Source organism: Pseudogemmobacter sp. TB195 (genome assembly GCF_058313095.1).
The window spans coordinates 168,276-283,618 of sequence record NZ_JBZEGG010000001.1; the positions used below are offsets into that span (position 1 = coordinate 168,276).

104 protein-coding genes and 1 other RNA gene (1 of these 105 only partly in view) are annotated in these 115,343 nt (G+C 63.8%); 50 read left to right on the plus strand and 55 right to left on the minus strand.

Annotated elements, in window-relative coordinates; all coding sequences use genetic code 11:
* The first annotated feature begins 53 nt into the window (after positions 1-53).
* From AC4FS3_RS00850 to AC4FS3_RS00875, 6 genes are all read left to right on the plus strand, one after another.
* Positions 54-584: a c-type cytochrome gene (locus AC4FS3_RS00850; protein ID WP_092900705.1), complete on the plus strand. Its 531-nt coding sequence runs from the start codon at positions 54-56 to the stop codon at positions 582-584.
* Between the two features lie 167 nt (positions 585-751).
* Positions 752-2,800, plus strand: a complete 2,049-nt coding sequence (locus tag AC4FS3_RS00855) for an extracellular solute-binding protein (protein WP_491018946.1) — start codon at positions 752-754, stop codon at positions 2,798-2,800.
* 57 nt (positions 2,801-2,857) lie between these two features.
* A complete protein-coding gene (locus tag AC4FS3_RS00860) occupies positions 2,858-4,009 on the plus strand; it encodes a microcin C ABC transporter permease YejB (protein ID WP_198835733.1) in 1,152 nt (383 codons plus the stop codon).
* On the plus strand, positions 4,009-5,118 hold the full coding sequence (locus AC4FS3_RS00865) for an ABC transporter permease (RefSeq protein WP_491018947.1): 1,110 nt from the start codon (positions 4,009-4,011) through the stop codon (positions 5,116-5,118). Before AC4FS3_RS00860 ends, AC4FS3_RS00865 begins: the two co-directional genes overlap by 1 nt.
* Positions 5,115-6,764, plus strand: a complete 1,650-nt coding sequence (locus tag AC4FS3_RS00870; protein WP_491018948.1) for an ABC transporter ATP-binding protein — start codon at positions 5,115-5,117, stop codon at positions 6,762-6,764. The genes AC4FS3_RS00865 and AC4FS3_RS00870 overlap by 4 nt, the downstream gene beginning before the upstream one ends.
* Positions 6,761-7,990, plus strand: coding sequence for a glycosyltransferase (locus tag AC4FS3_RS00875; protein WP_491018949.1), 1,230 nt, complete (start codon positions 6,761-6,763; stop codon positions 7,988-7,990). Before AC4FS3_RS00870 ends, AC4FS3_RS00875 begins: the two co-directional genes overlap by 4 nt.
* Positions 7,991-7,993: 3 nt before the next feature.
* Here AC4FS3_RS00875 and hemN read toward each other — a convergent pair whose 3' ends face one another.
* Complete coding sequence (hemN, locus tag AC4FS3_RS00880) at positions 7,994-9,349, minus strand: oxygen-independent coproporphyrinogen III oxidase (protein ID WP_491018950.1); 1,356 nt, start codon at positions 9,347-9,349, stop codon at positions 7,994-7,996.
* Between the two features lie 77 nt (positions 9,350-9,426).
* Between hemN and fnrL the strand changes: the two genes are divergently transcribed.
* Positions 9,427-10,173: a transcriptional regulator FnrL gene (gene fnrL, locus AC4FS3_RS00885; protein WP_198835785.1), complete on the plus strand. Its 747-nt coding sequence runs from the start codon at positions 9,427-9,429 to the stop codon at positions 10,171-10,173.
* 60 nt (positions 10,174-10,233) lie between these two features.
* Here fnrL and AC4FS3_RS00890 read toward each other — a convergent pair whose 3' ends face one another.
* Positions 10,234-10,704, minus strand: a complete 471-nt coding sequence (locus AC4FS3_RS00890) for an SRPBCC family protein (RefSeq protein ID WP_491018951.1) — start codon at positions 10,702-10,704, stop codon at positions 10,234-10,236.
* A gap of 218 nt (positions 10,705-10,922) precedes the next feature.
* Positions 10,923-11,867, minus strand: a complete 945-nt coding sequence (gene nudC, locus AC4FS3_RS00895) for an NAD(+) diphosphatase (protein WP_491018952.1) — start codon at positions 11,865-11,867, stop codon at positions 10,923-10,925.
* Between the two features lie 224 nt (positions 11,868-12,091).
* On the opposite strand from nudC, the gene AC4FS3_RS00900 reads away from it, so the two are divergent.
* From AC4FS3_RS00900 to ffs, 3 genes are all read left to right on the plus strand, one after another.
* Positions 12,092-14,014 carry a metallophosphoesterase gene (locus tag AC4FS3_RS00900; RefSeq protein ID WP_491018953.1) on the plus strand — a complete coding sequence of 641 codons (1,923 nt, stop codon included), beginning with the start codon at positions 12,092-12,094 and terminating at the stop codon, positions 14,012-14,014.
* Between the two features lie 43 nt (positions 14,015-14,057).
* A complete protein-coding gene (locus tag AC4FS3_RS00905; RefSeq protein WP_491018954.1) occupies positions 14,058-14,687 on the plus strand; it encodes an HAD family hydrolase in 630 nt (209 codons plus the stop codon).
* A gap of 41 nt (positions 14,688-14,728) precedes the next feature.
* Positions 14,729-14,827: signal recognition particle sRNA small type (gene ffs / locus AC4FS3_RS00910), an RNA gene on the plus strand.
* A 287-nt stretch (positions 14,828-15,114) separates the two neighbouring features.
* Here ffs and AC4FS3_RS00915 read toward each other — a convergent pair.
* Positions 15,115-16,134, minus strand: a complete 1,020-nt coding sequence (locus tag AC4FS3_RS00915; protein WP_491018955.1) for an NAD-dependent epimerase/dehydratase family protein — start codon at positions 16,132-16,134, stop codon at positions 15,115-15,117.
* 9 nt (positions 16,135-16,143) lie between these two features.
* Positions 16,144-17,535 (minus strand): phosphomannomutase, encoded by a 1,392-nt coding sequence (locus AC4FS3_RS00920; RefSeq protein WP_491018956.1) that lies wholly within the window; start codon positions 17,533-17,535, stop codon positions 16,144-16,146.
* A 398-nt stretch (positions 17,536-17,933) separates the two neighbouring features.
* Here AC4FS3_RS00920 and AC4FS3_RS00925 point away from each other — a divergent pair, with 398 nt between their 5' ends.
* The 6 genes from AC4FS3_RS00925 (at position 17,934) to AC4FS3_RS00950 (ending at position 27,363) form a co-directional block, all read left to right on the plus strand.
* Positions 17,934-19,139 (plus strand): AI-2E family transporter, encoded by a 1,206-nt coding sequence (locus AC4FS3_RS00925; RefSeq protein ID WP_491018957.1) that lies wholly within the window; start codon positions 17,934-17,936, stop codon positions 19,137-19,139.
* 161 nt (positions 19,140-19,300) lie between these two features.
* Positions 19,301-22,630: a transglutaminase family protein gene (locus AC4FS3_RS00930; RefSeq protein WP_491018958.1), complete on the plus strand. Its 3,330-nt coding sequence runs from the start codon at positions 19,301-19,303 to the stop codon at positions 22,628-22,630.
* A gap of 127 nt (positions 22,631-22,757) precedes the next feature.
* Positions 22,758-25,055 carry a circularly permuted type 2 ATP-grasp protein gene (locus AC4FS3_RS00935; RefSeq protein WP_491018959.1) on the plus strand — a complete coding sequence of 766 codons (2,298 nt, stop codon included), beginning with the start codon at positions 22,758-22,760 and terminating at the stop codon, positions 25,053-25,055.
* Positions 25,052-25,939 carry a transglutaminase family protein gene (locus tag AC4FS3_RS00940; RefSeq protein WP_491018960.1) on the plus strand — a complete coding sequence of 296 codons (888 nt, stop codon included), beginning with the start codon at positions 25,052-25,054 and terminating at the stop codon, positions 25,937-25,939. Before AC4FS3_RS00935 ends, AC4FS3_RS00940 begins: the two co-directional genes overlap by 4 nt.
* A gap of 1 nt (position 25,940) precedes the next feature.
* Positions 25,941-26,699: an SDR family oxidoreductase gene (locus tag AC4FS3_RS00945; RefSeq protein WP_491018961.1), complete on the plus strand. Its 759-nt coding sequence runs from the start codon at positions 25,941-25,943 to the stop codon at positions 26,697-26,699.
* 112 nt (positions 26,700-26,811) lie between these two features.
* Positions 26,812-27,363 (plus strand): NADPH-dependent FMN reductase, encoded by a 552-nt coding sequence (locus AC4FS3_RS00950; RefSeq protein WP_491018962.1) that lies wholly within the window; start codon positions 26,812-26,814, stop codon positions 27,361-27,363.
* Positions 27,364-27,471: 108 nt separating this feature from the next.
* Here the strand turns inward: AC4FS3_RS00950 and AC4FS3_RS00955 are convergent, their stop codons facing one another.
* The 3 genes from AC4FS3_RS00955 to AC4FS3_RS00965 form a co-directional block, all read right to left on the minus strand.
* Positions 27,472-28,614, minus strand: a complete 1,143-nt coding sequence (locus tag AC4FS3_RS00955; protein WP_491018963.1) for a site-specific DNA-methyltransferase — start codon at positions 28,612-28,614, stop codon at positions 27,472-27,474.
* Between the two features lie 88 nt (positions 28,615-28,702).
* Positions 28,703-29,338 (minus strand): ribonuclease HII, encoded by a 636-nt coding sequence (gene rnhB, locus AC4FS3_RS00960; RefSeq protein WP_491018964.1) that lies wholly within the window; start codon positions 29,336-29,338, stop codon positions 28,703-28,705.
* An 83-nt stretch (positions 29,339-29,421) separates the two neighbouring features.
* Positions 29,422-30,270, minus strand: coding sequence for an SDR family oxidoreductase (locus tag AC4FS3_RS00965; RefSeq protein WP_491018965.1), 849 nt, complete (start codon positions 30,268-30,270; stop codon positions 29,422-29,424).
* A gap of 181 nt (positions 30,271-30,451) precedes the next feature.
* On the opposite strand from AC4FS3_RS00965, the gene AC4FS3_RS00970 reads away from it, so the two are divergent.
* From AC4FS3_RS00970 to alkB, 3 genes are all read left to right on the plus strand, one after another.
* Positions 30,452-31,918, plus strand: a complete 1,467-nt coding sequence (locus AC4FS3_RS00970) for an AMP nucleosidase (RefSeq protein ID WP_491018966.1) — start codon at positions 30,452-30,454, stop codon at positions 31,916-31,918.
* A 172-nt stretch (positions 31,919-32,090) separates the two neighbouring features.
* Positions 32,091-32,378, plus strand: coding sequence for an HU family DNA-binding protein (locus AC4FS3_RS00975; protein ID WP_092900635.1), 288 nt, complete (start codon positions 32,091-32,093; stop codon positions 32,376-32,378).
* 127 nt (positions 32,379-32,505) lie between these two features.
* Positions 32,506-33,153: a DNA oxidative demethylase AlkB gene (gene alkB, locus AC4FS3_RS00980; protein ID WP_491018967.1), complete on the plus strand. Its 648-nt coding sequence runs from the start codon at positions 32,506-32,508 to the stop codon at positions 33,151-33,153.
* Between the two features lie 267 nt (positions 33,154-33,420).
* Here alkB and AC4FS3_RS00985 read toward each other — a convergent pair whose 3' ends face one another.
* From AC4FS3_RS00985 to AC4FS3_RS01010, 6 genes are all read right to left on the minus strand, one after another.
* Entirely contained in the window at positions 33,421-33,582 is a 162-nt protein-coding gene (locus tag AC4FS3_RS00985; RefSeq protein WP_491018968.1) for a hypothetical protein, read from the minus strand.
* 314 nt (positions 33,583-33,896) lie between these two features.
* Complete coding sequence (locus AC4FS3_RS00990; protein WP_491018969.1) at positions 33,897-34,511, minus strand: transposase; 615 nt, start codon at positions 34,509-34,511, stop codon at positions 33,897-33,899.
* 68 nt (positions 34,512-34,579) lie between these two features.
* Entirely contained in the window at positions 34,580-35,467 is an 888-nt protein-coding gene (locus AC4FS3_RS00995; RefSeq protein WP_491018970.1) for a nickel/cobalt transporter, read from the minus strand.
* Positions 35,464-36,111, minus strand: a complete 648-nt coding sequence (locus AC4FS3_RS01000) for a DUF1007 family protein (protein ID WP_491018971.1) — start codon at positions 36,109-36,111, stop codon at positions 35,464-35,466. Before AC4FS3_RS01000 ends, AC4FS3_RS00995 begins: the two co-directional genes overlap by 4 nt.
* A 42-nt stretch (positions 36,112-36,153) precedes the next feature.
* Positions 36,154-36,522: a DUF6525 family protein gene (locus AC4FS3_RS01005; protein ID WP_491018972.1), complete on the minus strand. Its 369-nt coding sequence runs from the start codon at positions 36,520-36,522 to the stop codon at positions 36,154-36,156.
* 3 nt (positions 36,523-36,525) lie between these two features.
* Positions 36,526-37,770, minus strand: a complete 1,245-nt coding sequence (locus AC4FS3_RS01010; RefSeq protein WP_491018973.1) for a GTP-binding protein — start codon at positions 37,768-37,770, stop codon at positions 36,526-36,528.
* Positions 37,771-38,059: 289 nt separating this feature from the next.
* Here AC4FS3_RS01010 and tauA point away from each other — a divergent pair, with 289 nt between their 5' ends.
* From tauA to AC4FS3_RS01025, 3 genes are all read left to right on the plus strand, one after another.
* Positions 38,060-39,046, plus strand: a complete 987-nt coding sequence (gene tauA / locus AC4FS3_RS01015) for a taurine ABC transporter substrate-binding protein (protein ID WP_491018974.1) — start codon at positions 38,060-38,062, stop codon at positions 39,044-39,046.
* Positions 39,047-39,119: 73 nt separating this feature from the next.
* Positions 39,120-39,893, plus strand: a complete 774-nt coding sequence (locus tag AC4FS3_RS01020) for a taurine ABC transporter ATP-binding protein (protein WP_198835697.1) — start codon at positions 39,120-39,122, stop codon at positions 39,891-39,893.
* Positions 39,893-40,729 (plus strand): ABC transporter permease subunit, encoded by an 837-nt coding sequence (locus AC4FS3_RS01025; protein WP_491018975.1) that lies wholly within the window; start codon positions 39,893-39,895, stop codon positions 40,727-40,729. The genes AC4FS3_RS01020 and AC4FS3_RS01025 overlap by 1 nt, the downstream gene beginning before the upstream one ends.
* 14 nt (positions 40,730-40,743) lie before the next feature.
* Here AC4FS3_RS01025 and AC4FS3_RS01030 read toward each other — a convergent pair whose 3' ends face one another.
* From AC4FS3_RS01030 to AC4FS3_RS01065, 8 genes are all read right to left on the minus strand, one after another.
* A complete protein-coding gene (locus AC4FS3_RS01030; protein WP_491018976.1) occupies positions 40,744-41,124 on the minus strand; it encodes a hypothetical protein in 381 nt (126 codons plus the stop codon).
* A 167-nt stretch (positions 41,125-41,291) separates the two neighbouring features.
* Positions 41,292-42,044, minus strand: a complete 753-nt coding sequence (locus tag AC4FS3_RS01035) for a sulfotransferase-like domain-containing protein (protein WP_491018977.1) — start codon at positions 42,042-42,044, stop codon at positions 41,292-41,294.
* A gap of 25 nt (positions 42,045-42,069) precedes the next feature.
* Positions 42,070-42,300: a hypothetical protein gene (locus AC4FS3_RS01040; RefSeq protein ID WP_491018978.1), complete on the minus strand. Its 231-nt coding sequence runs from the start codon at positions 42,298-42,300 to the stop codon at positions 42,070-42,072.
* Positions 42,301-42,342: 42 nt separating this feature from the next.
* Positions 42,343-43,284 (minus strand): ATP-binding cassette domain-containing protein, encoded by a 942-nt coding sequence (locus AC4FS3_RS01045; protein ID WP_491018979.1) that lies wholly within the window; start codon positions 43,282-43,284, stop codon positions 42,343-42,345.
* A 13-nt stretch (positions 43,285-43,297) separates the two neighbouring features.
* Positions 43,298-44,215 (minus strand): ABC transporter substrate-binding protein, encoded by a 918-nt coding sequence (locus AC4FS3_RS01050; RefSeq protein WP_491018980.1) that lies wholly within the window; start codon positions 44,213-44,215, stop codon positions 43,298-43,300.
* Between the two features lie 48 nt (positions 44,216-44,263).
* Positions 44,264-45,067 carry an SDR family NAD(P)-dependent oxidoreductase gene (locus tag AC4FS3_RS01055; RefSeq protein ID WP_491018981.1) on the minus strand — a complete coding sequence of 268 codons (804 nt, stop codon included), beginning with the start codon at positions 45,065-45,067 and terminating at the stop codon, positions 44,264-44,266.
* On the minus strand, positions 45,064-47,466 hold the full coding sequence (locus tag AC4FS3_RS01060) for a GcvT family protein (protein ID WP_491018982.1): 2,403 nt from the start codon (positions 47,464-47,466) through the stop codon (positions 45,064-45,066). Before AC4FS3_RS01060 ends, AC4FS3_RS01055 begins: the two co-directional genes overlap by 4 nt.
* Positions 47,463-49,853: an FAD-dependent oxidoreductase gene (locus AC4FS3_RS01065; RefSeq protein WP_491018983.1), complete on the minus strand. Its 2,391-nt coding sequence runs from the start codon at positions 49,851-49,853 to the stop codon at positions 47,463-47,465. The genes AC4FS3_RS01060 and AC4FS3_RS01065 overlap by 4 nt, the downstream gene beginning before the upstream one ends.
* A 116-nt stretch (positions 49,854-49,969) precedes the next feature.
* Between AC4FS3_RS01065 and AC4FS3_RS01070 the strand changes: the two genes are divergently transcribed.
* The 6 genes from AC4FS3_RS01070 (at position 49,970) to AC4FS3_RS01095 (ending at position 57,673) form a co-directional block, all read left to right on the plus strand.
* Positions 49,970-50,956, plus strand: coding sequence for a LysR family transcriptional regulator (locus AC4FS3_RS01070; RefSeq protein WP_491018984.1), 987 nt, complete (start codon positions 49,970-49,972; stop codon positions 50,954-50,956).
* Between the two features lie 83 nt (positions 50,957-51,039).
* Positions 51,040-52,560, plus strand: coding sequence for a trimethylamine methyltransferase family protein (locus AC4FS3_RS01075; RefSeq protein ID WP_491018985.1), 1,521 nt, complete (start codon positions 51,040-51,042; stop codon positions 52,558-52,560).
* Entirely contained in the window at positions 52,557-53,882 is a 1,326-nt protein-coding gene (locus AC4FS3_RS01080) for an aspartate aminotransferase family protein (protein ID WP_198835689.1), read from the plus strand. Before AC4FS3_RS01075 ends, AC4FS3_RS01080 begins: the two co-directional genes overlap by 4 nt.
* Before the next feature lie 206 nt (positions 53,883-54,088).
* The gene (locus AC4FS3_RS01085; protein ID WP_491018986.1) at positions 54,089-55,054 is read left to right on the plus strand and encodes an ABC transporter substrate-binding protein; all 966 of its coding nucleotides are present in this window, start codon (positions 54,089-54,091) and stop codon (positions 55,052-55,054) included.
* Between the two features lie 97 nt (positions 55,055-55,151).
* The gene (locus tag AC4FS3_RS01090) at positions 55,152-56,195 is read left to right on the plus strand and encodes a quaternary amine ABC transporter ATP-binding protein (protein ID WP_491018987.1); all 1,044 of its coding nucleotides are present in this window, start codon (positions 55,152-55,154) and stop codon (positions 56,193-56,195) included.
* Entirely contained in the window at positions 56,192-57,673 is a 1,482-nt protein-coding gene (locus AC4FS3_RS01095; protein ID WP_491018988.1) for an ABC transporter permease, read from the plus strand. Before AC4FS3_RS01090 ends, AC4FS3_RS01095 begins: the two co-directional genes overlap by 4 nt.
* An 862-nt stretch (positions 57,674-58,535) precedes the next feature.
* On the opposite strand, the gene AC4FS3_RS01100 is transcribed toward AC4FS3_RS01095, so the two are convergent.
* The 9 genes from AC4FS3_RS01100 to AC4FS3_RS01140 are packed head-to-tail and all read right to left on the minus strand — an operon-like array spanning position 58,536 to position 62,997.
* Complete coding sequence (locus tag AC4FS3_RS01100) at positions 58,536-59,006, minus strand: flagellar basal body-associated FliL family protein (RefSeq protein ID WP_491018989.1); 471 nt, start codon at positions 59,004-59,006, stop codon at positions 58,536-58,538.
* A 2-nt stretch (positions 59,007-59,008) separates the two neighbouring features.
* Positions 59,009-59,734, minus strand: a complete 726-nt coding sequence (gene flgH / locus AC4FS3_RS01105) for a flagellar basal body L-ring protein FlgH (protein WP_491018990.1) — start codon at positions 59,732-59,734, stop codon at positions 59,009-59,011.
* Complete coding sequence (gene flgA, locus AC4FS3_RS01110; protein ID WP_491018991.1) at positions 59,731-60,165, minus strand: flagellar basal body P-ring formation chaperone FlgA; 435 nt, start codon at positions 60,163-60,165, stop codon at positions 59,731-59,733. The genes flgH and flgA overlap by 4 nt, the downstream gene beginning before the upstream one ends.
* Positions 60,165-60,950, minus strand: coding sequence for a flagellar basal-body rod protein FlgG (gene flgG, locus AC4FS3_RS01115; RefSeq protein ID WP_491018992.1), 786 nt, complete (start codon positions 60,948-60,950; stop codon positions 60,165-60,167). The genes flgA and flgG overlap by 1 nt, the downstream gene beginning before the upstream one ends.
* 8 nt (positions 60,951-60,958) lie before the next feature.
* On the minus strand, positions 60,959-61,666 hold the full coding sequence (locus tag AC4FS3_RS01120) for a flagellar hook-basal body complex protein (RefSeq protein WP_491018993.1): 708 nt from the start codon (positions 61,664-61,666) through the stop codon (positions 60,959-60,961).
* A 2-nt stretch (positions 61,667-61,668) separates the two neighbouring features.
* On the minus strand, positions 61,669-61,935 hold the full coding sequence (locus AC4FS3_RS01125) for a flagellar biosynthetic protein FliQ (RefSeq protein ID WP_491018994.1): 267 nt from the start codon (positions 61,933-61,935) through the stop codon (positions 61,669-61,671).
* A complete protein-coding gene (gene fliE / locus AC4FS3_RS01130; RefSeq protein ID WP_198835678.1) occupies positions 61,932-62,213 on the minus strand; it encodes a flagellar hook-basal body complex protein FliE in 282 nt (93 codons plus the stop codon). The genes AC4FS3_RS01125 and fliE overlap by 4 nt, the downstream gene beginning before the upstream one ends.
* 11 nt (positions 62,214-62,224) lie before the next feature.
* Positions 62,225-62,605, minus strand: coding sequence for a flagellar basal body rod protein FlgC (flgC, locus tag AC4FS3_RS01135; protein WP_249496090.1), 381 nt, complete (start codon positions 62,603-62,605; stop codon positions 62,225-62,227).
* 11 nt (positions 62,606-62,616) lie between these two features.
* Positions 62,617-62,997, minus strand: a complete 381-nt coding sequence (locus AC4FS3_RS01140; RefSeq protein WP_491018995.1) for a FlgB family protein — start codon at positions 62,995-62,997, stop codon at positions 62,617-62,619.
* Between the two features lie 98 nt (positions 62,998-63,095).
* On the opposite strand from AC4FS3_RS01140, the gene AC4FS3_RS01145 reads away from it, so the two are divergent.
* Positions 63,096-64,400, plus strand: a complete 1,305-nt coding sequence (locus tag AC4FS3_RS01145; RefSeq protein WP_491018996.1) for a FliI/YscN family ATPase — start codon at positions 63,096-63,098, stop codon at positions 64,398-64,400.
* Positions 64,401-64,432: 32 nt separating this feature from the next.
* Here AC4FS3_RS01145 and AC4FS3_RS01150 read toward each other — a convergent pair whose 3' ends face one another.
* Genes AC4FS3_RS01150 through AC4FS3_RS01170 form a run of 5 tightly spaced genes read right to left on the minus strand, consistent with a single transcriptional unit; the run spans position 64,433 to position 70,675 of the window.
* Complete coding sequence (locus AC4FS3_RS01150; protein ID WP_491018997.1) at positions 64,433-65,785, minus strand: LLM class flavin-dependent oxidoreductase; 1,353 nt, start codon at positions 65,783-65,785, stop codon at positions 64,433-64,435.
* Complete coding sequence (locus tag AC4FS3_RS01155; protein WP_491018998.1) at positions 65,782-66,639, minus strand: oxidoreductase; 858 nt, start codon at positions 66,637-66,639, stop codon at positions 65,782-65,784. Before AC4FS3_RS01155 ends, AC4FS3_RS01150 begins: the two co-directional genes overlap by 4 nt.
* 12 nt (positions 66,640-66,651) lie before the next feature.
* A complete protein-coding gene (locus tag AC4FS3_RS01160; protein ID WP_491018999.1) occupies positions 66,652-67,917 on the minus strand; it encodes an acyl-CoA dehydrogenase family protein in 1,266 nt (421 codons plus the stop codon).
* The gene (locus tag AC4FS3_RS01165; RefSeq protein WP_491019000.1) at positions 67,904-69,313 is read right to left on the minus strand and encodes an FAD/NAD(P)-binding protein; all 1,410 of its coding nucleotides are present in this window, start codon (positions 69,311-69,313) and stop codon (positions 67,904-67,906) included. The genes AC4FS3_RS01160 and AC4FS3_RS01165 overlap by 14 nt, the downstream gene beginning before the upstream one ends.
* 21 nt (positions 69,314-69,334) lie before the next feature.
* Complete coding sequence (locus AC4FS3_RS01170) at positions 69,335-70,675, minus strand: sugar ABC transporter substrate-binding protein (RefSeq protein WP_283176678.1); 1,341 nt, start codon at positions 70,673-70,675, stop codon at positions 69,335-69,337.
* Between the two features lie 506 nt (positions 70,676-71,181).
* Between AC4FS3_RS01170 and AC4FS3_RS01175 the strand changes: the two genes are divergently transcribed.
* The 6 genes from AC4FS3_RS01175 (at position 71,182) to AC4FS3_RS01200 (ending at position 79,506) form a co-directional block, all read left to right on the plus strand.
* Complete coding sequence (locus tag AC4FS3_RS01175; protein ID WP_491019001.1) at positions 71,182-72,873, plus strand: sugar ABC transporter ATP-binding protein; 1,692 nt, start codon at positions 71,182-71,184, stop codon at positions 72,871-72,873.
* Positions 72,870-73,868 (plus strand): ABC transporter permease, encoded by a 999-nt coding sequence (locus tag AC4FS3_RS01180; RefSeq protein WP_491019002.1) that lies wholly within the window; start codon positions 72,870-72,872, stop codon positions 73,866-73,868. Before AC4FS3_RS01175 ends, AC4FS3_RS01180 begins: the two co-directional genes overlap by 4 nt.
* Before the next feature lie 10 nt (positions 73,869-73,878).
* The gene (locus AC4FS3_RS01185; protein ID WP_491019003.1) at positions 73,879-75,282 is read left to right on the plus strand and encodes an NtaA/DmoA family FMN-dependent monooxygenase; all 1,404 of its coding nucleotides are present in this window, start codon (positions 73,879-73,881) and stop codon (positions 75,280-75,282) included.
* A gap of 31 nt (positions 75,283-75,313) precedes the next feature.
* Positions 75,314-76,651 carry a sugar ABC transporter substrate-binding protein gene (locus AC4FS3_RS01190; RefSeq protein WP_491019004.1) on the plus strand — a complete coding sequence of 446 codons (1,338 nt, stop codon included), beginning with the start codon at positions 75,314-75,316 and terminating at the stop codon, positions 76,649-76,651.
* A 105-nt stretch (positions 76,652-76,756) separates the two neighbouring features.
* Complete coding sequence (locus tag AC4FS3_RS01195; RefSeq protein ID WP_491019005.1) at positions 76,757-78,100, plus strand: sugar ABC transporter substrate-binding protein; 1,344 nt, start codon at positions 76,757-76,759, stop codon at positions 78,098-78,100.
* Positions 78,101-78,165: 65 nt separating this feature from the next.
* Positions 78,166-79,506: a sugar ABC transporter substrate-binding protein gene (locus AC4FS3_RS01200; protein ID WP_491019006.1), complete on the plus strand. Its 1,341-nt coding sequence runs from the start codon at positions 78,166-78,168 to the stop codon at positions 79,504-79,506.
* Between the two features lie 476 nt (positions 79,507-79,982).
* Here the strand turns inward: AC4FS3_RS01200 and AC4FS3_RS01205 are convergent, their stop codons facing one another.
* From AC4FS3_RS01205 to AC4FS3_RS01215, 3 genes are all read right to left on the minus strand, one after another.
* Positions 79,983-80,447 carry a hypothetical protein gene (locus AC4FS3_RS01205; RefSeq protein ID WP_491019007.1) on the minus strand — a complete coding sequence of 155 codons (465 nt, stop codon included), beginning with the start codon at positions 80,445-80,447 and terminating at the stop codon, positions 79,983-79,985.
* Positions 80,448-80,721: 274 nt separating this feature from the next.
* On the minus strand, positions 80,722-81,171 hold the full coding sequence (locus tag AC4FS3_RS01210; protein ID WP_491019008.1) for an ATP-binding cassette domain-containing protein: 450 nt from the start codon (positions 81,169-81,171) through the stop codon (positions 80,722-80,724).
* On the minus strand, positions 81,168-81,326 hold the full coding sequence (locus AC4FS3_RS01215) for a hypothetical protein (RefSeq protein ID WP_491019009.1): 159 nt from the start codon (positions 81,324-81,326) through the stop codon (positions 81,168-81,170). Before AC4FS3_RS01215 ends, AC4FS3_RS01210 begins: the two co-directional genes overlap by 4 nt.
* A 238-nt stretch (positions 81,327-81,564) precedes the next feature.
* Between AC4FS3_RS01215 and AC4FS3_RS01220 the strand changes: the two genes are divergently transcribed.
* Positions 81,565-81,957, plus strand: a complete 393-nt coding sequence (locus AC4FS3_RS01220) for a RidA family protein (RefSeq protein WP_491019010.1) — start codon at positions 81,565-81,567, stop codon at positions 81,955-81,957.
* 18 nt (positions 81,958-81,975) lie between these two features.
* Complete coding sequence (nagB, locus tag AC4FS3_RS01225; protein ID WP_491019011.1) at positions 81,976-82,755, plus strand: glucosamine-6-phosphate deaminase; 780 nt, start codon at positions 81,976-81,978, stop codon at positions 82,753-82,755.
* On the opposite strand, the gene AC4FS3_RS01230 is transcribed toward nagB, so the two are convergent.
* The 6 genes from AC4FS3_RS01230 to AC4FS3_RS01255 form a co-directional block, all read right to left on the minus strand.
* Positions 82,713-83,471 (minus strand): copper homeostasis protein CutC, encoded by a 759-nt coding sequence (locus AC4FS3_RS01230; protein WP_491019012.1) that lies wholly within the window; start codon positions 83,469-83,471, stop codon positions 82,713-82,715. The genes nagB and AC4FS3_RS01230 overlap by 43 nt on opposite strands.
* Entirely contained in the window at positions 83,468-84,733 is a 1,266-nt protein-coding gene (locus AC4FS3_RS01235; protein WP_491019013.1) for an MFS transporter, read from the minus strand. The genes AC4FS3_RS01230 and AC4FS3_RS01235 overlap by 4 nt, the downstream gene beginning before the upstream one ends.
* Position 84,734: 1 nt before the next feature.
* Positions 84,735-86,168 (minus strand): M81 family metallopeptidase, encoded by a 1,434-nt coding sequence (locus AC4FS3_RS01240; protein ID WP_491019014.1) that lies wholly within the window; start codon positions 86,166-86,168, stop codon positions 84,735-84,737.
* Positions 86,169-86,177: 9 nt separating this feature from the next.
* Entirely contained in the window at positions 86,178-88,091 is a 1,914-nt protein-coding gene (locus tag AC4FS3_RS01245; protein WP_491019015.1) for a beta-N-acetylhexosaminidase, read from the minus strand.
* Between the two features lie 8 nt (positions 88,092-88,099).
* On the minus strand, positions 88,100-88,915 hold the full coding sequence (locus tag AC4FS3_RS01250; protein WP_491019016.1) for an SDR family oxidoreductase: 816 nt from the start codon (positions 88,913-88,915) through the stop codon (positions 88,100-88,102).
* Positions 88,916-88,984: 69 nt separating this feature from the next.
* Positions 88,985-89,872, minus strand: a complete 888-nt coding sequence (locus AC4FS3_RS01255) for a MurR/RpiR family transcriptional regulator (RefSeq protein WP_283176661.1) — start codon at positions 89,870-89,872, stop codon at positions 88,985-88,987.
* A 198-nt stretch (positions 89,873-90,070) separates the two neighbouring features.
* On the opposite strand from AC4FS3_RS01255, the gene AC4FS3_RS01260 reads away from it, so the two are divergent.
* From AC4FS3_RS01260 to AC4FS3_RS01305, 10 genes are all read left to right on the plus strand, one after another.
* Positions 90,071-90,589, plus strand: coding sequence for a hypothetical protein (locus AC4FS3_RS01260; protein ID WP_491019017.1), 519 nt, complete (start codon positions 90,071-90,073; stop codon positions 90,587-90,589).
* 2 nt (positions 90,590-90,591) lie between these two features.
* Positions 90,592-92,094 carry a M81 family metallopeptidase gene (locus tag AC4FS3_RS01265; protein WP_491019018.1) on the plus strand — a complete coding sequence of 501 codons (1,503 nt, stop codon included), beginning with the start codon at positions 90,592-90,594 and terminating at the stop codon, positions 92,092-92,094.
* Positions 92,094-93,212 carry a D-TA family PLP-dependent enzyme gene (locus tag AC4FS3_RS01270; RefSeq protein WP_491019019.1) on the plus strand — a complete coding sequence of 373 codons (1,119 nt, stop codon included), beginning with the start codon at positions 92,094-92,096 and terminating at the stop codon, positions 93,210-93,212. Before AC4FS3_RS01265 ends, AC4FS3_RS01270 begins: the two co-directional genes overlap by 1 nt.
* 2 nt (positions 93,213-93,214) lie before the next feature.
* The gene (locus AC4FS3_RS01275) at positions 93,215-94,363 is read left to right on the plus strand and encodes an N-acetylglucosamine-6-phosphate deacetylase (RefSeq protein ID WP_491019300.1); all 1,149 of its coding nucleotides are present in this window, start codon (positions 93,215-93,217) and stop codon (positions 94,361-94,363) included.
* A complete protein-coding gene (locus AC4FS3_RS01280; protein WP_491019020.1) occupies positions 94,360-95,280 on the plus strand; it encodes an ROK family protein in 921 nt (306 codons plus the stop codon). Before AC4FS3_RS01275 ends, AC4FS3_RS01280 begins: the two co-directional genes overlap by 4 nt.
* Positions 95,281-95,455: 175 nt before the next feature.
* Positions 95,456-96,616 carry a Gfo/Idh/MocA family protein gene (locus tag AC4FS3_RS01285; RefSeq protein WP_491019021.1) on the plus strand — a complete coding sequence of 387 codons (1,161 nt, stop codon included), beginning with the start codon at positions 95,456-95,458 and terminating at the stop codon, positions 96,614-96,616.
* Positions 96,613-97,500: a carbohydrate ABC transporter permease gene (locus AC4FS3_RS01290; protein ID WP_491019022.1), complete on the plus strand. Its 888-nt coding sequence runs from the start codon at positions 96,613-96,615 to the stop codon at positions 97,498-97,500. Before AC4FS3_RS01285 ends, AC4FS3_RS01290 begins: the two co-directional genes overlap by 4 nt.
* A 3-nt stretch (positions 97,501-97,503) precedes the next feature.
* Positions 97,504-98,373: a carbohydrate ABC transporter permease gene (locus tag AC4FS3_RS01295; RefSeq protein ID WP_283176654.1), complete on the plus strand. Its 870-nt coding sequence runs from the start codon at positions 97,504-97,506 to the stop codon at positions 98,371-98,373.
* Between the two features lie 28 nt (positions 98,374-98,401).
* Positions 98,402-99,619, plus strand: coding sequence for an ABC transporter substrate-binding protein (locus AC4FS3_RS01300; RefSeq protein ID WP_491019023.1), 1,218 nt, complete (start codon positions 98,402-98,404; stop codon positions 99,617-99,619).
* A 100-nt stretch (positions 99,620-99,719) separates the two neighbouring features.
* The gene (locus AC4FS3_RS01305) at positions 99,720-100,832 is read left to right on the plus strand and encodes an ABC transporter ATP-binding protein (protein WP_491019301.1); all 1,113 of its coding nucleotides are present in this window, start codon (positions 99,720-99,722) and stop codon (positions 100,830-100,832) included.
* Between the two features lie 3 nt (positions 100,833-100,835).
* Here AC4FS3_RS01305 and AC4FS3_RS01310 read toward each other — a convergent pair whose 3' ends face one another.
* The 6 genes from AC4FS3_RS01310 to AC4FS3_RS01335 are packed head-to-tail and all read right to left on the minus strand — an operon-like array spanning position 100,836 to position 107,532.
* Entirely contained in the window at positions 100,836-101,954 is a 1,119-nt protein-coding gene (locus AC4FS3_RS01310) for a RuBisCO large subunit C-terminal-like domain-containing protein (protein WP_491019024.1), read from the minus strand.
* Complete coding sequence (locus tag AC4FS3_RS01315; protein ID WP_491019025.1) at positions 101,954-102,955, minus strand: transketolase family protein; 1,002 nt, start codon at positions 102,953-102,955, stop codon at positions 101,954-101,956. The genes AC4FS3_RS01310 and AC4FS3_RS01315 overlap by 1 nt, the downstream gene beginning before the upstream one ends.
* Positions 102,956-102,957: 2 nt before the next feature.
* On the minus strand, positions 102,958-103,887 hold the full coding sequence (locus AC4FS3_RS01320) for a transketolase (protein ID WP_491019026.1): 930 nt from the start codon (positions 103,885-103,887) through the stop codon (positions 102,958-102,960).
* A gap of 51 nt (positions 103,888-103,938) precedes the next feature.
* Positions 103,939-104,976 (minus strand): substrate-binding domain-containing protein, encoded by a 1,038-nt coding sequence (locus AC4FS3_RS01325; RefSeq protein WP_491019027.1) that lies wholly within the window; start codon positions 104,974-104,976, stop codon positions 103,939-103,941.
* Between the two features lie 34 nt (positions 104,977-105,010).
* Positions 105,011-106,027 carry an ABC transporter permease gene (locus AC4FS3_RS01330; RefSeq protein ID WP_491019028.1) on the minus strand — a complete coding sequence of 339 codons (1,017 nt, stop codon included), beginning with the start codon at positions 106,025-106,027 and terminating at the stop codon, positions 105,011-105,013.
* Positions 106,024-107,532, minus strand: a complete 1,509-nt coding sequence (locus AC4FS3_RS01335; RefSeq protein ID WP_491019029.1) for a sugar ABC transporter ATP-binding protein — start codon at positions 107,530-107,532, stop codon at positions 106,024-106,026. The genes AC4FS3_RS01330 and AC4FS3_RS01335 overlap by 4 nt, the downstream gene beginning before the upstream one ends.
* A gap of 189 nt (positions 107,533-107,721) precedes the next feature.
* On the opposite strand from AC4FS3_RS01335, the gene mtnK reads away from it, so the two are divergent.
* A complete protein-coding gene (gene mtnK, locus AC4FS3_RS01340; protein ID WP_491019030.1) occupies positions 107,722-108,999 on the plus strand; it encodes an S-methyl-5-thioribose kinase in 1,278 nt (425 codons plus the stop codon).
* Positions 108,996-110,102 (plus strand): S-methyl-5-thioribose-1-phosphate isomerase, encoded by a 1,107-nt coding sequence (gene mtnA / locus AC4FS3_RS01345; RefSeq protein WP_491019031.1) that lies wholly within the window; start codon positions 108,996-108,998, stop codon positions 110,100-110,102. The genes mtnK and mtnA overlap by 4 nt, the downstream gene beginning before the upstream one ends.
* A 17-nt stretch (positions 110,103-110,119) precedes the next feature.
* Here mtnA and AC4FS3_RS01350 read toward each other — a convergent pair whose 3' ends face one another.
* Positions 110,120-111,094, minus strand: coding sequence for a sugar-binding transcriptional regulator (locus AC4FS3_RS01350; RefSeq protein ID WP_491019032.1), 975 nt, complete (start codon positions 111,092-111,094; stop codon positions 110,120-110,122).
* Between the two features lie 114 nt (positions 111,095-111,208).
* Here AC4FS3_RS01350 and AC4FS3_RS01355 point away from each other — a divergent pair, with 114 nt between their 5' ends.
* A complete protein-coding gene (locus AC4FS3_RS01355) occupies positions 111,209-113,278 on the plus strand; it encodes a bifunctional aldolase/short-chain dehydrogenase (RefSeq protein WP_491019033.1) in 2,070 nt (689 codons plus the stop codon).
* A gap of 21 nt (positions 113,279-113,299) precedes the next feature.
* On the opposite strand, the gene AC4FS3_RS01360 is transcribed toward AC4FS3_RS01355, so the two are convergent.
* The 3 genes in view from AC4FS3_RS01360 to AC4FS3_RS01370 are tightly spaced (at most 4 nt apart) and all read right to left on the minus strand, a layout consistent with a single transcriptional unit that may run on beyond the window.
* Positions 113,300-114,166, minus strand: a complete 867-nt coding sequence (locus AC4FS3_RS01360; RefSeq protein WP_283176642.1) for an ABC transporter permease — start codon at positions 114,164-114,166, stop codon at positions 113,300-113,302.
* A gap of 4 nt (positions 114,167-114,170) precedes the next feature.
* Entirely contained in the window at positions 114,171-115,040 is an 870-nt protein-coding gene (locus AC4FS3_RS01365) for an ABC transporter permease (protein ID WP_491019034.1), read from the minus strand.
* Positions 115,041-115,043: 3 nt separating this feature from the next.
* Positions 115,044-115,343, minus strand: the end of a protein-coding gene (locus AC4FS3_RS01370) for an ABC transporter ATP-binding protein (RefSeq protein ID WP_491019035.1). Its footprint extends 777 nt past the window's final position; 300 of the gene's 1,077 nt are visible here — the last part of the coding sequence; the start codon falls outside the window, past its right edge — the gene reads right to left on this strand; the stop codon is at positions 115,044-115,046.

Consider the following 115,343-nt stretch of genomic DNA (forward strand, 5'->3'; position numbering starts at 1 on the left):
CCATGCAGGGAAGCGGCTAATACCGGGCAAGACGACCAAGGGATGCGTTCGACATGTTCGACACAATGACGATGACCAAGGCGACCGGAGCTGTCTGTGGCGCACTTCTTGTGCTGCTGCTGGGGGGCTGGGCTGCGTCTGCACTTTACAGCACCGCGCCGCATGGCGGCGGTCATGGCGAAGAGGTCGCCCAGGCCTATACGATCGACACCGGCGCAGCTGCCGGCGGCGACGAACCGGCCGAGGTGGTTGATATTGCCGCGCTGATGGCGACGGCAGATCCGGCCAAGGGCGAAAAGGTCTTCAACAAATGTAAGGCCTGCCACAAGCTTGATGGCACCGACGGCACCGGCCCGCATCTGAACGGTGTGGTTGGCCGCCAGATCGCCAGCTCTGCGGGCTTTGCCTATTCCTCCTCGATGGCGGATCACGGCACCGATGGCACGAAATGGGATGCGGAAGAGCTGGACCATTTCCTGCGCGCGCCGAAATCCTTTGCCGCCAATACCAAGATGTCTTTCGCAGGCCTGCCGAAGCAGGATGAGCGCATCAACCTGATCGCTTTCCTGGAACAGCAAAAGTAACGGATTTCCCCGCCATCCGGGGAAAAATTCCGCTGAAAACAATGGCCGCACCTTCTGGTGCGGCCATTTTCAGTCGCGCATCACCAGAGTAACGCATTCGCGCCTTTCCCCCCGCGCGGCATGGCTTTAGCATCACAATCCGGAACGGGCAGAAACCGGGGGATGGAATGGCGGCAAGGGCGGATCGCAGGGGCGACAAAGGCCGGATGATGGCGGGCAAACCCGCGATCATGGCCCGGGATCCCGCCCCCCTGTCCCGGATGCATGCCGTCCTGCTGACCGGAACCCTCGCACTGGCTGCGGCCCTGATAACCGCCGGCGCCCTGCGCGCCCAGGAGGCCGCTCCGGCCGAAGTCACGCCGACAGCCGCGCCCGCCGATGCACAAGAACTCGTGGCTGAGGCCGAAACCGGCGTGATCATCTCGCATGGGATTGCCACCTTCAATTCCGACACGCTGCTGCATCCGGCGGATATGCCTTACCTGCCTTATGTGAACCCCGACGCGCCAAAAGGCGGCGAGTTCAGCATGCAGGCCATTCAGGACGGCTATGATTCGATGAACCCGTTTTCGGTCCAGGGCCGCGCGGCCCAGGGCGCCACGATGATGCTGGAAGGGATCCTGACCGGCACCGCCGACGAGATCGGCTCATCCTATTGCTTCATGTGCACCACGATGGAATTCCCCGAAGACCGATCCTGGGTGATCTTCAACCTGCGCGATGATGTGCGGTTCTCGGATGGCTCGCCGCTGAGTGCCGAAGATGTGGTGTTTTCCTACAACGTCTTTCTGACCAAGGGCCTTGCCGAGTTTCGACCGCAGCTTGAGGCCCAGGTGGCCTCGGTCGAGGCACTTGACCCGCTGCGGGTGAAATTCACCTTCCAGCCCGGTGTGCCCAGCCGTCACCTGCCGGCCCTGGTCGGCGGACTTCCGGTCCTCTCAAAGGCCGATTACGAAGCTCGGGACATGGATCTCGAACAGGGCTCGATGCAGCCCTTCCTTGGAACCGGCGCCTATGTGCCTGTTCTGCCAGCGAAAAGCCCGACCACGATCAGCTATCGGCGCAATCCCGATTACTGGGCGCAGGATCTGCCTTTCGGCATAGGCATGAACAATTACGACGTGATCCGCTATGAATATTTCGCCGAGGCCAATGCCGGTTTCGAAGGGTTCAAAGGCGGCGCCTATACTTTCCGCCAGGAAAACGTCGCGCGGCAATGGTCGCTGAACTACGATTTCCCCTCCGTGCTGAATGGCAGCGTCCGCAAGGAAGAACTGCCCCGTGACGGAGTTTCCAACGGCCAGTCCTGGGTCTTCAACCTGCGGCGCGGCATCTGGCAGGATCCACGACTGCGCGAGGCCGTTGCGATCCTGTTCAACTTTGAATGGAGCAACGACACGCTGTTCTTCGGCAAATACCAGCGGATCAATTCCTTCTGGGAAAATTCCTGGTTGCAGGCAGAAGGCCCGCCCGCGCCGGAAGAGGTCGCGCTGCTGGAACCCCTGGTCGGGGAAGGATTGCTGCCGCCCGGGATTCTGACCGACGCGCCCTATTCGCAGCCCGTCTCGGATGCCGGAAAGCTGCTGGACCGGAAGTCCCTCCTCAAGGCGTCGAAACTGCTGGATGAGGCGGGATGGCAGGTGGATGACAAAGGCATCCGAAGAAATGCAAAAGGCGTGGCGCTGCGGCTTGAGATCCTTGACGACAACCCGACCTTTGAAAAGATCCTGGCGCCCTTTGTCGAAAACCTGCGCGCGGTCGGCATTGATGCCGGTGTGAACCAGATCGATTCCGCGCAATATGAGGTGCGGACCCGCAACCCGGATTATGATTTCGACTTCACCAGCACCTTCTTTGTCTTTGACTACTTCCCCGATTCCGGCCTGCGACAATGGATCGGATCGGCCGAGGCGGATGTCTCGGTCAGAAACCTTGCCGGGCTGAAAGATCCGGCGGTGGACCGGCTGATCAATGTCATCGTCGCGGCACAGTCGCGCGACGAGGTCACCACGGCGGTTCATGCCCTTGACCGGGTGCTGCGCGCCGACAGGTTCCGCGTGCCCATGTGGCACAAGCCCGAGGTCTGGGTCGCCTATTACGACATGTATGAACACCCCGCCGTGCTGCCACCCTATGCCACGGGCGAGCTGAGCTGGTGGTGGGTCAACGCGGAAAAAGCCGCTGCTCTGAAGGCCAGCGGCGCGCTGCGACAGTGATCTCTCTTCTGACCGATCCTCTCACGACCGAATTTTGAACGAACAGGCGGGACGACCTTGGGCTCCTATATTCTCAGACGGCTGTTGCTGGTGATCCCGACCCTGTTCGGCATCATGCTGATCAATTTCGCCCTCACCAATGTGGTGCCGGGCGGCCCGCTGGATCAGATCGAGGCACGGCTGCAGGGGTCAGGCGATTCCATCGCGGGGATCGCCGGGGCGGGCGGCGATGCCGGAACCGGCGACGCGGGCCAGTCGGGCTATACCGGCGCGCAAGGCTTGTCACCGGAATACCGGGCACAGCTTGAGGAGCAGTTCGGCTTTGCCCGCATCATCTGTGACGATGGCTTCACCGGCAGACGCGACATCCGCAATGAGGCCTGCCACAAAGAAATGATCCCATTCTGGGAACGCTTTGGCATCATGATGTGGAACTATGCGCGCTTTGATTTTGGCGAGAGCTTTTTCCGCAAGATCTCGGTCGTCGATCTGATCATCGAGAAAATGCCGGTCTCGATCACGCTGGGCCTGTGGTCGACGCTGATCGCTTATCTGATCTCGATCCCGCTGGGCATCCGCAAGGCGGTGAAGGACGGATCCTCGTTCGACACCTGGTCTTCGGGCATCATCATCGCCGCCTATGCGATCCCCGGCTTCCTGTTTGCGATCCTCTTGATGGTGCTGTTTGCCGGAGGCACCTACTGGCAATGGTTCCCGCTGCGGGGGCTGACATCGGACAACTGGGACAGCCTGTCCTGGATCGGCAAGGTCGGCGATTATCTCTGGCATATCACTTTGCCGGTGACGGCGCAGCTGATCGCCAGCTTTGCGACGCTGACGCTTCTGACCAAGAACAGCTTCCTTGACGAGATCCGCAAGCAATATGTCATGACCGCCCGCGCCAAGGGCCTGTCAGAACGCCGCGTGCTTTACGGCCATGTCTTCCGCAATGCGATGTTGATCGTGATTGCGGGTTTTCCGGCACTGTTCCTCGGGGTTTTCTTCGGCTCGTCACTGATCATCGAGATGATCTTCACGCTGGACGGTCTGGGGCTGCTTTTATACCGTGCCACGATTGAACGCGATTTTGCGGTGATGTTCGGCACGCTGTTTGCCTTTGGGCTGATCGGGCTGGTCGTGGGGATTATCTCGGATCTGATGTATGTGCTCGTCGATCCCCGTATTGATTTCTCGAAGAGGGCGGGCTGATGGCACTTTCGCCGCTGAACCAGCGCCGCTGGCGCAATTTCAAAGCCAACCGGCGGGCCTTCTGGTCTCTGATCATTTTCGGCGTGCTTTATGTCCTGACGCTCGGGGCAGAGCTGATCGCCAATGACCGGCCGCTGCTGGTGCGCTACCAGGGCAGCTGGCACACGCCCTTCCTCAAATTCTACCCCGAGACCCGCTTTGGCGGTGTCCTGCGCACAGAGGCCACTTATCGCCAGCCCGAAGTACAATGCCTGATCATGACCGGCGGCAGCGCGGAATGCGAAAATGACACTGCCGCTGTTATGGCCGAACTGAACGAGAAAGGTACCGTCATGGGCGAGCCGGTCCGGAAGGGCTGGATCCTCTGGGCACCGCTCCCCTATCAATACAGCACCATCGTCGATACCGGCGGTCGCGCGCCCGCCGGCCCCTCGGCGCAGAACTGGCTGGGCACCGATGAGGCCAGCCGTGACGTGCTGGCCCGCGTAATCTATGGCTTCCGCCTTTCCGTCACCTTCGCGCTGATCGTCACGGTGCTGAACGGGCTTTTCGGTGTCGCAGCGGGGGCGGTCCAGGGATATTTCGGCGGCAAGACTGACCTCATTTTCCAGCGCGTGATCGAGCTCTGGGGCTCGATCCCCTCGATCTATGTCATCATCATCCTGACCGCGATCTGGGCGAAAAGCTTCTGGCTGATGGTGTTCCTTCTGGTGCTGTTCGGCTGGACGGGGCTGGTCGGTGTGGTGCGGGCTGAATTCCTGCGCGCGCGGAATTTCGAATATGTGCGGGCGGCGCGCGCCCTTGGGGTGCCCGATCTTCAGATCATGTTCCGCCATATGCTGCCGAATGCGATGGTCGCCACGCTGACCATGCTGCCTTTCATGGTCACCGGCACCATCGGCACGCTGGCGATGCTCGACTACCTGGGCTTTGGCCTGCCCTTGTCGGCGCCATCCCTAGGCCAGCTCTCGCGCCAGGCCCAGGCCAATCTGCAATCGCCGCATCTGGCCTTTGTCGCCTTCTTCACCTTCGCCATCATGCTGACGCTGCTGATCTTCATCTTTGAAGGCATCCGCGACGCATTCGACCCGAGAAAGACCTTCCGATGAGCCTGCTTGACGTAAAAGACCTACGCGTCAGCTTTTCCCAGGACGGTCGCCAGATCGAGGCGGTGAAGGGCGTGTCTTTCTCTGTGGGCAAGGGCGAGACGGTGGCCCTGGTCGGCGAAAGCGGTTCCGGGAAATCGGTGACCGCGCTGTCGACCGTGCGGCTTCTGGCCGATAACGCCACGGTTTCGGGCACCATTTCCTGGCAGGGGCGCGACATCGCGAAACTCTCAGAGGCCGAGCTGCGCCAGATGCGGGGCGATGATATCAGCTTCATCTTCCAGGAGCCGATGACGTCCCTGAACCCGCTGCATTCGATCGAGCGGCAGATCACCGAAAGCCTCGAACTGCACCAGGGCCTGCGCGGCGCCAAAGCCCGGGCGCGGGTGATTGAACTGCTGACCAAAGTGGGTATCCGCGACCCCGAAAGCCGGCTGAACGCCTGGCCGCATCAGCTTTCGGGCGGGCAGCGCCAGCGCGTCATGATCGCCATGGCGCTGGCCAATGGGCCAGAGCTGTTGGTCGCGGATGAGCCGACCACCGCGCTGGATGTGACGATCCAGAAGCAGATCCTTGAATTGCTGGCGGAACTGAAAGCCTCGGAAGGCCTCAGCCTTTTGTTCATCACCCATGATCTGAACATCGTGCGCCGCATCGCCGACCGGGTCTGCGTGATGCAAAACGGGGTGATCGTCGAACAGGGGCCAGCCGCCGAGGTATTCGGCAACCCGCAGCACCCCTATACGCAGAAACTGCTTGCTGCCGAGGCCGCAGGCCACCCCGGGCCGGTGGCAGCTGACGCCCCGGAAGTGGTCCGCTCTGAACATCTGAAAGTCTGGTTCCCGATCACCAAGGGCTTCCTTCAGCGCACCGTCGGGCATGTGAAAGCCGTGAACGATGCCAATGTCGCGGTCCGGGCCGGGGAAACCCTGGGCATTGTCGGCGAAAGCGGCTCTGGCAAAACCACGCTGGCGCTGGCCCTGATGCGGCTGATCGGCTCGGAGGGGCCGGTTTTTTTCATGGGCAAGGATATCTCGCGGCTGCGCGGCCAGGCACTGCGCGATCTGCGCCGCGACATGCAGATCGTGTTCCAGGACCCGTTCGGCAGCCTCTCGCCCCGGATGACGGCGGAACAGATCATCGCCGAAGGCCTCGGCGTGCATGGGGTCGAACCGGGCCGCGACCCGCGCGATATGGTGACGGACATCATGCGTGAGGTCGGGCTCGACCCCGAGATGATGACCCGCTACCCGCATGAGTTTTCCGGCGGGCAACGGCAGCGTATCGCCATTGCCCGCGCCATGATCCTGCGCCCGAAACTTGTGGTGCTGGACGAGCCGACCTCGGCGCTGGACATGACGGTGCAGGTGCAGATCGTCGAACTCCTGCGCGGACTGCAGCGGAAATGGGGGCTGGCCTATATCTTCATCAGCCATGACCTGCGGGTGATCCGCGCCATGTCGCATAAGGTCATGGTGATGCGGGCGGGGGATGTGGTCGAATCCGGCACGACCGAACAGGTATTCCGCCGCCCTGCCAGCGATTACACCCGCGCGCTGATGGAAGCCGCCTTTGGCGATCTGCGCCCGGTCAGCGCAGAAGAGGTTCCCGAAGGCGCTGCAGCAGGCCCCCCCGGGGATGATGCGTGAAGATCCTCTTTGTCCACCAGAATTTCCCCGGCCAGTTCCCGCATCTGGCGCCGGAACTGGTGCGGCGTGGACATGACTGCCGGGCCCTGACCGATCAGGGGAATGACCGGCCCTCGCCGCTTAAGACCTGGCGCTACAAGTTCACGCCCGACCCGGTCGATCCCCGTGCCACGCGTCTGGGGCGCAATTACACCACAAATTCCGACCGGGGGGTGGTTGCGGCCCGCGCCGCCATGACCATCCGCGACCGCGAGGGGTTCTCGCCCGATCTGATCATCGGCCATTCCGGCTGGGGCGAGACGCTCTTTCTGAAAGAGGTCTGGCCCAAGGCGAAACTGCTGGTCTATTCCGAATTCTACTATCGCGGCGGCGGTCAGGATGTGGGCTTTGACCCCGAATTTTCGCCCGGCGGCTTTGACCAGGTGATGATCGCCCAGGGCCGCGCCGCGCATCTCGGTCAGGCGCTGGTTCATGCCGATCGCGGGCTCGCGCCGACCGAATGGCAGGCCTCGACGCTGCCCGCCACGCTGCGCCCGATGGTAGATGTGATCTTTGACGGCGTCGATACCGACATCGTCCGCCCCGATCCGCGCGCGCAGTTCATCACGCCATCGGGCCAGGTGCTGCGGGCCGGGGACGAGGTGCTGACCTTCGTGAACCGCAATCTCGAACCCTATCGCGGCTATCATATCTTCATGCGGATGCTGCCGCGCCTGATGCGCGAACGCCCCAATGCCCAGGTGGTGATCGTGGGCGGCGATGAGGTGAGCTATGGTGCCGCCCCGAAGGGTGCGAAGGGCTGGAAGGATATCATCCTTGATGAAGTGAAGGACCGGCTTGACCTGTCCCGCGTGCATTTCACCGGCAAGCTGCCTTATGCCGATTATCTGCGGCTGATGCAGGTCAGCCGGGCGCATGCCTATCTGACCTATCCTTTCGTTCTGTCCTGGTCGATGGTCGAGGCAATGGCGGCGGGCGCTCTGGTCGTGGGATCACGTACAGCGCCGGTTGAAGAGATGATCCGCCATGGCGAGACCGGGCTTCTGGTGGATTTCTTCGACCAGAAGGCCTGGGCCCGCCAGCTTGTGGAATGCCTGGCCGAACCCGGGCGGTTTGACGCGATCCGCGCCCGCGCCCGCGCCGAGGTGGTCGCGAAATATGATCTGAAGCGGGTCTGCCTGCCAGCCCAGGTCGCACTGGTCGAAAGCCTGGTGCAGGGCGCGTAACGATCAGACCGCGGCCGAATGCTGCGCCTTCGCGCTGTCATAGGCGTCAAACATCCGCGCGATCATCCGCGTCAGCGGCCGGCCCCGGGGCGGGATGATCAGGTCGGCGCCGTCGCGCAGGACCATATCGCCGAACATTGCGCTGGCCGCGTCAAACAGCGCCGCAAGCCGGGCCGGGCTGGCGCCGTAATCACGCGTCAGTTCCTTGCCCGAAACGCGGAAATCGCACATCAGCGCCTCGATGATACGGCCCCGCATCAGGTCTTCGCCCTGGAAGGCATGGCCTTTGGCAACCGAAAACCGCCCCTCGCGGATCGCTTTCGTATAGGCGGCCGTGGCGGGCGCATTCTGCGCATAGCCCTGCGGAAAGCGCGAGATCGACGACGCCCCCAGCCCCACCAGCACCCCCGACTGATCATCGGTATAGCCCTGGAAATTCCGCCGCAGCCGCCCCTCTTTCCAGGTCGTCGCCAGGCCATCCGAGGGCAGCGCGAAATGGTCGATGCCGATCTCGTCATAGCCATCGGCGGCAAACAGCGCCCGGGCGGTGTCGAACAGAGCCAGGCGTTCCTGCGGAGTCGGCAGGCTTTCCGAAGGGATCAGCTGCTGGCGCCGGCTCATCCAGGGCACATGGGCATAGCCGTAGAGCGCCACCCGGTCCGGCCCCAGTGAGAGCAGCTTTTGCACCGAATCAGCGATGCGGGCGCGGTCCTGATGCGGCAGCCCGTAAAGGATATCGGCGTTCAGACTGGTGATGCCACGGGCGCGCAGCCCGTCGGAAATGCGCTTTGTCAGCGCGTAGCTCTGGTCGCGGCCGATGGCTTTCTGGATCTCGGGATCGAAATCCTGGACCCCGATCGAGGCCCGGGTCATCCCCGCTTGCGCCAGCGCATCAAGGCGCGCCTCATCCGCCTCATTGGGATCGATCTCGACCGAGAATTCGCCGCCCGGTGCCATCGGAGCGACCGAGAAAATCGCATCCGTCAGACGCAGGATCTCGTCCGGCGGCAGCAAGGTCGGTGTGCCACCGCCCCAGTGCAGCCTGGAAAGCGTAACATTCTCAGGCAGATGCCGCGCCAGCAGTGCGATCTCGTCGCGCAGTGTCCGGGCATAGGCGATCACCGGGTCTTCGGATTGCGTGCCCTGGGTGCGGCAGGCGCAAAACCAGCACAACCTGCGGCAGAAAGGCACGTGAAGATAAAGCGATATGCCCGACCCGGCCGGGATCTGCGCCAGCCAGGAGGTAAACTCAGGCGCCCCGATCCCGTCCCGAAACTGCGGAGCGGTCGGGTATGAGGTATAGCGGGGCACCTTCGCGTCAAAAAGTCCCAGCCGTTCAAGTTGCTTATCTGGCGTCATGGCTCTACCCTAAAGAGGCGCAGGCTCTGCTTCCTTGACGCAGATCAATGATTTTGAATGAGGCACCCGGCGTGAATTTGACGCTGCACGACAAACAGGCTTTGCACATGGAGTGCGGCGGTTGCCCGATCCGCCATCGTGCCGTTTGCGCCCGTTGTGACAGCGACGAGATGGATACGCTGGAGCAGCTGAAATATTACCGCAGCTTTCAGGCCGGCCAGACGGTGATCTGGTCGGGGGACCGGATGGATTTCGTGGCCTCGGTGGTCTCAGGCATCGCCACCCTCACCCAGACGATGGAAGACGGGCGGCGCCAGATGGTGGGCCTTTTGCTGCCCTCGGATTTCGTCGGGCGGCCGGGGCGGGCAACCGCGACCTATGACGTCACCGCGACGACCGATCTGGTGATGTGCTGTTTTCGCCGCAAACCCTTTGAGGACATGCTGGTGAAAACCCCGCATGTTGCGCAGCGGCTGCTGGAAATGACGCTCGACGAGCTGGATGCGGCGCGCGAATGGATGCTCCTGCTGGGCCGCAAGACCGCGCGTGAAAAGATCGCCTCGCTGCTGGCGATTGTGGCGCGGCGCGATGCGTCGCTGAAGGTGCATGAGACGCTGGGCAAGGCCTCGGTCGAGCTGCCGCTGACCCGCGAAGAGATGGCGGATTACCTTGGCCTGACGCTGGAAACGGTCAGCCGCCAGATCTCGGCGCTGAAGCGCGACGGGGTCATCCGGCTGCATGGCAAGCGGCTGATCGAGATCCCGGATTACCGCCGCCTGCTGGAAGAGGCCGGCGATGATTCCGATGGCGGGATGCCCGCCTGACCCTGATGCCTTAGGCCAGTGATCCCTGAGACCCGGCCCTGATGGCTCGCTTGACCCAGGTCAGCCAGCGCTTTCCAGCCAGCGCTCTTCGATCATCTTCGCGAATTTGCCCATCTGCCCGTCCAGCCTGCGCTGCGTGCGGCCCTTGACCAGGCGCAGCGACTGGATCAGCAGCCGCGCTGCGATGGTCTTCGGGCGGGTCTCGGCAACCAGCAAAACCCGCGTGCGTTTCGGCGCGAGGCTCAGCAATTCCAGCCGCACCCCGCCCGCCACGGACGGGCTGTCGAGATCGAGGTCAAGCGCGTTGGGCGGGCTCAGCTCGGCAATGCGCAAGAGCACCTTTCGCGGCTTGCTTTTATAGGCAAAACGCAGTCGCCAGCCCATGCCGGCCTCCGGGCGTTTCAGATGATCGATCCGCTCGACCTCTGCACCGCGCCGCACGGCCATGCGCTCGAAATGTTCGAAATCGATGACTTCCTGCCAGACAAAGTCCAGTGGTGCCTCAATATCCTGCTTCGCGCTGAATTTCATATGTCAGAACCTGACTGTCAGTGTTGTTATATGCCAGACCGCAGACCGCCACAGCTGCGAGGCGAAACGGCGGGTGAAAACTGTACCGGCGCAACCTTGCCGGAGATACCGCGACCTTAAACCCTGGCGCGGTGTTATTTCAGATATATCCTGTGTACCGTCAGATATTTCGCCGTAGTTTTATGCCGGCTTTCACCACCGGATTTGCAACAATCCCCTTAATCCAGCCGGTCGGCAAGCCAGCTTTCGATAAGATAGCGCGCGATAGAGCCCTGGCGTGGCGGTCGCACCGCCTCATGCGTGCCATTGACCACCCGCACCATGTCTTCGCGGCTGACCCAGAGCGCGTTATCCAGCTCGATCGGGTCGAGAATGATCTCATCGCTGAGCGCCTGCGCATGACAGCCCAGCATCAGCGAGGCCGGGAAAGGCCAGGGCTGGCTGGCCAGGTAGCGCACGGCGCCGCAGATCACGCCGGTCTCTTCCTGAACCTCACGGCGCACCGCAGCCTCGACGGTCTCGCCCGGCTCGACGAAGCCCGCAAGCGTCGAATACATACCCTCGGGCCAGCCCGGGCTGCGGCCGAGCAGAAGGTCATTGCCCCGGGTCACCAGCATGATCACCACCGGATCGGTGCGTGGAAAATGCATCGCCTTGCAGGACGGACATTTGCGGTGCCAGCCGGCGCCGCCCGCCTCGGATTTCGCACCGCAGGACGGGCAGAAGCCATGTGTGCGGTGCCATTCCAGCAGCGCCCGGGCGGTTGCGGCCATCTCGGCCTCGTCCGGGTCAAGCGCTGCCATGATCTGGCGCAGTTCGATGAATTGCCGCCCCGCCGGTGCCAGCGGATGCGGCTGCCGCCCGGCATCGAAAACCGTCTCGGTCGGAAGACCCTCTTCCGGCTTCCAGGACGAGACATCAGCGGCAAAAACACCCTTCTCGCGCCAGAGACCCAGAAAAACCGGTGGCGGGGCATCGGCCAGCAACGGATCCCCCGTCGTCACAAACCCCAATGTGGTGTCATCGGCCAGCGGCATCCCGCGCCATAGCGGCAGGATCAGCCCGCCTGCAAGAAGCGCCGCCAGCGCCTCGGGGTCAGAGCGCAACTCATGGCCCCTGTCGCGCCCGGTGCCGCCAAAAGTCACGGAACTGGCCTGTTGCATCACTTGCTCCACCGCATTAGCCTTCAGGGATCTTCAGGCGGTGATGACATGCCGGACAGGCGCCGAAAAGCCCCTTCGCCACGCATCCGGCAGAGTTTTCCGTGGGGGCTTGCGGCTGAGCCAGCGGCGTGACAACCTTCAGTTGTTCATTTGAATGTCGACCGTGTTTCAATCAAATATGACCGCAATGGTTGCACTCTCACCCCCTTCGAAGGCATGGCAACATGTCTTCTGAACCTGACAGGCTCTGGTCCGGAGGATTGGTCTTTGCCCGCGAAACGCCGCCTGACGGCTCCGGCCTGCTGAGGATCATCGCGACCAGCGACCTTCACGCGCAGCTGCTGTCCTATGACTATTTCGCAAATCGCCAGCTTCCCGGCACCGGCCTCGCCCAGATCGCCTGTCTGATCGCCGAAGCGCGCCGCACTGCGCCCGCCTCTCTTTTGCTCGACAACGGGGATTTTCTGCAGGGTGGTGCCCTGGCCGAGATCGGAACGATGCGGCGCGGCAGACGGCCGCATCCCGCGATCACCGCCTTCAACGCCCTCTCCTATGACGCTGTGGCGCTTGGCAATCATGAATTCGACTACGGGCTCGAAACGCTGAGCTGCGCGATTGAGGGTGCCGCTTTTCCGGTGATTTCCACCAATGTCCTGGTGGAGAAGGCGTCAACGCCGCTTGCAGACCGGCATTTCACCACGCCTGCAACATTGTTGACCCGCGAGATCGCACTTCCGGACGGGACGCGGCGCGCGGTCACTGTCGGAATTTTCGCCCTGACGCCGCCCGAGACGCTGCAATGGAATGCGCGCTGGATCCGGGACCGGCTCGAGATACGGCAGATGGAGGAGACCGCCCGCGCCTGGGTGCCAGAATTGCGGGCGCAGGGGGCGGATATCGTGATCTGTCTTGCCCATACCGGCATCGCGCAGCCGGTTGCAGGTGTGTCCGAAGACAACCAGGCGGTCGAGATTGCCGGGATCCCCGGGCTTGATGCAGTGATTGCCGGCCATAGCCACCTGACCTTTCCCGACCTGCGCAGCTATTCCGACCCAAGGGTGAACGGGATCAGCGGCCATATTTCCGGCAAGCCGGTGGTGCAACCGGGGCATGAAGGCTCGCATCTGGGGGTGATCGACCTCTGGCTGAGCCCGGTGAGCGGCATCCCGAACCGCCGATGGGAGGTGACGCGCAGCCGGGCGCACCTGATCGCCGGCCAGGAAACGGTTGCCGGGATGCCGTCGCGCACGATCCGCGAGGCTTCGGCCCCCTTGCGGCTTGCGCTGGCCCAGGATCACTCCGCCGCGCTTTTCCGGATGCGACAGCGGCTTGGGACGGTCGCGATGCCGGTCTCGTCCTGGTTTGCCAATGTCGCGGACGGCCAGGCGATGCGTCTGATCGGGGCCGCACTAAGCGCGCACGCCCGCGCACGCCTCGACGGCGGGCCATGGAGCAAACTGCCGATGGTGGCGCTGGTTTCGTCCTTCCGCTCTGGCGGGCGCGGCGGGCCGATGAACTACGTCGACATTCCGCAGGGAAATGTCTCGCTGCGCCACGTGTTCAGCCTTTATCCGTTTCCAAATACGCTGACCGCGCTCCTGACCACCGGAGCGGAGCTGGCCAGGCGGCTTGACCTTGCCTGCACACTCTTCAACCAGATCCTGCCGGGCAAACCTGACCAGATCCTGACCAATCCGGTGATTCCGGCCTTCAGCTACGCCGCTGCCATCGGTGCCGGCTATCAGATCGACCTGAGCCTGCCTCCTGCCCCGCCCGGGATCGCGCGCCCCTTCGGCAAGGGCCGCATCAAGGGCCTCATGATCGACGGCCGGCCGCTTGGGCCAGACGATCCTGTGATCCTCGTCGTCAATAATTACATAACCGACGACCCCCGCCGCCCCGCCGGTGAAGTGGTCCTTGATGAGGGCCGCAACTGTACCGGGATCATCGCCGATTATATCCGCGAAAAGGAGCGGATCGTCTCAGATGACCGCCCCGGCTGGCGCTTCACGCCGATGCCGGGCACCTCGGTGCTTTTTGACAGTGGAAGCGGCGCCTGCGAGCGGCTCGACTCCGCCGCCTTGCTGCGTCCCGAGCCAATCGGGCTGATGCCATCAGGCTTTTCGCGCTTTCGTCTGCATCTGTGATGGTGCAGGGTCCGGCCAGCGGATTCAATGGCTGAGGATGAATATGTTTGACGCGGTTTTCTTCGATCTCGACGGCACTCTGGTCGATACCGAGGCGCTGGCGCTACGCTCTAACATGCGGGTTTTTGCGGATCATGGCCATCCGGTCGAACCCGATTTCCTTCATGAGCTGATCGGCAAGGATGAGCCCGCAGTCACCCAATATCTGCGTGAGACGCTGCCGGGGCTGGACGCCGTACAGCTGCAGACCGATCTGCACCGCGCCTTTTACGAAGATCTCGAAGCGGGCCTGGATCTGAAGCCCGGCGCGCGCCGGCTGCTGGACGGGCTCGCGGTGCCAGCGGTGCTCGTGACCTCGTCGGGACGCCCGGGCGCGCTGCGCAAGCTCGAGCTGACCGGCATCCATGCGGCCTTTGCCGGGGTGATCACGCTGGACGAGGTGACGCGACCGAAGCCCGATCCGCAGCCCTATCTGATGGCGGCAGAGATGCTGGATCTCGACCCGTCGCGCTGCCTGGTGTTTGAGGACAGTGAGACCGGCGCCGAGGCCGGCCATCGCGCCGGCTGCACCGTGGTGCAGGTGAAAGACGTCGTCAGCCCGACAGGCCGCTGGGCGCATCACATCGCCGATGACCTGCTGGCGGGCGCCCGCCTTGCCGGGCTCGCCATCTGAGCCCCTCTTGCGTCAGCCTTTCAGGCCGCTTATATCGGACTTGAGAGGTTGGCGCGGGTGAACGCCTCGCCAACCCGGTCAGGTCCGGAAGGAAGCAGCCGTAACGAGATCCGTTTGGGTCGTTGTCCAGCCTCTCACCTTTTCCCCTGCCAAGCTTTTGATGCGAAAGAAATCCCTTGAAAACAAGGGCTTACCGCTATTTTCGGGTCCGGGGCGCCTGCCGGAACAGGGTCAAGGATGGCGACACTCGGCAAATGCTCTGATTGAGCAGATGTTTGCTGCCAGCGCCGCGAAATGCCGGTTTATACTGCGCCAGCAGTCCATTCTCCCTCGCCCCAGCCGGTCGGGAGATTGTAAAGGGCGAGCGGGATGAACTCCGCCCGGGGCCTGCGCATTGCAGGTATGCGAGCCGACAGAGCCCGCGCCCTCAGACATTGTAGTAGTCACGATACCAGGCAACGAAAGTCGCCACCCCTTCGGGCACGCGGGTTTTGGGCTGATAACCGGTCAGGCTTTTCAACAGGTTCGCATCGGCCCAGGTCGCAGGTACGTCACCGGCCTGCATCGGCATCAGATTGCGGATCGCCTTGCGCCCGGTGGCGGCCTCGATGGCTGCGATGAAATCATCCAGCTCCACGGCTTCGGAATTGCCGATATTCACCACACGCCAGGGCGCCACCGGCGAAAGGCTGTCGCCTTCGGACACCTGGCCATTTTCCGGCGTCACAGGGGCAGCGTCGATCAGAAGGCGGATCCCTTCCACCAGGTCGTCGATATAGGTGAAGTCGCGCTTCATCTCGCCATGGTTATAGACGTCGATGGGCTCGCCTCTGAGAATTCTCGCGGTGAATTTGATCGGCGCCATATCCGGGCGCCCCCAGGGTCCGTAAACCGTGAAAAAGCGGAACATCGTCACCGGCAGGCCGAAGAGATGCGCATAGCTGTGCGCCATGCCTTCCGTTGCCTTTTTCGTCGCGGCATAGAACGACATCTGATGATCGGCGCGGTCGGTTTCCGCATAGGGCATCTTCGTATTGGCGCCATAGGCCGAAGAGGTCGAGGCCAACAGCATATGCTGCGGTGGGAAGGCGCGGGCTGCCTCTAATATCTCGAAAGTGCCGACTATATTGCTTTCCAGATAGGCGCGCGGATTGTCGATGGAATAGCGCACCCCGGCCTGGGCGGCGAGATGGATCACCACATCGGGGCGATGGGTGTCGAACAGCTGCATCATCAGGCCGGGTGTCTCAACCGAATCATTCACGACCTGGAAGCCCGGATCCTGGCTCAGCATCGCCTGGCGGCGCTGTTTCAGTGTCACGTCATAATAATCGGACATATTGTCGAGCCCGATCACCTGGAACCCATCCGCCAGCAGGCGACGGCAGAGGTGATAGCCGATAAAGCCCGAAGATCCCGACACCAGCGCTTTGCGTGTCTCAGCCATAAATCACCTTTATCCGATCAGCTCTTGCCTCAGCGCCGTCAGCCCGCGATCCATCAAATTCCGTGCTGCAACCGCATCTTCCGCCTCGGTATAGAGCCTGAATTCGGGCGCATTGCCAGAGGGGCGCAGGTGCAGAATGGCGCCGGTCGCCAGGGTGATCCGCAACCCGTCTGTCAGATCGACAGCTTTTTCCTCCTGGCCAAGCCCGGCGAGAAAGGCCGCCCGCGCGCGCGCATCCCCGATCAGCCGCGCGAGAAAGGGGCCCGAACGCTCTGGCGCGATCTCTTGCAGCCGGTCCGACAGGGTCACGACCGGTGGCTCGCCCGCCACAAGGGTCGAGACCGTGCCGCCCTGCGCCGCAATCAGCACCATCAGGATCGGCAGCAGGAAATCGCGGGTCGGCAGCGCCTGGATCACGCCGCCGGCCAGCGCCGCGTCAAAGCCCAGCAGGAAGCCGCCATTGGCTTCATATCCCACCACGCGCCCACCCGCCGCTTCCATCGCAGCGATCACGAAAGGCGAGCCGATCCTGGTGCGCCTGACCGAGGCAAATCCCTTGCGCATCACACCCGAATTCGAGGAAACCGGCGTCACCACCGTATCTGCCCCAAGCGCCGCAGCCGCGATCTGGCCGAGGATATCGCCGGGCACGATGCGCCCGGTCTCATCTGCCAAAAGCGGGCGGTCGGAATCGCCATCGGTCGAAATCAGGGCATCAAGGCCGTTCTCTGCCACCCAGATCGCGATCTGGCGCGCAACATCGGGGTCAACGGCTTCGGTATCGACCGGGATGAAACTGTCGGAATGGCCAAACTCAATCGCCTCGGCGCCAAGTCCGCGCAGCGTTGAAAGCATCGCCTCGCGTCCGACCGCCGAATGGCTGTAAACGCCGATCCGCCGCCTCTGCAGCGCATCAGGGCCGAAGACCGACACATAGCGGTGAATAAAGGCAGTATTGCCCCCGGCCTCCTGCAACCTGCGGCCGTCAGGGACGGCATTACCCGGATCGCGGCCAAGGGCCCCAAGGATCGCGGTCTCATCTTCTTTGGTGATCTCGCCTGCAGGGGTGTAGAATTTCAGCCCGTTGCGATCGGCGGGGATATGGCTGCCGGTCACCATCACCGCCGCCGCTCCGGCCCGACGCGCGAGACAGGCCAGCGCCGGAGTCGGGAGCGCCCCACAGGCGGTGACATCAACGCCCTCCTTCAGCGCGGTCTCGATCACCACACGCGCAATGCCAGGGCTTGAGGGCCGCAGATCTTCGCCGACAAACAACCCGCCGCCCGAGCCGCCTTCCGTGGGGCAGGCCGCGAGAAAGGCGCGGGTGTAATCCGCCACCAATGCGTCGGTCAGTTCAGTCACGAGGCCGCGCAGGCCGCTGGTGCCAAATTTCGGAGCCATAGCTTCGCCTCCAGTCAGGATCGCCCTGAGTTTCCAGTCGTTTTCGGTTTTGGCCATAATCTGCAAATATATGCATCACAACCTCTGCGGTCGCGAAGGGGCAGAGGCGGGCCAGAAATTCCTGCCCTGCCCACTCTTCCGGGAGATTGGCAAAATCGCAAAACGATCCGGAAAAGCAACCACTTGCAGATCATAAACACTTGCAGTTCGCGGGGCGCCACCCCATCTGAGGGTGGTGACATCGCGGCCATAGTGCCGCGAAAATCCTGCCGCAGAAAAGAGATTTTCATCGGAATGTCTCATGAAACTGCGATCCATAGTGCCGCTGTCCTGACACTGGCATCTCGACACTGGCGCCCCGGGGCGCGACTATGCCGGAAAATGGAAAAGATCGGAACATGGCCGCAACGACGACCCCTTCCCGCCCCGGACCTCCCTCCCGCCCCGAGCCACCCTTTGCCGGGGAAACGCGGCACGGATATCGTCGCCCGCTGATCACCGATATTTCGGCGGCGCGCTGGCTCTTGCTCGCGATCCTCGCGGCCTCGGTCTATTTCTTCTACGGCTTTATCGTGCCCGTGCTGGCCGCCACCGTGATCGCGGTCGCAAGCTGGCCCCTGCGCGAACGCTCGCTGCCAAAGCTGGGGCGCACCCTGACCGCCACGGCACTGGTGCTTGTGCTTCTATGCTTTCTGGTGCTGCCGATCCTTGCGGCGCTGTTCTACGCCTTCCACGAATTGCGTGACTGGATCTCCTGGGGGTTCCGCATCAACAGCACCGGCACGCCGCCGCCGCACTGGCTGGTCGAACTGCCGCAGGTCGGCGGCTGGATCGATGATAAATGGCGCGCGACCATTGGCCATCCCGGCGGCCTTGGGGAATTGGTACAGCTGATCTCGGGCGAGAATATCGGCTCGATCTATCGCGGCGTGCTCAGCGCGGGATCGACCGCCTTCCACCTGTTCCTTAACCTCGTTTTCATGCTGATCGCGCTGTTCGTGTTCTATCGTGACGGCGACCGCGTGGTGGAACAGATCGACCGCGTCGGCGCCCGCATCCTCCCCGAGCGCTGGAATCGCCTGTCGCGCATCGCGCCCGCCACCATCTCGGCCACAGTGACCGGCATGACGCTGATTGCGATTGGCGAAGGCGTGGTTCTGGGCATCGCCTATTATTTCGCGGGCCTGCCCTCGCCCGTCACTTTCGCCGTCATCACCGCCGTCATGGCGCTGATCCCCGGCGGCGCACCTTTGTCCTTCACCCTGGCCTCGCTGTATCTGGTCGCCTCGGGCTCGCCCTGGGCCGGGGTCGCGCTCTTCACCTGGGGCACGGTCGAGCTGTTCATCGTCGACAAGACCATCCGCCCGATGCTGGTCGGTGGCCCGGTGCGGCTGCCGTTCCTGCCGACCTTTTTCGGGTTGATCGGCGGGGTAAAGACCATGGGCATTGTCGGGCTTTTCGTCGGGCCGGTTCTGATGGCGCTTCTGATGTCGATCTGGCGGGAATGGCAGCGCGAAATACTTGAAGACGAGGCGCGTCGCCAGCCGCAGACGAATGCCTTGCCGCCGCCGGTGCCGCCGCCGGTCACAACCGCTGACGGGTAAGGACCCCGCGGACTGCCCGATTGGCGGGCAGTTATTGCCCGGATTTGCGCCAATTGCGCGAAGTGATGGCAAAAACCCCTTGTCCGGCCCGGATTTGCCCTGAACTCTGGGGTTCCGGGCCGGGGGTGGAACATGTTGCCGGCCGCCAACAGGAAGTTCCGATGTCGATCAAGGCCGCAATCCATCACCTGACGCATTACATCTATGACCAGCCAGTCCTGCTTGGCCCCCAGGTGATCCGGCTGCGACCGGCGCCGCATTCGCGCACCCGGGTGATCAGCCATAGCCTGAAAGTCAGCCCCGGCGGTCATTTCGTCAACCACCAGCAAGACCCTTACGGCAATTGGCTGGCACGTTTCGTCTTTCCTGAACCGGTGCGCGAGCTGAAGATAGAGGTTGATCTGGTCGCCGACATGACCGTCTACAACCCGTTTGATTTCTTCGTCGAGGAAAGCGCCGAGACCTTTCCCTTCACCTATCCCGACGATCTGATCCAGGACCTGTCGATCTATCGCCAGGTGGAGCCACAGGGCGCCGAATTCGACGCCCTGCTCGCCTCGGTCAGCCGCGCGCCATTGCGCACTGTCGATTTCATCGTCGGGCTGAACGCGCGGATTGCCTCAGAGGTGAACTACCTGATCCGGATGGAGCCGGGCGTCCAGACGCCGGCGCAGACGTTGCAACTTGCCTCGGGGTCGTGCCGCGACAGCTCCTGGCTGCTGGTCAATCTTTTGCGCCATCTGGGATTCGCTGCGCGCTTTGTCTCGGGCTATCTGATCCAGCTGAAACCAGATCTGAAGGCGCTGGATGGCCCCTCGGGAACCGAGGTCGATTTCACGGATCTTCACGCCTGGGCCGAGGTCTATCTGCCCGGCGCCGGCTGGATCGGGCTGGACCCGACCTCGGGCCTTCTGACCGGCGAGAGCCATATCCCGCTTTCCGCGACACCGCATTACCGGAATGCCGCCCCGATCACCGGCGGTTTTACGGGGCAGGCCAATGTCGGTTTCGATTTCGACATGCGCGTGACCCGGATCTCGGAGCATCCACGCATCACCAAACCGTTTTCCGATGCGGCATGGGCGGAACTGGACGCCCTTGGCGCCCGCGTCGATCAGGCGCTGGCGGCGGGGGATGTGCGGCTCACCATGGGCGGCGAGCCGACCTTCGTCTCGATTGACGATTTCGAAAGCCCGGAATGGAATTCCGAAGCCGTCGGCCCCCAAAAACGCGCGCTGGCCGATCAGATGGTGCGCCGGTTGCGCGACCGTTTCGCGCCGGGCGGCTTTCTGCATTACGGCCAGGGCAAATGGTATCCGGGCGAGACGCTGCCGCGCTGGACCTTTTCGCTTTACTGGCGGCGTGACGGCCATCCGGTCTGGCGTGATGTCAGCCTGATCGCCCCCGAAGGCGAGGATCAGGGCGCGACGCCCGAACAGGCGGCGGCGCTGCTGTCGGAAATTGCGGTACAGCTTGATCTGCCGCAGGATTTCATTCTGCCCGCCTATGAAGACCCCGCCGAATGGCTGGTGAAAGAGGCGATGCTTCCCGAGAACGTCACCCCGGAAAACCCCGAGCTGAAAGACCCCGAGGCGCGGCATCGCATCTCGCAGGTCTTCGCGCGCGGGCTGACGGAGCCTGTCGGCTATGTCTTGCCGGTGCAGCCCTGGCAGGGGCGCGAAAATGGTCGCAAATGGGTGTCTGAGCTGTGGTCCATGCGCCGGGGCAAGGTCTTTCTGACCCCTGGCGACAGCCCGGTCGGCTACCGGCTGCCGCTCGGCAGCCTGAAGCAACTCTCCGCCGCAGAATACCCCTGGCTGAACCCTGCCGATCCGACCGAACCCCGCCCCGACCTGCCGAAATCTGACCCCCATCCGCAACCCCGCGCCAGCTTTACCGCCGCGACCGAGAGCCAGCAGATCACCGAACAGATCGCCGGCTCCGACCTTGGCGGCGCCGTCCGCACCGCGCTGTCGATCGAGCCGCGCGAGGGGCGGCTTTCGGTCTTCATGCCCCCGGTGGTGCGGCTTGAGGATTACCTCGACCTGCTGGCTGCGACTGAGACGGCGGCGGCGAAACTGGGTCTGAAAGTCCATATCGAGGGCTATCAGCCGCCGCATGACCCACGTATGAATGTGATCCGCGTCGCCCCCGATCCGGGTGTGATCGAGGTGAATATCCACCCGGCCACCTCGTGGGAAGACTGCGTCGCGATCACCAATGGCGTCTATGAGGATGCCCGCCAAAGCCGTCTTTGCGCCGAGAAATTCATGATCGACGGCAAACATACCGGCACCGGGGGTGGCAACCATGTCGTGGTCGGCGGCGCCACGACGCTCGACAGCCCATTCCTGCGCCGCCCTGACCTGCTGCGCTCCCTGATTCTGCACTGGAACCGGCACCCGTCGCTGTCCTACCTGTTCTCGGGGCTCTTCATCGGCCCGACCTCCCAGGCGCCCCGGATCGACGAGGCCCGCCATGACGCGCTTTACGAGATGGAAATCGCGCTGTCGCAGATCCCCGCGCCATCCGAGGGTGAGCCGCCGCTGCCCTGGCTGACCGACCGGCTGCTGAGAAACATGCTCACCGATGTGACCGGCAACACCCACCGCGCCGAGATCTGCATCGACAAGCTCTATTCTCCGGATGGTCCGACCGGCCGGCTGGGCCTTGTCGAATTCCGTGGCTTCGAGATGCCGCCGGATGCGCGGATGTCTCTGGCCCAGCAACTCCTGATCCGCGCCCTGATCGCGCGATTCTGGAACGCTCCGGCCTCCGGGCCGCTGACCCGCTGGGGCACCAGCCTGCATGACCGTTTCATGCTGCCGCATTTCGTCTGGCAGGATTTCCGCGACGTTCTGGGCGATCTGCGCGCCCATGGTTTTGATCTGAAAGAGGAATGGTTCAGCGCGCAGGCAGAGTTCCGTTTCCCCTTCTGCGGCGAGGTCGATTATGAGGGCACCCATATCGAGATCCGTCAGGCGCTGGAGCCCTGGCATGTGCTGGGCGAGACCGGCGCCATTGGCGGCACCGCGCGCTATACCGACAGCTCGACCGAACGGCTCCAGGTGAAACTGACCACCGCCGACCCATCCCGCTATGCCGTGACCTGCAACGGGCGCGAGCTGCCCCTGACCGCTACCCGCAGCGGCGAGGCGGTGGCGGGCCTCCGGTTCAAGGCATGGGAGCCGGCACTGGCCATCCATCCGCGCCTGAAATCCCAGGCGCCTTTGTCCTTTGACCTTTATGACCGCTGGTCGGGGCGCAGTCTGGGCGGCTGCACTTATCATGTCGCCCATCCTGGCGGGCGGAATTACGACACTTTCCCGGTCAACGGCAACGAGGCGGAGGCACGGCGCCTCGCGCGGTTCCAGCCTTTTGGCGGCACCGGCAATCTCTGGCAGCCACAGGCCGAGACCCGGCACCCGGAATTCCCGCTGACCCTTGACCTGAGACGCCCCATCGGCATCTGGTCCAGCCATGACTGGTGACTTGCCTTCCCCTTCGGTTCCGGCCAGAGCTTCGCCTTCCGGATCAGAGCCGCGTCACGATTTCGGCCTGGCAGCGTACCGCCCTTTGCCCGGCGTCCCCGATGAGCTGATCGGGCCGGACGGGCAGATGCGCCCGCTCTGGCGGCCCTTAATCAACCATCTGGAAACGCTTTCCGACACTGATCTGACCCGTGCGATCGAGCGCGCCGATCTTTACCTGCGCGATTCCGGGGTGATTTACCGGCAGTATGACACCTCTGCCGGTACGGCTTCGGTCGAGCGCCCCTGGCCGCTGAGCCATCTGCCGGTGCTGATCGACGAGGCCGACTGGACCCGGCTTTCCGCCGCGCTGATCCGGCGCGCCGATTTGCTGGAACTGTTGATGGCGGATATTTACGGGCCAAACCGGATGGTCGCAGAGGGGCATCTGCCGGCCGAATTGCTGGCGGGCAACCCCGCCTGGGCGCAGCCGATGGTCGGGATCGCGCCACGCTCCGGCCATTTCCTGCATTTCGTCGCCTTTGAGATTGGGCGCGGCCCCGACGGGCAATGGTGGGTGCTCGCCGACCGGACCGAGGCACCTTCGGGCGCGGGTTATGCGCTTGAGACCCGGGTCGCCACCACCCGCGCCTTTGGGCCGCAGCTTTTTGGTCCGCAGCTGCACCGGCTTGCCGGGTTCTTCCGCGAGTTTCGCGATCACCTCCTGTCGATGCGGACGGATCCTGCCGCCCGTGTGGCGATCCTGACACCAGGGCCCTGGAACGAGACCTGGTATGAACAGGCCTGGCTTGCACGATATCTGGGCATCAGCCTGGTTCAGGGCGAGGATCTGACGGTCGAACACGGCCGGCTGATGCTGCGCACTGTCTCGGGCCTCAAGCCGCTGGATGTGCTGTGGCGCAGGCTAGACGGGTCTTTCGCCGACCCGCTGGAGCTGGACCCGGCCTCACGGCTTGGCACGCCCGGCCTCGTCTCAGCGCTGCGTCAGGGCGGGTTTTCGATGGTCAACCCGCCGGGATCGGGCGTGCTGGAGACGCGGGCTCTGATGGCCTTTCTGCCGCGCCTCGCGCCGGTCCTGACCGGGGAAAAGCTGATGCTGCCGAATATCGCCACCTGGTGGTGCGGCGATGCGGCGGCCCGCCAGGCAGTGATGGCAGCAGCAGATCGCATGATCCTTTCCCCCGCGCTTGGCACCGGCCTGCCCTATGACCGGATGGATGACCCGCTGGCGGCGGCCAGCCTGACGCCAGACGCCCTGCGTGACCGGCTGGAACGTGACCAGGGCGCGCTGGTGGCGCAAGAGGTTGTGCGGCTTTCAACCACCCCCGCCCTGGTCGATGGCAGGATCACGCCGCGCCCGATGTCGCTCAGGGTCTATCTCGCGCGCACCGCTTCGGGGTGGAAGGTGATGCAGGGTGGTTTCGCCCGGATCGGCGCCACCACCGACCCGGCGGCGCTGGCGATGCAGCGCGGCGGCGGGGCGGCGGATGTCTGGATCATCTCGCCCGACGATGTGGGCGGCGATACGCTGATGAACCGCCCGGCAGGGCAAAGCGGCATGCCCGAACCCGATGAGCTGCCCGCCCGCGCCGCTGACAACCTGTTCTGGCTGGGCCGCTATGTCGAACGCAGCGAGGGCATGGTGCGGCTGTTGCGCGCGCATCATGGCCGCATCGCTGTAAGCGGCACCGGATCGCTGCCGCTGCTGGCCGAGACCGATCAGCTCCTGGAATTTGCCGGTCTCGACCATGACGATCCGATTCCCGAGGGGCTTTTGGACACGATCGGGCGCGCGCTCACCTCGGCGGCGCAGCTGCGCGACCGCTTCTCGACCGATGGCTGGGCGGCGCTGACGGATCTCGATAAATCGGCACGACGCCTGGCGCAGCAGGTCACCCCGGGCGATGATGCAGCCCAGGCGCTTTCGGCGCTGTTGCGCAAGCTCGCGGGCTTTTCGGGCCTGGTGCATGAAAATATGTACCGGCTGATCGGCTGGCGGTTTCTGACGCTGGGGCGGATGCAGGAACGCGCCCGAAATATGGCGGGCTGGCTGGCGGCGCTGACAGATCCCGAAGCCGACCCCGGCGGCATCGACCTGTGTATCGAGCTGGGCGATTCCGTCATGATCCATCGGCGCCGCTATTCCATGAGTTCGGGGCGCGGGCCGGTGATCGGGCTTTTGGCGCTGGACCCGCTGAACCCGCGCGCGATCCGCAACCAGGTCGATGGCATGATGGATCTGATCCGGATGCTGCCCGAGGCCCTGGTCGAAAACCGGCTGAGCGCCCCGGCACGCGCATTGCTGCGGCTGCAGACCGACCTCGCCACCGCTACGCCGGAAACGCTCGACAGTGCAGCGCTCTATGCCGTGCAGATGCGGCTGGGCGAGGTTTCAGACCTGATCTCGGAGCGCTATTTCCGATGAGCCTTTATAAGCTGCGTCTGCAGATCAGCTATGAATTCGACCGGCCCAGCGGCGCCGGGCGGCAGCATTTCCGCATCCTTCCCGCCACTCTGCCCGGGCGCCAGCGTCTTCTGGGATCCCAGGTCACGCTGGAGCCGGAACCGGGCGAGCTGGGCTTTTTTACCGATTTTTTCGGCACTGCTGTCGTTGAGGCGGCAATCCCCGCCGGGCTGACGCGGCTTGAGCTGCGCCTTGAAGCCGAGGTCGAGCGGCTGGCAGAGCCCGAGGGGCTCGACCTCTCGATGCCGGTCACCCAACTCGGCCCCGAGATCGCGCAATGCCGCAGCCTCGGGCCGACATCGCCGCTGCATTACCACCTGCCCTCGCGCCGCATCCCCCCGGTAAACGCCATCAGCGATTTTGCGGCCGGCGCGCTGAGGACGGGAGACAGCGTGGCGGTGGTGACAGAACGGCTTGGCCTCATGCTCCATGACCATATGAGGTTCGAGACCGGCGCCACCGATGTCAACACGTCGCCGGCCGAGGCCTTTGCCGCACACAATGGCGTCTGTCAGGATTTCGCGCAGATCATGGTGGGCGGCCTCAGGAGCCTCGGCATTCCGGCGGCCTATGTGGCAGGCTATCTGCGCACCCTGCCGCCGCCCGGGCGAAAGCGCCTCATTGGCGCAGATGCGATGCATGCCTGGGTCAGGGCCTGGGGCGGCAGCCAGCGCGGCTGGATCGATTATGATCCGACCAATGCCTGTTTCACCGGTGCGGACCATATAGATGTCGGCATGGGCCGCGACTATGGTGATGTGGCGCCGGTGACGGGGATGCTGCGGCTTGACGGCCAGCAGGAGGGCCGCCATTCGGTGGATATTACCGAGGCCGGGGAGGGCTGAGATGACACAAAGCGAATTGCCGGTCGCGGTGATCACCGGTGCCGGATCGGGGATCGGGCGCGCCGTGGCACAGGCGCTGATCGCGGCGGGCTATCGCTGCGCGCTGATCGGCCGTCGCGAGGCGCCCCTGGCGGAAACGGCGGCGCACAGCGCAGATCCCGACCGCGCGCTGATCGTCACCGCCGATCTGAGCCAGTCCGACGCGGTCCGCGAGGCTTTCGCGCAGATCGTCGCGCGTTTTGGCCGGATCGATTTCCTCTTCAACAATGCCGGTGCCTTTGGCGGCCAGGCGCGGGTCGAGGATACCACGCCGGACAGCTGGGATGCGGTGATTGCGATCAATCTGAACGGCGCCTTCTACTGCGCGCGCGAGGCCTGGCGGCAGATGCTGGTGCAAGACCCCAAAGGCGGGCGTATCCTCAACAATGGCTCGATCTCGGCCTATGTGCCACGACCGCAGACGATCTCTTACGCGGCGTCGAAACATGCGGTGACCGGGCTGACCAAATCCCTCGCACTTGAGGGACGCGAACATGGCATCGCAGTCGGCCAGATCGATATCGGCAATGCCGCAACGCCGATGACGGCTGATATGCCCAGGGGCATGCTCCAGGCCGATGGCAGCATCCGCCCCGAGCCGGTGATGGATGTCGCCCATGTCGTCGAGGCCATCGTGATGATCGCGCGCCAGCCGCTGACGGTGAACACACTCTTCACGACGATCATGGCAACTGCGATGCCCTATGTCGGGCGCGGCTGAGCCTCACGGCTGATCCTTGCCGATCGGCACAGGGCCTCCAGCACCCTAGCCTTTGCGCCCGGGCCGTAATGCGTAACACTGAATGCATGGATCAACAGAAGGAAGCCTTCAAATGTCCAAGCTGGAAGTCGCCGTCCTGGTCGGAAGCCTGCGCGCCGGGTCTTACAATCTCTCGGTCGCCAAAGGGCTGCAGGCCCTTGCACCCAAGGGCATGACCCTTGAGATCATCCCGATCGGGGATCTGCCCTTTTACAACCAGGATCTGGACGAGGGCACGCCACCCGCTGCCTGGACCGCATTCCGCAAGGCAATTGCGGCGAAACAGGCGGTGATCTTTGTCACGCCGGAATATAACCGCTCGGTGCCGGCGGTGCTGAAAAACGCATTGGATGTCGGCTCGCGCCCCTATGGGCACAGTGTCTGGGGCGGCAAGCCGGCTGCGGTGATCTCGGCTTCGATGGGCGCGATTTCCGGCTTCGGCGCCAATCACCATCTGCGCCAGTCGCTGGTCTTCCTCGACATGCCAACATTGCAACAGCCCGAAGCCTATCTGGCCCAGGTGCAGAACATGCTGGATGACAAGGGCGGGCTGAAACCAGAGACCGCAAAATTCCTCGGCACCGTGCTGGAAAAATTCGCGACTTTCGCCGCGAAGAACATCTGACCCTCCAGGGCGCGCGCAACCAAAAGGCCCCGCCACGTAAACATGGCGGGGCAGTGGCACCCCAGGCGGACCGGGGCGCAGGCGTTCACGTATCTTATTGTAATCGCATCAGTTCGGGCGCGAAGCCGCCGCCGAGGCTGCTCCTGCATCGGCCCCCATCTCGGCCCGGATCTGCTGGCGCAGGATATCGATCGGGATCATTTTCCCGTCGCGTTTGAAATGCCAGTAGGTCCAGCCATTGCAGGACGGCGCGCGTTCATAGGCCGCCCCGACCTGGTGGATCGAGCCCTTGACGTCATTGCCGATCAGCGTGCCATCGGCGCGGACCTTGGCCTTGTAGCGATTGCCGAGCGACCAGAGTTCCTCACCCGGGCGCAGCATGCCGCGCTCCACCACCTGGCCGAAGGGCACCCGCGGTTCGGCCCGTTTCGAGCCGGTGATCTCCAGCGCCGAAGCATCGAACTTGCGCACCCGCGCCAGCCGCTCCAGCGCGGCCTTGCGATAGGCTTCCTCGCGCTCGATCCCGATGAAATCGCGGCCCAGCATCTTGGCGACAGCCCCCGTGGTGCCGGTGCCAAAGAACGGGTCCAGCACAACATCGCCCGGATTGGTCGTCGCCAGCAGCACGCGGTGCAACAGCGCCTCGGGCTTTTGCGTCGGATGCGCCTTGTCGCCATGCTCGTCCTTCAGACGCTCATGCCCGGTGCAGATCGGAATCACCCAGTCTGACCGCATCTGGATGCCTTCGTTCAAAGCCTTCAAGGCCTCGTAATTGAAGGTATATTTCGCCTTTTCGTCTTTCGAGGCCCAGATCAGCGTCTCATGCGCATTGGTCAGCCGCTTGCCTTTGAAATTCGGCATCGGGTTCGATTTGCGCCAGACCACGTCGTTCAGAATCCAGTAGCCCTGGTTCTGCAGCTCGGCGCCCAGACGGAACACATTGTGATAGGATCCGATCACCCAGATCGCGCCATTGGGCTTCAACAGCCGCTTTGCAGCCGCCAGCCAGCGCCGGGTGAACTCGTCATAGGAAGCGAAAGAGGCGAACTGATCCCAGTGATCATCCACCGCATCGACCTTGGAATTATCCGGCCGGTGCAAGTCGCCCTTCAGCTGAAGGTTGTAGGGCGGGTCCGCAAAAATCAGGTCTACCGAGCCCGCCGGCAGGCTCTCCATGATCTCGATGCAATCACCCGCAAGAATTTCGTTCAGCGGAAGCGCATGCTCCGCCGGTGCTTTTTTCGTCGCCATATTCTGCCTCTGCTCGCGGCAATTCTTGTGTGCCGTCTTGTGGATAAAGATGAGTCAGAACCGATTCGGCGTCAAATTGTTTATTGAATCAAGGGGTTACATAAATCCCTTGATACAATATGTTGTGGATAGGTTTGAAGGACCGTCTATGCACAGGGGTTACGCCAAAATCCAGGAGCGCCTGGAGATGCGCCTTTGTCGGGTAGCCGGCGTTCCGCTCCCAGCCGTAACCCGGAAACTGTTGCGCCAGATCCACCATGATCCGGTCGCGCGCAACCTTGGCGACAATTGATGCGGCGGCAATCGACTGGCAGCGGGCATCGCCCTTGACCAGGGCCCGGGCAGGGATCGTCAGACCGCGCGGCAAAAGGTTGCCATCGATCAGGGCGAAATCGGGCCCCTGCCCCAGCCCCGCCACTGCCCGTTCCATCGCGAGATGGCTGGCGCGCAGGATATTGATCTCATCAATCTCTTCGACACTGGCATGCGCGACCGAGACGGCCGCATGGGTCAAAAGCCAGTCTGACAGCCGCTCGCGCGCCGCCTGGCTCATCGCCTTGCTGTCCCTGAGCCCCTCGGGGATATTTCCCGGATCCAGCCGCACCGCCGCCGCCGTCACCGGTCCCGCAATCGGTCCGCGTCCGACCTCATCGACACCCACGACACAGGTGGCGCCACCTGCCAGCGCCTCCGCCTCAAAACTGAAATCCGGAACCGTCACCATCGCCGCCCCTGCCCGCTCCTGAAAACGGCTTTCATCTGTCTCTTAAATATCCCCGCCGGAGGCTCCCGCCGCCAGCCACCCTCTCAACCCTCAGCCGCGAGGATCCCCCGCAGCCCCGCCCGGTAATCGGGGTATAACAACCGCACCCCCAACTCTTCCCGGATCCGCGTATTCCTGACCCGCCGGCATTCCTCATAGAAACTGCGCGCAAGCGGCCCCATCTTCGCCTCGGCAAATTCCACCGCCGGCGGCTCCGGCAGGCCCAGAAGACCGGCGGCAAAGCTCAGCACCTCGGCGGCGGATGAGGGCAGGTCGTCGCAGACATTATAGATCCGCCCCGGCCAGGGCGCCGCCATCGAGGCCCGCAGCACCTGCACGATGTCATCGACATGGATGCGCGAAAACACCTGGCCCTCTTTCAGGATCCGCCGGGCCGAGCCATTGCGGATCTTCTCAAACGGCCCGCGCCCCGGCCCGTAAATCCCGGCCAGGCGAAACACCTGCACCGGCAACGCGCTCGCCAGCCAGTCGCGCTCGGCACGGACCCGTTCGCCCGAACGCGCCCGTGCGGGCAGAACCGGCGAGGTCTCATCCACCCAGGCGCCACGCGTATCGCCATAAACCCCGGTTGTCGAAAGATATCCCATCCATTCCACCTGCGCCTCGCGGATCCCGGGCCAGGCGTTCAGGAACGGATCGCCCGCCTCATCGGGGCTGGCGGAATGCAGGATATGCGTGGCGCGCGCCAGTGCAGGCGCAAGATCCGCGCCCCGCGACGGATCCCAGATCAGAGGCTCGACGCCCATTGCCTCAAACGCCGCCGCCTTTGCCGCATCGCGGGTGGTGCCGATCACGGTCCAGCCCTCGGCCAAAAGCCCGCGCGCCAGCGCGGCCGCGCAATATCCATGTCCAAGAGAAAGCAGTGTTTTCATGGCCGCGACTATCTCTCTGCACGCGCGCCTGTGCAAGCGCCCCGCTCGGCCCCCGCGCTCCGTTACCTGGAGTTCACTTGCTTCAGCGCCCCGCTTTGCGCTTAACTCAGCCAGATGGCCCGCCGGATGTCTCTCCCGATACTCCGTCAGGCCGCAGCGATCCAAAGGACAAAACGGACAAGTGTCGATCCTTCTTTTGCCAGACCCGAGCGAAGCGCAAAGCTTCACCGATGCCACCGAAGCCGTTGACCGGCTGCATGTGCTTTATGACGAGGCCACCGCCCATCTGATCAGCCAGTTCCGCGAGGCGCTGATCACTGGCCGACCGACAAACCGGATCCGCGCCTATTACCCGGAAATCCGCCTTGTGGTGGACAGTTTCTCGAATGTCGACACCCGCCTGTCCTTTGGCCATGTCGCGCGGCCAGGCACCTATTCCACCACCGTGACCCGCCCTGATCTGTTTCGCAGTTATCTGATCCAGCAGATCGGCCTTCTGATCCGCAATCACGGGGTGCCGGTCACCATTGGCCCCTCGGTCACGCCGATCCCGCTGCATTTCGCGGTGGCGGGTCAGCCCGACCTGATCATCCCCCAGGCCGGCGCGCTGGATTTCCCGCTGCGCGATGTGTTCGACGTGCCGGACCTCGCGACCACCAATGACGACATCGTCAACGGAACGCTTGAACATTTCGCCGATGGCTCGATGCCGCTCGCGCCCTTTACCGCGCAGCGCGTCGATTACAGCCTTGCACGGCTGGCGCATTACACCGCAACCAGCCCGCGGCACTTCCAGAACCATGTTCTGTTCACCAATTACCAGTTCTATGTCGATGAGTTCGAGGCCTTCGCCCGCGCGGCGCTTGATGACCCGAATTCCGGCTATTCCAGCTTTGTCGCAACCGGCGATCAGGAGATCACCTCCGGGGATGGCAGGATCCTCCTTCCGTCGAAAATGCCGCAAATGCCGACCTATCACCTGAAACGCCCGGACGGGGACGGCATCACGCTGGTCAATATCGGCGTCGGGCCGTCAAATGCCAAAACCGCCACCGATCATATCGCGGTCCTGCGCCCACATGCCTGGCTGATGGTCGGCCATTGCGCCGGGCTCAGAAACACCCAGGCGCTTGGAGATTACGTCCTCGCCCATGCCTATCTGCGCGAGGATCATGTGCTGGATGACGACCTGCCGGTCTGGGTGCCGATCCCGGCGCTGGCCGAGATCCAGATCGCACTGGAAGACGCGGTCGAAGAGGTCACCCGGCTGGAAGGCTACGAGCTCAAGCGCATCATGCGCACCGGCACTGTCGCCACCATCGACAACCGCAACTGGGAATTGCGCGATCAGTCCGGCCCGGTGCGGCGGCTGTCGCAGTCGCGCGCGGTGGGGCTGGATATGGAATCGGCCACCATCGCGGCCAACGGGTTCCGCTTCCGGGTGCCTTACGGGACGCTGCTTTGCGTTTCCGACAAACCGCTGCATGGCGAGCTGAAGCTTCCCGGCATGGCGACCGAATTCTACCAGGCCCAGGTCGGGCGGCACCTGCAGATCGGCATCCGCGCGATGGAGCTGCTGCGCGAAACCCCGTTGGAACGCATCCATTCGCGCAAATTGCGCAGCTTTGAGGAAACCGCATTCCTGTGAGACATAGGGAATTCCGGTGAAAACCGCTGATTTCCAGCCCCGGCTGCGTTCTGGGGCTTGATTTCGCCCCACTTTCCAGGTGACTGAGCGACAGCCCTGAAAAGGGGGTCCCGAAGCCGCAATTGCAGGCCCGGGATCAGAAGGACAAGCCGAACGAGAACAGGAGACACCAATGTCCAAGCCGATGACCAAGACCCAGCTTGTGGCTGCCCTTGCCGAAGCAATGGGCGCCGACAAGAAAACCGCTTCGGCCGCACTGGATGCGATTGCTGATGTGGTGGCAAAGGAAGTCACTGCAGGTGGTGCAGTCACCCTGCCGGGCCTCGGCAAAGTGGCCTGCAAAGAGCGCCCCGAGCGTCAGGTCCGTAACCCGGCCACCGGTGAAACCATGACCAAACCGGCCGACAAGCAGGTGAAATTCACCATCGCCAAAGCTCTTAAAGACCTGGTCAACGGCTGATCTTCGGATCAGGCCAGAAGACCGGTTGCAAGACGGATGGGGTCGCCCGGGATCAGCCCGGGACGGCCCTTTTCTTTTGCGCTCCGCCGTCCCGGAGGCGATACTGCGATAAGCGGCGGAGACGGCAATGACAGATCTTTTCGGTGATGCAGACCTCCCGCAACGGGGTCGCGAAGACCTGGCCCCCGGTGCGGTGCTGCTCAGGTACTTTGCAGGCCCCGAGGCCCATGCGCTGACCGATGGGATCGCGGCGGTCGCCGCCATCTCGCCCTTCCGCCATATGGTCACGCGCGGCGGCTTTGCCATGTCGGTTGCGATGACGAATTGCGGCAGCGGCGGCTGGGTCAGCGACCGGCGCGGCTATCGCTATCAGGCGCTTGATCCCGAAACCGGCGCGCCCTGGCCCGCTATGCCGGCCGCCTTCCGCGCCCTCGCGCAGGATGCCGCCACAGAGGCCGGCTATCCCGGCTTTGCCCCGGATGTCTGCCTGATCAACCGGTACCAGCCCGGCGCAAAAATGGCGCTGCACCAGGATCAGGATGAGGCGGATTTCTCACAGCCCATCGTTTCGGTCTCGCTGGGCCTTGCCGCGATCTTCCGCTTTGGCGGGCTGAACCGCAGCGACCCGGCGCGGAAGATTCCGCTTTTACATGGGGATGTCGTGGTCTGGGGTGGCCCCTCGCGGCTTTACTTCCACGGGATCGATACGCTGAAACCGGGCACCCACCCGGTTTGCGGTGATCTGCGGCTGAACCTCACCTTCCGCCGCAGCTGACGCCGCCCGATACGACCCTGAAAGGATCGCCTTCCAAATCGTGCTGACGAAATTCAGGATCAGGGCGGTTACGTCACGCTGTGCCTGCCCCGTCCCGGTGGCGCCATTTGATGCGCCCCTCAGACAGGGCATGAGACGATACCCTTTCTTGCGAAACGTGAAATGGCCTTCTTCTATACACCCGGAACCAATGACAGAGCAGCAATACCTGATGACTTTGGCAGTGCGGACAGCCTTTATCTCGGCCGAAATGCAACTATCCTCAGCTCAGGCGACATTGTCATCACGGGCAGCGTAACTTCGCAGCAGATCACTGCTGCCGGCGAAATCCATGCCTGGAGTCACGGTCAGTTCCCCGGTCGGGCCGGGCATCTCTGGCAGCAGCTCCACCAGCACCCGCATCGTGATTAACGGGTCACTGACGGGCATTGCGAGCGGGAGACTCCCTGGCTCTGACACCGCCGTTCAGGTCAATGCCGGCCTGATCAGCGGCGTAGCTTTTGGTGTGTTTGACGTCGATGGCGGCGGCGGCGACGTGGTGCTGATCGCGTCCCGCAGGCCGGGGCGGTGATCGCGGCGGCAGACCGGCATCTGATCTGGCGTCGCACCCGTCACCACATCGGAACTCACGGTGCCGCTCAGCGTCGGCGGGATCCCCTCGCAGAGGCCAAACAACGCCCGGACATCAGGCAGGGGTGCAGCCTTCGCACGGTCAAACCCGTTCCTGAATCCGGGGTCACAGCTCAGTCCCTGGCCATCCGCCTCCTGCGCAGAATGGCGAATGGTTCCGCTTCCCAATGCTCGTTCGGATCGTCGGGACCCCCTGGATTGGCGGCCGGTATGCGGTCGGCGGCCTCTTCCACCATCGCCATCGCGAACGTCTCACCGCGAGATGATCGATAAGCGCCGATGGCTGTGTTGCAGAAGTCAGCTGACGGTGGAGTTTCGGCTATCCCGGGACGGCCTGATCGCACGGCCTTTTTCCGAGATGTGCCGAAGGTGGTGTCGCGATTCTGAACGGTTACAGGGACCTGCAGATCAGCGACCTTACGACCAAAGTCATGCGCCATGAGGCGGTGGCGCAAGAGTTTCAGACAATGCATTTTCGGTTTGGCGCGGCTCCGGCGGTAACAGCCGCTTGAGCGTCCCCACAAATCGCGACCGAGGAATTTGAGGGCCCGCAGCACCTGATTGCGCGTAATCGAGCCGGCGGTAACGGTCTTCCCTGGCTTCGCGATCCTGCGCGGCGGGGGGAGGAGGGCATGAACGCCATTTGCGGTGAAGCAGGCAATCTGATAGTCTGGCGGGATCTGGCCGGGCAGATCGGGCAGGACCGACGCGCCGCCGATATGGCTCACCGTGATCCCGAGAGGCCGAACCTCGGGCAGACCCGGGTCTGGGCCCTGGCGTCCAGCGAGGTGCTGTCCTAAAGCAACCTCAACGCCGTACTCAGGCCAAGGATCATGACGATCACGCCGGTCACGATCTCGGCCGCCGCAAAGAGGCGCGGGCTGGCGCCGGGCAAGGCCAGCGTCAGACCCTGGCGGGTCAGCCCCGCGAGGGTCGCCGCAAGCGCTGTGATCAGGAAGGTGCCCGCCGCCATCACGATGGTGCCAAGGATCCCCAGCCCGTTGATCCCCAGCCGCCAGGTCAGGACCAGAAGGAACAATGCGCCGGTACAGGGCCTGAACGCGATCCCCGCCACCAGCGCCAGAACCTCGCGCCAGCCGGAGGCGGCGGCAACCTGTTCGGGGCCGGGCGCATGACCATGGCCGCAGCCACAGGTCTCGTCATGGTGATGATGCGTATGGACCATTGCGGGCCGCGACCGCCGCAGCCCGCGCCGCAAAAGCATGGCCCCGAGACCGGCGATTGCCAGCATTGCGAGGGGCTCGATCACCATGGCCAGCCCTTCGATCCGGTCGCGCGCGCCCTCGAACATCCAGATCCCGCCATAAACCAGCACAATCGCAACCAGCGCCTGGCCAAGCGCTGCAAGCCCGGCAATCCAGATGAGACGCCGCAGCGTGGCGCGGCTTGCGAAACCATAGCCGGCGATCAGCGCCTTGCCGTGCCCCGGCCCGAGCGCATGAAAAAAGCCATAGGCAAAACAGAGGCCCAGGAATCCGGTCGCGGCTCCGGCCTCACCGGCGCGAAGCGCCCGCAGCGACTGACCGAGCGCATTCTGAAACTCACGCTGGACCTCGACCAGCCGGCGCGCCAACCCGTCATCCAGCCCCGTTGTAAAGACCGCGACCGCGATCAGGGAGACCAGCAGAACCAGCCCCGGCAGCAAAAACCGCCGCGCCCTCATGGTGTCTCGCAGTCAAGCAGCACTGTATCGGCAAAGGCGCCGCCGATTTCGGGATAGGTCCCGCCCTCCAGCTCTGCATCGCTCAGCTGTGCGAGGGCCTCATCATAGAGCTGTTGCGCGCGGCGACTGTCGGCGGGCTCAACCCGGGCGCGGCAGCCAGGTTGCCCCTGGACGCCAGGCGTTCCGGCCAGATCATAAAAGATGTAATAAGACGGATCATAGGCCTGGAGGCGGATTTCGCCGCCGGCCGGGTCGCGTCGCTCGGGCAAGGCGCGGATATGGGTCATGCGGATCCGCCCCTCCCATAGGTCCGCCGCCCCCTCCTGCGGGCGCGAAAGCGCAACCGGCCTGCCTCCCTGGCTCAGCCAGAGATTGCCGTCGAAGCCCTCGGGCCAGTTTGTCGCCATCTCGTTCAGCCTCTCCGCCTCTTCTGCCGTCAGGATGCCGTCGCCATCCCTATCCATGCCCAGATCGCTCAGGATCAGAAGCGAGGTGAGGTCGTCATAGACCCATTCGACCGACACCGCCGCCAGCGATCCCTGATCATCGAACCGGAAAGTGAGGCCGGTATCGACAAATTCATGCGGATGCGACCGCGCCATCTGCGGCAGCGCGAGCCAGGCGAGGAGAGAGAGGAGCCGCAAGACCATACTCCTTCATACCCGCCGCCCCGTGGCGGCCGCAATTCACCGCCCCGTGAGACCAGCGCCATTGCGCAAGGGATCATCCAGGCAGAACGCCGCGCCGCCAGAAACAAGCCCTGGAATTGCAGTCCCGGCGGGTCGGGGCGTTTCCTGGCGTGGCCCACCCCAGATGACAGGCGCATCGCGCGAAATCAGTCTCTGTTCTGCCTGATTAAGCCGTTCCAGCATCCGGGCAAGGTCTCCTCCGGTTTCACGCCGCAGCCGCGTCCAGAGCCGCAGAGCGGAATGCGGGCTCCAGGGCAGCACCGCCTGCGACAGCCAGCAGCGCAGATCGGGCGGCAGGCGGTCAAACCGCTCCATCGGGCGCGGGCGGGCGCGTCCGCGCAGGCTTGTCACCAGATTGCGCGTCATGGATCAGACCGCCTCGCGCCGGGACCAGTCGGGGAAGGGATCGGGCAGATCGGCCCAGGTCGTCCCTGCCCGTTCTGTCCCGGCCTCCGGCATCAGCGCCGCATCAAGGCTTGCCCGGATCGCCGCCTCATCCATGCCCGCGCCGATAAAGACCAGCTCCTGTCGGCGATCCCCCCAGGGTTCGGCCCAATGCTGCATGACCTGATCCAGCCCCTCGGGATGGGTCGGCCAGCGATCACGCGGCACCGTCGCCCACCAGCGCCCCAGTGGTGTGACCCCTGAAATCGCGCCTGCAAGCGAGAATTCCACCGCCCAGTCCGGGCGCGAGGCGATCCAGAAATGCCCCTTCGCCCGGATCACCCCCGGCAGATCGCCATTGAACAGGTCATAGATCTTTTGCGGATGAAACGGCTGACGCGCGCGGTAAACGAATGAGGAAATGCCGTATTCTTCGGTCTCGGGCTGGTGATCCGCGAAGCCGTAAAGCTCCTTCGCCCACATCGGATGCAGATGGGCGCGGTCGAAATCAAAAAGCCCGGTATCGAAGATGTCCGAGGGCGAAACGCGCGAGCAATCGGTCTCGATCAGCCGCGCCCCGGGGTTCAGGGCACGGATGATTTTGCGGGCCTGATCAAGACGCACCGGCCCCGCCAGCTCGGCCTTGTTCAACACGATGACATCGGCAAATTCGATCTGATCGGTCAGCAGGCTGACCAGATTGCGGGTGTCAGCCTCGCCAAGGCTCTCGCCCCTGTCGGCGAGGAAGTCATGGCTCGCGAAATCCGCCGTCAGATTGACCGCATCGACCACGGTGACCATCGTATCCAGCCGCGCCAGATCCGAAAGGCTCGCGCCGTCACTGTCGCGAAAGTCAAAGGTCGCGGCGACCGGCAGAGGTTCGGCAATACCGGTCGATTCGATCAGCAGATAGTCAAACCGCCCTTCCCCAGCGAGGCGCCGGACTTCGCTCAGAAGGTCATCGCGCAGGGTGCAGCAGATGCAGCCATTGGTCATCTCGACCAGTTTTTCCTCGGATCGCGACAGTTCTGAACCACTGCGCACAAGGTCGGCGTCGATATTCACCTCGGACATATCATTGACGATGACGGCAACGCGGCGGCCCTCGCGATTGTTCAGGATATGGTTCAGGAGCGTGGTCTTACCGGCACCGAGAAAGCCCGAAAGCACGGTCACAGGCAGGCGCTGATCCCCGGAGCGGGGCAGGTTCGGATGGGGGCTGGCGGGCATGGCGACCTCAATACGTTATGTTATTACATCTTATATCGAGTGAAACCAAAACCGCAACCGCCTGAAACACCAGGGCGCCGGGAAACTGGGCGACACCGGCTGATTCTGCCCCCTCAAAGGCGATACTGACCGGGGGAGGGGAATATTCTTCTCCTCCCCGCAGGGCCAGCAAATGGCGCTCGCTTTAACCGGTGGCCTCTTCAGAATGGCCTGAAACGGCTTTCCCGGCCAGATTTAGCCCATGCAAATGCCGCCCTGGCAGCCTGTGACACCCCGTAACGAGATCATCATGACCCTTCGCAAACTGACCACCACCCTGACCCTTGCCGGCCTGCTTGCCGGCGTCTCGCTGCCTGCTTTCGCCGAAACGCTGCGGATCGGCTGGCAGCAGATCGTCGAGCCCTCGCGCGTGCCCCAGGCCGACAAAACCTATGAAAGCGCCACCGGCGCCGAGGTCGAATGGCACCTGTTCGGCGGCGGCGCCGATGTCATCGCGGCCGTCGCGGCGGGCTCGATTGATATCGGCTATGTCGGTTCGTCGCCGCTGACCGCAGCCGCCTCGCAGGATCTGCCGATCGAGACCATCTATATTGTCGGCAATATCGCCGAAGCCGAAGCGCTGGCCGTCAAGGGGGTCGAGAAACCGGAAGACCTCAAGGGCAAGAAGATCGCGACGCCTTTCGTGTCGACCGCGCATTATTCGCTGCTGACGGCGCTGAAACACTGGGGCATCCCGGCTTCAGAGGTGAACCTTCTGAACCTGCGCCCGCAGGAAATCGCGGCGGCCTGGGAACGCGGCGATATTGACGGCGCCTATATCTGGGATCCGGTGCTGAACCAGATCAAGACCACCGGCGGCACGGTTCTGGCCGACAGCTCTGACGTGGCGGCATGGGGCGGCCCGACCTTTGACGCCTGGATCGTGCGCAAGGATTATGCCGAGGCGCATCCCGAAATCGTCACCGCTTTCGTCAAAGTGACCGGCGAGGCGACCGATGCCTATATCAAAGACCCCGCCGCCTGGGGCGCCGACAGTGACGCGGCGAAAAAGATCGCCGAGCTGACCGGCGCACCTGCGGCAGACGTGCCGGCGCTGTTGAAGGGCTATGTCTTTGCCGGGCTGAAAGACCAGACCTCAGATGCCTTCCTTGGCGGCGCCACTGCGGCAGCCATCAAAAACACTGCCGCCTTCCTGCAGGAACAGGGTTCGGCGACCGCCAAGGATGATTACAGCGCCTTTGTGAACAAAGGCTTTGCCGAGGCCGCGCTGAAGTAATCCGCCCGGGCGAAAAGCCCCGGATCCCGGCGCCTTTCCCGGCGCCGGGCTTTGCCGTTCTGAAAGTCGCATCATGTCTGTTCTCAGCCTGTCGCATATCTCCCTGACCTATCCCGGCACTGCCACCCCGGTGCTGAAAGACGTCACCCTGTCGTTGTCGCAGGGTGATTTCATCTCGGTCATCGGGCGGTCGGGATCGGGGAAGACCTCACTGATGAACCTGGCCGCCGGGTTTTTGCAGCCCAGTTCCGGTCAGGTCAGCATCGGCGGTGCCCCTGTCACCGGGCCGGGCCCGGACAGGGCGGTGGTGTTCCAGGATGACGCGCTGTTTCCCTGGCGCACCGTGGTCGAGAATGTCGCGCTGCCGCTGAAACTAGCCGGGGTGGCGCGGGACGAGCGCGAGGCCACCGCCCGGCGCTGGCTGGCGGCGGTGCATCTGGAAGGTCAGGAAGACAAACATATCTGGCAGCTTTCCGGCGGGCAGCGACAGCGGGTGGGGATTGCCCGCGCGCTGGCCTCGGGGCCGGATTTCCTGTTGATGGATGAACCCCTTGGCGCGCTTGACGCCATGACCCGCGACCGGATGCATGAGCTTTTGCTTCAGCTTTGGGATCAGAGCCATACCGGCGCGCTTCTGATCACGCATTCGGTCGAGGAGGCGCTGTTTCTGTCGACCTCGGTCGTGGTCCTGGCACCGGATCCGGGCCGCATCAGCTTTCAGGAAAGCTATGACTATGGCCGCCGTTTCATCCGCGGCGAAGACCCGCGCGCCCTGAAATCCGAGCCCGGCTTTATCGCCGCCCGCGAACGCCTGCTGGCCGCGATCTATGAGAAAGAGCCCGCCTGATGACCGACAATACCGCAGATACCTCCGCCCTCAGCACGCCGCACACCAGGGGCGACCGGCCAAAGCTGCGCCTGCCCTGGGGGCTGCTGCTGGGCACGGCCACCATCGGCGGGCTGATCCTGATCTGGGCACTGACCTCCTGGGCGGGCTGGGCCTCGCCGGTGTTCCTGCCCTCGCCCGCAAAGGTCTGGGCGGCGCTGACCCGGGTGGCCTTTGACGGCTACGCCAATGCCACGCTGCTGGAGCATATGGGCGCGAGCCTCTGGCGGGTCTTTGCCGCGCTGTTCTTCACCATGCTGATCGGGGTGCCGGTCGGACTTTTGATCGCCACGTCAAAGATCGGGCGCGGCATCCTCGATCCGCTGGTCGAATTCATCCGCCCGCTGCCACCGCTGGCCTATCTGCCGCTGATCATCATCTGGTGCGGCATTGGCGAAGGCTCGAAAGTCCTCGTGATCGGCATCGCCATGCTGGCGCCCATCGTGATCTCGACCGTCTCGGGCGTCAAAGCCGCGGGCGAAAACCAGATCCGCGCCGCCCGCACCTTTGGTGCCACCCGTGCGCAACTGATCCGCGAGGTGATGTTGCCCGCGGCCCTTCCATCGATCTTTACCGGCATGCGTATCGCGCTTGGCGCGGGCTGGACGACGCTGGTCGCGTCTGAACTGGTCGCGGCAACACGGGGCCTTGGCTATATGATCCAGTCGGCGGCGCAGTTTCTGGTGACCGATATGGTGATCGCGGGGATCCTCGTGATCTCGGCTCTGGCCACGATCTCCGAGATCCTGCTGCGCTGGATGGAGCGGCGCTTCCTGCCCTCGATCGGCAAAAGCTGAGACAGCGAAGGAGCTCAGTCGAGCCAGGAAAGCCGCATCTCCAGGCGCGCTTTCGCCCGGCTGAGCGCCGGTTTCAGCCAGTCTGGCAGCCCCGGCCCCGCCCCGCTCAGCGCCAGCTGAGCGGAGACCAGCGCCTGCCGCTCGTCAGAGGCCAGCGAGGCGATCTGTTCGGGCAGGACCGCAACCCCCAGCCGCCCAAGCCGCGCCGCATCGCGCGACCAGATCTCATACCAGACGGGCGAGGCCAGCCGGAGCTCGCGCCCGGGCGGCAGGCTGATCGCCCCATCCCCCGCCCGCCGCGTGGTCAGCCGCAGCGCCAGATCCGCGAGGCTCCGCGCAAGGCCGGAGGGGGGAGACTGACCGGCATCTCTGGCCGGGCCGGCTGCGTATGACATGGGGTCACCTGTGGTTTCAGGCGAAATAGTCTCGATTCCGGCAAGGCGCGGCAAGGGAAGGGGCCAGTCAGACTTTGCGCCCCGGCAGGGGAATTATTCTCTTCTCATGGGTCAAAGGAGAGGCATTTTCTGCGCTCCCAGGGCGATTCGCGCGGCGACCCGCCAGTTCAGCACAAAGCTTCGGCCAGAAGCTTCTGATAATAGGGCAAATGATGCGCCAGATCGCGTTTCATACGCGGATGCGTCAGGGCGAGAGCGTCAAATTTGGTGCGCGCTTCCCCGGCCTCGGTTGCGCTCAGCGGGCGGATCCCCTTTGAAGCGCTGACATCCCCATGCCAGCCGCCGACCTGATCCCAGTCCTTCGGCTTTTCATCCTGCCAGGTGAAGGCACGTTCGGAAAATGGCAGCCCGACCGCCTGCCAGAACCGCGCCATCGTGCCGCGACTGTCCTCGCGCACCGCCTCGGCCCGAAGCACAACCGGGTTCCGGCCTGCGGCCTTCAGCGCGCTGTAGTGACGCCATTGCGCCTCGAGCCCGACCTCGTCGAGGCTGACCTCCGGGTCGAGCCTGTAGTACGATGTGATCGAAGCCAGCGGGTCGCGGATCAGGAAGGCATTGACCAGATGCGGCGCGAAGGCCGCATCCTCCAGGATATGCGGCATCACATAATAAGACATGTCCTTGAAGAAAACCGGCCCCTTCGCCGCCCGCGCCAGCAGATGGTCGCGGATCGCGGGATAGCTGACCGGGTGATCCGGACGGACATCGAAATGCGGCATCTGCCTTATCGCGCGATGGACATAGTAGTCATACATGAAGGGCTCATGCGCGCAGTCGAGATCACCGCGCTCGCGCATCACCCGCTCCATCGCGGTCGACATCGACCGCGGATGTGACCACAAAGCGTAGATCCTGTTCATCTGACCCTCCTCTTGCCCATTTGCGTCATGTCTTCCCCCCGGATTTCCCTCCGGATCTGCCGTCTGGCGCCCGCAACAGCTGGTCCGCGACCAGTGCGATAGCGGCGATGATGCCCCCCGCGATCAGCCCCGCTCCGGCATCGGCCATTGACAGGGCAACACAGACCTGCTGGCCCAGCTCGCGCGTGCCCACCAGCGCCGCGATCACCATCATCGACAGCGCCGCCATGATGGTCTGGTTCAGCCCAAGCCGCACCGTGCCCCGCCCAGATCATCTCTTCCCGGGTGAAATGCCGCATCACAGCTCCTCCGTGCCAGAGGCATCACGGCGCAGCACCGCCAGAACCGACTCGGACTCAAGTACCATTCCCCGCGTGCCGGCGACCGCGAACTGCCGCTGCCCGCTGGCAAGATCGGGCAAAAGCGCCTCTGACAAGGCTTCAGGCGCGTCCCCGGGGCCGTCTGCGGCACCCGATATCCCGCCGGGGGTCATCTGATCGCGCACCCGGATCGCCCGGCTCAACGCCACTTCGGCGGTGAAGCGCGCGACATGGTCATCAGCCGGGTGCAGCAGGATTTCAGCCGGTGTGCCGATCTGGATGATCTGCCCGCCCGGCATCAGCGCGATACGGTCGGCAAGCCGGCGGGCCTCCATAATGTCATGCGCGATGAAGATGATGGACTTTTTCAGCTGGCGGTGCAGCCGCAGGAATGCATCCTGCATCTGCCGCCGGATCAGGGGATCCAGCGCCGAAAACGGCTCGTCAAGGAACCACAGTTCCGGGTCCGGCGCGAGGCTTCGCGCGATGCCTTGCAGTTTCAGCGGGAAGGCGACGTTTTCCAGTGCCGTCAGATGCGGCATCAGCCCAAAGCTCTGGAACACCATCCCCATCTTGCGCCGCCGGATTTCGGTCAGTTCACGCCCCGAGATGCGCGAGAGATCCCGCCCTTCGAATTCCAGCACCCCATGTTCGATATCCGGCAGCCGCGAGAGGCAGCGCACCAGCGTCGATTTCCCCGACCCGGAAAGGCCCATGATGACGAAAATCTCGCCCTTGCGGACATCAAATGTGGCATCCGCCACCGCCGGAATATGCCCCTCCTGCCTGAGGCGCGCGACCAGCGCCTCTGGGTCGATCTGGCAGCCGGTGGTGTCAAAGTAGTGGCCGGGCCGTAGCCCGAATACCTTCCACAATCCCCGGCAGCTGAGCGTGATACTGTCTGATGCCACGGCGCTCATCACCGCCCCGGCCTCAGTTCAGCGCCTGGTCAAGCCAGGGGCGCCAGATCGCCTCATGCGCGGCGACCCGTTCGGTTGTCACCAGATCCAGCGACTGGCCCTTTTCGTCGATCGCCAGCATCATTTTCTGCTGATCTTCGGTGGTGATCTCATAGGCGGCAGGCCATTTCGGCGCAAAGCCCGACCAGACCACCTTGTTGACGTTGGGCGGCATGATGCAATGTTCATTGGACTGATCCTTGCAGGGCGGCATCCCGATCCAGCCGGTCTCGCCCTCGGCGAGGAGGAAATGCGGTGCCCAGAACTTCATGACCAGCGGTGTCTTCGCGGCTGCCGCTGCGCGGAGCTCGGCCAGCTGCGCCCCTTCCGACCCCGAAGGCACCGTGGTCAGGGGCAGGTTATTGTCGAGGATGATCGTCGCCGCGCGCGACCCCCAATCAGCCGGGTAATCCAGAAACCGCCCGTTCGGCAGCGTGTCGGGCGTCGCTAGAAATGCCACGCATTCCGGGTCATTCAGCGCTTCCCATGACGGCAAAGCCGGGCAAAGCTCCTCCATAAATTTCGGATAGAGCCAGCCCTCATTCGTGGTCAGCCCAAGACTGCCAATATCCCCGACTTTGCCCTCAGAGAGGACTTTCGGGTAAACATCCCCAACATTGTTCAGCCAGATCCCGACCGATGCCGCGACATCTCCGTCCGCAAGCCCCTGGAAATGCGGGTAGTTCCCGGCGGTCACATAGTCGACCTTATAGTCCGCCTTTTCCTGGACCTTGCCGGCGATCTGCGCGGAAATCTGCGCGCCCGTCCATTCCAGCATGGCGAGCTTTATCGGCTCATCGACAGCGCCGGGGTCAGCCGCCAGCGCCGGCCCACCGGCCATGGCGGCCAATGCGAGAAGTGACACAGCGGCATTCATGCTCTTCTTTGTCATTGCAATCTCCCTGTCGGTTGTCTGGTGTTTTTTGGCCACCGGAAACGCTCACCAGAGCGCGCCGCCGGTGATCTTCACCTCCTCCATAGTGATGCCTTTGGCGGCATCGGTGATCAGAAAAGCCACAAGCTCCGCGACTTCGCCGGGCTGGATGATGCGGCCCTGCGGGTTTTCAGCGGCAATCGCTGCGCGGGCCTCTTCGACGCTCCGGCCCCGGCCCTCACGGGCCACGACCTGCGCCAGATCAGAGGCCATCATCGGGGTATCGACCCAGGTCGGGCTGACCATCACGCAGGTCACGCCATGCGAAGCCCCCTCCAGCGCGACACAGCGCGTCAGACCCAGAAGCCCGGCTTTCGAGGCGCAATAGGCCGGATTGTCCTTCCATCCCACCGTTGCGGCGGTGGACCCGATATTGACGATCCGCCCCCAGCCCCGCGCCTTCATTCCCGGCAGACAGGCCCGGATCATCCGGAAGGCACCGGTCAGATTGGTGTCGATGATGGCTTGCCAGAGCGCATCGCCATGCCCCTCGACCGGCTGCTCGGCGGTGATCCCGGCGGCGTTGATCAGCACATCCGCCGGGCCGAAACGCTCGGTCGTGCGCTCGCAAAACCCGGCCACCGAACCCGGATCGGTGAGGTCGAGCATATCGGCCCTGACCTCGCCGACGCCGGCAATCGCCGCCCCGGTCAGTGCGCCAAAAGCATCCAGCCGCGCCCGGCTTTCCAGATCACGCGCGCCGACCACGACGCGGTAGCCGCGCGCCGCAAGATCCAGCGCCACGGCATGACCGATGCCGGAAAGGCCGCCGGTGACGATGGCAACCGCGCGCGGCACCGGGGGGCTCATGTCACTCCGCTCCGCAGCCGGAGATTGTCCGGGTCGAAAGGCGGACGATCAAGGATCCGCACCTTGCGGCGGGTGCCGAGAATCTCAACCTCCAGCCCATCCCGCGCATTCCGGTCGCGCAGATAGGCAAGCGCCAGAACCTTGCCGGTCCGATGCCCGGTCGCGGCCGAGGTCACGATGCCGACCGGGGCCGCGCCCTGCCAGAGAGAATGCGCGTAATAGGGCTCGCTTTCGCCGGGGTCGATTTCCAGGAGCACCATCTCCCACCGCGCAGGGTCGGCCATACGGGCCAGAAGCGCCTCGCGGCCAGGGAAATCGTGATCGGGTTTCACAAGGAACCCCATTCCGGTTTCGGCGGGTGTGCGTTCGGTGGTGAAATCGGCACCCCAGGCGGGATAGCCCTTTTCCAGCCGCATCGCATTCATCGCATAAGACCCGAAACAGCCGATCCCCTCGGGCTGGCCTGCGGCTTCCAGCGCGAGGAACAGCTCTGCCGCGCGGGCGGCGGGGACATGCAGCTCCCACCCCGCCTCACCGATATAGGAAAGCCGCAACGCGCGGACCGGGATCCCCGCGACAGTCATCTCACGCACCGACATCCAGGGCCCGAACGGGTCAGAGGTCAGCCGCCCGAGGACTGCGGGCGCAGCCGGCCCCATCAGGCCGATCACCGCGAAATCGTCACTGACCCGGCTGATTTCGACATCAAAGCCCGGCGCACGCGCGCGCAGAAGATCATCATCGCGCATCTCTGCCGCCGCAGCCGATGTCAGGTAGAAATGGTCCTCCGCAAGACAGGCGACCGTGAATTCCGCCTCGGTGCCGCCCGCCGGGCTCAGCGCATAGGTCAGCCCCACCCGCCCGGTCTTCGGCGCCATATTGCAGCCAAGCGCATCGACAAAGGCGCGCGCCCCCGGCCCTCTCACCTCGAATTTCGAGAAGACCGACATATCGGCAAGGCCCGCGCCCCCGGTCACCATCCGGCATTCCTGCGCCACGGCATCGAACCAGTCGGGCCGCCCGAAGGTGAGCCGCGCGGGCGCGCCGAACCAGTTCGGGCGTTCCCATCCATAAGCCGCGCCCATCTGAGCGCCACGCGCCAGCATCAGATCATGCAGCGGCGTCAGGCGTTTGCCGCGCGCGGCGGGGCGTTCCTCATGCGGGTAATGCACTCCGAACTGGAGGCCAAAACATTCAACCGCCTTTGCCACCCGATACGCGCGATCCGCCCATGGGCCAAAGCGACGGCTGTCGACTGCCAGCGCATCCATCGGCGGCGCGCCATGGGTCATCCAATGCGCAAGGAACCAGCCAGAGCCGCCGCCCTCCATCACTCCCATCGAAGACCCGGTCAGAAGCCAGGCGTTTTCAAGACCCCAGGCCGGCCCGATCAGCGGATTGGCATCGGGGGTAAAGGTGATCGGGCCATTGACCACCGATTTCACCCCGCCGGTTTCCAGCGCCGGGATCCGCGCCATCGCCGCCATCAGGATATGTTCGACCCGGTCCAGGTCCGGCTCCATCAGTTCGGCCCCGAATTCGGGCGGCACGCCGTCAACCGACCAGACCTGCGCCTCTTTCTCATAGGGGCCAAGGATCAGCGCATCACGCTCCTGGCGGACATACCAGCTTTCCTCGGGGTCGCGGATCATCGGCAGTTCCGGCAACCCCGCTTTGATCCGATCAGCCACCGCAGACACCGTATCGGTCACCAGATACTGGTGCAGCACCGGAACCGAGGGCACATTCGCCCCCATCATCCGCCCGATCTCGAACCCCCAGGTGCCGGCGGCATTGACGATATGCTGCGCCCGGATCAGCCCCTGCAACGTCTCGACCGCCCAGACGCCGTTTTCGCGCCGGATCCCCAGCACGGGATTGCGCCTGAGGATCACAGCGCCGCGTTCGCGGGCGACCTTCGCCATCGCATTGGTCGCAAGCGTCGGGTCGACATGGCCGTCATCGGGCTCATAAATCCCGCCGATAATGCCTTCGGTCCGCGCGAGCGGATGCAGCGCCGCCACCTCTTCGGGCGAGTGCAAGAGCCTGAGCTCATAGCCGGTGAATTTCGACAGGCCCGCAACATGGGCAAATTCCGCCATCCGCTCGGGGTTCGACGTGATCCGCATCGCGCCTGACGGGTGAAAGCCGCAATCCTCGCCGGTCTCGGCGGGAAGGATATCGCGGTAAAGCCTGACGCTGGTGGCGCGCAGCTCCTGGATGGTTGGATTATGCGCGAAATGGGTGCAAAGCCCGGCTGCATGCCAGGTTGACCCATGGGTGAGGTCGTTTTTCTCGGTAAGGATCACATCGGTCCAGCCTGATTTCATCAGGTGATACATCAGCGAAACACCCATGGCGCCGCCGCCGATGATCAGAACCTGTGCGTCGCGCGTCATGCCTTCATCCTCTCGCCCGAAGGGTCGAACGGCGGCCGGGTCAGCGCCAGTGCCGCATAGTGTTTCCCTGCGATTTCAATGGTAAACTGCCGCAGGGCCGTCGCCTGCGGGGTCTCGCCCGGCGCGATATCGATAAGGCCAAGCGCCAGGGTCTTCCCTGTCCGCGCCCCCCGTGCGCCCGAGGTGGTCAGCCCGACCACCCGGCCCGAATCCCAGATCGGTTCATCATGCAGGACCAGCGGGTGATCGGGCAGATCGAACAGCACCAGGCGGCGGCGCAGACCCGCCCTGCGCTGCGCCTCCAGCGCCGCTTTGCCGATGAAATCCTTCGACCAGTCGATGGTAAAACCGAGCCCCGCCTCAAGCGCCGAAATGTCCTGGCCCAGATCATGGCCCATATGGCGAAAACCCTTTTCGATCCGACAGGCATCCAGCGCGTAATGGCCCATCGGCGCCGCCCCCGCCGCCCGCAGCGCCCGGAACACCGCCGGGGCGGAGGCGTTGGGGATATAGAGCTCCCAGCCGAGTTCGCCGACAAAGCTGACCCGCTGCGCAAGGCAGGACTGGCCCGCGATCACCACCTCGCGCGCGGTCGAAAAGGCGAAATCCTGCCAGTCATCCGGCGACAGCCCGGCCAGCAGTGCCCGCGCCCCTGCCCCCATCACGCCGATCACGCACTCAGCTTCCGTTGCATCGGTGATGGTCACGTCAAAGCCAGCGGCACGGCGGCGGAGCCAGGCCATATCGCGCCAGCGCGTCGCCGCCCCGGACACCAGACGGAAATGATCCGCAGCCCGGCGCACTGTCACATCGCCCTCGATACCGCCCATCACGTTCAGCATCAGCGTATAGACCGCGCGGCCAGGCGCCACATCCATATTGGCGGTGGTGATCTGTTGCAGGAAGCGCAGCGCATCGGGCCCTGCAATGTCGAATTTCCCGAAAGGCGTAAGGTCGAGCAGCGCCACCCCCGCCGCCATCTGTGCCGCCTCGCGAACCGCAATCGGATACCAGGGCTGCGCGCCAACAGACAGCGGCAGGGCCCGTTCCGCCGGAGTTTGCGCATACCACAGACCACGCTCCCAGCCGGCTGTAAGGCCAAAGACCGCGCCTGCCGCCTCCCATTCCGCATGGAGCGCCGATTTGCGCAAACCGCGCCCGGCTTTCGGCTGTCTGAACGGCCAATGCAGCGCGAAAGCATCGGCCACGGCCTCTTCCATCCTGGTCTCGACATGCGCGGCCGCGGCCGCCAGCGGATCGGCGCGGGCGATATCGACCTCCCAGAGATCCATCGGCGCGTGACCGGCCAGCATCCAGTCGGCCAGAACCCGCCCCACCCCGGCCGAAGACATCACGCCCACCGAATTCATCCCTGTGGCGACGAACAGCCCGTCGGTTGCAGGCGCCTCGCCCAGGAGCATCTTCGTATCGGTCGTAAAGCTTTCGGGCCCGTTCATGAAATGCTGGATACCGACATCGGCAAGGCCCGGGATCAGCGCCAGCGCCGCCTCCATAAAGGGCGTGAACTGCTCCCAGTCTTCGGGCAGTTCAAGGAAAGGCCGGTCGCCCGAGGGGCCAAAGGCGTCCCAGCATTTGGCGTTCGGCTCAAAGCCACCGATCACCAGTTTGCCGGCATCGCCCTTGATATAGATGCCGCGATCCAGGTCGCGCAGCACCGGAAAAGGATGCGGCATCAAGGGCATGGCTTCGGTCACCACATACATATGCTCAACCGCCTGCAAGGGCAGCGCGACGCCAAGCGGATCGGCCAGCCGCTTTGACCAGGCGCCGGCACAAAGCGCGACCTGATCGGCCTTGATCACCTCGCCACCTGCCAGCAACACGCCGGTCACGCGGCTGCCTTCGGTCAGGATCCGGTCAACCCGCGCGCCCTCGCGGATCTGCGCCCCCTGGGCTTTTGCCAGCCGCGCATAGGCCATGCAGAGATCGACCGGGTTCACATTGGCGTCTTCCGCGACCGCCATCGCGCCGGTCACACCAGTCAGATCGAGCCCCGGGACGGTGACGCCTTCGGGCCCGGTAATCGTCGGATGCAGCCCGAAATGCCGTCCAAGCGCCGCAATCCGATGGAGTTCATCCATCCGCGCCGGATCGCGCGCCAGCCAATAGCCGCCAGTGCGACGATAGCCGGTCGAAAGCCCGCTTTCCGCCTCAAGCTTTGGAAAAAGCTCGCCCGCATACATCGCGAGCCGGGTTGCATTGGGGGTCGCGCGCAACGGCCCGACGATCCCCGCCGCATGCCAGCTGGTGCCCGAGGTCAGGCTGCCACGCTCCAGCAGCGTGACCGAAACGGCAGCGGTCTTTGTCAGATGATAGGCGAGGCTGAGCCCCACCGCACCGCCGCCGATAATCACGATCTTCCGCATTCCAGGCGCCCCGTCTCTTCTGGCAAAATCAGACAGAGGCAGCGGCTCTCGCGCAAGGATGGACAGGCATCATTAGGGATACTAATTCTTACCAGAACAACAACCCGGTTAAGATCATGCGCGAACGCGGCAAAGACGAACCTGATATCAACCTGTTCCGCGCCATCGAAGTGTTCATGGCGGTGGCCGAGATGCGGCAGGTGACGGCGGCGGCCTCGGCCCTGCGGATCACGCAATCTGCCGCCTCGCAGCATCTGAAGAACCTGGAACTGATCTTCGGCATGGCGCTGTTCGACCGCTCGACCCGGCCGATAGCCCTGACCTATGCCGGCGAAACGCTGCAGCGGCATGGCTTTCGGCTCCTGAACCAGATCGACGATCTGAAGCGCGACATGCAGCATCTGGGCGCCTCTTCGCTGCCCGCGCTCCGGGTCGGGCTGCTGGCCTCGACCGCGACCACGCTGACGCCGGGGCTTTATGATCTGGTCAATAATGCGATGAAAGTGCCGGAGCTGATCCTGTCGGCGGGCCTCGCCACCGACCATTTCGCGGCCCTGAATGACCGGCGGATCGACATGGCTGTGACCTCTGAACGGTTGCAGGACGGGCCGGGCTTCAGCTTCATCCCGATCCTGGATGAGCCATTTTATCTTATTCTTCCAGACAGTTACGCAGGGCCCACCGACGATATCCACGCCATTTCCCGCAAGCTTTCCCTCGCGCGTTTTGGCACCACCACCCCGGTCGGGCGCCGCACCGACCAGCATCTGCAACGCTGCCGCCTTGATCTGCCCCGCGCGATCGAGGCCGACCGTACCGCAATGGTGATGGCAGGCGTCATCACCGGCAAATGTTTCGCGATCCTGTCACCGACGCTTTTGATCGACGGCGTCGCCGAAGGGATGCGCCTCAGGATCGAGCCGCTGCCCTTCGCGCCCTTCAAACGCACCATCCGTCTGGTGTCGCGCCGCGATGACCTTGGCACGATCCCGCTGCGCATCGCGCTGGAAAGCCAGAAGATCCTGAAACGTGCCTTCGACCATCATTTCCCCGCAATCTCCGGCCAGGTGAGTTACCACGAGATCGCTAATCCGCCTCATTAGGATTACCGATAGTATAAGTTTAACCTTTGCAGAGCCTCGCGCCCCGCTATCGTCGGCCCGGCAACATGCCGATGGAGACCGGGATGCAGGAGAGGCGGGGCCGCAGCGCCCGGATGCAGGAGAGAAGCGCGAGGAACAAGGTCTCGTCGCCCTATGTGCTGCGCCGCATCGGCATTGTCAGTCTGATCGACGACGAATCCGTCGCCATCATCGAAAGGAATGCCGACCGGATCCTCGACGAGATCGGCATGGAATTCCGCGGCGATGCCGAGGTGCTGGAGATCTTCCGAAAGGCCGGCGCGCGGGTCGATGGCGAAAGGGTGCGCTTTGATCCCGGCTGGTGCCGCGACAAGATCAAAACCGCGCCGAAGGTCTTTACCCAACATGCCCGCAACCCGGGCCGGTCTGTGCAGATCGGCGGCGATGCACAGCTGTTTGCGCCCAGTTTCGGCCCGCCTTTCGTGCATGACATGGAAAAGGGGCGCCGCTATGCCACGATCCACGATTTCCGCGAGATCACCAAGCTGCATTACAGCCTGAATGCCGTGAACCACTCCGGCGGCGTGGTGGTCGAACCCGTCGACCTGCCGGTTCCCCTGCGCCATCTGCATATGGCCCATACCCATCTCACGCATTCCGACAAACCCTTCATGGGGGCCGTCACCGCCCCCGAACGTGCCCGCGACACGATTGAAATGGCAAAGCTCGCCATGGGGGCAGAGTTCGTAGACGCGAATTGCGTGCTTTATTCCGTGGTCAATACCAATGCGCCGCTGGTGCTGGATGAGACCATGCTCTGGGCGCTGAAGGAATATGCGCGGGCCGGTCAGGCCACGGTCGTCTCCCCCTTCGTGCTGGGGGGCGCGATGTCGCCGGTGACGGTGGCGGCAACTTTGGCGCAGGTGCTGGCCGAGGTCATGGCGAGCGTGGCGCTGATCCAGCTGATCCGGCCCGGCGCGCCTTCGGTCTTTGGCACGTTCTTTTCGCCGCTGAGCCTGCGCACTGGCGCGCCAACCTTCGGCACGCCCGAAGGCACCCAGTTCCAGATGTGCGCGAAGACGCTGGCGGATCGCCTCGGCCTGCCCTTCCATTCGGTCGGCGCGCTGACCGCGTCGAAAGTGCCCGACGCCCAGGCCGGATATGAGAGCCAGGCCCAGCTGATGGGCGCGGTGATGGCGGGCGTGAATTTCATCATCCATGCCACGGGCTGCCTCGAAGGCTTGCTCACCACCGGTTACGAGAAGATCGTGATGGATGCCGACCGCTGCGCCGCCATGGCGCGCTTCACGCAAGGCATTGATTTTTCAGAAGCCGCCCAGGCGATGGAGGCCTTTCACGAGATAGGCCCCGGCGGCCATTTCCTCGGCGCCGCCCATACCCGCGAGAATTTCGAATCCGCCTTCTGGCTGGGCGAGATGTCGGACAACGGCACTTACGAGCAATGGACGGCGGAAGGCGGGCTCTGGCAGCAGGACCGCGCATCGGCCCGCGCGAAACAGATCCTGCGCGATTACGAGGCCCCCGCGATGGACGACAGCATTCGCGAGGCGCTTGATGATTTCGTCGCGCGCCGCACATATGAGATCACGGGAGAGAAGGCATGACGCTCCACACCAGCTGGAACCTCGAGGAAACCGCCGCCCGCCGCGACCGCTATTATTCGGCCGCTTTGCGCAAATTCGTCCCCTTCCGCGAGCCGATGGTGTTTCGCCGGGGCGAGATGCAATATCTCTGGGACGAGGCGGGCCGCCGCTACACCGACCTTCTGGGGATGAATGTCTGCATCTCGGTCGGCCATTCGCATCCCGAAGTGGTCAAAGCCGCGATGGATCAGGCGGCAGAGCTGACCCATTGCACCACGATGTTCTATCATCCGGTGCCCGCGCATTTCGCCGAGGAACTGGCGGCAACCATGCCGAAAGGCCCCAGAGGCGATATCGAATGGGTGGTGCATTTCACCAATTCCGGGTCCGAGGCCATCGACCTCGCGATGGCGATGGCGCGGGGATATACCGGCAATCTCGATCTGATCGCGCTGCGCACTGCCTATCACGGCCCGACCTCTGCCGCGCAATCGGTGACCGGGATCGCGGGCTGGCGGCATCCGGGGATGCCCGGCAATGTCGCTTTTGTCGCCGAGCCGAACCAGTATCGCGGCATCTTCGGCGAGAATGCCGGCGCCGCCCCCTATCTTGATGAGATCGAGCGGGTGATCGAAAGCGCAACCTCCGGCCAGGTCGCCGGGATGCTGGTCGAAAGCGTCCAGGGCTATGGCGGCATCATCGAAATGCCGCCGGGCTATATGTCTGGCGCGGCCGAACGCATCCGTGCGGCGGGCGGGCTTTACATCGCGGATGAGGTGCAATCGGGCTTTGGCCGCACCGGCGATCATTTCTGGGGCTTCGAGGCCGACGGCGTCATCCCCGATATCGTCGTCATGGCCAAGGGCATCTCGAATGGCTTCCCGCTGGGCGCGGTGGTGGTGCGGCGTGAGATCGCCGAGCCGATGGCGGAACGCTTCATGTTCCACACCTATGGGTCAAACCCGACCTCCTGCGCCGCCGGGCGGGCGGTGCTGGAAATCCTGAAACGCGACCGCATGCAGGAGAATGCGAAAGAGGTCGGCGCCGCGCTGCTCTCGCGCCTGCGCGAACTGCGGCAGAAATATCCGGTTATCGGCGATGTGCGCGGTCGCGGCCTGATGCTGGCGATCGAAATGGTCTCGGACAGGGCGAAAAAGACCCCAGATGCCGAAACCACCGGCGCGGTGTTCGAGGCCTGCCGCGAGGCCGGGCTGATCCTGTCGAAATCGGGGCCGCACCGGTCGACTTTGCGGATGGTGCCGCCTTTGTGCCTGACACTGAAAGATGTCGATCAGGTCGCCGAGGGGCTGGACCGCGCCTTTGACCGCGCCAGACGCGGCTGACCACCATCTCGGGAAATTTTCTCTGTCACAGGGCCATATCCCGGGTCGAACAGAACAGATATGCCCAAAAACCGTGTATCCGGATAACAAACCTTCTGTCCGGCTCCAGGCTTTGGAATGTCCCTTAACCACCTGCGATGCGATAAAGCGCTGCAGGGAATGACGGAAACGCGCAGCCACTCCCATATCCAGACAGGACCATAGCAATGCTGACCGCCTCCCGCCTTTTTGCCGCTCTGATCACCTCTGCGAGCCTCGCGCCCGGCCTTGCCCTGGCCGAGAAACTGGTGATCCCGGATCCGAATTACGCCTCGGGCCGCGCCACCGCCTTCGCGGTCAAAGGCATCATCGAAGAGGCGCTCGGGCTAGAGGTCGAAACCGTGCCGGTCGCCTCGGTCCCGGTGGTATGGGAGGCAATGTCGCGCGGCACCGGCGAGGTCGATATCTGGACCGAGACATGGCTGCCGAACCAGAGCGCGCCCAAAACCAAATATGCCGATGAGGAAAAGCTGGTCACCGTCGGCGAGAAATCTTTCCCCGCCGTGCAGGGCTATTGCGTGCCGAAAGCCGCCGCCGAAAAGCACAATATCCGTTCGGTTTTCGACCTCGCGAATCCCGAGATTGCCGCGCTGTTCGATTCAGACGGCAATGGCAAAGGCGAGGTCTGGATCGGCCCGCAGGGCTGGCTGTCGACCAATATCGAGACCATCCGTGCCCGCGATTACGGCTTTGCCGAGTTTTTCGAGCTGCAATCGACCGATGAAGCCATTGCCACGGCGGGCCTCGATGCGGCGGTGAAAGCCGACCGCGCCTGGCTGGGCTATTGCTACGGCCCGCACCAGAATTTCGCGATTTATGATCTGGTCCTGCTACAGGAACCGGCGCATGACCCCGCGAATTTCGTGATCGTGCAGCCCGACCAGGACCCGGACTGGCAGGCGAAATCCCATGTTGCTTCGGCCTATCCCGAGACCACGGTGCATATCTCCTCGTCGGCCAATCTGGCGACGCGCGACCCGGCTTTGGTGACGCTGCTGCAAAACATCCAGCTCAGCGCCGATGATGTGAACAAATGGTCGCTGGAGATCATCAACGGCAAAGACCCGAATGAGGTCGTGAAGCCCTGGATCGAGGCCAATGCGGCGCAGATTGCCGCCTGGACCGCGCAGTAATCCATCATACTTTGCGCCTTCGGGGCCGGAGCGGCCTTGCCTCTCCGGCTTTCCGCTTTTCCGCCGCCCCCCGCGGCCAGTCAGACGGAACAGAACAGTGAGCGACCCCGTAATCGAACTGCGCGCGGTCTGGAAAGTCTTCGGCCATGACGCCCGGGCGGCGCTGGCCGGGGCAAAATCCGGCAAAAGCAAAGCCGAACTGATGGCCGCTTCTGATGCGGTGATCGGCGTGCGCGATGCCGGGTTTTCCGTCTCGCGGGGCGAGGTCTTTTGCGTCATGGGCTTGTCGGGCTCGGGAAAATCGACCCTTGTGCGGCTGATCAACCGGCTGATCGAGCCGACCGAGGGCGAGATCCTTCTCGAAGGCGAGGATATCACCCGTGCCAGCCCCGCGCGCCTGCGTGAGCTGCGATCTTCGCGGATCGGAATGGTTTTTCAAAGCTTTGGCCTGTTGCCGCATCGCACGGTGCGCGAAAACGTCGCCCTGCCGCTGGAGATCCAGGGCGCCACACCGCGTCAGCGTTTTGATCAGGCCGAGGTTGCGCTGGCAAAGGTTGGGCTGGCCGGCTGGGGAGACAGCCCTCCGACCGCGCTTTCCGGCGGCATGCAGCAGCGCGTCGGCCTTGCCCGTGCCCTGGCCGCCGACCCGCCGATCCTCTTGATGGACGAACCCTTTTCCGCGCTTGACCCGCTGATCCGCCGCCAGTTGCAGGACCAGTTCCGCAATCTCGCCCGGGAAATGGGCAAGACGGTGATCTTCATCACCCATGACCTTGACGAAGCCATCGCCATCGGATCGCGGATCGCCATCATGAAAGATGGCGAGATCCAGCAGATCGGCCGGCCGGAAGAGATCGTGACCCGCCCGGCCACCGATTTCATCGCGGAGTTCACCCGCCATGTCTCGCCCTTGCAGGTCTTGCGCGCGGGCACGGTCATGGAGCCACTGTCCACAATGCCGGAAGGTCTGACAGAGGATCCGGCGCGGGTCGATCAGAACACGGCGCTTGCCGCACTGACGACGCATTTCGCCACCAGCGACGCCCCGGTTCTGGTCTGCCGCGACGGCATTCCGGTCGGCCTTGTTCATCAAAAGACGCTGCTCGCCGCGATCAGCACTCAAGGGGAGGCCGCGCAATGACCCGACCGGATCCGCTTGTCGCCGAATTCGTACAGCGCGGCGCCGCGTTTTACAGCCGCGCATTCGCGCTGCTGGATGAAGAGGCCCGGCCGCGCCCGCGTTTCAACCCAATGGCGGCCCTGTTCGGCGCGTCCTGGCTTGGGGCAAGGTCGCTCTGGGCCGCTTTCTGGCCGGCGTTTTTTGCCACTGTCGCCAGTGTGGTCCTGCTGGCCATTGCAGTTCTCGGGGACCCCGGCGCTGATGCCCGCGCCAGGGCCGACCGACTTGAGGCACAATCGGCGGGCCGGCTTGCCGCTGCCGAAACCGCCATCGCCAGCGGCGACCCGCTGGGCGAGGGCATGAAACGTTCGGCCGAAGGCATCGCGAAGGCCGCCACAAATGCCCGGGCCGAGGCCGAAGCGGCGCAATCGCAATCCTTTGGCTATGGCCTCGCGGGCGGGCTCGGTCTGATCCTTGTGCATCTGGCGACCGGATTTCTGGGAACCATGCTGCTGAACCGGCGCTTCCGGCGCTGGCGGGCCGACCGCCGGCTCGGGCATGGGCTGCCGCCACAACGCGCCGTTTTCGCGGCCAGCCTGACCCTTGCCAGCGCAGCGCTCTCAGCCTGGCGGTTCGCCTTTACCGACCCTCCCGCCTGGCTGACCGGTTTCCCTTCCTCCCCCGAGATCTACAACGCCTGCGCGCGCTGGCTGGACCACGGCTTCAGATCTGCCGCCGACGGGCTGGGCGGCCTGTTTCGTGCCATCGCATCGGGCATCAACGCCATCCTCGCAGTGCTGGAACTGGCGCTCGTTGCCACGCCCTGGCCCGTTGTGATGGCCGGCGTGATCCTGATCGCCTGGCAGGTGTCCGGCCGCCGCGTCGCGATCTTTTCCGCCGCAGCCCTGGCCTATCTCGCGCTGTTCGGCTTTTGGGAAAAGAGCATGGCAACGGTCGCCCTTTTGGGAACCGCCGCGTTCCTCTGCGTCTTCTTTGGCCTGCCTTTGGGCATCTGGGCGGGTCGGGACCGCCGTGTCCTGACCCTGATGCGGCCGGTGCTCGATCTGATGCAAACCATGCCGGCCTTCGTCTATCTTATTCCGGTCATTGCATTTTTTGGGATCGGAAAGCCCCCCGGCATTATCGCCACGCTGATTTTCGGGATGCCGCCGGTGATCCGCCTGACGGCACTGGGGATCGCATCGGTGCCCGAAAGCATCCGCGAGGCCGCCCAGGCCTTTGGCGCCTCCCGCCGGTTCATGCTTTTTCAGGTCGACCTGCCCATCGCGCGCCCCTCGATCATGGCCGGCGTGAACCAGACGCTGCTGATGTGCCTCTCGATGGTGGTGATCGCCTCGCTGATCGGGGCGCGCGGCCTCGGCGAAGATGTCCTTTCCGCATTGCAATATGCGGCGGTCGGAAAAGGCGTCCTCGCCGGCCTCGCGATTCTGGCCTGTGCCATGGTGATCGACCGCATCGTCCAGGGCCGCAGCAAATGAGGGCGCAGCCGTCAGGAAGTACCGGCCCCGCCTCTGGCCCAGGTCATTTGTGAATAGCCCCATGTTTCATTCAGGCCTTCTTTACCGACCCTGAGACAAGGAGGCCAAGATGGGCAGGGGCGATTTTACTGACGCGTGCAGGCGCGATGCGGACGCGCAGATCACCGGGCGGCACGATCCGGTCGGCGCAGGCTCGCGAAGGCGGCGCCGAGAGGCACCGAGAAGGATGCCGGGATCCGGCGCCTCTGGCGATGCGCCTTCAATCGGTGTCGAAGTCTGGCCGGTCCGGGGAACCGACATCACCTGCGTCCGGAGGCAAGAAGGCAATGCCTGTCTCGCGCCTCACCACGGTCTCCCGGACCAATAGCGTCCCCAGGGCCCAATCATCGCCCCCTGTTTCCGGCGCGTGATCGGCTGGTCGCAGTAAACCAGATGTCGTTTTGCAGGCCCTGCCCATGGCTGTCTGGCGGCGCAAGCCGAAGAACAACCTGCTGTTTTATTGCGGCCAGCGCAGCCGGTTTACCAGTATAAACCGGGCAGAGTTGTCTCACGCGCCCATAATCCCGATCATTCCATGGGCCGCAGTGGCAACTGCCTCGGCAACACTGTCTCGGGGCCCTTTCAACCTGCTCTGGCGCGAACGGATCACGCGCAAACCTCTCCGGACCAGAGAATACGCCAGACAGGACGTGTTCGATTGAGGCGGAATGCTCTGCAACCCGAAGCGCAAACAGGCGAGGTACCGGATGCTGTCGCCCGCCGTGTCCGAACGGCCACAAAAGAGGAGACGCGAAGGCGTCCGGGAAAGCCGGGGCATCTGCCTGTCAACCGGACGGTGTTTGTTCACGCAGGCCCCACTGCCCTAACTGTCCTGTCTCGCGATCTCGGTGATCAGCACATCATTGACCATCTCACCAAGCACCGTTCTCGCTTGTTCCAGCAGGGCCTTGCGGAGGACAATAAGATTTGAAGAATCCGTGAAAGACCCCCGGAACCCCCCGGAATTCGCGTGATCGAACATGACCTGAAGAAAGGCGTCCTGCAGTTTTGGCTCGCGGGCAAAGACCATGTCAGACTGCCCTGCAACAATCTCCAGGCTCAGCGAGGCGGCGATCAGAGACACGATCCGCCCGCCCTCCATCACCGGCACGATGAACTGATTGTTGAGCCGCACAAACTCCACTTTCGCAGGATCAGGAGTGTCGCTCGCCTTGCGATCAGAACCTTCCTGAGCCAGGTCGCCCGCCGGTGCCACGCGCAGGAAATATCCGGCACCACCGCCGAGCGCGAGCCCGACCAGGGCAAGAAACAATGGGATAAGCAGCTTTTTCATGGTCAGAACGGCAGCAGAATATCGGTGATCTGCTGCCCGTAGCGGGGCTGCTGAACATCCGTGATCTGACCTCTGCCACCATAGGAGATCCGCGCCCCCGCGATCTTGTCATAAGTGATTTCGTTCTGGCGCGAGATATCGGTCGGCCGCACATAGCCCGTGACGATAAGTTCGCGAAGTTCGTTATTCACCCTTACCTCCTGTTGCCCCTCGATACGCAGAACGCCATTTGCCAGTTGTTCGACCACCGTGGCTGCGATGCGGAGGGTCAGCTTCTCCGACCTCGACACGTCACCACTGCCAGAAAATGTCGATGAAGAGCTGGTATCGACCGCGTTCCCCATCGTCGCACCGGCGGGAAGCTTTTCGTTAATCCGCTGCGGGATTCCGAAAAGCTGCGGGATCCCCATTTTTTGCGCGCCGGTGCGCGACCGCCCGGTCGAATTCGAGATCTCGGCGCTGTCGTCGATTTCGATCACGACCGTCAGGATATCGCCCCGCATTGCAGCACGCCTGTCGCCCAGGAGAGATTCCGAACTGGCGTTCCAGAGAGAGGAATCATAGGCCACGCCGGAAGGGGTTGTCGTCAGGGGCATTGGCGTCGAATAGATCGCGTGATGCTGGTAGCTGCCCTCCAGCGGGCTGAATTCAGGGGCTTTGCCGACCTGAGAAAGGTCGCCGCACCCCAGCAGAGCGAGGGGCGACAAAAGAATGAATGGGTATTTCACGGAAATCCTCCGACCAGGATCTGACCATCGGCACCGATGCGGCCCGAAACGGTGGTTTTTGACGCCAGGTTCATGACGCGGATCATCTCCCCTGCCCCTCCACGGGCAAGCGCGCGGCCTTCGGCTCTGATCACAAGCCCGCCTGCCCGGTATTCCAGCGCAACGATTGCGTTGCGCTCGATCAGGGCAGGAGGACCGATATCGCTTCCCCTGACAGGCCTGCCGGCATAAATGGCAACGCGGGTCTCCTGGCCGATGGCCTCGGCAGGCAGTGTGAGGGCGCCACTGATACTGGTCGCAACCTGCATCAGATCGCCTGGTGCAATGATGGTCTGCGCCGGCAGATTTCGGGCCGCGACAAGGCTTTCGGCGCGGGCTGCACCAGCCTGGATCAGGATGGGCAGGATAAGTAGTGCAAGGCCCCGCCGCATCAGCGCAACTGCGTCGTTGCGCCGAGCATCTGGTCGGCGGCGGTGATGACTTTCGCATTCAGCTCATAGCCGCGCTGTGCCTTGATCAGATCGGTAATCTCGCGCACCGCATCGACGGAGCTTTCCTCGAGATAGCCCTGGCGCAGCGTACCGAGACCTTCGGTTCCGGGCTCGTTCACAATCGGCGGGCCGGAGGCGGCGGTTTCAAGAAAGAGGTTCGAGCCGATGGCCTCCAGCCCCTTTTCATTGGTGAAATCGGTCAGCGTGAACTGGCCCAGAAGCTCGGGTTGGACACGGTCGCTGAAATAGGCCCAGACCTCTCCGGCCGCATTGATCGCAACCGAGCGCGTTTCGGGTGGGATGGTGATCCCCGGGACCACCGGATAGCCGTCGGAGGTCACGATCTGCCCATCCGCCGAGCGCTTCAGCGCGCCATCCCTGGTATAGCCCGAGACACCCGAGGGCAGCTCGACCTCGAGATAGCCATTGCCGTCGATGGCGACATCGAGGTCGCCATTGGTCTGCGAAAGCGAGCCTTGCTGCAAAACGACTGAAACCGACGAAGGCCGCACGCCGAGGCCGATCTGAACCCCGGTCGGCAGCATGGTGCCATCGCTGGCCGAGACCGTGCCGGGGCGGGTATATTGCTGGTAATGCAGATCCGCGAAATCGGCGCGCCGCGCATTGTAGCCGGTGGTCGACATATTCGCGAGATTGTTCGAGACCACATCGACCTTCATCTGCTGGGCTGACATGCCGGTCGCGGCGATATGGAGTGCTTTCATCGTCTCACCTATTGACCAAGGGTCTGGATGACGTTGCGGGCACGGCTGTCCTCGGCTTCGAGGAATTTCTGCCCCATTTCATAGATGCGCTGCACCTCGATCATGCGGGCGATTTCCGCCACCGGGTTCACGTTGCTCTCTTCGAGAAAGCCCTGCATGATCTTGCCGGTAGCGACCGGCTCCACCATGCCGCCGTCAAACAGCGTGCCGGAGCGGTGGCGCAGCGCCAGTGGATCGCCGGGCTGCCAGAGCCCGATCTGCCCCACCGCCTCGCCATTCGCGGAGATGGTACCATCCTCCCCCACCGCGATCACAGCACCGGATGGCACGAAAACCGGGGCGCCGCCGGCATCCAGCAGCTGATAGCCCTCGGGGCTGACAAGCTCGCCATCGACCGAAGGTGTGAAGCTTCCGGCGCGGGTCAGGCGTTCCCCTTCTGGCGTCATGACAAGGAAAAAGCCATCGCCCTGGATCGCGAGGTCAAAAGTACCGCCGGTCATCGTCACACCTGCCTGGGTAAGATCAGTGATCCGCGCATTGCCATGGCTGAGCGAGAGCGAAGGTTCCCGGTCAAGCCGCGCCACGTGTTCGGCAAAGACAAGACCCTCACGCCGGAAGCCGTTTGTCGAGATATTGGCAACGTTGTTTGCTACGATCTGCATTTCCCGCATCAGCCCGGATTGCCGGCTGAGCGCGACGTAACCTGCGGAATCCATGATCAGCCCCCTTCGATCAGCGGGATGATGACGTCACCGTAAAGCGCCGTCATCGAACTGGTCATGAAGCCCATCGAGATCCAGAACGCTGCCAGCATCGCCGCCAGTTTAGGGACAAAAGTCAGCGTCATTTCCTGCACCGAGGTCAGCGCCTGGAAGAGGCCGATCACCACGCCCGTCACCAGTGCCACCACAAGGATCGGAGCGGATATCTTCACCCCCACCCAGAGCGCCTGGCGCAGCACATCGAAAAAGGCGGCCTCGGTCATACCGGCATCCTCAGAATTTCCTGATAGGCCTCGACCACCTTGTCGCGCACCGTCGCCACCGTCTCGACGGCAAGCTGCGACGAGGACAGCGCTTCGACCAGCGCATGCGGGCTGGCCTTCCCGGCCATCGCGTCGCGGGCCGTGATTTCGTGACGCATCAAGGTATCGGTGAACTCGCCCGCAACCGAAGCAAAGCTCAGACCGCTGCCGGAGCCAGGCGCTGCGGCCGTTCTGGCCTGCGCGTAATGTGCTGCGGCAAAAGAAGTGTTTACATCCATTCTGGTGTCTCCTAGCGGCGCAGAACTTCAAACAGGCTCTGCATCATCTGCCTTGCCTGATCGAAGAGTCTGACATTTGCGTCGTAACTGCGCTGCGCCTCGCGGGCGTCAGCGATCTCGATCATCAGATCCACATTGGACCCGTTGTAATATCCGGCCTCATTGGCCATCGGATGGCCGGGGCTGTAAATCTCGGGGAGTTCGCGCGGATCGAGGCGGACCTTTCCGGCCCGAACTGTCCCGCTTTCGACCACCTGGTCAAAGCTGATCACCTTGCGGCGATAGCCTGGCGTATCGGCATTCGCGATATTCTCGGACACATGGCGCAACCGGTTGGCCTGGGCCTCCATCCCCGAGGCGGAGGCGGCGAGTGACGTGGTCAGATCATTCATCCTGTCAGCCCCTAACCATTGCGACCGAGTGAGGCGCGGATAACGCCCGAGGTTGCGCGATAGATCGCCAGGGCCATTTCATGGTCCTGACGGGCGGTGGCCGATTTCACCATCTCCATTTCGATTGAGACATCATTGCCATTGGGCGCCTCGCTGCCGCTGCCGGCAATGATCTCGCCACGCGCCGCATCCGCCCCTTTGGCGAAATGGCCGGGGCGCGTCGCGCGCATGTCGGGTTCACTTTTATAGACATCGGCAAATGGCCGAAGGTCATGTGCCCGGTATCCGGGCGTATCTGCATTGGCGACGTTGCGGGCAATGACATCCATGCGCGATCCTGCATGCGATGCCAGCGCCTGTGCCATTCTGGTCAGTTCAAGTTTCGCGAACACCGGGGTTCTCCCTTTGGATGCGGTTTCCCTCATCTGCTTCACCAAGGTTTAAGGGTGATTCCTTTAGAAACCGTAATTGGCGGAACAGGGGGCTCCGGATGGCATTCGCATTTGATTCACTTCGTGCAGAAATCGCCGCGATCTCTGCGGTGCGAGAGGTGGGCCGTATCACCGGGAACACGATGGGAAGCCTTGTTGTCAAAAGCTTACACGGTGCCTCCCCCGGCGACCGCGTGCTTGCAGGCGCGGTGCAACTCGGCGGCGAAGTGATCAGTGTCTCGGAATCAGGCGCCCTGATCCTGCCCGAAGGTGAGACCGGCGGCCTCGGGATCGGCAGCCGGGTCGAACTGGTCGGAAAGGCCGAGCTTGCGCCCGATTCCTCCTGGCTGGGCCGGATCGTCGACCCGCTGGGCCGGCCGCTTGACGGACGCCCCCTGCTGGCGGGGCCAGAGCGACGGCCGATGGTCGCCAGCCCGCCAGACCCCGCGTATCGGCGCGGCTTTGGCGCGCGGCTCTCGACCGGGGTCGCGGTGTTCGACACGCTGCTGCCGCTTGTCCGGGGGCAGCGGATCGGGCTTTTCGCGGGATCCGGCGTCGGAAAATCCTCGCTGCTGGCGCGGTTCGCGCGCGGGGTGCAGGCGGATGTGGCGGTGATCGCCCTGGTGGGGGAACGCGGTCGCGAACTCAGGGAATTCACCGATAAGGTGCTTGGGCCGGAGGGAATGGCGCGCTCGGTCGTCGTGACTGCAACCTCGGATCAGTCGCCGCTGATGCGCAAACGCTGCCTCCTCTCGGCGATGACCGTGGCCGAGCATTTCCGCGACCTTGGCAAACATGTGCTGCTTCTGGTCGATTCCGTCACCCGCTTTGCCGAAGCGCATCGCGAGGTTGCGCTGGCCTCGGGCGAGGTGGCCTCGCTGCGCGGCTATCCGCCCTCGACCGCCCATGCGCTGATGTCTATATGCGAACGGGCGGGACCGGGTATCGAGGGGTCCGGCGATATTACGGCAGTGTTTTCAGTGCTGGTCGCCGGGTCGGATAGGGAGGAGCCGATCGCCGATATCATTCGCGGCACGGTGGACGGCCATGTCGTGCTCAGCCGCGAGATTGCCGAGCGCGGCCGCTATCCGGCGGTGGATCTGTTGCGTTCGGTCTCGCGCAGCCTGCCCGGCGCCGCGACTGAGATGGAAAACGAGGTGATCACCGAGACGCGCAGGCTCTTGTCGGCCTATGACCAGGCCGAGATGATGATCCATGCCGGGCTTTATGTCGCCGGAAGCGACCCGCAGATCGACCGCGCGATCCGGCTTTGGCCGGGCCTTGATGGCTTCCTTGCTGAGCCCGCGCCGCCAGGCGGCAATAAGGCGAGTTTCGAGCGGTTGCAGATCCTCCTGAAAGCGTGAGGGGCCGGGACGACAGCCGCCCCGGCACCGGACTATTCCGCCGCCAGACCCGGATCAGCCCCGACCGAAGCCCAGCGGTTCGCAGGCCGTTTCAGCCCGAGATTTTCGCGCAGGCTCCGCCCCTCATATTCGCGGCGGAAGATACCGCGCCGTTGCAATTCGGGGATGACAAGCGTCACGAAATCCTCAAGCCCGCCCGGCAGCCAGGGCGGAAGAATGTTGAACCCGTCCGCGCCCTTGCCGATAAGCCATTCCTCCATCAGATCGGCGATTTCGACCGGCGTTCCGATCAGCGTCAGATGACCGCGCGCGGTGGCAACCCAGGCGTAAAGCTCGCGGATCGAGAAACCGGTCTCATCCGCGATACGGCGCAAAAGCTGCTGACGGCTTTTCATCCCCTCGGTCGCGGGGGCCTCGGGCAGCGGACCGTCCAGCGGATAGCCCGCCAGATCCAGCGTCCCCCCGGTCAGCGCATTCAGCAGCCCGATCCCCTCTTCCGGCAGGATCAGCGCATTCAGCGCGTCATATTTCGCCTGGGCCTCGGCCTTTGTCGCCCCGATAAAAGGCGCGAGGCCCGGCATGATCAGGATCTCATCCGACGCCCGGCCAAGCGCCGCCGCCCGCCCCTTCACATCGGCATAAAACGCCTGGGCCGAAGCCAGATCCTGCTGGGTGGTAAAGATCACCTCCGCCGAGGCGGCAGCAAAATCGCGGCCCGTCTCTGACTGCCCGGCCTGGACAATCACCGGATGGCCCTGTGGCGGGCGCGGCGCATTCAGCGGGCCTTCGACGCGGAAAAACGCCCCCTCATGCCGGATCGGTCGCACCTTTTCCGGGTCAAAATAGACCCCCGTGGCGCGATCCCGCAGGAAGGCATCATCATCCCAGCTGTCCCAGAGCTGTTTGACCACATCGAGATGCTCGGCCGCACGGGCATAGCGCGCGTCATGGCCATATTGCGCCGCAAGGCCGAAATTCCGCGCCGGCCCGTCCCCATGCGAGGTCACCACATTCCAGGCCGCCCGCCCGCCCGAGATCATATCCAGCGAAGCGAAACGGCGCGCGACATGATAGGGTTCCTCATAGCTGGTCGAAGCGGTGGCGATGAACCCGATATGTTTCGTGGTAACTGAAAGCGCCGCAAACAGGGTCAGCGGCTCGAACCCGGCGGCCTTTGCGCTGCCGCCCTCTCGCCCGCCGATTTCGGCGGAAAGCGTATCGGCAAGGAAATAGGCGTCGAACAGCCCGCGCTCGGCCAGGGCCGCAAGCTCCTGGTGAAAGGCCAGACTGACCGCGCCGTCCAGCGGTTGATCCGGGTGGCGCCAGGCCGCGACATGCTGGCCGCCGCCGGGCAGAAAGGCGCCAAGGCGCAGCTTGCGGCTCATGCGCCCCCCTCCGGTTTGTGGTCGGCGGCGATGGAAAGGGGGCGCTGCGCCTTCAGCTCCGCCACCAGCGGCTCCAGCTTTTCCAGCGCGCGATCGACCGCGATAGCGCCAAGGGCCAGCCGCAGCGGCGCGTCGTCCCGCGCGAGCTGCGCCAGGACCAGTTGCACCGCGCGTTCGGGATCTCCGTCTTCCTGGCCCGCGCCGGCCCGGATCGAGGCCGGACGCTGATGCGCGACACGGCCATGATAGGCTGCGATCTGCGGCGCCGAGAGGATCGAGCGTCCGGCGAAATCGGTACGGAACGGCCCCGGCTCGACCAGAAGCACCCGGATCCCGAACTCTGCCACCTCTTCCGACAGCGCCTCTGACAGCGCCTCGACCGCGAATTTCGTCGCCGCGTAATAGCCGACACCAGGCTTCGCCGCGAGCCCGGCGACCGAGCTGATATTGACGATATGACCATAGCCGCGCGCCCGCTGCCCGGGCAGAACCAGCCGCGTCAGGGCCGCGAGCGCAAAGACATTCACCTCGAAAACCTGACGGATTTCGGCGTCCTGGCCCTCTTCCTGGGCCGCAAGATAGCCAAATCCCGCATTGTTCACGAGGACATCAATCGCCCCGAACCGCGCTTCGGCGCCAGCGACCGCCGCCTCGCGCGCTTGGCCATCCGTCACATCCAGCGCGAGCGGCAGAACGCGCTCGCCAAACCGCGCGGCCAGCGGCTCCAGCGCGCGGATGTCGCGCGCGGTTGCGACCACACGATGCCCGGCCTCAAGCGCCTGGCGGGCAAAGATCGCGCCGAAGCCAGTGGAGGCGCCGGTGATGAACCAGACAGAATTATCCTTTAATGTCATAATCTTACTTCCTTATGCCACCGCCGGTTTGGCATCCGGGTGTATCGCGGCAATCCATTGCGGCGGCGGCGTGGTGCCATTCACCGCCCAGTCGCCAATGATCCGGTCCTTGTAGATGCGCGGATTATGCGAGGCGAGGGTGCGGGCATTGCGCCAGTGGCGGTCGAGCCCCAGCCCGCTGCGCGTGGCCGAGGCCGACAGCGCGTCAAAGAGCGAGGTCGTCGCCGCAAGGATCAGATCGATCACCACCGATTGCGCCTGGGCCGATTCCAGTTCGGCCACGATATTCGCGGCGTCCTCCGCAGCCTCGTCACCGGCAAAACGGGTGGCGAAGGCGCGTCCGACCGCCTCGGCCGCTTTCAGCGTGATCGCCTGGGCGGCATAGACCTGGGCGCGAAGCTTGCCCAGCACCGCCAGAACCTGCGCATCATGGCGCGGCAGCGCGGCATTGGCATGGCTGAAGGTGCGCCGCCGCAACCCGAGCTCGGCCACGGTATCGCGCACCAGCGCCCGCCCGATGCCCACCAGCGTCGCGAGATGGTAAAGCTGGTAATAGGCGGTCGAATAGCGCAGCCGTTCGGCCCCTTGCCAAAGGTTCTCCGGCGCAACTTCGACAGTCTCATAAATGCTCGTGCCCGAGGCCGAAAGCCGCTGGCCGAACCCGTCCCAGTCATCCAGAACGGTCACGCCCGGCGCCGTGCGTGGCACAAAGGCAAAGACCGTCTCGCCCTGATCGTCGCTGGCGGAAATGTCGATCCAGTCGGCGTAAAGCGTGCCGGTGGTATAGAATTTCTTGCCGGTCAGCCGCAGCCCGTCAGCCGTCTGGCTGAGCCGGGTCGAGAAACGGTCGGTCTTTGCCTCGCCGATTTCGGTAAAGCCGACACCGACCAGATCCCCCGCCGCCAGCCGCGGGGCCCAGAGCGCGCGCCGTGCCGTATCGCGCTGGTTCAGCACATCCTCGACAAAACCGAAATGCACCCGCAACGCCTGGGCGATGTTCGAATCCGCCTCGGCCAGCTCGATGATCAGGTTCAGGAATTCCGGAAAGCTGAGGCCCTTGCCGCCTTCTGCAACCGGCAGCCGCGTCGCGGTAAAGCCGCTTTGCTTCAACGCCGCGATCTGTTCCAGCGGAAGGCTGTGTTCGCGCTCGCGCCGGCCAAATGCATCGGTGATCGCGGCCAGGATCGGGCGAAAGCCAGACGCGACCTCCTCATATCGGCTGCCAGGATCCGTCTGCGCGCCGGGGGGGGCGCCCCAAAGCTGGTCAATCTGGCTCATTCACTTTCTCCTTCGTCTGGTCGGGGACGACATCCCGTTCCGACCCTATAATTTCTGCAATTTCCACGGCTTGCCGTGCGATATCGGGGATGGCGGTGCTCTCCCACCAAAGCCCGCGCAAAGGGGGGCCAAGGGCAAAGAGCCGATGCGAGCGCCGCCCATCCCGATCGGTGATCCGTCCATCAGGCGCCGCGTCAATCCCCAGCGACAGCGGCCCGGGGCGCACCAGCCCGCGTTCCAGCAGGTTCTGCACCAGCGGACGGTCGATCCGCCGCCAGTCATATTCCACCCCGGCAGAGAGGATCACGGCATCGAAGCGCGACGCCGTCACCGCCTGACCGCCGCGCAGACGGTGGCGGATCGTCACGCCCCGGCCTTCCTTGATCCCCTGCACGGTCGATGCGACCTGGTGCAGCCGCCCCTCGCGCGCGGCCGCACTGACATGGGCATATCCGATGGGCGGGGCGCGGTGATGGTGGACCTCCCACAGGCTGCGGACATGGCGCTGAAAGCGCCGTTTTTCACCTGGGTCAGAAGCCCGCCACCAGCGCCCGATATGGGCCCGCACCAGATCCAGCGGCGATTGCCAGTCGCCCCCCGAGGCCTGCGCCAGCCGGCATTCCCGGACCACCAGCGCGAAAAGGGCGCGGATGGTGATGCGGTCAGGCAGGTCGGCGAGGTAATCCGGCCATTCCGGCGCCAGCCGGCGCGGCTCTGGCCGGCGGCCATGGCGTGAAAACACCGTGATATGGCCGTGATGGCCCGCCTCTGCCAGCGAAGCCACCGCATCGACCATACTCAGCCCCGAACCGATGATCGCCACTTCCGCCCCCGGCGGCAGCGCGCGCATCCGCGCGATGTCCCAGGGGGCAATGGCTTTGCCCGCAGCCTGGCCTGCATCGGGGCGCGAAAAATGCAGCCCCGTTGCCAGCACGGCATGGCTGCCTGCAAATTCGCGCCCATCCGCCAGCCTGGCACTGAACCCGCCCGCCTTCGGCGAGAGGTCGGTGACCTCACCCGTGATGCAGGTCAGGCCCCCATTCAGCGCAGCCGCCTCCAGGATCGAAGCGGCATAACGCCCGTAGAGCCAGCGCGGCACAAAGACATCCGCCGCCCGCGCCTGAGGCCCGCCCCCGGGAATCAGACCACCGGCATAGCGGTGCTCCAGCCAGCGGCTGAAATGATCCGGATCCGCAGGGTCAGCGCTCAGCGCAGAGGCCGGGCCATTGGCCTGATGGATATCCGCACCCGCGGCATAGGCCGCGCCCTGCCCCGGCCGGCCATTCTCGCCGATCAGGATCACGGCGGCGCCCTGGCGCAGCAAAGCCGCCGCCACCAGCGCCCCGGAGAGCCCGTCGCCGATCACGAGTACCGCCGTTGTCGCCTGGCTATTCATGGCTGAAATCATCAGCCATGATCAGGATTTCGCGAAAGGCGACGGGCCTTCGAATGGAATCCGGTAATGTTCGGCATATTGCGCCGTCACCGCCTCCCATTCGCCATTCTCTCTGGCGGCTCTATAAGGCGCCGGATAATCCCAGCCCGGAGGTTTCTCAAACCCGTTCCATTCATGGTCAATATCAAGCGGAGTCACCTGTGCCTGGGGATCCCAGTCTTCCGGGTGAAGAACTTTCGACATCCGGCGATAATCAAAGGGCAAGACATCGCCATTTTCGACATGGCGCGCGATATAGCCGTCGACGTTTTCCGCCGTAACGATCAGAGATTTCCAGTTTTGCATCCGCTCGGAGGCGCGGGGTTGCCAGCCATTCAGAACATCATAAAGCCGCGAGGTGAAAAGGCCCGCCTGATAGGCCGGGGAATTGGCCGAAGTGGCCAACAACTGCCCGCTTTTTACCGCCAGCAGCCCCTCGGCCGTGCCATCAGCGGCAACCACCAGAACATCCTCGCCCGGCACCAGTCCGGCTGCGCGCAGCGCCGCGATCACCCCCATCGCCACATCGTCATTCTGCGCCACGACGCCCCTTATATCGGGGTGGCGGGTCAGCAGGTCCTGGGCGGCCTTGAGCGAATCTTCGCGGTTGAAGAGGCCCGGCAGCTGGTCGGCAAGCGTGGTTTTGGGGAAATCGGCAAAGGCCGCGTCGCGACCCCGGCTGCGCACCGTATCGGTCGAGAACCCGGGCACCCCGGTCACCCCGATAATCTTGCCGCCGCCAAAGCGCTTTGTCACCTCATCAAGCAGGATCCGCGTCACCGCGCCATGGGCCGTGAACTCTTCGGGCACGGCATAGAGCGTGTAGTAATCACTGACATCGAAGGGGGTCAGCCAGGGTAACGTCGCCCAGACATTCGAGAAATAGGTCTTGTTCTGCGCCGAATATTCCGCGATCCGCCGCACTGCACTGCCATCGGGCGCATGCAGGATGATCGCATTCACGCCAAGGCCCAGCTGCTGCTCAGCCTGGTCCAGCTGGGTCTGGCTGCTCATCTGCCCGTCGAGATAGCTGTAGGAAAAGCCAAGCTCACGGGTGGCGGCTTCGGTCGCGCGGCTCGCCTGGATCATGAATTCGACCCGGCTGGTCCAGGCCAGATAGGCCAGTTTGCCATCCGCCGAGGCAAGCGCCACATTCGGCAGGCCGCTGATCCCGGCGAAAGCGGTCGCCGCCAGCCCCGCCGACCCGAGCGCCAGCAGATCGCGCCGCGAGACACCTTTCGTGTCGAGCCGGTCAAGGTGACCGTCAACCGCCGCAGTATCATCGGGCGAAAACCATCCGCCGGCCTGTTTCAGGAATTTCATGGATATCTCCGCATCTGATGCCGGCCTCCCGCAACGCTTGTGGTCAGGGGCCTGGCGCCGGAACAGATGACACGAAGGGCACAGTCAGATCTTTATCATTCTCGGCGCCGATCCGGGCAATTCTTGCCAATTAGCCGGGTCGAATTGGAAGGAATGCGCTCAACAGAAGATATGATCTGTTCGACACCACTTAAGGCGAAAAATATTCTGCACCTGCAGGAAATAGCCACGCGCCACCCCTCGGATCTGTGGGCAATAATCTCTCAGAATCGATCCGTAATTTCAGCAAAATGCACCTGACAGGCGAGGCAGAGAAAATATCGCCTGTAAGAATCGTGATTTAAGAATGCTGCATTGCCGCAAACGGGGTTTGTTTGGAAACACTTACTCTCTGATCTGCCTATATTCACCGGAATGAGGCTGCGGAGGTCCGTGGCCGGTGGCGAGCCAGACTTTTTGTCCCCGGGCAAAGAGAGGCTCGTCGCATCCATCCCGGAACAGGCGAAATGTCATCCAGATCAGAATGGAACTCCATCCCGGCGCAGAGGCCGGGGGACGCGGCACACACTGGCGGCAACCTGCTGGAAGTGCGCAACCTTTCGAAATCCTATGGCCCCGCGCAGGTGATTTCGGACGTCTCTTTTGACGTGCCGCGCCGATCGGTGGTGACCCTGGTGGGAGAGAATGGCGCCGGGAAATCGACGATCTTCAATATCCTTTCGGGCCTGACCGCGCCCGATCATGGCACGCTGCACCTCGCCGGCGCCCCCTTTAGCCCGCCCAGCCATCGCGCGGCGGTGGCGCAGGGCATCACCCGCGTCTTTCAGGAACAATCCCTCGTCCAGAATGTGCCGGTCTATGAAAACCTGCTTTTGGGTGAAGAGGCGCGATTCACCCGGTTCGGCCAATGGGTTGACCGCGATGCGATGATCCGCGCCGCGCGGGAAATCGTTCAGGAGGCGGGGCTGGATGTCGATGTTCGTCGCAAGACCGGCGATTATGATTTCTCGACCCGACAATCCATCGAGATCGCCCGAGCCTGCCTGACGCCGAAACTTTTGCGCGGGGTCACGGAACCTCTGGTGCTGCTGGACGAGCCGACCTCGGCGCTGGACCGGCGCGATGAGGAGAGCTTTTTCAGCCTGGTGCGCAAGATCCGGCAATATGGCTCGCTTCTCTTCGTCTCGCACCGGCTGACCGAGGTGCTGGAGATCTCGGATGTGATCTATGTGCTGAAAGATGGCGAGATGGTCACCCGCGTCACGCCGCAGGAAACCGACGAGCACCGGCTGCATGGTTTCATGGTCGGGCGGGAACGCGCCACTGACTATTATTACGAGAACCGGCAGCAAACCGCCCTGCCCGCCAGCCCTGCGCTGCGCGCGAAAGGGCTGCGGGTGCTGGCGGACGGGCCCGAGGTCAGCCTGGAGATCCGCCCGGGCGAGATACTCGGCATTGGCGGCCTTCTCGATTCCGGGAAATCGCGGCTGGGCAAATCGATTGCCGGCGTGATCCGCCCGCTTGCCGGCGAGGTCGCGCTTGGCGCGCGCCCGTTCCGCCGCCCCGAAATCGGCCGCGCCACCCGTGAAGGCCTCGGCTATATCCCCGCCGAGCGTCTCGCAGATGGCATCATCGCAAGCTTCCCCACCGCCTGGAATTTCTCGACCGGCAGCGGCGGCGATCTGTTCTCGAACCGCTTCGGGATCTGGCGCGGCCGGAAAGAGCGCCGTGCGGTCCGCAGCCATATCGACACGCTGGCGATCCGTTCGGCGACGCCGGACCTTGCCATGTCGCGGCTTTCGGGTGGCAATCAGCAAAAGGTGGTGCTGGCCCGCTGGCTGGAGCGCAAGCCCGATGTGCTGATCCTCGACAACCCGACCCGCGGGGTCGATGCCGGGGCGAAACAGGAAATCTACCGCGTCTTGCGCGACCTGACCGATCAGGGCGTCGCGATCATCCTGATCACCGATGAGCTGCTGGAACTGATCGGCCTCTCGAACCGTATCCTGATCCTGCAACATGGTGGCGTGGTGGCCGACGTGCCTGCCCCCGCCGATGACAAACCCTCGGAACAGACCCTTGTCGGCCTGATGCTGAGCGATCCCGGCCAGGCCGCGCCCCCGGCGCAACCCGTGGCCGCCCCTGCCCCTGACGCCAAAACCGCCGCACCTGAAACACAGCTGGAAGCCGCAGAATGACCACCGCCCCGCATCCGGAAGGCCGCACCTTCCTCTCGCCCCTCACCGGCCTTTTTGCAAAGGTCGAGACCTCGCTCTGGTTCCCCATCGGGGTCGTGCTGGCGCTGTTCGCCTTCTTCAGCTTTGCCACCGACAGCTTCGCCACTTTGCGCAATTTCTCGGCTGTGAGCGGCCAGGCGGCGACGCTGCTGATCGTCTGCCTTGGCGCGACCTTCATTGTGCTGATGGGGTCGATTGACCTCTCTGTCGGCGCGATTGTGCTGCTGGTTGGCGCGGTCTCGGTCTCGGTGCTGAATGCGCTGAACATCGGCTGGCTGGTGATCCCCTTTGCCGCCCTTGTGGGCGCCGGGCTGGGGCTGGTGAACGGGCTGATCTATACCCGCGGCAAGATCCCGTCTTTCATCGTCACCCTCGGCACGCTTTCGGTGTTCTCCGGCATCGCACTGACGCTGCTTGATGGCCGCGCCATCCAGTTCAACGCGCCGGGGCTGGAGAATATCTCGATCGGGCAATGGATCCCGCGCCTGCCGAATATCGCGCTCTGGGCGATCCTCGCCTGGGTGGTGCTGGTCGTCATCGGGAGCCGCACCCGCTTTGGCCGCTATATGTATCTGATCGGCGGCGGCGAACAGGTTGCGCGCACCGCCGGCGTCCCGGTGGAGCGGTACAAGCTTTACGCCTTCGCGCTGTCAGGGCTGCTTGCAGGCTTTGGTGCGATCCTGGCGGTCGCGCGGCTTGGCGCGGCGGGGCCATCGCTGGGCTCGGATCTTTTGCTGAACAGCCTTGCCGCCATCGTGGTCGGCGGCACCTCGCTGGCCGGTGGGGTCGGCGGCGTTCACCGCACCCTGATCGGCGTTCTCATCATCGCGATCCTCGACAATGGCCTCAATCTGATGGGCGTCTCGCAGTTCCTGCAGATGATCATCAAGGGCCTCGTCGTCATCGCTGCCGTTCTGGTCAGCCGCAAATCCGGCGCTGATCAGGTCATCAAATAAGGCATACCCCATGACCAAACGTCTTATCCTCAACGGGTTCGTGATGAATTCCGTCTCGCATATCCATCACGGCCTCTGGCGCCGCGATGATACGCTGCAAACCGAATTCAACGATCTGAACACCTGGACCACGCTGGCAAAAGCGCTGGAGGCCGCCAAGTTCGACGCGCTCTTTTCCGCTGACATCATCGGGGTCGACCCGGCCTATAAGGGCGGATGGGAGACCTATATCGAAGAGGCGGTGCAGATCCCGATCAACGATTCCGGCGCGCTGATTGCCGCGCTGATCGGCGCGACGGATCAGCTGGGCCTGACGCTGACCTCGTCGATCCTGCAGGAACATCCGTTCAATTTTGCCCGCAAGATCTCGACCCTGGATCACCTGTCGAAAGGGCGGATCGGCTGGAACCTCGTGACCTCTGTCAGCCATAACGCCGCGCAGAATTTCGGGCTCGACCGCATCGTCAAACATGACGAGCGTTACGCCTGGGCCGATGAATATATCGACGTGGTCTATAAGCTCTGGGAAGGCTCCTGGGACGAGGGCGCGGTGCTGGCCGATAAGAAAGGCAACCGCTACGCCGATCCGGCGAAAATCCACCGCATCCATCATGAGGGCAAGCGTTACAAGGTGCTTGGGCCCCATCTGTCGCAACCCTCGCCGCAGCGGGTGCCACTGCTGTTCCAGGCCGGGTCATCGACCGCTGGCCGCGCTTTTGCCGCAAGGAACGCCGAGGGCACCTATATCGTCGCGCAAAAGCCCGAAGGCGCGCGCCGCCAGATCGAAGAAACCAACCGCTATCTGGTCGAGGCCGGGCGCAAGATCGGCGATCTGAAATATATCCAGGGCATGAGCTTCATCATCGGCTCGACCGAGGAAGAGGCGGCACGCAAGGCGCGTGACATTGCCGAGGATGTCAGCCTCGATGGCTACCTCGCCCATCTCAGTCGCGATCTGGGCATTGATCTGGGCGTGCTGGATCCCGAACGCCCGGTGAAAGAGCTGGAGATTGAGGGCGTTCAGGGCGTGGTCCGCGCCTTTGAGGATTCGAACCCCGGCGTCATCCCGAAAGTGCGCGATCTGGGCCAGGTCTATGCCAAAGCCGGCAATATCATCGGCACGCCGGAAAGCATCGCCGATGCGCTGGAAGTCTGGCAGGAGGCCGGGATTGACGGCGTCAATGTCAGCTATCACCGCCTGCCGGCGTCGTTCCTGGAATTTGCCGAACATGTGGTGCCGGAGCTGCAAAAACGCGGCCTGGCGCAGCGCGACTACGCCCCCGGCACCTATCGCGAGAAAATCCTCAGCGAGGGCGCCCGCGTCAACACCCGCCACCCGGCCAGCCGCTATCGCGGTGCGTTTGCGACATCCGCAGCGCCCGTCGCAAAAGCCGCGCCCGTCCCCGCAGAGTAACTTTTACCAACCTGAGCCAAGGCACTACGCTATGAACTTCAAAGACCTCGCCCGTCGGATGCCCGACTTCACCAGCCGCAAGGTGATCGACGCCCATATGGAGCGGCTCGACACCAGCGGCGTGTCGCGGCGCGATTTCCTGTCCTTTGCCTCGGCAAGTGCTGCGGCAGCGGCAGGGGCAGCCTATCTCGGCCTGCCCGCCACCGCGATTGCCTCGGAAAACGGCAAATTCGCCTATCTCACCGGCTTCCTGATCAATGAATGGAACCAGACCTTTGACCGCACCGCGAAAAAGGCGGGTGAGGTCCTCGGGCTGAATTACAGCTCCTTCGACAGCTCGCTTGATGGCGAAAAGCAATATAACCAGTTTGAAAGCCAGGTCGCCGGCGGCACCAATGGCGTGATCTTCAATCTGGCGGATGGCAGCGCGATCAAGGGGATCTCGCGGGTCGCCTCGCAAAACAAGATCTATGTCGCCAATGTCTGGGACAGCCTGCCCTGGTTCACCCCCTTTGATGCGGATGAATATTACACCCTGTTCGCGGTTTCCGAAGAGGTCACGGCGCATCGCGAAATCACCGAAGTGCTGCTGGCAGAAGTCACCAAGAAATTCGGCGGCGGCGATATCATCGGCGTGACCGGATCGAAAGGCAGCCTGCTGGAGCTGCAACGCAACCGGGGCCGCGATCAGGCTTTCGAGAAGTTCCCGAAAACGAAGCTGGTTGATGAGCTTCCGGGTTTGTGGAACCGCGAAGATGCGCTGAAGGCGACCGAAGATCTGCTGACCCGCAACCCCAATGTCGTCGGCATCGTGACCCAGGACGACGATATCGCACTTGGCTCCATCGCGGCGCTGAAGGCCGCCGGTCTGCGCCCGGGCGAGGATGTCCTGGTCGTTGGCACCTCGGGCACCGGGCTCGGCTCAAAAGCGGTCAAGAGCGGCGAACTTCTGGCAACCAAAGGCAATACCGGCGCCTTTGCGGCGGCCCTTTTCACCACCCGGATCTATGATGTGCTGAATGGCTGGGTGCCGCGCGCGCCGGAACGGCTGCTGAACTGGCATACCGTGACACTGGATCAGTCGAACATCGACGGCTGGATCGAACGCTATGTCGACAATGGCGATGTCGAACCGTTTGATTACAAACGCATGTCGAAAGTGCTGCACCCGGAAGACTGGGATCCGCAGAACGAGGTCTATCCGCTGGATATCGACAATAACTTCGCCGGGATCGACAAGCCCGAGGGGTATGAATACCCCGCCGCCTATGTCGCCGCGCGCGAGAATGGCGAAAGTGCTGCAGTCGCGGCGGAATATGCCGAACACTACAAAATCAAATATGACGGGCCTTCGCCGAACAAGGCCTGACCCCCATCCCGGCCCGTAACGGGCCGGGCTCCCCCCGCTTTTTCCAGGCCCTTCGCCCGCAGGTCGCGGTGCGATGTGGCCGGTTGCACCCTCACGGAGGCCATCATGGTCCGCAAAAGCTTTAACCCCCGGCATCTGCCCGATTTCTCGCAGAAAAAGGTCATCGACCGCCATATGGAGCGGCTTGATACCAGTGGCGTCTCGCGCCGCGATTTCCTGTCGCTCGCCTCGGCCGGTGTGGCGGCCAGCGCGGCGGCTGCGGCACTTGGGATGCCCAATGTCGCGGTGGCCTCGGGGTCGAACAAAGTGGCCTATCTGGCCTGGAGCGCCAGCACCGAATATAATCAGCTCGTCAGCCTCGGTGCCGAAAAAGCGGCATCTGCGCTTGGGCTGAATTACAGCTTTTTCGACGGCCAGATCGATTCCGGGCGGCAGCTGTCGCAGTTTGAACAGTTGGGCACCGAACAGGCGATCGGCGGGTTCTTCAACATCCTCGACGGATCGGCTTTGCGCCGTGCCGGGCAGTTTGCCGAAGACAACCAGACCTTTTTCGCCGCGATCTGGGACAGCGTGCCCTGGTTCACCCCCTTTGATGTTGGCGACTATTTCACCGTCTATCTGAACCCGCATGAGGACGAGGCCCATCGCGGCGTCGCCCGCGCCGTCTATCAGGCCGTGACCGACAAATTCGGCGAGGGCGAGGTCGCGGCGCTGACCGGCACCCCCGGCAACTGGTGCGAAATCTCGCGCAATGCAGGCCGCAATCTGGCGCTGGAGGAATTCCCGAGTATCCGCCAGACCGACGAGCTGCCGGGCAAATGGCTGCGCGAGGAATCCCTGCGTGCAACCGAGGATCTTCTGACCCGCAACGGCAAGCTGAGGGGGATCGTCGCGCAGAACGATGACGAGGCCCAGGGGGCGCTGACCGCGCTCAGGAATGCCGGGCTCAGGCCGGGCGAGGACTTCTTCGTCGGCGGGGCGGATGGCACCTCGCTGGGGGCAAAGGCAATCCAGGAGGGGCTGCAGACCTCGACCAGCGGCAACAGCCCGGTCTTCACCGGCGCCTTCCTGACCAGCTGGCTTTATGATGTGGCGAATGGCTGGAAACCGCGCGCGGCAGAACGTCAGCTGTTCTGGAAACCGACCGTGGTGACGAAGGACAATGTCGATGCCTATGTCGAGCGTTATGTCGACAATAACGGCGTTGACCCCTTTGATTTCCGCAAATTCTCGCGCGTCCTGAACCCGGAGGACTGGGATCCCCAGGCCTATGTCTACCCCGCCGAGACCGAAGAGATCTGGAAAGGCTATCCGCGCCCCGAAGGCTGGACCCTGCCCGCGCCTCTCGCCGAGGCAAAGGCGAAGGGCGAGTTCGACGCGGTTCGCGAGGATTATGCCGCGCGCAACAAAATAAAATTCGACGGGCCTTCGCCGAACAAATCGGCCTGAACCGCCAGAGGCCCGGGCTGCGGGCAATACGCAGCCCCGGCAGAACAGAACAAAAGGATATGGAAATGGGCAAAATCAGCCTGCCGCGCTGGATGCGCGATCTTGATGACCCGAAAGCCGTCGGGCGTCATATGGAGCGCCTCGACACCCATGGTGTATCGCGGCGCGATTTCCTCGCGATGGCATCGGCCGGGGCCGCAGCCTCGGCCTTTGCGGCGGCGGCGGGAATGCCGAATGTCGCGCTGGCCTCGAGGAATGGCAAACTGGCCTTCATCTCGGCCTTCATGTCGAATGAATATAACCAGATCCTGAATGGCGCCTTTGAATCTGCGACCAAAGCGCTGGATTTCTCGTATGCCGGGCTCGACAGCCAGTTCGACGGCGAACGCCAGTTCAACCAGTTCGAACAACAGGTAACCTCGGGTGTGCAGGCCGGGATCTTCAACCTGGCCGATGGCGGTACCATCCGGGGCGTGAGCCGGCTGGCCGAAGAAAACAAAGTCTGGGTCGCCAATGTCTGGGACAGCCTGCCCTGGTTCACCCCGTTCGAAGCCTCGGATTACTGGACGCTTTACACCGTGCCCGAAGAATTCGAGGCCCATCGCGCGGTGACCGCAAAACTGCTGGCGGCTGTGACCGAAAAATTCGGTGGCGGTGATATCGTCGGCGTGACCGGCACCAATGGCAATCTGACCGATCTGCAACGCTCGCGCGGGCGGGACGACGCGTTCCGCGACTTCCCGAAGACAAGGCTGGTCGACACGCTGCCGGGCAAATGGAACCGCGAAGATTCGCTGAAGGCCACCGAAGACCTCCTGACGCGCCACCCCGGCCTGAAAGGCGTCGTGGCGCAGAATGACGATGTGGCCCAGGGCGCCATTGCGGCAATCCAGGCCGCCGGTCTGCGCCCGGGCGAGGATATCCTCGTGGTCGGCGCCGATGGCACCAGCCTTGGCGCCCAGGCGATCCGTGACGGCAAACAGCTGGCGACTTCGGGGAACAGCCCCGCCTATGCGGCGGCGATCCTGACCGGGCGCATCTATGATGTCAGCCACGGCTGGGTGCCGCGCGCGTCTGAGCGGCTGCTGAACTGGCGCTCGCTGACGGTGACGGCGGAGAATGTCGAAGGCTACATCGAACGCTATGTCGATACGAACGGCCTTGATCCCTTTGATTATCGCAAGATTTCTAAAGTTCTGCATCCCGATGACTGGGACCCGCAGGCCGAGGTCTTCCCGCTGGATGTCGACAAGGCCTGGGCCGGGGTCGACCGCCCCGAGGGCTGGGAATATCCGGCACCTTATCTCGCGGCGCGCGACAATGGCGAATGGGATCAGCTGCGCGCGGAATATGCCGATCACTACAAAATCAAATTCGACGGCCCCTCGCCGCATAAAGCGGCCTGAGCGCAGTCTTCAATCAACACTCACGCCGGGCGGTGAACAGCTTGCCTCACCGCCCGGACCACGGCCCTTGGTGACCGAACCAGGCCCGGATTCTGCGCAAACCAACTTTTCGCGAGATAGCCGCGCCTGGGCGGCTGGCACAGGCACGGTCGAGCATGCGCTGAACGGGCGCGGTGCGGTCCGACCCGGAACGGAACGGCGCAAAAGGTGATCGCGGCGGAGCGGGCGCTGAACAGGCCGCGCCTGTTCCCGACGCGACATCACGGGATCTTCCGTATGGAAGTGCTGCTGCTGAAACCGGAACACTTTCCGGCCACGATATCGGCTTCGAATGGTTGCTTTAAGACAAACGCAATCAGGGCAAGGATGACAAAACCGGCACCAGTAGAACTGGCCGATAAGCCCCCCGAAGGTCACCGGTCGAGCTGTCCGGCCACGCCGCGGCCCCAGCGTTCGAATTTCACCTTCGACCCGGATCAGGTACGCCGCAGCCCTTGCTCCGCCAGAATACGCAGCACCAGACCTGCTCGGCGCGGGCAGAAAACCGCTCCCACCTGTCGGATACGAATATGATCACCGCCGGCGTCGACTGATACGACACGGACGGCACCTATGACGATCTGACCTTCGGCCCGGTGGCCGAAAAAGCCAGAAATATTGAGCTTTATGTCCAGTCGCGGCCTGAACCGGTCGAGGGTCTGTCGGGCTCTTTCGGGCTTCTCTGAGGTGACCAGAGCTTTAAGGGCATCCCGGGCCGGAAGGGCGGCAATTTGCGCACGCTGCTCGCAAAGCAGGATCAAAGTGAACGACGCCGGCACCGACAGCTGGCGCGCCATGGATTCTGGATCCCCTCTCGGCGGCGTGCTGGCCATCGAGGCGCAGCACAGGCCGGAGGGCAGCGCCTTTACCTTTGGCGGCTCGATCAAGGCGGCAAAGGTCATTGGCCACATAGATGCCACGACCAATAAAACCATCGCGTGCTATGCGGGACTGGACCTCTTCACCGAATATCAGCCGCCTGCGGTCGAGGGTCTGGTGAACCGGGCCGAAATCAACAACCTCTGCGACAGGACCTGTGTCGACCGCGTCATTGATTGCCAGAATAAAGGAAAAAGGCGCGGTCATCCGCCCCCAATTTCAATGGTAATGGCGGTTCAGCATCCTCGAACAGCGCGGCGCCCTGGTCTTTGGTCAGAAAGAGGTCCGGTCTGTCTGTCACGGGCACACCCGCCAGACGGGTAAGGGCTGGCCAATGATAGGCGAAACTCCGCCGCAATGCGAAAGCAACGCGCCATAATAGACGGCAAATCGGCGGTTTTCGATCTCGAGCGCCTCGATCTCCTTATCGTGGATCTCGCTCACGCTGGCTTCGCGGATTACGTGTCCGGCCTGCATCGCGATGAACCGGTCGGAATGAACTGAGGCGAAATTGATGCCATTCGGCACGATCACTCCAGTCTTGTTCAGCGCCCTGACCGCCTTTCGCAAGGCCAGCATCATGGCGCGGGCATTCTTCACATCCAGATTGTTCAGTGGCTCATCCAGCAGAGTGTAATCGGTCTTCTGGGCCAGAACCTTCGCCATAAAGGCACGTTGCCGCTGACCGCCGGAGAGCTGATCGAGAAAGCGGTCGGTCAGGTCGAGCCAGGCCAGGAGGCCGCTCAATAAGCCCCGAGCATGCCGCGATTGGTCACGAGGCTCAGCGCGGTGCCGGAATGGAGCGCCACCGATTGCAGAAGCGCGCGGCGGCTCCCGATGAGCATCAGATCCGCACCGGCGGCCAGGCGCGGCCGGAGAATGAGGGGGGTGAGGATCGTCATGTCTCTTTTCGGCTGGACAGGCTGGCGTCAGGCAAGGTCGGGGGCGAATTTCCACCTGTCCCCGTGTAATTTATCAGGGCAATCCACCCAAGGGCCGGCGGCGAAGTGCAAGTGTCCAGCCCCCGACTGAATTCATGAAATCCAGTTTCACATGAAAGCCTAAGATCCGCGATTCATGCTTGAAGATTCGCTGAAACTACCGATTGATATGAAAAGTATTTCCAATGGCAGGGCTGAAATGGCCGATCCTCGACTCATCCGCTATGATATCGCCGATCCTCAGGCCGGCGGCAGCCGCCGCCCATTTGCCCGCGCCGTCCGGGCCGGGGACTATGTCCATGTCTCGGGCCAGGTCCCCACAATCGATGGCGAGGTCGTCCAGGGTGGCATCATCGCCCAGACCGAGGCGGTGATCGAAAACCTGAAAGCGGTGCTGAAACTCGCCGGTTGCGGGCTGGAGGATGTGATCAAGGTCACCTGCTGGCTGGAAGATCCGCGCGATTTCACCAGTTTTAACGCGGTGTTCGAGAACCATTTCATCGACCACCCGCCGGCGCGTTCAACCGTGGAATCGCGGCTGATGGTCGATGCGAAGATCGAGATCGACGCCATCGCCTGGAAACCCCTTTAACGGGCTGAGGAGACGGGCATGAAGGTTCTGATCCTTCCCGATGCGGGCGCGGCGACCGACCGCGCGGCGGGGCTGATCGCCGAACGGCTGCGCGAAAAGCCCGAAATGGTGCTGGGCCTTGCGACAGGTGGCACGATGGAGGCGGTTTATGCGCGCCTGATCCGGGACCACCGCGAGGCGGGGCTCAGCTTTGCCGGGGTCACCAGTTTCAACCTTGATGAATATGTCGGCCTCGCGCCCGATCACCCCTGTTCCTACTGGCATTACATGCGCCACCACCTGTTCGACCATGTCGATATCGACCCGGGCCGCGCCCATCTGCCGCGCGGCGATGCCCCTGACCCCGAGGCCGAGGCTGCGCGCTATGAGGCCGCGATCCGGGGTGCCGGCGATATCGGGCTGCAACTCCTTGGCCTCGGGCTGAACGGGCATATCGGCTTTAACGAGCCGACCTCCAGCCTGAATTCGCTCACAAGGATCAAGACGCTGACCCGTTCGACCCGCGATGCCAATGCGCGGTTCTTCGCCCACCGCGGGGATGTGCCGCGCCTTGCGATCACCATGGGGATCGGCACCATCGCCCGCGCGTCAGAGGTGCTTTTGCTGGCTTACGGCGCGGCCAAAGCCCAGGTGGTGGCCGCGATGATCGAAGGGCCGCTGACCGCCGCCTGCCCGGCTTCTGCCCTGCAATTGCACCGCAAGGTGACGGTGGTGATCGACCGCGCGGCGGCGGGCGCGCTGCGACTGCGTGACTATTACGAGCTGGTGCATCCGGACGGGCGCGAAGCCGAAATCTGATCCAGCTTTGCCCTGAGCGCCGCAACCTTTGCCCGGTCAGTCCTGCGCGCGCCTGCAGGCTGAAAGCCGAATTCCGCCACAGCCGCCAGCACAGGCAGCGGCAGCGGCGCTGATCCCGAAGCATGGATTTCGCGCAGATCCAGCGCCGCCGCCAGGGCATCCGCGTTTTCCGCCGAAACCCCGCCGCCTGGCATCACCCTCACCCCGGGTGCCGCCCGTTCCATCGCCCTGAGCCGCGCGATCCCTGCAAGCGCGGTCAAAGCCCCTCCCGATGACAGCACCCGGCGGATGCCGAGCGCCTTCACCAGCCGCATCGCCTGATCGGGGTCGGGCGTCAGATCAACAGCGCGGTGAAGGGTAATCTCCAGGCCGGACGCCTCTGCGACCAGGCGGCGCAGCGCCGCTTCATCCAGCCGCCCGTCGGGCAGCGAGGCGCCGATCACCACCCCGGCGAGCCCGGCAGCGCGGCAGGCGCGGATCTCGGCGACCGAAGCCTCAAGCTCGAGCCCGGTCCAGCAGAAATCCCCGGCGCGCGGTCGGATCATCGCCATTACCGGCAGGTCGCAATCTGCCGCCAGCGCGATCAGCCCCGCCGATGGCGTCAGCCCGCCAACGGCCAGCGCCGCGCAAAGCTCGATCCGGTCGGCGCCGCCCTCACGCGCGGCCTGGATCCCCGCCGCGTCATCGACACAGATTTCCAGTATGATCCGGGTCATCTCCGTCCCTCCAGCCCCAAAAGCAAACCGGCGCCCAGCACGCCCGCCACGCCCGACAGGATCGAGGCCGCCGGATAGCCGCCGATCCAGGTGCCAAAGGCGAAGACCGCCGCGCCAAAGGCGCCGCCAAGGAACATATTCACTGCGATCAGCGAGGCCGAAAGCCCCGGCCGGTCCCGGATCATATCCAGCAGATAGCTGATCGGCAGCGAGATAATCCCGGCGGCGGCAAAGCCCGCGATCAGGCTTGCGACCCAGATCTGCCAGACCGCCCCTGCGAATGCCAGCGCGGTCAGATAGACCAGATAAAGCGCCGCAGTGATCGCCAGCGCAGGCACAAGTGCCATGGAGCGCGTCATCCGCGCCCAGAAAAACATGAAGATGACCTCAAGTGCTGCGACCATGCCGACGATCTTGCCGACCGTGCCCGCCTCACCCCCGGCCTGGCCGGTCAGGATCAGCGGCAACACGGCTGAATTGACATGCAGCACCTGGCTGATCAGCGCCACGCCCAGCACGCGGCTGAGGATGCCGGGATGCAAAAGCCGCGCGATACCGGCAAAGCTCGCGCCTGCCATGCGGACCTGGGCGGGCCGGTCCGCACGCCCGGTGGTCGGCGCCAGGCGTGAGGTGCCGGTGCCGCCCTCGACCGTGGTTTCCGGGCGCGGCTTGTGGTCGGGCTCCAGCCAGAACAGGATCGTGGCAAGACAGGCCGCTGCCAGAAGCGCCGCGATCAGGTAGGATCCGATCATCGTCTTTTGCCCGGCAAGGATCAGCCCGACCGCGCCCGGCACCAATACCCATGACAAAGAAATCATCATCCGCATCAACGCGTTGACGATAGCGGCCTCTTCCGGCTGGAACCGCGCGGTCTGGGCGCGGACATTGCCGAACAGCATCGAATTCGTCGCATGGAACAGCGCCAGCGGCGCGATCATCGCAGTGGCAAAAGTCAGCGCCGAGGGCACAGCCCAGATCATGCCATAGCCGATGATCCCGAATGAGGCGACGAAGATCAGCGGGCGGCGATAGCTCTGGAACCGATCCGAGATCAGGCCGAACCCGATCGCCAGCAGGACATTGGTGATCGAGGCCGCCAGCGCGATCAGCGCATATTGACCATCGCTCAGCCCCAGCTCGCGGATGCCGACCAGCGCCTGATAGGGCACGGTCGCCGCCCCTGCAAACCCGTAAAGAAAGATCGCGGCGGCCGAGGCGCGCACGACCCGATGGCGGCGAAGGGTAGAAATCCAGGGGTTCATCTTAACACCTGAACCGCTGCGAGATTTCGGGCACAGGCTGGTAATCTGCGCCCGGGTCAAAGGGCAGCACCCGCAGCGACCGGTGGTGATTGGCAAGGGCTGCGATGTCCTGGCTGACAACGCCATCAGTCAGCGCCATCAGGTTCGGCCGCGCCAGCGGTGCAAGTTCTGGCGAAAGATAGCCCGATTTCACCACAAGCAGCCCTGCCGCGCGAGGATCCAGCCCGAGCCGGTCGAAATCCGCGAGCGTATGATAGGGCCGCCGCCGCGCCGCCAGCACAAGGGTGATACCGCCGATCCGCACCACCGCCTGACGCGCACCAGGATCGTCGCCGCCATCAAGCAAGACCACCTCGGCCATGGTCGCGACGACGGCACCGGCCGGGTCAAGGCTCGCCCCGATCCGGAGCGGCAGCCGCGCGCCGGCCCCGGCTTTGAAACAGGCCTCGACCGCAGGCCGGTCGGTGATGCCCGCGACCAGCGCCCCCTGCCAACCGCGCGCGATCAGGGCGGCGAGCACATCGGCACGGTCCCCCACCCCGCCGCCGGTCGGGTTGTCACCACTGTCGGCGAGGATCACCGGCTGCGTTCCCACCACAGCCGCGATATCCAGCATCTCCTCAAGCGGCCCTGTTTTTGCGCCGGAATGGAACCGGTCACGCGCGGCCCAGAAATCACCGGCGATCTGTGTCCCCGCAGCCGCCATCGCCGCAGCGTCGGTGCCCGTCACCATGGCGCAGGCGGTGGCGCGCGGCTCATCGGCCCAGACATAACCAATCATCAGATCCGCGCGCCAGATGCCGGCTCCCTCGCGCGCAGGCAGCGCGGCGTATAAAGACCGTGCCGGCTCGTCCCCGGTCGAAGTCCGCTCGCCGGGCAGTAAAAGCGGCACCGGCACCCGCAAAACGCCGGGCCGCACGCCGGTTTGCAGAGCGCGCAGGAGCATCGCAAAAGCCGCCTCCATCGTCTCGGGCGTGTCGATATGCGGTGCGGTGCGATAGGCTGCGAAAATGTCGATCTGATCGACCACTTTCGCCGAGACATTCCCATGCAGATCGTAACTGGTGGCGATCAGCATATCCGGCCCGACCGCCTGCCGCACTGCCTGAAACCAGTCGCCCTCGGCATCCCACAGGCCTTCGACCTTCATCGCGCCATGCATCGCGAGGTAAACCGCATCAAAGGGCTTCGCTGCCTCGAGACGTGCCAGAAACCCGGCCCGGAACGCCTCGTATACCGCGCGCGAGACCGGGCCACCCGGCACCGCACGCGCATGAAAGAGCGGCGCGATTTCAACAGGATGGTGGCGCAGAAAGGCGAAGTAATCGCTTTCTGTCAGCTCTGCCCCGCGCAGCACACGGAAATCCTCTGCCTGCATCAGCACCGGCGAAGAGGTGGAACATTCGGTATGGATGCCGCCGACGGCGATGCGCATTTCAGCCTCTTACAGTGTCGGGTGCAGCCGGGCCTGGGCGGCAAAGCGCAGCCAGTCCTTATTCTCCGGCAGGGTCCAGCCCGCCTCGGCCACCGCCAGAAGCCGCGGGAAAACAAGATCGTTGAACCAGGCGTCAGAGGTGAAATGCTCGCACCAGATACAGGCCTGAACACCTGTCATATGATGCGCCAGTTCGGGCGGAAAATCGCCCGCCGCCTCGTAAGAATAGCATTGTTCGGGCGTCACCGGCCCGGCCCAGCCGGCGCCATTTTCCAGCCAGTCCGGCCCCTGCACCATGTCGAGATAATAGGCCTGGCCCGGCACCATCACCACGTCATAGCCCTGCCGCGCCAGCGCGATCCCGATCTCGGGCCTTTCCCAGGCCATCAGGAGCGTGTTCTCCGGAGGCACCCCTCCGCCCTGCGCGACCTCGTTCCAGCCGACAAGGATCTTGCCCCGCGCCTCGAGCATCGCCTTGATCCGGCGCAGGAACCAGCTTTGCAGATTGAGCGTTCCGGCAAGCCCCTCGCGCTGCATCAGCACCCGGGCGCGCGGACTGTCGAGCCAGGCATTGCGCGCCACCTCATCGCCGCCGATATGGAACCAGCGCGACGGGAAAATCGCACATAGCTCGTCGATGATGGTTTCCAGCACCGTGAATGTCTCAGGGATACCGGGGTTGAAGCCGTTATTGGGGAAGCCCTGAACCGGATGATAGCTTTCCGGCGGCTCGTCCGGATCGGCCAGTTGCGGCAGCGCGGCGATGACACAGGCGGCATGGCCCGGCGTCTCGATCTCGGGCATGACCTCGATCCCAAGCGCCCCGGCATGGGCCACCAGGGCGCGCATCTCATCCTGGCTGTAATGACCCGTCGCAGCCCCGGGCCCATCCCCAAGCTGTGGCCGCATCGCAGGCAGACCGGCGGCACGGGTGGCGCCAATCGCGGTCAGCTGCGGGTAAGCGCGGATCTCGGCCCGCCAGGCCTCGTCATCGGTCAGATGCCAGTGAAAGCGGTTGAACCGGTTCCAGGCCATGATATCGACCACGCGGCAGACCTGATCAAACCGCCAGAAATGCCGCGCACAATCCAGATGGCAGCCGCGCCAGCCATAGCGCGGCGCATCCTCGATATGGCCGGTCGCGGGGAAGCGGAACTTCGGGTCACTGATCGCAGCATGCAGCATCTGCGCCAGCGCGATCAGCCCATAGCGCCGCCCGAGCGCCGAGCTTGCCGTAAGCGTGATCACCGGGTCGAAATCAAGACGGAAGCCCTCTTCAGGGATCGCGGCGCTATAGGCAAACGCCACTTCACGCGATCCGGGCACGGGCGAAAGCTGCAGGATCCGGCGCCCCGCCGGGAACAGCCGGCGCTGCAGATCAGACACCGACAGCGCAAGACGCTGATCCGCGAGGCTGGTTCCGGGCGCGAGATGCAGGATAACCGGCGGAGGATCCGCCTCTGGCCCGGGTTCCGCCGTGATCGCATTCGGCCAGGGCATAAGCGCGAAGGGCAGCGTCAGCCGCCCCTCGGGCAGGCGCGGCGGCGGATATCCGGGCGTGGCGGATTGCAGCATCAGATCCCCGACCAAACAGGGAAGATGACGGCGATCCGCAAGCGTGACCCAGGCGGTTTTGGCCGCGTCATTGCGGTGAAACGGCGAGCGGTTCAGGCCGGTGATCTCGAATGACCAGCTGTTGCCCGGCGCGACAACCAGCCCTTCGGGCGGCGCGATCTGGTGGAAATTCGCATTGCGCAACAATAGCCTCGCGCCGGTGATCTCGTGATCCGCCAGCACGCGGGTGATCGAGCTCAGCGAGAGGGTAAAGCCCTCCAGCGCCTCATCGGACAGGTTGGTCAGCCGCAGCGACCAGGTCCCGGCGGGCAGTGGCATTTCGGACCAGGAATTTTCCAGGAGATACATCGCACCCCTCACCAGTCGGCCGATTGCGTGAAGGTCCGCGCGAGCGATGGCGTGCCCGCCGTCAGCCCGCAATCGACCGGCAGGCAGATGCCGGTGATCGCCGCCGCCAGCGGTGAGGCCAGAAAACCCACCGCCTCGGCCACATCCCCGGGGCGCGCAATGCGGCCCAGCGGATAATGCGCGGCAGCCTCGGCAAAGACATTCGGGTTTTGCGCCGCGCGCGCCTCCCAGGCGCGGGTGCGGACGGTGCCGGGCGCCACCGCATTGGCCCTGAGCCCGTGGCGGCCATATTCCACCGCGATCAGCCGCGTCAGATGGATCATCCCGGCCTTGGCCGCCGAATAGGCGGTGTGGCCATAGACCCCCAGCCCGTTGACCGAAACGACATTGACCAGCGAGCCCCGGCCCAGGATCAGCTGCGGCGCCAGCGCCTGGAAGGTCAGGAAAGCGGCATCAAGGTTCAGCGCGCGATCGGCCTGCCAGTCGGCCACTGATGTCGAATGCAACCCCGCCGCCGTCACGCCGCCCGCATTATTGACCAGGGTCACCACCTGCCCCAGGCGCTGCGCCCCGACGGCCATGGCCGCGCAGCTGGCGGCATCGGTGACATCGGTCTGCCAGGGCAGGAAGCCCTCGCCCAGCTCCGCCGCCGCGCGCGCAACCGCGTCCAGGTCGAGATCGGTCATCAGCACGAGATCATGATCCTGGCGCAGACGGCGCGCTATGGCTCGGCCAATATCGCCGGCACTGCCGGTGATGATGGCGAGACGCGGCAAAGCCGCAGATGCGGCGGCAGAAGGCTGGTCAGCAGGGCGCGGGTCCAAAAGTCACATCCTTCGCGGCAAGATGACAAGGACCATCGGGGCGGCCGCCATCGTGCCCCGGGCCCGGCTTCAGTCGCCCAAAAGCTGGCGGTCGTCGCCGTCGCGGTGACGGATCAGTTGTTCCTTGATGCCGCGCAGGATCCGGGCGGATCGCGGCTTGTCGGCATAGGCCACCAGGTTCGCGATGATATCGACCACCGCGAGAAAGGCGAAACGGGTCGAGGTGGCGCGGAAGATATTGCGCCCCTCGGGCAGGTCGATCGGGATCACCAGATCAGCGGCCTCGGCCACCGGCGTTCCGGGCTGGGTCAGCGCGATGGTCGCAATGCCGCGCTCGCGCAGCAGCGCGAAACAGCGCACCATCTCGTGGTTGCGGCCCGAAAGCGAAGATCCCACCACCACCGTCCCCGGCTCTGCCGCCGCCGAGATCATCAGATGCATGCCATGGTCATTCGAGGCCGAGATCCGCACCCCCAGCCGGAACAGACGGTTCTGCAGCTCGGTCGCGATCATCGCCGAATTGCCGCCCGAGCCAAAGGCATGCACCATCTGCGCAGAGGAAATCAGCGCGACCGCGCGTTCCACCGCTGCCAGATCCAGCGCCCGATGCATCTGGAACAGCGCGTTCTGCGCCTTGGTCACGATGTCTTCCGCCACCTCGGCAGGGGTCGAGGTCACCGATTCCGGCTTGAGATAGCGCAGCCCGACATAGGCCGAGCGCGCCAGCTGCACCTTGAAATCGGAAAAGCTGGAACAGCCCAGCCGCCGGCAGAACCGCGTCACCGTCGGCGGCGAGACGCCCGCCCGCGCCGCAATCTCGGTGATCGAGGCATTGGTCGCATAGGTCATATCCGCCAGCACCACCTCGGCCAGGCGCTTTTCCATTGCGGAAAGCCGCCCTTCCTCGTCGCTGAGCGCCGAGATCAGGTCCGGCGCAGTCTCGTTCGGGGTGCTCATTCGGATCTCCATGGCCGCAGCCCTGCAGACAGGGACGGGGCTGTTTCACCCCCCACGAAACCTGTCAGAGCGACCTGGTCAAGCATGCGCTGGAATCCGAAATTCATTTTCGTTTCTCCTTGACATTCAGGCATAATCCTTTCGATTATTCCAGAGAATAAGCGATCAAGCTGAAATAATTTTCACGGAGCCGCCCGAATGACCGCCCGAATAACCGCCAGGCGCGACCCATTCGCGAACCCTTTCCCCGAAACGGACACCGATCGACGCGCCATCTGGGAGATGCTGGTGCGCCGCGATATCGACGCCTGGACCACGGCAGACTGGGAGAGGGTGGCGGGCGATTTCACCGAAGGTCCGTTTACCGGGCTTTCCGGCAATCACCAGCCCGATCCGCAGGGCTTTACCTTTGCCTTTCCCAGCCTCGACCTCTACCGCGCGGAATGGCTTCGCCAGGCCCAAAGCTACCTGACCGAGTGCGCCGCAGGCATGTTTGACGGTGATCCGCGACCGCATATCTATGCGGCAACGCGGCTCGAAGAGATCGGGATCACCGGAGAGGCAGCACTTGCGCGCAAGAAATTTGACGGCTGGCTGCCGCGCGCCGATGGCAGCCGCGACCGCATGAACTGGCAGACGCTTTACATCTGCCGCCGGGAAGGCGGGCGGTGGAAGATCGCGGGCTTTATGGGCTATCTGCCCCATATCAGAGAGTGATCATGGTCAGCACGGCTCGGAGAAGGGTCTTCGTGGCGGCGCTGGCCACGGAAACCAACACATTCTCTCCCATCGTGATCGACCGTAAGGGCTTCGAGGAGTCGCTTTATGCGCCCCCGGGCCAGCACCCGGTGACCCCGACGCTCTGCACCGCGCCGATTCCGGTCGGGCGCAGGGTCTGCGCCGGAAAAGGCTGGGACCTGATCGAGGGCACCGCCGCCTGGGCCGACCCGGCCGGGCTGATCGCGCGAGGCGCCTATGAGGGGCTCAGGGACGAGATCCTTGCCCAGCTGCAGCGCGCATTGCCGGTGGATGCGGTGGTGCTGGGCCTGCATGGCGCGATGGTGGCCCAGGGCTATCTCGACCCCGAGGGCGATTTCCTGGCCCGGATCCGCGAGATGATCGGGCCGGATGTGATCCTCTGCGCCGAGATGGACCCCCACAGCCATCTGACCGCAAAACGCGTTGCCGCGCTGGATTTCTTCACCGTTTTCAAAGAATTTCCCCATACCGATTTCGTCGACCGCGCCGAGGATCTCTGGCGCATCCTCGTCGACATGCTGGAAGGTCGGGTCAGCCCGGTGGTCTCGGTTTTCGATTGCCGGATGATCGATGTCTTCCCCACCTCGCGCGAGCCGATGCGCAGCTTTGTCGACCGCATGATGGCGCTGGAGGCAAGCGAGCCGAAGCTTCTGTCCCTGTCCGCGATCCACGGCTTCATGGCCGGTGATGTGCCCGAGATGGGGACGAAAATGGTCGCCGTGACCGATGCTGATCCGGCCCTGGGCGCGCGGCTTGCCGAACAGCTCGGGCGCGCGCTTTTCGCCAATCGCGGCAAGCATATGATGCCGCAGATCAATGAGACTGAGGCCGTCTCGCGCGCGATGGTGGCGCAGGCCTGGCCGGTCGTGATCGCCGATATGTGGGATAATCCCGGCGGCGGCACGGCGGGGGATGCAACCGTCATCCTCAAGGAACTGCTGTCACAGGGTGCGCGCGGCGTGGCCATCGGCACGATCTGGGATCCGGTGGCGGTACAGCTTTGTTTCGTCGCCGGCGAGGGCGCCGAGATGCCCCTGCGGTTCGGCGCCAAATCCGCGCCCGAGACCGGCGAGCCCTGTGACGCGATGATCCGCGTCCTGCGCCTGAACGCGGCCGCTGAAATGCGCTTTGGCGAGAGCATCGCGCTGTTTGGCCCGGCGGCGCGGATCGCGCTTTTGGACACAACCGGCGCGGAAACCGGGATCGAGGTCATCCTCAACACGGTTCGGGTGCAGAGCTATGACCCCTCGCTCTTCACCGCCCTCGGGATCGATCCGCTGGCGCAAAAGATCCTCGTGATCAAATCAACCAACCATTTCTACGCAGCTTTTGCGCCCATCGCCTCGGAAGTGCTTTATTGCAGCGCCGGGAAGCCCTATCCGAATACTCCGGCAACCAATCCTTACCGGCTGGTCCGGGCGGATATCTGGCCGCGCATGGATGACCCTTTCGGAGAGATGTGATGAGCTTCCCCCCTTCCGGCCTTCCCGCTCCGGGATTTCCCTGGCCCGAAGCCGGCACGCCGCTGGCAGATGTGGCCACCCCGCTGCCGGTGATCGACGAAGACAGGCTCGCCGCCAATATCTCGCGGGCGCAAGACTATATGGCGGCGCATGGGCTGAATTTCCGGCCCCATATCAAGACCCATAAGATCGCGGCGGTGGCCCGTCAGCAGGTCGCGGCAGGGGCGGTCGGCATCAATTGCCAGAAGCTGACCGAGGCCGAGGCCTTTGCCGATGCCGGGTTTGACGATATCCTGATCACCTATAACATCCTCGGGCCGGTGCGGATCGCGCGTCTGGTCACGCTGAACGCCCGCGTGGCGCGGCTGGCGGTGACGGCGGATTCGGCGGTGACGATTGCGGGGCTGGCGGCAGCTTTCCCGGCGGAAAAGCCGCTCACCGTTCTGGTCGAATGCGATACCGGCGGCGGGCGCTGCGGGGTGCAAAGCCCGCGAGACGCTTTCGAGCTGGCACAGATGATCGCCGCCGCGCCGGGCCTGAATTTCGGCGGGCTGATGACCTATCCCGGCCCTGGCGGTGCCGCGCGGGTCGAGGCTTTCCTGCAAGAGACCATGGCACTGCTGGCGCAGGCGGGAATCCCCTGCCCGATGCGCAGCAATGGCGGCTCGCCCGATCTGTGGAAGGCGCATCTGGTGCCCTCGGCGACCGAGCACCGCGCCGGCACCTATGTCTATAACGACCGCTCGATGGTCAGGGCGGGCGAATGCGGGCCGGGGGATCTGGCAATGCATGTGCTGGCCACCGTGGTTTCGCGCCCGACGCCCGACCGTGCGGTCCTCGATTGCGGATCAAAGGCGCTGACCTCGGATCTGCTGGGCTTTACGGATTACGGCGAGATCGAAGGCCTTCCGGGCGCCAGGATCACCAGCCTTTCCGAAGAACATGCCGTGGTCGATCTGAGCGCCTGTACCGGCGCGCTGCCTGAGATTGGCGAACTGGTGCGGGTGGTGCCGAACCATACCTGTGTGGTCTCGAACCTCTTTGACCGGATGGTGTTCCACAAGGACGGCCTGGTCACGCGGGTGGAGCCTCTGGCTGCGCGGGGCACGGTCTGGTGAGTATGGGCAGCGGCACCCTTCACGCAGGCCAGATCTTCGATGGCGAGACCTGGCATCAGGATGCGGCGATCAGCTTCAAAGCAGGTCGGATCACCGCGATCGGCCCCTCTGGCGCGGCCCCCCGGGGACCGCGTCTGCCAGGTCTTATCGCGCCCGGCTATATCGACCTCCAGGTCAATGGCGGCGGCGGGGTGCTGTTCAACAATGACCCCACGCCCGAAGGAATCGCGACGATCTGCGCCGCCCATGCGCGGCTGGGCACCACGGCTGTGATTGTGACGCTGATCACCGACCGCCCCGATATCACCGGCCGCGCGGTCGCGGCGGCGGAAGCGGCGCAGGCGCCCGGCTTCCTCGGGCTGCATCTCGAAGGCCCGCATCTGTCACAGGCGAAGAAAGGCACCCATGACCCCGCCCTGATCCGGGTGATGCAGGATCATGACCTCGCCACGATCCTCGCTGCGGCGGGCCGTCTGCCGCATCTGATCGTGACGCTGGCACCGGAATCGGTCACGCCAGATCAGGTTCGCGCCCTTGCCGCAGCCGGGGTGACGGTAAGCCTCGGCCACAGCGATTGCGACTATGACACCGCGCGCGACTATATCGCGGCGGGTGCCCGGATGGTCACGCATCTCTTTAACGCGATGAGCCAGCTCGGCCACCGCGCCCCGGGGCTGGTCGGCGCCGCACTGGTGGCGCCCGTGCTTTATGCCGGGCTGATCGCTGACGGCTTTCATGTCGCCGATGCCGCGATGCAGGTTGCGCTGCGGGCAAAACCCGGGGAGGTGTTTCTCGTGTCAGATGCGATGTCGACCATTGGCAGCGATCTGACCGGTTTCATGCTGAATGGTCGTGAGATTTTGCGTGCCGGGGGGCGGCTGACCCTGGCAGACGGCACGCTGGCCGGTGCCGATATCGCGCTTTCGGATGCGGTGCGATACTGCCATTCGCGGCTGGGTCTGGACAAGGGCGCGGCGCTGCGGCTTGGATCGGCGGCGCCAGCGGCGGCGCTTGGGCTGACCGATCGCGGCCATCTGCGGCCCGGCGCCCGGGCGGATCTGATCTGCCTCGACGATGCGCTGCAGGTCCTCGGCTGTTGGATCGCAGGCACGCCATCCGGCGGCATTGCGGCACAGGAGACGCGGTCGTGATCCTGTGTTTTGACATTGGCGGCACCTCGATAAAGATCGCCGAAGCCTTTGGCCTTGACGACATCAGGCCAACGATCCGCGTTCCAACCCCGGCCCGGGATTTCACCGCCTTCACCAGCGTTTTGCAGTCCGCCATCGACGCGGCACCCGGGCGGCCCGACTGCCTCGCCTTTTCCATCGCCGGGGTGATCGACCCGGAAACCGGCCTCGCGACCGTGGCGAATATTCCCTGCCTGAGCGGACGGCCCCTGCGCGTCGACCTCGAGACGGCGCTCGGCCTGCCGGTGGTTCTGGGCAATGATGCCGATTGCTTTGCGCTGGCCGAAGCCGCCATCGGCGCGGGGCGCGGCCATGCGGTCGTGTTCGGCATCATCCTCGGCACCGGGGTTGGCGGTGGTGTCGTGGTCAGGGGCCAGCTGATCAATGATGGAGCGGGATCGGGCGGCGGCTTTGCCGGCGAATGGGGCCATGGCCCGGTCGCCCAGCGCATTGTCGGGGAGACCGTGCTTCCCGCCTTTCCCTGCGGCTGCGGCCAGACCGGCTGCCTCGACGCGGTCTGTTCGGCGCGCGGCATGGAAAAGCTGCATCTCGCGCTTGGCGGCGCGGGACGTACCGCAGAGGACATCATTGCCGCCTGGCAGGCTGAGGAGCCGGCAGCCTCGCGGACCATCGCGATCTGGCTCGATCTGCTCTCTGGCCCGCTCGCCATGGTGCAAAACATGCTTGGCGCCGGGATTATGGCAGCAGGCGGTGGCCTGTCTAACGCGCGGCCCCTGATCGACGCGCTTGATAAGGCGGTTCGGGCACGGATCCTGCAACGGCTTTCCCGCCCGCTGATCGTCCAGGCACAATGCCCGATCGAGCCCGGCCTTGTCGGCGCGGCGGTGCTTGGCCTGAACCGGAAGCACGACGGCTGACCCACCCCATATTTTCCGGTTTCCCGGCGGAGTGATTTTCCGCCGGTTTTGCGTGGATCAGTCACCACCATGAAAACAAATTACATAAATTAAGCACATCATCGAAAATTCATTGACGAACATCGCGACAACCCTCCATGATGCAGAAAAAGAATTTCTCCCCAGGGAGTGAATTATGCGAGTCGCGATTATCGGCCTCGGCTTTCGTCTCGGCTATCTTGGCCATGTATTCCGGGAGATGGACCCGGATTTCGAGATCGTGGGCTATTACGATCCGGCCCCGGCCGGCATGGCGACCCTGACCGAACACGGCATTCCCGCCGGCACCTCGCATGAAAGCCCCGAGGCACTGGTTAAGGCCGGTGGCTTCGACCTGCTGATGATCGGCTCGCCCAACCATTTCCACCTGGACCATATCCGCCTGGGGCTGGAGGCGGGGGTCAAAGTCTTCAGCGAAAAGCCCATCGTCTCGTCACTTGAGGACACTTATGCGCTGGCCGCGTTGCTGGCGAGGTACGGGCACGAAAACCTCTCGGTTGGCCTCGTCTTGCGCTATGCGTCGCTGTATCGCGACCTGCTGGCCGCGCGTGACGCCGGCACCCTGGGCAATATCGTCTCGGTCGAGGCCGCCGAACATATCTACCCTTATCACGGCGCGTTTTTCATGCGCGACTGGCGGCGCTATGAGAAATGGTCCGGCAGCTTCATGCTGGAGAAATGCTGCCATGATCTCGACCTTTACAACGGTCTGATCCAGGCGAGGCCCGAACGGGTGGCGTCTTTCGGGGGCCGGAAGACCTTTATCCCGGCGAATGACCCGCGCACATATGGGGTTAACGACATGGATATGTTCCACAAAAAGCCCTCGGGCTGGAACGGGTCTGACAAGGTCTTCGATTCCGATGGCGATATCATCGACTATCAGGTCGCGATTGTGGAATACGCCAATGGCGTGGGGATGAATTTCCACACCAATCTGAACGCCCCCGATCAGTTCCGCCGTTTCGCAGCCTTCGGCACCAAAGCCCAGGCCGAGGGCGATTTCATCCGCGGCTTTTTCCGCGTGACCGATGTGCTGTCGGAACAGCGGCTGATTGACCGCGAATACAAGGCCACCACGCTGTCGCAGCATTACGGCGCCGATGAGGAAATGGCCGCCGGGATCGCCGCGAATGTCACCAGAGGCGCGGCGCTGCCGGTCTCGACGCTCGACGCGCTGGAGGCGGGGGTGCTGGCGCTTTCGATGGATCAGGCGCGCCATTCCCGCCAGGTGGTCGATCTGCGCCCGGTCTGGGACCGTTATGATGAGGCCCTGACGCGGAAGGGGGCTGCATGACCAGTTCGCGATCCGCCTGGATCTTCGCCTGGGCGCTGCTGGCCCCGGCGATCCTCTATGTGCTGGTGATCGTGGCCTGGCCGCTGGTCGAAACCTTCCGCCTTTCCTTTACCGATGCGAGCCTGCGCAAGGTGACGAATTACGTCGGCACCGCCAATTATGAGAAGATCTTCAACGAGACCTTCTTCGGAGTGATCTGGCGCACCTTCACCTGGACGTTTTTCTCGGTGGCGCTGAAAATGATCATCGGCACCTTTGGCGCGGTCCTGCTGAACGCCGCCGTGCCGGGGCGCTATCTGTTCCGCATCCTGACCATGCCGCCCTGGATCGTGCCGATGGCGATTGGCATTTTCATGTGGGGCTGGATGTATAATGGCCAGTTCGGGATGATCTCGGGCCTCTTGCAGCGCTTTGGCCTGACCGACGGGCCGGTGGCCTTTCTGGCTTATGGCGAGACCGCCTATTGGGCCACTATCGTCACCGATGTCTGGATTGGCGTGCCGATGGTCACGATCTATTTCCTCGCCGCCATCCAGTCGATCCCGAAAGATCTTTACGAGGCCGCCTGGGCCGATGGTGCCAGCCGCTGGACCCGCTTTCGCCGCATCACCCTGCCTTTGATGCTGCCGGCGATGATCACAATGTCGATGCTCTCGCTGATCGCGACCTTCAACTCTTTCGATATCATCTGGATCCTGACGCAAGGCGGGCCTTCGGGGTCGACCACCACCATGATCATCGACACCTATCACACCGCCATCGGGTCGAAAAAATACGGCGAGGGTGCCGCGCGGGCGGTGGTGATCTGCATTTTCCTCTCGCTCTTCTGCCTCGCCTATTTCCGGGTGACGCGGCGGCTGCAGACCATTGGCGGAAAGGAATAGGCCATGGCTTTGTTCCATGACAAAAACACGCCGATGATTGATCGCTACCACTGGTGGGAGGTGATCGCTATCTATGCCGGGATCTTTGTCTTCCTGTTCTTCCTGCTGGCACCGTTCATCGAAGGCTTCCTGGTCAGCCTGAAGCCGCTGGCCGAGCTCTTTTCCACCCCCTACAGTTTCTGGCCGGAAAACGGCTCTTTCGCCGCCTATTCGACCATGTGGGAAAGGGTGCCTGGCTTTGCCTGGTATGTGTTCAACTCTTTCCTGATCTCGACGGCGGCCACCGTGATCGTGCTGCTTCTTGTGGTGCCCGCCGCCTATGCCTTCGCGCGGTTCGATTTCAGGGGCATGGGGCTGGTGCTGGGCGGCTTTCTTGCGGTCTCGATGTTTTCCGGCGCGGTGCTGCTGATCCCATTGTTCCGGCTGATGCGCTCGCTTGGCATGCTCAACACCTATTGGGCGATGATCGTGCCGGGCGCGGCTTTCCTGATCCCTTCGGCGGTCTGGCTGTTGCGCACCTATATGATGCGCATCCCGTCTGAGCTGAACGAGGCCGCCTGGACCGATGGCGCCAGCCAGTTCTACATCTTTCGCCGGGTGGTGCTGCCGATCGCCAGCCCCGGGATCGTGGTGGTCGCGATGGTCACCTTCATCGGCGCCTATAGCCAGCAATTCATCTTCGCGCTGACCTTCAATTCCAAAACCGAATACATGCCGCTGCCGATCGGCCTTTATGCCTTTTTCGGCAAGCAGGACGTGGTCTGGAACGAGCTGATGGCCGCCGCTTTCGTGGGCATCGCCCCGGCCATGGTCATCATCTTCTTCCTGCAAAGATACCTTGTCGGCGGGCTGACCGCCGGGGCGGTAAAATAAAAACCCTTCACAACCGGGAGTATGTGACGTGTCCAACCTGCTTCGGAATAGCCTGATCGGCGCGGTGCTTGCCACCACGACCGCGCTGCCCGCTTTGGCTGAAGACATCAGCTGGATCTATTGCGGCGACAAGATGGACCCGGTCCATGAGAAATATATCAAGGAATGGGAAGCCGCCAATGACGGCTGGTCGGTCAAGCCCGAGGTCGTGGGCTGGGGCCAGTGCCAGGACAAGGCGACAACGCTGGCGGCAGCCGGCTCGCCCGCCGCGATGGCCTATGTCGGCTCGCGCACGCTGAAGGAGTTTGCGCTGAACGACCTGATCGTCGAAGTGCCGATGACGGATGAGGAAAAAGCCGCCTATTACCCCCATATCGTCGATACCGTCACCTTTGACGGCACCCAATGGGGCGTGCCGGTCGCGTTTTCGACCAAGGCGCTTTACTGGAACAAGGGGCTCTTCAAAGAGGCCGGGCTTGATCCGGAAAAGCCGCCGGTCACCTGGGCCGAAGAGATCGAATTCGCCAGGGTCATCAAGGAAAAAACCGGCAAGGCCGGCTATGGTCTGCCTGCCAAGACCTTTGACAATACCGTCCACCAGTTCCTGCACTGGGTCTACACCAATAACGGCCAGGTGATCGATGCCGGGGGCAAGATCACCCTCGACAGCCCCGATGTTCTGGCCGCGCTGACCGCCTATAAGGACATCACGCCTTACTCCGTCGAAGGCGCCACCGCCTATGAGCAGAATGAAATCCGCGCGATCTTCCTGGATGGTCAGGTCGGCATGATCCAGGCCTCGGTGGGTGCGGCCTTCCTTCTGGCCGATACCAAGGTCGACTGGGGCGTCACCGATCTCCCGCTCGGGCCATCGGCCAGGGGGAAGGGCACGCTTCTGATCACCGACAGCCTTGCGGTGTTCAAAGGGTCGGGGGTCGAAGACAAAACCATAGAATTCGCGAAGTTCATCACCTCACCCAAGGTGCAGGAGGAATATGAGGCCGGTGGTGCTGCAGGGCTGACACCGCTGCGCCCCAGCCCTGCGGTGGATGCGATGCTGGCGGCCGCGCCCTATTGGAAGCCTTTTGTTGACGGGATCGAATTCGGCGGTCCGGAACCTTTGTTCACCGATTACAAAGGCTTCCAGAATGTCATGATCGAAATGGTGCAATCTGTCGTGACCGGCACCGCCGAACCTCAGGCGGCGCTGACCAAAGCCGCCGCCGCTTTGGAAGAATACAAGTAAGGCGCGGGGGCCTGCCTCCTCGCTCCGGCTGGCCCTTCTCCCTGTCACGGCGGCACATCTCTTCTGCCGCCGTGATCCTTGCATGAAAAGGATCCGCTCTTTGGGCCAGTTGTCGCTGAAAAACGTGGTGAAGACCTTCGGCCAGTTCGAGGTCGTCAAAGGCGTGAACCTTGATGTGACGGAAGGCGAGTTCATCGTTTTTGTCGGCCCCTCGGGCTGCGGGAAATCGACGCTGCTCAGGATGATCGCCGGGCTGGAACATACCACGGCCGGCGATATCGTGATCGATGGCAAGCGGGTGAATGATCTTGCCCCGGTAAAACGCGGCATCGCGATGGTGTTTCAGTCTTACGCGCTGTACCCGCATATGTCGGTTTTCGAGAATATCGCCTTCCCGCTGCGCGTCGAACGCGCGCCAGAGGCGGTGATCCGCGAAAAGGTGACGGCGGCGGCAAAGATCCTGCATCTTGACCAGCGGCTGAAACAAAAGCCCGGCCAGCTTTCCGGCGGTCAGCGCCAGCGCGTCGCCATCGGCCGTGCCATCGTGCGCGCGCCCGAAATCTTCCTCTTTGACGAGCCGCTCTCGAATCTTGATGCCGCCCTGCGCGCTGATATGCGAATTGAACTCACGCGGCTGCATAAACAGCTCGGCGCCACGATGATCTACGTGACACATGACCAGGTCGAGGCGATGACCATGGCCGATCGGATCGTGGTGCTGAATGCGGGTTATATCGCCCAGGTCGGTGCGCCGCTGGATCTGTATCACAAGCCGCAAAACACATTCGTCGCGGGGTTCATCGGCAATCCGCGGATGAATTTCCTGCCCGTCACCTGCACCGGGGTCACTGATGCCGGCGCGGTGATCGACTGGCAGGGCAAAGCGGTGACGATCCCGGTCCATGCGACTGCGGCCGCAGTCGGCCAGGCCTTCACCCTCGGGATCCGGCCAGAACATCTTACCCTTACGGGAGGAGAGATGCGGCTTGGGGTGACGCCTTCGGTGGTCGAACATCTTGGGCAGCAGACCATCGCCTGGGCCAGCCTGAACGGCACAGCTGAAACCTCATTCTGCGTCGCTTTGCCCGGAGACCAGGCGATCAAAGCAGATCAGTCGGTCACCCTCGGCTTCAGTGCCGCCGACTGCCATCTGTTTGACGCGGCAGGCGAGGCGCTGGAACGCCGCCTCTTGCCCGGAACATCCAATGGCTGAGCCTCAGCTCTCTGCCGCATCCACCGCCTTGCGCATCGCGCTCACGGCAAGATGGATGTTCGGCGGATCGGCCAGCAGGCTGCCGCCCAGCAGATAGACGACATCCTGGCCATACATCCGCACCATGTCAGCGGCACGCTCCACGCTCATCCCGCCACCGGGGCTGGGGAGCATTGCCGCCCCCGGTCCGTCGGGCGCGCGGCAGGCATCGGAGATTTGCAGGCATTCGGGCGCGGAAAAGCCGAACCGCCCGCCGACATTCGGGAAAACGGAAATGTCCGCGCCCGCCAGCCGCTGAAGCGTGCCGAAGATCACGCCGTGATCCATGCCGGTATCGGGCGAAAGCACCCAGGGGCCGAGGAAAGACGGATGCGTCATCACCGGCAGGTCAAGGCCCGCATCCTGCGCGATGCGGTGCACGAGGCCAAAGCCCAGAAGCCCCGGCATCACGATCACTCCGCCCGCCCCGGCCTCCTTTGCAAAGCGCAGCCGCGCCTCGATCTGATCCGCCGGGCCGGAGAGGTTCGGGATATAGATGGCACTACGCCCATATTCGGCGTTGGCCTTTGCGACAGCCTTCGCCACCGCTTCGACCCGTGCCTCGAAGGGTGCTGCCGCCTGGCCCGCTAGCCCGTGGTCTTCCTTGATGATGTCAGCCCCACCGCGCACAGCGCCCGCGGCCAGCGCGGCAAAGGCCGCAGGTGGCTGGCCCATCGGCTTCAGCACCGGCGCGATCATGCCTCCGGTTGCCCGCCCGCACCGCGCGCGGATGCCTTTGATGCCGAAACGCGGGCCCGGAAAGCGCGCCAGCATCGTCTCACCCGGATCAATGCCCGTCACGCGGATCCCCTGCTGGATCGAAGAATTGCCGAAAACCACATTCAGGAACTGACTGAACTCATCCCCCGCGCTGTCTGGCGAATAGGAGATTTTCGCCTGAAAGACGCCGTCTGACAGCGTGCCGGTCTCTTCGACCCGGCCAAGGATCTCATCTTCGACATAGCCCTGCGGCACCACGGCGCGCGGGATCTCGACCGTCTGTTCCAGCGCGATGCCTTCGGCGCGGTTGCGGGCCTCGGCGAGGTCGCCCGCGCGGAGACGGTAGGTGACAGTAAAGCGCATCAAAGCGCCTCGGCCTTGACCACTGAATGCACCGCCTCGACCCGGACCGCGCCAAGGGCGTCTTCGTCAATGCCGGTCTGCTGCCCTGTCAGGCGTTCGACCGCGCGAACAAGGCTCAGCGCATCCATGCCGTAATAGCGCATGAGATAGGGGCGCGAGCCGCCATGCGCATAGGTGTCCTGCAGCCCGAGCCGGATCAGGCGGCGCGAAAGCCCGGCCTCTGCCAGCGCCTCGGCCACCATCGAGCCGATACCGCCGGTGACAAGGTGGTTTTCCAGCGTGATGACGCCGTGTTTCACCGCCTCTGCATGACCGATGATCGTCGCCGCATCGAAAGGTTTCAGGGTGTTGAGATGCAGATGCCGCACGGAAACCCCGGCCCGGTCCAGAGCGGCCCTTGCCCGGATCGCCTCTTCGGTGGTGATACCGGCGGTGATGACAACCACATCGGTCCCTTCCGCCAGAACGCGGATCTTGCCGATTTCCAGCGGAGTGTCGAACAGACGCGGCACCGCGCCGCGCAGGATGCGGCAATAGACCGGGCCATCGACAGAGTCGGCGGCGGCGACGATGCTCTCGACCTCGGTCGCGTCCCCGGCCTCAAGCACAGTCATATTGGGGATGGTGCGCATCACCGATATGTCTTCGATTGCCTGATGCGTCATACCGCCTGGCGTGGTGATGCCGGGCAGAAACCCCATCAGCCGCACCTGGCGGCGCGGATAGGCTATGGAGGCCATCAGCTGGTCATAGGGCCTGCGGTAAAGGAACACGCCGAACGAGTGCAGGAAAGGCCGGAACCCCGCCAGACCAAGCCCGCCCGCAAAGGACAGCATGTTTTGTTCGGCCATGCCAAGCGACAGAAACTGGTCCGGATGGCGGTCGCGAAAGCCGTCGATCTCGCAGCTGGAGGTCAGATCGGCGGAAAGGCACAGAACCTCGGGGTGCTGCACGGCGTAGTCCTCGAAGGCCTTTGCATAGGGGCGGTTCACCATTTCCATCTTCAGTGCCCTCCCAGGTCGACAGGTGCGATGCCAAGCTCGGCGGCAATGGCGATGTTCATTTCGCGGCGTTCCTCGTCAGATTTGAACCGCACGTAATGCAGGCGCGGGAAGCGCTTCATCAGGAATTCCATGCCCTTTGTCGGACTGGAATGGGCAAGGATGATCAGCGGCTGGCCCTCATGCGGGGTCGCTTTGGCCTGACGCAGCGCAGTCAGGTCATGGGCGTCGACCTCGGCCACCACAGCGCCGAAATTGCGGAATTTGGTAGCGATATCGCCGACGGTCATCACCGAATCCATCGCGCCGTCGCATTGCTGGCGGTTCACGTCCATCAGCGCCCAGAGATTGTCGATGCCGTGATGCGATGCCGCCTGCACCGCCTCCCAGGTCTGGCCCTCCTGGACCTCGCCATCCGACATATAGACACAGACCTCGCCGGTCTCGCCCCTGCGCTTACGCCCCCAGGCAAGGCCCGCGCCGGTCGACAGGCCGATGCCGAGAGTGCCGTTATGCACCTCCATCCCCGGGGAATGTTCGGCGCCGATCATCTCGACGGATGACCCGTCCTGGTTGAACATCTCAAGCCCTTCGGGGGCCATGCGACCGACCTCGATCAGGCAGGCATAGGCCACCAGCGCGTAATGCGCGGGCGCGATGAAAAGCCGGTCATGCACGGCGTCGAACGGGCCGTTATAGCCTGCGCCGGTGCGGTAATCATGGTTAGCGGCCGAGGGCACCCCGGCAAAGGGCGGCGGCACCAGCGGCATGGTCGAAGGACCAAGGTTCAGCGCCTCGTTATACAAAAACGCCAGCTGCTCGGCGGCGGAACAGGCCTGGCTCAGATAGCCACCATTATTGCGCATCGAATGTTCGAACACACGGCAGCGGATGCCATGGGCCACATCTTCGGTGGTACGGGAGTTTTGCATCTGTGGCCTCATCGAATTGTATCGGGGCCGGACAGGCCGGCCCCGGTCAGGTCAACGCGCGGGGAGCTTCATCCAGGGGCTCACCGACACTTCGGCATGGACGAAAGCCGGCATCTTCGCGCCCAGTTCTTCCATATTCGAGATGTCGAGCTCGTTCAGATCGGCCTGGGTGATCAGGGTCGGCGGCACGATGACCTGGGCCGCGACCGTCTCACCGGCCAGAAGCTGCGCGAGGGTGCGCACCGAGACCTCGCCCACCACGGCGGGGTTGGTCGCGGCAGTGGCTTTCCAGCTGGAGCCGTCTTCGCGCATCAGGGCGATATCGGCGGTCGAAACATCCGCCGAATAGATCGCGACATCCTGGCCCATGCCGGCCTCGTCCACAGCGATTTTCACGCCCTTGGCGAATTCGTCATAGGGGGCAAAGACGACCTGGATATCGGGGTTGGCCGACAGCACCGAGCGCGCCTGATTCGCGACCGAATTCGCGATCGGGTTGTCCATAGTGCCGAACATCGCCTTTTCGGTGATGCCCGGATATTTCGCCTTGAACTCTTTCCAGGTCTCATCACGGCGGTCGAGCGGCGCGATGCCGGGGACATAGACGTAACCGGCGGTCCAGGTCTCGCCCTGATCCTTGATCGCCTGTTCCAGCGCCAGACGGGCCAGGTCGCGGTCAGACTGTTCGACCTGCGGGATGGCGGCGTTTTCGACATTCACGTCAAAGGCCACAACCTTGATCCCGGCATCAACCGCGCGCTGCGCTGCCTCTTTCATCGACTCGGTCAGACCGTGCTGGATGATGATCCCGTCAACGCCAAGCGCGATGGCCTGATCAACCATATCGGCCTGAAGCGCCGCATCCTGGCGCGAATCGAAGACCTGAAGGCTGACGCCGAGGGCCTCTGACTGCTTTTCCACGCCCGAGAGATAGGCCTGGAAGAAATCGCCGGTGGACAGATAGCGCACCAGCGCGATCTTCACATCGGCGGGCTTGTCGAATGGCGCCGGCACATCCTGTGCGATCGCGAGGCCCGGGATCAGGGCAATACCGCCCATCAGGCCCACAAACACCCGTCTTGAAAACATGGTTTTCCTCCCTCTTCTTTGTTGTCCGTTTCGCTCAGCCGCGCGCCCGGCCTCCCCGACCGGAAAGCGCGAAGGTAAAGACGAGGGCGACGACCAGCACGGCGCCCTTGATGAAATCCTGCGTGTAATAAGGTGCGTTCAGCATGGTCAGGCCCTGCAACAGGATGCCGACAAACAGCGCGCCGATGGCGGTGCCGAAAGCATTGGGCTTCGCCGCGCCCAGCACGGCAAAGCCGATCAGCGCGGCGGCCACGGCATCGAGCAACAGGTTGTTGCCCGAGGCCACATCGCCCCGCCCCAGCCGCGCCGCGAGCAGGATGCCTCCGAACGATGCCAGCGTGCCAGAGATCACATAGGCCAGAATGCGGTAGAAATTGACGTTAATGCCGGCAAGGCTCGCCGCTTTTGCGTTAGACCCGATCGCATACATGACGCGGCCATGGCGGGTGAGTTCGAGAAACCCCCAGACGAGGAACGCAATCACGATCAGGAACACCACCGACAGCGGCACCAGATCCTCCAGGATGAAATCCAGCCGGTGCCGCCCCAGCATCAGGAAGCCGGGCGAGAATGTGCCACTCGCGGTGCCGCCCCCGGGCAGCGACATGCCGGTCGAGATGGAATTTCCTTCCGTCGGGATACGCTGCAACCCCATCAGCAGGAACATCATCCCAAGCGTGGCCAGAAGATCCGGCACCCGCATCTTGACGATCAGCAATCCGTTGATCAGGCCGACAAAGGCGCCCATCGCCAGGCAGAACACCACTGCCTCGACCGCGCCGAGATCCCAGATCACCATCGTATAGGCCGAAAGCATCAGGGCAGAGGTCGCAACCGCCCCGATGGAAAGGTCAAAGCCGCCCACCACAAGCGTGGCCGTCACGCCAAGCGCCAGGATGCCGGTGATCGCCACCGATTGCAGGATGAAGACGCCGCTGCGCGCGGTCAGGAAGGCCGGTTGCGCAATGGAAAAGCCGATCACCAGCCCGGCCATCAGGATCAGGAACCCGTAGCGGATCGCGAAATCGGTCAGATTGAAGTCTTTTTTCATGAAGGCATTCCTGCGGCGGATTCGGTGACCTGCGCCATGACAAGGCCAAGGTCGATATTCTGATTGCGATGGGCGCCGATGATCGAATGTTCGCTCATGACAAGGATGCGGTCGGCCACTTCCAGCGCCTCGTCGATCTCGGCACATAGAACCAGGGTGGCGCGGCCAGAGGCGCTGGCACGGATATGGCGGCCGATGTCGCGGCGCGCCTGGATATCGACCCCCTGGAAGGGCTCATCAAGGATCAGAAGGCGCGAGGCCTCGGCCAGCCAGCGCGCGACCACAACCTTTTGCTGATTGCCGCCCGAGAGCGTGAGGATCCCGTCTTTCGGGCTTTGGCACACAACGCCCATCTCGCCGATCATCCTGGTCGCGGTGGCGCGTTCCGACCCGGGGCGCAGCAGCGACAGCAGCCCGGTATGGCGCGACAGGAATGGCAGCACCATATTGCGGGTGATGTCGAATTCCGGGATCACCGCATTCAAAAGCCGGTCTTTCGCCGAAAGAAACACTCCCGCCTGCACCGCCGCGCCCGGATTTTTCGGCATATATGGCGCGCCGTCCAGGGTGACCGTGCCGCCATGCGCGCGTGAGACACCGAAAAGCACCTCGGCCAGCAGCGATTTCCCCGACCCGACAAGGCCGGTGATCGCCACGACCTCATTTTCATGCAGGCTCAGATCGAACGGCACCGCATCGGGCCGGAGCCGCAGCGCGCGCGCCCCGATCACCGCCCTGCCCTGAGGCGGTATGTCGATATCGACCTCGGTGATCTCATGGCCCAGCATGGCGCGTACCGCACCGGCATAATCCAGGGTCTCGCCCTCGAACTGGCCGGAAATCTGCCCGTCCCGCATCGAGACAATCCGGTCGGCGAGGCGCCGGATATCGGACATGCGATGCGAGATATAGAGGATCGCCACACCCTCGGCCCTCAGCCGGTCGATCAAAATGAACAACCGTTCCGTTTCTGTCGCCGAAAGCGATGAGGTCGGCTCGTCCAGGATCAGAAGCCGGGGGCGATGCGACATGGCGCGGGCGATGGAAACCAGCTGCCGGTCCGCAAGGCTCAGCTCGCGCACTGGGCGCGTGACATCGACATCCAGCCCCACGGCGCCGGCAATCCGCCGTGCCTCCGCGCGCATCCGGCGGGCATTGAGGAAAAAAGACGATCCCGCCGCCAGCTCGTCGAGCAAAAGATTCGACGCCACATCGAGATCCGGCGCCACCCCATCATTGATGTTCTGATGCACGGTCACCACCCCGGCGCGCAAAGCACTGGCCGGGTCCGGCGGATCAAAGGGCTGGCCGCCCAGCGTGATCTCGCCGGTATCGCGGCGCTGCACCCCGCAAAGGATCTTGACCAGAGTGGATTTCCCCGCCCCGTTCGCCCCCATCAGCACAGTCACCTTGCCCGCCGGCAGGGTCAGATTGACCCCCCGGAGCACATGATTGCGCGCAAAAGAACGGGTCAGCCCCGTGATAACGATGGCGTCCTGCGGCACGATGGTCTCCTCTCCCGACCCGAGGCTAGCGTCTCGATTATTCAAATGTCAATAATGTTTGACAAATGCCGCAAGAATGGAAATCCTTAGCCGGAACCCCGGGATGCGGGAGGAGGAATCCGCGCTCCGGAGGGCAAGATTTGGTGCGCCGGGCCAGCTCCGGCGTATCACCTGCGGGAGGAGAAAGCCGTGAATCCGTCAGACACTGCGTCGCAATATGAGGCGCTGACCCCCAGCACATTGCCGTCCCGTCTGGGCGGGCTGAGCCTTTTGACCAGCCGCGTTGGCCCCCCCGACAGCTGGCGGGTCGAAGAGGTCGGCGATGGCAACCTGAACCTTGTTTTCATCCTGCGCGGCGCGGCAGGCGCGGCGATTGTGAAACAGGCGCTGCCCTATGTGCGGCTGGTGGGCGAATCCTGGCCCTTGCCGCTGAAACGCAGCTTTTTTGAATATAACGCGCTGATCCGGCAGGAGGCGCGCGACCCCGGTGCGGTGCCCGAAGTCTGGCATTTCGACGAGGACCAGGCCATTATCGTCATGGAATTCCTGACCCCGCATATCATCCTGCGCCATGGGCTGATCCAGGGCAAACGCTATAACGGGCTGGGCGAAAGGCTGGGCGAGTTTTGCGCGCGCACCCTGTTCCGGGGCTCGGATCTCTCGATGAACCCGGCCGCGAAAAAGGCCGATATGGCGCTGTTTGCAGGCAATGTCGAACTTTGCGACATCACGGAAAACCTTGTCTTTTCCGACCCCTACTTCAATGCAAAGCTGAACCATCATACGCCCGGGCTGGAGGGCCCCATTGCCCGTATCCAGGCCGATCTGCCCCTGAAAGTCGCGGTACAACATCTGAAAATGGGTTTCACCGCCCAGGCCGAAACCATGCTTCACGGGGATCTTCATACCGGCTCGATCATGGTTTCAGACGACGACATTCGCGTCATCGACCCGGAATTCGCCACCTATGGCCCGATCGGCTTTGATGTGGGCATGCTTATCTCGAACTTTCTGATGGCCTATATGGCGCAGCCCGGGCATGAGACCGGCGCGGGCACACGGGCGGAGTATCAGGACTGGCTGCTGTCGGTCACCGCCAATGTCTGGACCGCGTTCGAGGCAGAATTCACCCGGCTCTGGCGCGAGGAACGCACCGGCATCCTCTACCAGGCCACGCTGTATGAGGATCAGGGCCACGGCCTGGCGAGCGAGATCGCGCGGGCGGAACGGCTTGGCATGATCTGGCGTGACGCGCTTGGCTTCTGCGGTGTCGAGATGCATCGCCGCATTCTCGGCCTCGCCCATAACGCCGATTTCGAACGGATCAGCGACGAGGCCACCCGCGCCGGCTGCGAGGCCCGTGCCCTCGCGCTTGGCACCGCACTGATCCATGGCCGCAATGGCCTGACCGGAATTCCTGCCGTGCTTGACCTCGCGCGGCGCATCAGCCTGGAGAACCACCTGTGAAAATCAATGGCAAACCCTACCGCTCCATCTGGCGCGAGGCGTCAGGTCAGGTGATGATCATCGACCAGCGCTGGCTGCCGCATGAATTGCGCATCGTGCCGCTGACCACGCGCGACGAATATGCCGTCGCGATCCGCGATATGTGGGTGCGTGGTGCACCGCTGATTGGCGCAACGGCGGCGTATGGCGTGGCCGATCAGATGGCGCGGGACCCCTCAGACGCCTCGCTTTCCGAGACCTGGGAGGTCTTGCATGAGACGCGGCCCACCGCGATCAACCTGCGTTGGGCGCTGGATGAGATGGACCGCGTGTTGCGCCCGCTCACGCCCGGGGAGCGCGCGGCGGCAGCCGCGAAACGCGCCGATGAGATCGCCGATGAAGATGTCGAGATCAACCGTCGCATCGGCGAACACGGCCTCGCGCTGATCCGCGAGATCGCCGCGAAGAAACCAGGCCAGACCGTGAATATCCTGACCCATTGCAACGCGGGCTGGCCGGCAACGGTCGACTGGGGCACCGCAACCTCGCCGATCTATCACGCGGTGGAGGCCGGCATTCCGGTGCATGTCTTTGTCGATGAGACCCGCCCCCGCAACCAGGGCGCACAGCTGACCGCATGGGAGCTGAATTCGGCGGGCGTCAGCCATGATCTGATCGTGGACAATGCCGGCGGCCATCTGATGCAGCATGGCGAGGTCGATCTGGTGATCGTCGGCACCGACCGCACTACGGCGCAGGGCGATGTCTGCAACAAGATCGGAACCTACCTCAAGGCGCTCGCGGCAAAGGCCAATGGCGTGCCGTTCTATGTCGCGCTGCCCTCGCCGACCATCGACTGGACGGTGGTTGATGGCGTGAAAGAGATCCCGATCGAAGAGCGTTCCGATACCGAGGTCACCCATGTCCAGGGCAAAGATGCCTCGGGCAGGATCATCCAGGTGCAGATCAGCCCCGATGGCACCGGCGGCCGCAATCCGGCCTTTGATGTGACCCCGGCAGCGCTGGTGACCGGCCTGATCACCGAGCGCGGCGTGGTCGCCGCCGATGCGGCAGCGATGGAGGCAATGTTCGGCGATCTGAAATCAGCCGCGCTGAAACGCTGAATCAGCCTGGCGCGGGGTTACAGCTCCTGCGCCAGCAAAGCCTCGGCCACGGTAAGACCAGTGACGAGATGGGTGGCATAGCCGCCCCGGATCGCGGCCATCGTCGCCTCGACCTTGTCATGGCCCGGCGTCACCAGGATGCCCATCTCAAGCCCGGTCAGGCGTTCAAGCGGGATGCCGATCATGCGGTCTTCCATCGGGCCCGGGATCGCGCGGCCCTGCGCATCGACAAACCGGCCGCAGATCACCCCCACCGCGCCATTGCGGATGTAATGCGCCAGATCCTCCATCGTGGCGAGGCCGCTCGACACGATATGGCTGTCCTCGCTCGCGGTGCCCACCGAGAACAAAAGCTTGTTCAGCTTTTCGATCTCATCGAGCTGCACCCGCAGGATCGGCTCGGCCCGGAGCGCGCGGGCGAGATCCGCGCTCGACAGGATCGCCGGGGCGTGGAGGTTGAGACAGCGCGCCCCCAGCCTTTGCGCCAGCCGGGTCGAACAGGCTTCGGCGGTAAAGCCGTAAGGCGTGGCCATCGAGCCGACCAGCTGCAACACGGTCATCTCTTCGGTGCGGGTGATCTCCAGCGCCTCGGCAAGATCATAGACGGTGCGCCCCCAGGCCACGCCCAGATTGTCGCCCGGCGCCAGCAGATCCGGCAGCCAGAGCGCCGCGCCCTTCACCACCCGGCGAAAGGCATCCTCGACGCTGGCGCCCTCATCGGGCACCACATAGGCCGCTTTCAGCCCGAAGCGGCGGCAGAGATCCGAAGCCAGCCGATGCGTGGTGAAAGCAGGCGCCGCCAGCGTGATACGGATCAGCTCGCGCTCGCGCGCCTCCTGCAGGTAATTCACCACTGTCGCGCGCGAAATCCCCAGCGCTTCAGCAATATCCTTCTGGTTCAGCCCCTCGTGATAATAGAGCCAGGCAACCTCGATCACGGCATTCTCGCCGCTGACCTGGCCGATTGTGCGCCGCCTGGCTGTGTTGTTCACCTCTGGCCTCATTCAACGTTTGACAGGTATATTTGACATTTGTAGACAATGCCGGATGATCGTGCAATTGCCTTTGGACAGGCTGCTATTACGGATCCACCGGGGAGGGTGCAAATGAGAACGAATCTCTGGAATGAGACCGAGGCGCGGGCATTGCAGGAGGCGGCAGGGTCTGACCCGGCGGCGCGGGAACTCGCACTCAGGGTCTATTCCTCGCGCATCATCGGGCGCGACCCGGATATGGTGATGCATGGCGGCGGCAATACCTCGATGAAGGCTGAGGCCGTAGATGTTTACGGCGACACGGTTGATGTGCTGCATGTGAAGGGCTCGGGCTGGGATCTTGAGACCATCCAGGCCGCGGGTCTGCCCGCCGTGCGAATGGCGCCGCTGGCACGGCTGCGCGGCCTGGCTGCGCTGTCGGACGAAGCGATGGTCGATGTGCAGCGCGCCAATCTGATGGACAGCACCGGCCCGAACCCTTCGGTCGAGACGCTGCTCCACGCCTGGATCCCGCATAAATATGTCGATCACACCCATGCGACCGCCTTCCTGACGCTGGCAAACCTGCCCGAAGTCGAGGCCGCCACGCGCGAGATTTTCGGCGACCGGCTGACGCTTCTGCCCTATATCATGCCGGGCTTTGCTTTGGCGAAAGCGGCGGCAGATGCCTATGACCGCAATCCCGAAGCCGAAGGGCTTTTGCTGATCAATCACGGCCATTTCACCTGGGGGCCGGGGGCGAAAGCTTCTTACGACCGGCTGATTTCTCATACGAATGAGGTCGAGGCCTGGCTCGCGCAGCGCCGCCCCGGCCCGGTCTATCCGGGCGCAGCCTTGCCGCCGCCGCAACTGGCGCAGACGCTGGCATCTCTGCGCGGCGCGCTGGCCTCTTGCCTGCCCGAGGCGGCAGGCCTGCCGGTCCTCGACCTGCGCGCCGATGATGCGGTCCGCGCCTTTACGCTGCGCGACGACCACGCCGCGCTTGCGAAACGCGGCGTGGCGACCCCGGATCACGTCATCCGCACCAAGGGCCATCCGCTGGTGATCACCCGTGAGATCCTTGCAGGCGGGCCGGAGGCGCTGCGCCAGGCGGTGGCGGATTTCGCTGCAGATTACGCGGGTTATTTCGACCGCCAGGCGCCGCTTGCCGCAACGCCGAAGACCATGCTCTCACCGATGCCCGGCCTTGCCTGGATCGAGGGCGAAGGCGTGGTCGGTATCGGTGCCACTGCCGCAGCGGCGCGGATCGCCGGCGATATCGGCAGCCAGACCACCCGCGTGATGGCAGATGGCGAGCGGGTTGGCGGGTTCTATCCGATCGGCGAGCGCGACATTTTCGAGATGGAATACTGGTCGCTGGAACAGGCCAAGCTGGGCAAGGGCAAGCCGCCGCGCTTTCAGGGCAAGGTGGTGCTGGTCACCGGCGGCGCGGGGGCGATTGGCCTTGCCACCGCGCGGGCTTTCGCGGCGGAAGGCGCTGCGATCTTCCTTGTCGACCGCGACGAGGCGCTGCTTGACGCCGCATTGAAGGCGCTTGGCCGCGATCATGGCGGCATCGCTTGCGACATCACCGCCAAAGGCGCGGCAGAGATCGCGGTTGAGGCCTGTGTGGCGCGCTTCGGCGGGCTGGATATCCTCGTGTCCAACGCAGGTGCCGCGATCAATGGCGAGATCGCGACGCTGCCCGATGACACGCTGCGCCAGAGCTTTGAGCTGAATTTCTTTGCACATCAGGCCTTTGCCCAGGCGGCGGTCGCGGTGTTCCGCGCCCAGACCGCCGCGCGCGGCACCCGCGGCGCGGGCGATGCCGGGCAGATCCTGATCAATGTCTCGAAACAGGCGGTGAATCCGGGCAAAAACTTCGGCGCTTACGGCCTGCCCAAGGCCACCACCTTCTTCCTTTTGCGCCAGCTCGCGCTGGAACTGGGGGCCGAGGGCATCCGCGTGAATGGCATCAATGCCGACCGCATCCGATCTGGCCTTCTGACCGGCGAGATGATCGCGGCGCGGTCCGCCGCGCGGGGGCTGGATGAGGCAAGTTATATGGCCGGCAACCTCCTGGGCCGCGAGGTCGAGGCCGGCCATGTAGCCCAGGCTTTTACTGCGCTGGCCGCATCGGCCCGCACCACCGCGCATGTGATGACGGTGGATGGCGGCAATATCGAAGCGGCTTTGCGCTGACGCAAAAGCGCGCGGCGGGGCCTAGCCCTCGCCGCGCCGCGGACGCTGCGCAAAGACACTGGCCAGCGCCAAAAGCCCCGATCCGACCATCAGGAACACCGAAACCGCATTCAGGACCGGCGTCGAGCCGACTTTGACCATGCGGTCATACATGGTGATGGTCAGCGGCGCGTCCGATCCGACCAGCATCAGCGTTGTGTTGAAATTCTCGAAGGACACAAGGAAAGCGACCACAAAGCCGGAAAACAGCGCCGGGGTAAGGTATGGCAGCGTCACTGTCCCCAGCACCCTGACACGCGAGGCGCCAAGGTTCAGCGCCGCCTCTTCCAGCGCGATGTCGAATTTGCGCAGCCGGGCCGAGATCACCAGCGTGGTGATCGTCACGAGGAAAGAAAGCTGCCCCAGGATCACCAGCAACACGCCGGGGCGCAGGAAATCCCATTCCCACCAGAAGGCATCGCTGACGCCATTGGCGATCATGCTGGAAAACACCAGGATCGAGATACCGAGGATCACGCCCGGGATCACCAGCGGCACGATCATCAGCACGTAAAGCGCACTTTTGAACGGGAAGCTCTTCCGTTCGAACAAGAACGCATTGCAGGTGCCGATCACGACCGCCAGGCCCGAGACGATCAGCCCGATCCAGAGCGAGTTGATCAGCCCCGCCATCAGACGGCGATCATGGAACAGACCGATCACCGGCTCTTCACGACCGAAAAACCAGTCGAGCGTGAACCCCTTCCAGGGAAGCGCGGGGAATTGCGAGTCGTTGAAAGCAAAGATCGCGGCGGCGACCAGCGGCGCGGCAAGGTAGAAGAAAAACGCCAGCATATAGCCGATATAGAGGCCACGCATCAGACCGGAGCGGGGGGCGGCAACGTTCATCTGCTCACTCCTTCGCCACGGTCGAGGCAAGGTTCTGCCCTGTCAGCCGCAACCCCAGCCAGACCACGCCTGAGGTAAAGACCAGTAAAAGCACGCCGAAGGTCGCGCCGGATTCCCAGTTATAGCGGGTGACGAATTGCTCGTAGATCTGCTCGGTGAACCACATGGAGTTTTTGCCGCCCAGAAGGATCGGCGTCAGATAGCTGCCCGCCGCCAGCATGAAGGTGATGATGCAGCCCGCGACGATCCCCGGCATGGCATAGGGAATGACGATGCGACGAAACACGGTGATCCGGCTGCCGCCGAGATTGTAACCGGCCTCAAGCAGCGCATTGTCCATCCCGTCCAGCGTCGAGACCAGCGGCACGATCATGAACAGGACCACCGTATAGACCATGCCGATCACGACGGTGATGTCATTGTACAAAAGCTCGACCGGGCCCGAACTCAGCCCCGCCCATTGCAGCGCGCCCGAGATGATCCCGGTCTCGCGCAGCAACAGGATCCAGCCGAAAGCGCGCACCAGATCCGACACCCAGAGTGGGATCAGGCACATCAGGAACAAGGCCGCGCGCGACCGCTGCCGTGCGATTTTCGCGATATACCAGGCGACCGGAAAGCCGATGAACAGCGCAAGGATCGTGACCAGCACCGAGATCCAGGCGGTGCGCAACAGCGTGTTCCAGTAGATCGGCTCGCGGAAGAAATCGAGGTAATTGCCGAAGCCGAACGCATATTCGCGGGGCCCGAGTTTCTCGCGCAGGCTAAGCCAGCCGACACCGATCTGCGGCAGGATGATCAATAGGATGATCCACAGCGCAAAGGGCGTGAACAACAGGATCAGCGTCAGCCGGCTGGCGTCAGAGCTTTTCATCCCTCACCCCGCCTCTGGCGCCGGGAAGGCCAGCGCATGCGTTGGGCGGAAACTGGCGGTCACGCTGTCCCCGCGCGCGACCGGGGTGGTGGCATCCATCACGCCTTGGGCAATCTCGATCAGCCGCTCGCCACTGCGCAACAGGATCCGCGAATTGGCGCCATTGAACAAAAGGCTGTCGACGGTGCCGGAGACATGGTTCGCCCCTTCGATCGGGGCAAGAGACAGCGTTTCGGGGCGGATGAACACCTCGGCGCGGCTGCCAGCGGCCAGGGTCGCGCCCGGACGGGCAATAATCTCCGG

Coding starts and splice junctions, on each gene's coding strand:
- AC4FS3_RS00930 (WP_491018958.1), top strand. CDS start 19,301: ATGTCGATCAAGGCCGCAATCCATCACCTGACGCATTACATCTATGAC.
- AC4FS3_RS01365 (WP_491019034.1), bottom strand. CDS start 115,040: ATGAAAAGCTCTGACGCCAGCCGGCTGACGCTGATCCTGTTGTTCACG.
- AC4FS3_RS01230 (WP_491019012.1), bottom strand. CDS start 83,471: ATGACCCGGATCATACTGGAAATCTGTGTCGATGACGCGGCGGGGATC.
- tauA (WP_491018974.1), top strand. CDS start 38,060: ATGACCCTTCGCAAACTGACCACCACCCTGACCCTTGCCGGCCTGCTT.
- AC4FS3_RS01080 (WP_198835689.1), top strand. CDS start 52,557: ATGACGCTCCACACCAGCTGGAACCTCGAGGAAACCGCCGCCCGCCGC.
- AC4FS3_RS01360 (WP_283176642.1), bottom strand. CDS start 114,166: ATGAACGTTGCCGCCCCCCGCTCCGGTCTGATGCGTGGCCTCTATATC.
- AC4FS3_RS00900 (WP_491018953.1), top strand. CDS start 12,092: ATGTCTTCTGAACCTGACAGGCTCTGGTCCGGAGGATTGGTCTTTGCC.
- AC4FS3_RS00945 (WP_491018961.1), top strand. CDS start 25,941: ATGACACAAAGCGAATTGCCGGTCGCGGTGATCACCGGTGCCGGATCG.
- AC4FS3_RS01070 (WP_491018984.1), top strand. CDS start 49,970: ATGCGCGAACGCGGCAAAGACGAACCTGATATCAACCTGTTCCGCGCC.
- AC4FS3_RS00865 (WP_491018947.1), top strand. CDS start 4,009: ATGGCACTTTCGCCGCTGAACCAGCGCCGCTGGCGCAATTTCAAAGCC.
- flgG (WP_491018992.1), bottom strand. CDS start 60,950: ATGAAAGCACTCCATATCGCCGCGACCGGCATGTCAGCCCAGCAGATG.
- AC4FS3_RS01125 (WP_491018994.1), bottom strand. CDS start 61,935: ATGACCGAGGCCGCCTTTTTCGATGTGCTGCGCCAGGCGCTCTGGGTG.
- AC4FS3_RS00870 (WP_491018948.1), top strand. CDS start 5,115: ATGAGCCTGCTTGACGTAAAAGACCTACGCGTCAGCTTTTCCCAGGAC.
- AC4FS3_RS01355 (WP_491019033.1), top strand. CDS start 111,209: ATGAGAACGAATCTCTGGAATGAGACCGAGGCGCGGGCATTGCAGGAG.
- AC4FS3_RS01245 (WP_491019015.1), bottom strand. CDS start 88,091: ATGTATCTCCTGGAAAATTCCTGGTCCGAAATGCCACTGCCCGCCGGG.
- AC4FS3_RS00925 (WP_491018957.1), top strand. CDS start 17,934: ATGGCCGCAACGACGACCCCTTCCCGCCCCGGACCTCCCTCCCGCCCC.
- AC4FS3_RS01085 (WP_491018986.1), top strand. CDS start 54,089: ATGCTGACCGCCTCCCGCCTTTTTGCCGCTCTGATCACCTCTGCGAGC.
- AC4FS3_RS01255 (WP_283176661.1), bottom strand. CDS start 89,872: ATGAGCACCCCGAACGAGACTGCGCCGGACCTGATCTCGGCGCTCAGC.
- flgA (WP_491018991.1), bottom strand. CDS start 60,165: ATGCGGCGGGGCCTTGCACTACTTATCCTGCCCATCCTGATCCAGGCT.
- AC4FS3_RS01160 (WP_491018999.1), bottom strand. CDS start 67,917: ATGAGCCAGATTGACCAGCTTTGGGGCGCCCCCCCCGGCGCGCAGACG.
- AC4FS3_RS01180 (WP_491019002.1), top strand. CDS start 72,870: ATGACCACCGCCCCGCATCCGGAAGGCCGCACCTTCCTCTCGCCCCTC.
- AC4FS3_RS00890 (WP_491018951.1), bottom strand. CDS start 10,704: ATGAAATTCAGCGCGAAGCAGGATATTGAGGCACCACTGGACTTTGTC.
- AC4FS3_RS01285 (WP_491019021.1), top strand. CDS start 95,456: ATGCGAGTCGCGATTATCGGCCTCGGCTTTCGTCTCGGCTATCTTGGC.
- hemN (WP_491018950.1), bottom strand. CDS start 9,349: ATGACGCCAGATAAGCAACTTGAACGGCTGGGACTTTTTGACGCGAAG.
- AC4FS3_RS01100 (WP_491018989.1), bottom strand. CDS start 59,006: ATGAAAAAGCTGCTTATCCCATTGTTTCTTGCCCTGGTCGGGCTCGCG.
- nagB (WP_491019011.1), top strand. CDS start 81,976: ATGAAGGTTCTGATCCTTCCCGATGCGGGCGCGGCGACCGACCGCGCG.
- AC4FS3_RS01325 (WP_491019027.1), bottom strand. CDS start 104,976: ATGTTTTCAAGACGGGTGTTTGTGGGCCTGATGGGCGGTATTGCCCTG.
- AC4FS3_RS01220 (WP_491019010.1), top strand. CDS start 81,565: ATGGCCGATCCTCGACTCATCCGCTATGATATCGCCGATCCTCAGGCC.
- AC4FS3_RS01275 (WP_491019300.1), top strand. CDS start 93,215: ATGGGCAGCGGCACCCTTCACGCAGGCCAGATCTTCGATGGCGAGACC.
- AC4FS3_RS01165 (WP_491019000.1), bottom strand. CDS start 69,313: ATGAATAGCCAGGCGACAACGGCGGTACTCGTGATCGGCGACGGGCTC.
- AC4FS3_RS00850 (WP_092900705.1), top strand. CDS start 54: ATGTTCGACACAATGACGATGACCAAGGCGACCGGAGCTGTCTGTGGC.
- AC4FS3_RS01005 (WP_491018972.1), bottom strand. CDS start 36,522: ATGACGCGCAATCTGGTGACAAGCCTGCGCGGACGCGCCCGCCCGCGC.
- AC4FS3_RS01330 (WP_491019028.1), bottom strand. CDS start 106,027: ATGAAAAAAGACTTCAATCTGACCGATTTCGCGATCCGCTACGGGTTC.
- AC4FS3_RS01260 (WP_491019017.1), top strand. CDS start 90,071: ATGACCGCCCGAATAACCGCCAGGCGCGACCCATTCGCGAACCCTTTC.
- AC4FS3_RS00975 (WP_092900635.1), top strand. CDS start 32,091: ATGTCCAAGCCGATGACCAAGACCCAGCTTGTGGCTGCCCTTGCCGAA.
- AC4FS3_RS01270 (WP_491019019.1), top strand. CDS start 92,094: ATGAGCTTCCCCCCTTCCGGCCTTCCCGCTCCGGGATTTCCCTGGCCC.
- AC4FS3_RS01120 (WP_491018993.1), bottom strand. CDS start 61,666: ATGGATTCCGCAGGTTACGTCGCGCTCAGCCGGCAATCCGGGCTGATG.
- AC4FS3_RS01315 (WP_491019025.1), bottom strand. CDS start 102,955: ATGGAAATGGTGAACCGCCCCTATGCAAAGGCCTTCGAGGACTACGCC.
- AC4FS3_RS00995 (WP_491018970.1), bottom strand. CDS start 35,467: ATGAGGGCGCGGCGGTTTTTGCTGCCGGGGCTGGTTCTGCTGGTCTCC.
- AC4FS3_RS01235 (WP_491019013.1), bottom strand. CDS start 84,733: ATGAACCCCTGGATTTCTACCCTTCGCCGCCATCGGGTCGTGCGCGCC.
- rnhB (WP_491018964.1), bottom strand. CDS start 29,338: ATGGTGACGGTTCCGGATTTCAGTTTTGAGGCGGAGGCGCTGGCAGGT.
- AC4FS3_RS01215 (WP_491019009.1), bottom strand. CDS start 81,326: ATGACGATCCTCACCCCCCTCATTCTCCGGCCGCGCCTGGCCGCCGGT.
- AC4FS3_RS01060 (WP_491018982.1), bottom strand. CDS start 47,466: ATGACGCGCGACGCACAGGTTCTGATCATCGGCGGCGGCGCCATGGGT.
- alkB (WP_491018967.1), top strand. CDS start 32,506: ATGACAGATCTTTTCGGTGATGCAGACCTCCCGCAACGGGGTCGCGAA.
- AC4FS3_RS01290 (WP_491019022.1), top strand. CDS start 96,613: ATGACCAGTTCGCGATCCGCCTGGATCTTCGCCTGGGCGCTGCTGGCC.
- AC4FS3_RS00965 (WP_491018965.1), bottom strand. CDS start 30,270: ATGAAAACACTGCTTTCTCTTGGACATGGATATTGCGCGGCCGCGCTG.
- AC4FS3_RS00955 (WP_491018963.1), bottom strand. CDS start 28,614: ATGGCGACGAAAAAAGCACCGGCGGAGCATGCGCTTCCGCTGAACGAA.
- AC4FS3_RS01320 (WP_491019026.1), bottom strand. CDS start 103,887: ATGCAAAACTCCCGTACCACCGAAGATGTGGCCCATGGCATCCGCTGC.
- AC4FS3_RS01175 (WP_491019001.1), top strand. CDS start 71,182: ATGTCATCCAGATCAGAATGGAACTCCATCCCGGCGCAGAGGCCGGGG.
- flgC (WP_249496090.1), bottom strand. CDS start 62,605: ATGAATGATCTGACCACGTCACTCGCCGCCTCCGCCTCGGGGATGGAG.
- AC4FS3_RS01150 (WP_491018997.1), bottom strand. CDS start 65,785: ATGAGCCGCAAGCTGCGCCTTGGCGCCTTTCTGCCCGGCGGCGGCCAG.
- AC4FS3_RS00915 (WP_491018955.1), bottom strand. CDS start 16,134: ATGGCTGAGACACGCAAAGCGCTGGTGTCGGGATCTTCGGGCTTTATC.
- AC4FS3_RS01295 (WP_283176654.1), top strand. CDS start 97,504: ATGGCTTTGTTCCATGACAAAAACACGCCGATGATTGATCGCTACCAC.
- AC4FS3_RS01055 (WP_491018981.1), bottom strand. CDS start 45,067: ATGAGCCCCCCGGTGCCGCGCGCGGTTGCCATCGTCACCGGCGGCCTT.
- AC4FS3_RS01035 (WP_491018977.1), bottom strand. CDS start 42,044: ATGAACAGGATCTACGCTTTGTGGTCACATCCGCGGTCGATGTCGACC.
- AC4FS3_RS01200 (WP_491019006.1), top strand. CDS start 78,166: ATGGGCAAAATCAGCCTGCCGCGCTGGATGCGCGATCTTGATGACCCG.
- AC4FS3_RS01045 (WP_491018979.1), bottom strand. CDS start 43,284: ATGAGCGCCGTGGCATCAGACAGTATCACGCTCAGCTGCCGGGGATTG.
- AC4FS3_RS00950 (WP_491018962.1), top strand. CDS start 26,812: ATGTCCAAGCTGGAAGTCGCCGTCCTGGTCGGAAGCCTGCGCGCCGGG.
- AC4FS3_RS00855 (WP_491018946.1), top strand. CDS start 752: ATGGCGGCAAGGGCGGATCGCAGGGGCGACAAAGGCCGGATGATGGCG.
- AC4FS3_RS01030 (WP_491018976.1), bottom strand. CDS start 41,124: ATGTCATACGCAGCCGGCCCGGCCAGAGATGCCGGTCAGTCTCCCCCC.
- AC4FS3_RS01065 (WP_491018983.1), bottom strand. CDS start 49,853: ATGCGGAAGATCGTGATTATCGGCGGCGGTGCGGTGGGGCTCAGCCTC.
- AC4FS3_RS01310 (WP_491019024.1), bottom strand. CDS start 101,954: ATGCGCTTTACTGTCACCTACCGTCTCCGCGCGGGCGACCTCGCCGAG.
- AC4FS3_RS01050 (WP_491018980.1), bottom strand. CDS start 44,215: ATGACAAAGAAGAGCATGAATGCCGCTGTGTCACTTCTCGCATTGGCC.
- AC4FS3_RS01095 (WP_491018988.1), top strand. CDS start 56,192: ATGACCCGACCGGATCCGCTTGTCGCCGAATTCGTACAGCGCGGCGCC.
- AC4FS3_RS00905 (WP_491018954.1), top strand. CDS start 14,058: ATGTTTGACGCGGTTTTCTTCGATCTCGACGGCACTCTGGTCGATACC.
- AC4FS3_RS01075 (WP_491018985.1), top strand. CDS start 51,040: ATGCAGGAGAGGCGGGGCCGCAGCGCCCGGATGCAGGAGAGAAGCGCG.
- AC4FS3_RS01185 (WP_491019003.1), top strand. CDS start 73,879: ATGACCAAACGTCTTATCCTCAACGGGTTCGTGATGAATTCCGTCTCG.
- AC4FS3_RS00920 (WP_491018956.1), bottom strand. CDS start 17,535: ATGGCTCCGAAATTTGGCACCAGCGGCCTGCGCGGCCTCGTGACTGAA.
- AC4FS3_RS01170 (WP_283176678.1), bottom strand. CDS start 70,675: ATGAAATTCCTGAAACAGGCCGGCGGATGGTTTTCGCCCGATGATACT.
- AC4FS3_RS01155 (WP_491018998.1), bottom strand. CDS start 66,639: ATGACATTAAAGGATAATTCTGTCTGGTTCATCACCGGCGCCTCCACT.
- AC4FS3_RS01265 (WP_491019018.1), top strand. CDS start 90,592: ATGGTCAGCACGGCTCGGAGAAGGGTCTTCGTGGCGGCGCTGGCCACG.
- nudC (WP_491018952.1), bottom strand. CDS start 11,867: ATGCAACAGGCCAGTTCCGTGACTTTTGGCGGCACCGGGCGCGACAGG.
- AC4FS3_RS01010 (WP_491018973.1), bottom strand. CDS start 37,770: ATGCCCGCCAGCCCCCATCCGAACCTGCCCCGCTCCGGGGATCAGCGC.
- AC4FS3_RS01240 (WP_491019014.1), bottom strand. CDS start 86,168: ATGCGCATCGCCGTCGGCGGCATCCATACCGAATGTTCCACCTCTTCG.
- AC4FS3_RS01025 (WP_491018975.1), top strand. CDS start 39,893: ATGACCGACAATACCGCAGATACCTCCGCCCTCAGCACGCCGCACACC.
- AC4FS3_RS01205 (WP_491019007.1), bottom strand. CDS start 80,447: ATGACCTTTGCCGCCTTGATCGAGCCGCCAAAGGTAAAGGCGCTGCCC.
- AC4FS3_RS01020 (WP_198835697.1), top strand. CDS start 39,120: ATGTCTGTTCTCAGCCTGTCGCATATCTCCCTGACCTATCCCGGCACT.
- AC4FS3_RS00935 (WP_491018959.1), top strand. CDS start 22,758: ATGCGCCCGCTCTGGCGGCCCTTAATCAACCATCTGGAAACGCTTTCC.
- AC4FS3_RS01145 (WP_491018996.1), top strand. CDS start 63,096: ATGGCATTCGCATTTGATTCACTTCGTGCAGAAATCGCCGCGATCTCT.
- AC4FS3_RS01190 (WP_491019004.1), top strand. CDS start 75,314: ATGAACTTCAAAGACCTCGCCCGTCGGATGCCCGACTTCACCAGCCGC.
- AC4FS3_RS00985 (WP_491018968.1), bottom strand. CDS start 33,582: ATGCCCGTCAGTGACCCGTTAATCACGATGCGGGTGCTGGTGGAGCTG.
- AC4FS3_RS01195 (WP_491019005.1), top strand. CDS start 76,757: ATGGTCCGCAAAAGCTTTAACCCCCGGCATCTGCCCGATTTCTCGCAG.
- fliE (WP_198835678.1), bottom strand. CDS start 62,213: ATGGATGTAAACACTTCTTTTGCCGCAGCACATTACGCGCAGGCCAGA.
- AC4FS3_RS00940 (WP_491018960.1), top strand. CDS start 25,052: ATGAGCCTTTATAAGCTGCGTCTGCAGATCAGCTATGAATTCGACCGG.